The organism is Pseudoalteromonas sp. JC28, from assembly GCF_013319255.1.
GTDB lineage: Bacteria > Pseudomonadota > Gammaproteobacteria > Enterobacterales > Alteromonadaceae > Pseudoalteromonas.
The window spans coordinates 348529-456770 of record NZ_QOKX01000004.1; the positions used below are offsets into that span (position 1 = coordinate 348529).

Annotated in this window: 97 protein-coding genes and 4 tRNA genes (1 of these 101 running past the window's edge); 54 read left to right on the plus strand and 47 right to left on the minus strand. The window is 43.6% G+C overall.

Going from position 1 to position 108242, the window contains the following annotated elements; translation table 11 throughout:
• Both DS891_RS11375 and ung read left to right on the plus strand, forming a co-directional pair.
• Window positions 1–653, plus strand: partial view of a cobalamin-binding protein gene (locus tag DS891_RS11375; RefSeq protein WP_174169850.1) — the 3' portion only. It extends 199 nt beyond the left edge of the window; the window shows 653 of its 852 coding nt (coding positions 200–852); its start codon lies off the left edge, out of view; its stop codon occupies window positions 651–653.
• Window positions 650–1339, plus strand: coding sequence for a uracil-DNA glycosylase (ung, locus tag DS891_RS11380; RefSeq protein ID WP_174169851.1), 690 nt, complete (start codon window positions 650–652; stop codon window positions 1337–1339). Before DS891_RS11375 ends, ung begins: the two co-directional genes overlap by 4 nt.
• 33 nt (window positions 1340–1372) lie before the next feature.
• On the opposite strand, the gene DS891_RS11385 is transcribed toward ung, so the two are convergent.
• Window positions 1373–1564 (minus strand): DUF3545 family protein, encoded by a 192-nt coding sequence (locus DS891_RS11385; RefSeq protein WP_010372168.1) that lies wholly within the window; start codon window positions 1562–1564, stop codon window positions 1373–1375.
• Window positions 1565–1969: 405 nt separating this feature from the next.
• The gene (tal, locus tag DS891_RS11390) at window positions 1970–2920 is read right to left on the minus strand and encodes a transaldolase (RefSeq protein WP_174169852.1); all 951 of its coding nucleotides are present in this window, start codon (window positions 2918–2920) and stop codon (window positions 1970–1972) included.
• 272 nt (window positions 2921–3192) lie between these two features.
• Here tal and yaaA point away from each other — a divergent pair, with 272 nt between their 5' ends.
• Both yaaA and DS891_RS11400 read left to right on the plus strand, forming a co-directional pair.
• Window positions 3193–3969: a peroxide stress protein YaaA gene (yaaA, locus tag DS891_RS11395; protein ID WP_010606114.1), complete on the plus strand. Its 777-nt coding sequence runs from the start codon at window positions 3193–3195 to the stop codon at window positions 3967–3969.
• Window positions 3966–4244: a hypothetical protein gene (locus DS891_RS11400; protein ID WP_158299126.1), complete on the plus strand. Its 279-nt coding sequence runs from the start codon at window positions 3966–3968 to the stop codon at window positions 4242–4244. The genes yaaA and DS891_RS11400 overlap by 4 nt, the downstream gene beginning before the upstream one ends.
• Window positions 4245–4253: 9 nt before the next feature.
• On the opposite strand, the gene DS891_RS11405 is transcribed toward DS891_RS11400, so the two are convergent.
• The 5 genes from DS891_RS11405 to DS891_RS11425 form a co-directional block, all read right to left on the minus strand.
• On the minus strand, window positions 4254–5039 hold the full coding sequence (locus DS891_RS11405; RefSeq protein WP_102057359.1) for a hypothetical protein: 786 nt from the start codon (window positions 5037–5039) through the stop codon (window positions 4254–4256).
• A gap of 59 nt (window positions 5040–5098) precedes the next feature.
• Window positions 5099–7078 (minus strand): flavohemoglobin expression-modulating QEGLA motif protein, encoded by a 1980-nt coding sequence (locus tag DS891_RS11410; RefSeq protein WP_174169853.1) that lies wholly within the window; start codon window positions 7076–7078, stop codon window positions 5099–5101.
• Complete coding sequence (gene gshB, locus DS891_RS11415) at window positions 7062–8108, minus strand: glutathione synthase (RefSeq protein WP_010606117.1); 1047 nt, start codon at window positions 8106–8108, stop codon at window positions 7062–7064. The genes DS891_RS11410 and gshB overlap by 17 nt, the downstream gene beginning before the upstream one ends.
• A 147-nt stretch (window positions 8109–8255) precedes the next feature.
• Window positions 8256–9896 carry a methyl-accepting chemotaxis protein gene (locus DS891_RS11420; protein ID WP_174169854.1) on the minus strand — a complete coding sequence of 547 codons (1641 nt, stop codon included), beginning with the start codon at window positions 9894–9896 and terminating at the stop codon, window positions 8256–8258.
• Between the two features lie 216 nt (window positions 9897–10112).
• Window positions 10113–12344 carry a S9 family peptidase gene (locus DS891_RS11425; RefSeq protein WP_174169855.1) on the minus strand — a complete coding sequence of 744 codons (2232 nt, stop codon included), beginning with the start codon at window positions 12342–12344 and terminating at the stop codon, window positions 10113–10115.
• Between the two features lie 112 nt (window positions 12345–12456).
• On the opposite strand from DS891_RS11425, the gene DS891_RS11430 reads away from it, so the two are divergent.
• From DS891_RS11430 to DS891_RS11440, 3 genes are all read left to right on the plus strand, one after another.
• Entirely contained in the window at window positions 12457–12849 is a 393-nt protein-coding gene (locus DS891_RS11430) for an HIT domain-containing protein (RefSeq protein WP_010606120.1), read from the plus strand.
• Window positions 12850–12985: 136 nt separating this feature from the next.
• On the plus strand, window positions 12986–13267 hold the full coding sequence (locus DS891_RS11435) for a hypothetical protein (RefSeq protein WP_010606121.1): 282 nt from the start codon (window positions 12986–12988) through the stop codon (window positions 13265–13267).
• 181 nt (window positions 13268–13448) lie between these two features.
• Window positions 13449–13685: a hypothetical protein gene (locus DS891_RS11440; RefSeq protein WP_174169856.1), complete on the plus strand. Its 237-nt coding sequence runs from the start codon at window positions 13449–13451 to the stop codon at window positions 13683–13685.
• A gap of 63 nt (window positions 13686–13748) precedes the next feature.
• Here the strand turns inward: DS891_RS11440 and DS891_RS11445 are convergent, their stop codons facing one another.
• A complete protein-coding gene (locus tag DS891_RS11445; RefSeq protein WP_174169857.1) occupies window positions 13749–15449 on the minus strand; it encodes a Zn-dependent hydrolase in 1701 nt (566 codons plus the stop codon).
• A 403-nt stretch (window positions 15450–15852) separates the two neighbouring features.
• Here DS891_RS11445 and DS891_RS11450 point away from each other — a divergent pair, with 403 nt between their 5' ends.
• Window positions 15853–16692, plus strand: coding sequence for an HDOD domain-containing protein (locus tag DS891_RS11450; protein WP_010606124.1), 840 nt, complete (start codon window positions 15853–15855; stop codon window positions 16690–16692).
• Window positions 16693–16768: 76 nt separating this feature from the next.
• On the opposite strand, the gene DS891_RS11455 is transcribed toward DS891_RS11450, so the two are convergent.
• The 3 genes from DS891_RS11455 to DS891_RS11465 all read right to left on the minus strand — a co-directional run bounded on the left by DS891_RS11455 (window position 16769) and on the right by DS891_RS11465 (window position 20842).
• Complete coding sequence (locus DS891_RS11455; protein WP_254605832.1) at window positions 16769–17641, minus strand: EamA family transporter; 873 nt, start codon at window positions 17639–17641, stop codon at window positions 16769–16771.
• 368 nt (window positions 17642–18009) lie between these two features.
• A complete protein-coding gene (gene rdgC / locus DS891_RS11460) occupies window positions 18010–18924 on the minus strand; it encodes a recombination-associated protein RdgC (RefSeq protein ID WP_174169859.1) in 915 nt (304 codons plus the stop codon).
• A 157-nt stretch (window positions 18925–19081) separates the two neighbouring features.
• Complete coding sequence (locus DS891_RS11465; protein WP_010606127.1) at window positions 19082–20842, minus strand: sensor histidine kinase; 1761 nt, start codon at window positions 20840–20842, stop codon at window positions 19082–19084.
• A 198-nt stretch (window positions 20843–21040) separates the two neighbouring features.
• On the opposite strand from DS891_RS11465, the gene DS891_RS11470 reads away from it, so the two are divergent.
• The 14 genes from DS891_RS11470 to DS891_RS11535 all read left to right on the plus strand — a co-directional run bounded on the left by DS891_RS11470 (window position 21041) and on the right by DS891_RS11535 (window position 36850).
• Complete coding sequence (locus tag DS891_RS11470) at window positions 21041–21406, plus strand: response regulator (RefSeq protein WP_102057351.1); 366 nt, start codon at window positions 21041–21043, stop codon at window positions 21404–21406.
• A gap of 240 nt (window positions 21407–21646) precedes the next feature.
• Complete coding sequence (gene thrA, locus DS891_RS11475; RefSeq protein ID WP_174169893.1) at window positions 21647–24061, plus strand: bifunctional aspartate kinase/homoserine dehydrogenase I; 2415 nt, start codon at window positions 21647–21649, stop codon at window positions 24059–24061.
• Between the two features lie 5 nt (window positions 24062–24066).
• Complete coding sequence (thrB, locus tag DS891_RS11480) at window positions 24067–25005, plus strand: homoserine kinase (protein WP_174169860.1); 939 nt, start codon at window positions 24067–24069, stop codon at window positions 25003–25005.
• Entirely contained in the window at window positions 25005–26288 is a 1284-nt protein-coding gene (gene thrC, locus DS891_RS11485) for a threonine synthase (protein ID WP_174169861.1), read from the plus strand. The genes thrB and thrC overlap by 1 nt, the downstream gene beginning before the upstream one ends.
• Before the next feature lie 257 nt (window positions 26289–26545).
• Window positions 26546–27802 (plus strand): serine hydroxymethyltransferase, encoded by a 1257-nt coding sequence (glyA, locus tag DS891_RS11490; RefSeq protein ID WP_010372111.1) that lies wholly within the window; start codon window positions 26546–26548, stop codon window positions 27800–27802.
• 85 nt (window positions 27803–27887) lie between these two features.
• Entirely contained in the window at window positions 27888–28337 is a 450-nt protein-coding gene (gene nrdR / locus DS891_RS11495; protein ID WP_010372109.1) for a transcriptional regulator NrdR, read from the plus strand.
• A complete protein-coding gene (gene ribD, locus DS891_RS11500; RefSeq protein ID WP_174169862.1) occupies window positions 28334–29446 on the plus strand; it encodes a bifunctional diaminohydroxyphosphoribosylaminopyrimidine deaminase/5-amino-6-(5-phosphoribosylamino)uracil reductase RibD in 1113 nt (370 codons plus the stop codon). Before nrdR ends, ribD begins: the two co-directional genes overlap by 4 nt.
• A 1-nt stretch (window position 29447) precedes the next feature.
• The gene (locus DS891_RS11505) at window positions 29448–30104 is read left to right on the plus strand and encodes a riboflavin synthase (RefSeq protein ID WP_010372102.1); all 657 of its coding nucleotides are present in this window, start codon (window positions 29448–29450) and stop codon (window positions 30102–30104) included.
• A 28-nt stretch (window positions 30105–30132) separates the two neighbouring features.
• On the plus strand, window positions 30133–31245 hold the full coding sequence (gene ribBA / locus DS891_RS11510) for a bifunctional 3,4-dihydroxy-2-butanone-4-phosphate synthase/GTP cyclohydrolase II (RefSeq protein WP_010606133.1): 1113 nt from the start codon (window positions 30133–30135) through the stop codon (window positions 31243–31245).
• Window positions 31246–31361: 116 nt separating this feature from the next.
• Window positions 31362–31826: a 6,7-dimethyl-8-ribityllumazine synthase gene (ribE, locus tag DS891_RS11515; protein ID WP_010372096.1), complete on the plus strand. Its 465-nt coding sequence runs from the start codon at window positions 31362–31364 to the stop codon at window positions 31824–31826.
• 11 nt (window positions 31827–31837) lie between these two features.
• Window positions 31838–32248 carry a transcription antitermination factor NusB gene (gene nusB, locus DS891_RS11520; RefSeq protein ID WP_010372094.1) on the plus strand — a complete coding sequence of 137 codons (411 nt, stop codon included), beginning with the start codon at window positions 31838–31840 and terminating at the stop codon, window positions 32246–32248.
• Window positions 32249–32291: 43 nt separating this feature from the next.
• A complete protein-coding gene (thiL, locus tag DS891_RS11525; protein ID WP_174169863.1) occupies window positions 32292–33254 on the plus strand; it encodes a thiamine-phosphate kinase in 963 nt (320 codons plus the stop codon).
• A gap of 8 nt (window positions 33255–33262) precedes the next feature.
• Window positions 33263–33745 (plus strand): phosphatidylglycerophosphatase A, encoded by a 483-nt coding sequence (locus tag DS891_RS11530; RefSeq protein WP_010606135.1) that lies wholly within the window; start codon window positions 33263–33265, stop codon window positions 33743–33745.
• 24 nt (window positions 33746–33769) lie between these two features.
• Complete coding sequence (locus DS891_RS11535) at window positions 33770–36850, plus strand: ligand-binding sensor domain-containing diguanylate cyclase (protein WP_010606136.1); 3081 nt, start codon at window positions 33770–33772, stop codon at window positions 36848–36850.
• A 54-nt stretch (window positions 36851–36904) separates the two neighbouring features.
• On the opposite strand, the gene dxs is transcribed toward DS891_RS11535, so the two are convergent.
• The 3 genes from dxs to xseB form a co-directional block, all read right to left on the minus strand.
• On the minus strand, window positions 36905–38767 hold the full coding sequence (gene dxs / locus DS891_RS11540) for a 1-deoxy-D-xylulose-5-phosphate synthase (RefSeq protein WP_102057344.1): 1863 nt from the start codon (window positions 38765–38767) through the stop codon (window positions 36905–36907).
• 164 nt (window positions 38768–38931) lie between these two features.
• Entirely contained in the window at window positions 38932–39831 is a 900-nt protein-coding gene (gene ispA / locus DS891_RS11545; protein ID WP_174169864.1) for a (2E,6E)-farnesyl diphosphate synthase, read from the minus strand.
• The gene (xseB, locus tag DS891_RS11550) at window positions 39831–40070 is read right to left on the minus strand and encodes an exodeoxyribonuclease VII small subunit (protein ID WP_010606139.1); all 240 of its coding nucleotides are present in this window, start codon (window positions 40068–40070) and stop codon (window positions 39831–39833) included. Before xseB ends, ispA begins: the two co-directional genes overlap by 1 nt.
• 234 nt (window positions 40071–40304) lie before the next feature.
• Between xseB and pomA the strand changes: the two genes are divergently transcribed.
• The 3 genes from pomA (at window position 40305) to DS891_RS11565 (ending at window position 42686) form a co-directional block, all read left to right on the plus strand.
• Entirely contained in the window at window positions 40305–41072 is a 768-nt protein-coding gene (pomA, locus tag DS891_RS11555; protein WP_010606140.1) for a flagellar motor protein PomA, read from the plus strand.
• 2 nt (window positions 41073–41074) lie between these two features.
• Window positions 41075–42004, plus strand: a complete 930-nt coding sequence (locus DS891_RS11560) for a flagellar motor protein MotB (RefSeq protein ID WP_174169865.1) — start codon at window positions 41075–41077, stop codon at window positions 42002–42004.
• Window positions 42005–42182: 178 nt separating this feature from the next.
• Complete coding sequence (locus DS891_RS11565; RefSeq protein ID WP_147389350.1) at window positions 42183–42686, plus strand: hypothetical protein; 504 nt, start codon at window positions 42183–42185, stop codon at window positions 42684–42686.
• 25 nt (window positions 42687–42711) lie between these two features.
• On the opposite strand, the gene DS891_RS11570 is transcribed toward DS891_RS11565, so the two are convergent.
• The 17 genes from DS891_RS11570 to leuS all read right to left on the minus strand — a co-directional run bounded on the left by DS891_RS11570 (window position 42712) and on the right by leuS (window position 59764).
• A complete protein-coding gene (locus DS891_RS11570; RefSeq protein WP_174169866.1) occupies window positions 42712–43914 on the minus strand; it encodes an aromatic amino acid transport family protein in 1203 nt (400 codons plus the stop codon).
• Window positions 43915–44167: 253 nt separating this feature from the next.
• The gene (locus DS891_RS11575; RefSeq protein WP_174169867.1) at window positions 44168–45244 is read right to left on the minus strand and encodes a lipopolysaccharide assembly protein LapB; all 1077 of its coding nucleotides are present in this window, start codon (window positions 45242–45244) and stop codon (window positions 44168–44170) included.
• Between the two features lie 180 nt (window positions 45245–45424).
• Window positions 45425–46390: a lipoyl synthase gene (gene lipA / locus DS891_RS11580; RefSeq protein ID WP_010606145.1), complete on the minus strand. Its 966-nt coding sequence runs from the start codon at window positions 46388–46390 to the stop codon at window positions 45425–45427.
• Window positions 46387–47040 carry a lipoyl(octanoyl) transferase LipB gene (gene lipB / locus DS891_RS11585; protein ID WP_174169868.1) on the minus strand — a complete coding sequence of 218 codons (654 nt, stop codon included), beginning with the start codon at window positions 47038–47040 and terminating at the stop codon, window positions 46387–46389. Before lipB ends, lipA begins: the two co-directional genes overlap by 4 nt.
• An 18-nt stretch (window positions 47041–47058) precedes the next feature.
• Window positions 47059–47337: a DUF493 family protein YbeD gene (ybeD, locus tag DS891_RS11590; RefSeq protein ID WP_010606146.1), complete on the minus strand. Its 279-nt coding sequence runs from the start codon at window positions 47335–47337 to the stop codon at window positions 47059–47061.
• A 166-nt stretch (window positions 47338–47503) separates the two neighbouring features.
• Complete coding sequence (locus DS891_RS11595) at window positions 47504–48052, minus strand: hypothetical protein (protein WP_174169869.1); 549 nt, start codon at window positions 48050–48052, stop codon at window positions 47504–47506.
• A gap of 158 nt (window positions 48053–48210) precedes the next feature.
• A complete protein-coding gene (locus tag DS891_RS11600; RefSeq protein ID WP_174169870.1) occupies window positions 48211–48792 on the minus strand; it encodes a hypothetical protein in 582 nt (193 codons plus the stop codon).
• 418 nt (window positions 48793–49210) lie between these two features.
• A complete protein-coding gene (locus DS891_RS11605; protein ID WP_102057334.1) occupies window positions 49211–50374 on the minus strand; it encodes a serine hydrolase in 1164 nt (387 codons plus the stop codon).
• Between the two features lie 41 nt (window positions 50375–50415).
• Window positions 50416–51189 carry a septal ring lytic transglycosylase RlpA family protein gene (locus DS891_RS11610; protein ID WP_010606150.1) on the minus strand — a complete coding sequence of 258 codons (774 nt, stop codon included), beginning with the start codon at window positions 51187–51189 and terminating at the stop codon, window positions 50416–50418.
• The gene (rodA, locus tag DS891_RS11615; protein ID WP_102057333.1) at window positions 51189–52295 is read right to left on the minus strand and encodes a rod shape-determining protein RodA; all 1107 of its coding nucleotides are present in this window, start codon (window positions 52293–52295) and stop codon (window positions 51189–51191) included. The genes DS891_RS11610 and rodA overlap by 1 nt, the downstream gene beginning before the upstream one ends.
• The gene (gene mrdA / locus DS891_RS11620) at window positions 52292–54160 is read right to left on the minus strand and encodes a penicillin-binding protein 2 (RefSeq protein ID WP_174169871.1); all 1869 of its coding nucleotides are present in this window, start codon (window positions 54158–54160) and stop codon (window positions 52292–52294) included. The genes rodA and mrdA overlap by 4 nt, the downstream gene beginning before the upstream one ends.
• 2 nt (window positions 54161–54162) lie before the next feature.
• Window positions 54163–54633 carry a 23S rRNA (pseudouridine(1915)-N(3))-methyltransferase RlmH gene (gene rlmH, locus DS891_RS11625; protein WP_010372039.1) on the minus strand — a complete coding sequence of 157 codons (471 nt, stop codon included), beginning with the start codon at window positions 54631–54633 and terminating at the stop codon, window positions 54163–54165.
• 1 nt (window position 54634) lies between these two features.
• Window positions 54635–54952, minus strand: a complete 318-nt coding sequence (gene rsfS, locus DS891_RS11630; RefSeq protein WP_010372036.1) for a ribosome silencing factor — start codon at window positions 54950–54952, stop codon at window positions 54635–54637.
• Between the two features lie 52 nt (window positions 54953–55004).
• Complete coding sequence (gene nadD, locus DS891_RS11635) at window positions 55005–55640, minus strand: nicotinate-nucleotide adenylyltransferase (protein ID WP_010606153.1); 636 nt, start codon at window positions 55638–55640, stop codon at window positions 55005–55007.
• Window positions 55637–56680 (minus strand): DNA polymerase III subunit delta, encoded by a 1044-nt coding sequence (holA, locus tag DS891_RS11640; RefSeq protein WP_130163569.1) that lies wholly within the window; start codon window positions 56678–56680, stop codon window positions 55637–55639. The genes nadD and holA overlap by 4 nt, the downstream gene beginning before the upstream one ends.
• Window positions 56680–57192, minus strand: coding sequence for an LPS assembly lipoprotein LptE (lptE, locus tag DS891_RS11645; protein WP_010606155.1), 513 nt, complete (start codon window positions 57190–57192; stop codon window positions 56680–56682). Before lptE ends, holA begins: the two co-directional genes overlap by 1 nt.
• Entirely contained in the window at window positions 57176–59764 is a 2589-nt protein-coding gene (gene leuS, locus DS891_RS11650; protein ID WP_174169872.1) for a leucine--tRNA ligase, read from the minus strand. Before leuS ends, lptE begins: the two co-directional genes overlap by 17 nt.
• A gap of 248 nt (window positions 59765–60012) precedes the next feature.
• Here leuS and DS891_RS11655 point away from each other — a divergent pair, with 248 nt between their 5' ends.
• The 5 genes from DS891_RS11655 to DS891_RS11675 all read left to right on the plus strand — a co-directional run bounded on the left by DS891_RS11655 (window position 60013) and on the right by DS891_RS11675 (window position 66962).
• Window positions 60013–61089, plus strand: coding sequence for a PepSY-associated TM helix domain-containing protein (locus tag DS891_RS11655; RefSeq protein ID WP_174169894.1), 1077 nt, complete (start codon window positions 60013–60015; stop codon window positions 61087–61089).
• 180 nt (window positions 61090–61269) lie between these two features.
• Window positions 61270–63405, plus strand: coding sequence for a TonB-dependent receptor (locus tag DS891_RS11660; RefSeq protein ID WP_029215847.1), 2136 nt, complete (start codon window positions 61270–61272; stop codon window positions 63403–63405).
• Between the two features lie 134 nt (window positions 63406–63539).
• The gene (locus DS891_RS11665; RefSeq protein WP_017216346.1) at window positions 63540–63998 is read left to right on the plus strand and encodes a hypothetical protein; all 459 of its coding nucleotides are present in this window, start codon (window positions 63540–63542) and stop codon (window positions 63996–63998) included.
• 71 nt (window positions 63999–64069) lie between these two features.
• Window positions 64070–66496 carry a Lon protease family protein gene (locus tag DS891_RS11670; protein ID WP_174169873.1) on the plus strand — a complete coding sequence of 809 codons (2427 nt, stop codon included), beginning with the start codon at window positions 64070–64072 and terminating at the stop codon, window positions 66494–66496.
• Window positions 66483–66962, plus strand: coding sequence for an FKBP-type peptidyl-prolyl cis-trans isomerase (locus DS891_RS11675; RefSeq protein WP_174169874.1), 480 nt, complete (start codon window positions 66483–66485; stop codon window positions 66960–66962). Before DS891_RS11670 ends, DS891_RS11675 begins: the two co-directional genes overlap by 14 nt.
• 98 nt (window positions 66963–67060) lie before the next feature.
• Here the strand turns inward: DS891_RS11675 and DS891_RS11680 are convergent, their stop codons facing one another.
• The 8 genes from DS891_RS11680 to DS891_RS11715 all read right to left on the minus strand — a co-directional run bounded on the left by DS891_RS11680 (window position 67061) and on the right by DS891_RS11715 (window position 73961).
• Window positions 67061–67387, minus strand: a complete 327-nt coding sequence (locus DS891_RS11680) for a hypothetical protein (protein ID WP_069018990.1) — start codon at window positions 67385–67387, stop codon at window positions 67061–67063.
• Window positions 67384–68022, minus strand: coding sequence for a DUF4178 domain-containing protein (locus tag DS891_RS11685; protein WP_010371998.1), 639 nt, complete (start codon window positions 68020–68022; stop codon window positions 67384–67386). The genes DS891_RS11680 and DS891_RS11685 overlap by 4 nt, the downstream gene beginning before the upstream one ends.
• 65 nt (window positions 68023–68087) lie before the next feature.
• Complete coding sequence (locus DS891_RS11690; protein WP_102057325.1) at window positions 68088–68777, minus strand: PspA/IM30 family protein; 690 nt, start codon at window positions 68775–68777, stop codon at window positions 68088–68090.
• Window positions 68778–68792: 15 nt separating this feature from the next.
• Window positions 68793–69206 carry a DUF2170 family protein gene (locus DS891_RS11695; RefSeq protein ID WP_010606165.1) on the minus strand — a complete coding sequence of 138 codons (414 nt, stop codon included), beginning with the start codon at window positions 69204–69206 and terminating at the stop codon, window positions 68793–68795.
• Between the two features lie 81 nt (window positions 69207–69287).
• On the minus strand, window positions 69288–71024 hold the full coding sequence (locus tag DS891_RS11700; protein WP_174169875.1) for a polyamine aminopropyltransferase: 1737 nt from the start codon (window positions 71022–71024) through the stop codon (window positions 69288–69290).
• Between the two features lie 3 nt (window positions 71025–71027).
• The gene (locus DS891_RS11705; protein ID WP_039493655.1) at window positions 71028–71927 is read right to left on the minus strand and encodes a DUF350 domain-containing protein; all 900 of its coding nucleotides are present in this window, start codon (window positions 71925–71927) and stop codon (window positions 71028–71030) included.
• Window positions 71928–71950: 23 nt separating this feature from the next.
• Window positions 71951–72889, minus strand: a complete 939-nt coding sequence (locus DS891_RS11710; protein ID WP_010606168.1) for a hypothetical protein — start codon at window positions 72887–72889, stop codon at window positions 71951–71953.
• A 289-nt stretch (window positions 72890–73178) separates the two neighbouring features.
• Window positions 73179–73961, minus strand: a complete 783-nt coding sequence (locus DS891_RS11715) for a sporulation protein (protein ID WP_174169876.1) — start codon at window positions 73959–73961, stop codon at window positions 73179–73181.
• A gap of 286 nt (window positions 73962–74247) precedes the next feature.
• On the opposite strand from DS891_RS11715, the gene DS891_RS11720 reads away from it, so the two are divergent.
• On the plus strand, window positions 74248–75189 hold the full coding sequence (locus DS891_RS11720) for a sensor domain-containing diguanylate cyclase (RefSeq protein ID WP_227386927.1): 942 nt from the start codon (window positions 74248–74250) through the stop codon (window positions 75187–75189).
• Between the two features lie 273 nt (window positions 75190–75462).
• A complete protein-coding gene (gene yegD, locus DS891_RS11725; protein WP_174169878.1) occupies window positions 75463–76821 on the plus strand; it encodes a molecular chaperone in 1359 nt (452 codons plus the stop codon).
• A gap of 55 nt (window positions 76822–76876) precedes the next feature.
• On the opposite strand, the gene DS891_RS11730 is transcribed toward yegD, so the two are convergent.
• From DS891_RS11730 to putA, 3 genes are all read right to left on the minus strand, one after another.
• Window positions 76877–77335 carry a methylglyoxal synthase gene (locus tag DS891_RS11730; protein ID WP_174169879.1) on the minus strand — a complete coding sequence of 153 codons (459 nt, stop codon included), beginning with the start codon at window positions 77333–77335 and terminating at the stop codon, window positions 76877–76879.
• 16 nt (window positions 77336–77351) lie between these two features.
• Complete coding sequence (locus tag DS891_RS11735) at window positions 77352–77987, minus strand: LysE family translocator (protein WP_174169880.1); 636 nt, start codon at window positions 77985–77987, stop codon at window positions 77352–77354.
• Between the two features lie 303 nt (window positions 77988–78290).
• Complete coding sequence (gene putA / locus DS891_RS11740; protein WP_095728277.1) at window positions 78291–82094, minus strand: bifunctional proline dehydrogenase/L-glutamate gamma-semialdehyde dehydrogenase PutA; 3804 nt, start codon at window positions 82092–82094, stop codon at window positions 78291–78293.
• 406 nt (window positions 82095–82500) lie between these two features.
• Here putA and DS891_RS11745 point away from each other — a divergent pair, with 406 nt between their 5' ends.
• The 4 genes from DS891_RS11745 to DS891_RS11760 are packed head-to-tail and all read left to right on the plus strand — an operon-like array spanning window position 82501 to window position 84821.
• The gene (locus DS891_RS11745) at window positions 82501–82989 is read left to right on the plus strand and encodes a winged helix-turn-helix transcriptional regulator (RefSeq protein WP_010606176.1); all 489 of its coding nucleotides are present in this window, start codon (window positions 82501–82503) and stop codon (window positions 82987–82989) included.
• A gap of 27 nt (window positions 82990–83016) precedes the next feature.
• Window positions 83017–83763, plus strand: a complete 747-nt coding sequence (locus DS891_RS11750; protein WP_174169881.1) for an SDR family oxidoreductase — start codon at window positions 83017–83019, stop codon at window positions 83761–83763.
• Between the two features lie 6 nt (window positions 83764–83769).
• Complete coding sequence (locus tag DS891_RS11755; protein ID WP_010371961.1) at window positions 83770–84219, plus strand: adenylyltransferase/cytidyltransferase family protein; 450 nt, start codon at window positions 83770–83772, stop codon at window positions 84217–84219.
• Window positions 84216–84821 carry an SDR family oxidoreductase gene (locus DS891_RS11760; RefSeq protein ID WP_010606178.1) on the plus strand — a complete coding sequence of 202 codons (606 nt, stop codon included), beginning with the start codon at window positions 84216–84218 and terminating at the stop codon, window positions 84819–84821. The genes DS891_RS11755 and DS891_RS11760 overlap by 4 nt, the downstream gene beginning before the upstream one ends.
• A 9-nt stretch (window positions 84822–84830) precedes the next feature.
• On the opposite strand, the gene DS891_RS11765 is transcribed toward DS891_RS11760, so the two are convergent.
• Together DS891_RS11765 and DS891_RS11770 are read right to left on the minus strand one after the other, a co-directional pair.
• Window positions 84831–85448, minus strand: coding sequence for a GNAT family N-acetyltransferase (locus DS891_RS11765; protein WP_102057317.1), 618 nt, complete (start codon window positions 85446–85448; stop codon window positions 84831–84833).
• The gene (locus DS891_RS11770) at window positions 85432–85659 is read right to left on the minus strand and encodes a helix-turn-helix domain-containing protein (protein WP_174169882.1); all 228 of its coding nucleotides are present in this window, start codon (window positions 85657–85659) and stop codon (window positions 85432–85434) included. The genes DS891_RS11765 and DS891_RS11770 overlap by 17 nt, the downstream gene beginning before the upstream one ends.
• Window positions 85660–86052: 393 nt before the next feature.
• Between DS891_RS11770 and DS891_RS11775 the strand changes: the two genes are divergently transcribed.
• From DS891_RS11775 to DS891_RS11785, 3 genes are read left to right on the plus strand one after another with little or no spacing between them, the layout of a single operon-like run.
• Window positions 86053–86364 (plus strand): 2Fe-2S iron-sulfur cluster-binding protein, encoded by a 312-nt coding sequence (locus DS891_RS11775; RefSeq protein WP_010371949.1) that lies wholly within the window; start codon window positions 86053–86055, stop codon window positions 86362–86364.
• Window positions 86365–86368: 4 nt separating this feature from the next.
• Window positions 86369–87775, plus strand: coding sequence for an NAD(P)/FAD-dependent oxidoreductase (locus DS891_RS11780; protein WP_174169883.1), 1407 nt, complete (start codon window positions 86369–86371; stop codon window positions 87773–87775).
• On the plus strand, window positions 87762–88967 hold the full coding sequence (locus tag DS891_RS11785; RefSeq protein WP_174169884.1) for an FAD-binding oxidoreductase: 1206 nt from the start codon (window positions 87762–87764) through the stop codon (window positions 88965–88967). Before DS891_RS11780 ends, DS891_RS11785 begins: the two co-directional genes overlap by 14 nt.
• Before the next feature lie 370 nt (window positions 88968–89337).
• Here the strand turns inward: DS891_RS11785 and DS891_RS11790 are convergent, their stop codons facing one another.
• Window positions 89338–90327: a rhomboid family intramembrane serine protease gene (locus tag DS891_RS11790; protein WP_174169885.1), complete on the minus strand. Its 990-nt coding sequence runs from the start codon at window positions 90325–90327 to the stop codon at window positions 89338–89340.
• A 306-nt stretch (window positions 90328–90633) separates the two neighbouring features.
• On the opposite strand from DS891_RS11790, the gene DS891_RS11795 reads away from it, so the two are divergent.
• The 3 genes from DS891_RS11795 to DS891_RS11805 all read left to right on the plus strand — a co-directional run bounded on the left by DS891_RS11795 (window position 90634) and on the right by DS891_RS11805 (window position 94546).
• On the plus strand, window positions 90634–91668 hold the full coding sequence (locus tag DS891_RS11795; RefSeq protein WP_174169886.1) for a S66 peptidase family protein: 1035 nt from the start codon (window positions 90634–90636) through the stop codon (window positions 91666–91668).
• 871 nt (window positions 91669–92539) lie between these two features.
• Entirely contained in the window at window positions 92540–93496 is a 957-nt protein-coding gene (locus tag DS891_RS11800) for a glycerophosphodiester phosphodiesterase family protein (protein ID WP_174169887.1), read from the plus strand.
• Between the two features lie 63 nt (window positions 93497–93559).
• Complete coding sequence (locus tag DS891_RS11805) at window positions 93560–94546, plus strand: alpha/beta hydrolase (protein WP_254605835.1); 987 nt, start codon at window positions 93560–93562, stop codon at window positions 94544–94546.
• A 281-nt stretch (window positions 94547–94827) separates the two neighbouring features.
• Here the strand turns inward: DS891_RS11805 and srmB are convergent, their stop codons facing one another.
• Window positions 94828–96054, minus strand: coding sequence for an ATP-dependent RNA helicase SrmB (srmB, locus tag DS891_RS11810; RefSeq protein ID WP_010606189.1), 1227 nt, complete (start codon window positions 96052–96054; stop codon window positions 94828–94830).
• 67 nt (window positions 96055–96121) lie between these two features.
• Here srmB and DS891_RS11815 point away from each other — a divergent pair, with 67 nt between their 5' ends.
• Together DS891_RS11815 and DS891_RS11820 are read left to right on the plus strand one after the other, a co-directional pair.
• Window positions 96122–96826, plus strand: coding sequence for a tRNA1(Val) (adenine(37)-N6)-methyltransferase (locus DS891_RS11815; RefSeq protein ID WP_174169888.1), 705 nt, complete (start codon window positions 96122–96124; stop codon window positions 96824–96826).
• Window positions 96827–96955: 129 nt separating this feature from the next.
• Window positions 96956–98554 (plus strand): response regulator, encoded by a 1599-nt coding sequence (locus tag DS891_RS11820; protein ID WP_174169889.1) that lies wholly within the window; start codon window positions 96956–96958, stop codon window positions 98552–98554.
• Window positions 98555–98603: 49 nt separating this feature from the next.
• Here the strand turns inward: DS891_RS11820 and fldB are convergent, their stop codons facing one another.
• Window positions 98604–99128, minus strand: coding sequence for a flavodoxin FldB (gene fldB / locus DS891_RS11825; protein ID WP_010375981.1), 525 nt, complete (start codon window positions 99126–99128; stop codon window positions 98604–98606).
• A gap of 80 nt (window positions 99129–99208) precedes the next feature.
• On the opposite strand from fldB, the gene xerD reads away from it, so the two are divergent.
• The 10 genes from xerD to DS891_RS11875 all read left to right on the plus strand — a co-directional run bounded on the left by xerD (window position 99209) and on the right by DS891_RS11875 (window position 106723).
• Window positions 99209–100132 carry a site-specific tyrosine recombinase XerD gene (gene xerD, locus DS891_RS11830; RefSeq protein WP_010606193.1) on the plus strand — a complete coding sequence of 308 codons (924 nt, stop codon included), beginning with the start codon at window positions 99209–99211 and terminating at the stop codon, window positions 100130–100132.
• A gap of 98 nt (window positions 100133–100230) precedes the next feature.
• Window positions 100231–100968, plus strand: a complete 738-nt coding sequence (dsbC, locus tag DS891_RS11835; protein ID WP_010606194.1) for a bifunctional protein-disulfide isomerase/oxidoreductase DsbC — start codon at window positions 100231–100233, stop codon at window positions 100966–100968.
• Window positions 100969–101069: 101 nt separating this feature from the next.
• Window positions 101070–102800 (plus strand): single-stranded-DNA-specific exonuclease RecJ, encoded by a 1731-nt coding sequence (gene recJ, locus DS891_RS11840; protein ID WP_174169890.1) that lies wholly within the window; start codon window positions 101070–101072, stop codon window positions 102798–102800.
• Window positions 102801–102973: 173 nt separating this feature from the next.
• Window positions 102974–104072 (plus strand): peptide chain release factor 2 gene (gene prfB, locus DS891_RS11845; RefSeq protein ID WP_099030198.1). Its coding sequence is split into 2 segments (ribosomal slippage): window positions 102974–103048 and window positions 103050–104072, totalling 1098 coding nucleotides; the frame shifts between segments, so codons are not numbered across the junction.
• Window positions 104073–104099: 27 nt separating this feature from the next.
• Window positions 104100–105650, plus strand: coding sequence for a lysine--tRNA ligase (gene lysS / locus DS891_RS11850; RefSeq protein ID WP_010375973.1), 1551 nt, complete (start codon window positions 104100–104102; stop codon window positions 105648–105650).
• 238 nt (window positions 105651–105888) lie between these two features.
• On the plus strand, window positions 105889–106071 hold the full coding sequence (locus DS891_RS11855; RefSeq protein WP_010375970.1) for a hypothetical protein: 183 nt from the start codon (window positions 105889–105891) through the stop codon (window positions 106069–106071).
• Between the two features lie 119 nt (window positions 106072–106190).
• A tRNA-Ser gene (locus DS891_RS11860) sits at window positions 106191–106283 on the plus strand.
• A 21-nt stretch (window positions 106284–106304) separates the two neighbouring features.
• Window positions 106305–106381, plus strand: a tRNA-Arg gene (locus DS891_RS11865).
• A 135-nt stretch (window positions 106382–106516) separates the two neighbouring features.
• Window positions 106517–106593: transfer RNA gene (locus DS891_RS11870), tRNA-Arg, on the plus strand.
• Window positions 106594–106646: 53 nt separating this feature from the next.
• A tRNA-Arg gene (locus tag DS891_RS11875) sits at window positions 106647–106723 on the plus strand.
• The last annotated feature ends 1519 nt before the right edge of the window (window positions 106724–108242 follow it).

Consider the following 108242-nt stretch of genomic DNA (forward strand, 5'->3'; position numbering starts at 1 on the left):
AAGGTATTTCGGTTGAGAAAATTTTGGCACTTAAGCCTGATCTTATCATTGCGTGGAAAAATGCAAGTCACGTTCCTATGCTTGAAAAGCTCGAAAGCTTTGGTGTTGAGGTGATTTATAGTGAAGCGAAATATCTAGATAAACTACCCGATGAGTTGCTACGCCTAGGTAAAATTACTGGCCTTGGAGCTCAAGCTCAGCAACAGGCTGATTTATTTGCTAAACGTTTAAATGAACTAAAGGCCCAGTATAAACAAAGCGCTAGCTTAGCTGTATTTTATCAATTGTGGCCATCACCGCTGATGACCGTAGGAGGCGAAAGTTGGTTACAGCAAGTCTTTACTGTGTGTAATGTGAAAAATGTTTTTGCTGACGCCACCACGGACTATCCACAAATTAGCATTGAAAATGTTCTGTTGAAATCACCACAAGTGATAGTGATCCCTGAAGAAAAGACTAAACAAGAAGTTAAAGCAATTGCATGGCAGCAATGGCCGTCGATCCCTGCGGTAAAGTACCAACAAACTATTTCGGTAGATGCCGATCTGCTCCATCGTTATAGCTATCGTATGCTTGAGGGAATATCGGATTTATGTGGTAAACTCGACGCTTCTCGAAGCCATTATAATATGATGAAAAAAGGTGAAGCATGACAACGTGGAGTGACGTGTTAGGTCAGGAAAAACAACAAGATTACTTTAAGCAAACCATGGATTACGTGGCAGAGCGTCGCGCTCAAGGTATAAATGTGTTTCCGCCCCATGAACAGGTATTTGACGCGTTCAAAGTCACGCCTTTTGATCAGGTTAAAGTGGTGATTTTAGGGCAAGATCCCTATCACGGCCCCAATCAAGCTCATGGTCTATGTTTCTCTGTGTTACCAGGGATTAAGCCGCCACCGTCGTTAAATAATATGTATAAAGAGTTGGTGCAGGATATTGACGGCTTTCGCATACCTAATCACGGCTACCTAATTGACTGGGCTAAACAGGGCGTACTGCTGTTAAATACGGTGTTGACGGTAGAACAAGGCCAAGCCCATTCACATAAGCATTTGGGCTGGGAGCGCTTTACAGATGTAGTGATTGAAAGGCTTAATGCCCACAGCGAAGGTGTGATTTTCTTACTCTGGGGCTCACACGCCCAGAAAAAGGGTAAGAGCATAGACACAAACCGTCACCATGTTTTACACGCACCACACCCTTCGCCGCTCTCAGCACATCGCGGCTTTTTTGGTAGTGGCCATTTTAGCAAAACTAATCAGCTGCTCACCCAAATGGGTAAGCAGCCAATCGATTGGCGATTGGCGATTGGCGATTGGCTGAGCTATAGCAGATAAAAACCAAAAAGAGCGCCGTGAAGGGCGCTCTTTTTAGTTAAAATCAAATTCGTCTAAATCAACACTGTCTGCGAAAATATCCAATTCCTGTAGTTCTTTGCGTAGTCGCTGTTTATCTTTTAGCGCTTCAATTTCACGCCATTTTCTTTTTTTGCCCTTAGATGAAGTTTTTTTCCTAGTATCCGGACTTTCTAATAATTCTAATAACTCGTCTAGGGTATCCATGAAAATCTCCTATTGATAAAAACAACCTAAAGTGGCATTTGCTTCGGCTGTTGTTAGCACTACAACTGCAATGACACCGTTGATCTCTTCATACTATTTGGCAAACCTCAATATGAGGAACCGATAAAAGTCTGATAGCTAAAGTACGCTACAAACAACCCCGCGTTGCTTGCTTTTTGTACCAAAACCAGAAAGTAGCGGCATCAATTTTCACTTCAAGTGATATTGATATACCACAGACGGGATAAAAATAAAACACAATTGTGTCTTTTGGGTTAAAACCAAGTGACAGTTTGATGAAGGTCAATTCGGGTGATATATAGGAGGTGTCAGAAAGGTTTGTATTGAGAGCGATAACAAAAACGCCGCATATTGCGGCGTTTCGAAATCGAATGTTTAAGGCGCTTACAGTGCTTTAAAGCGTGCGACTAGTGTTTCTTGTGCATCGGCAAATGAGCGAATACCTTCAGCAAGCTTTTCTGTGGCCATTGCGTCTTGGTTATGTAACCAACGGAACTCACTTTCGCTAAGCGCAGCAGGTTTTGCTTTAGGCGCAAAGTCAGCCTCAAGTAGGTAATCTTCGTTTGCAGGCATTGCAGCAAGCTCTTCTAATAGAGAAGGGCTAATCGTGAGCTTATCACAACCCGTTAGGGCTAGAATTTCACCTGTATTTCTGAAGCTGGCGCCCATTACAACGGTTTTATAACCGTGCTGCTTATAGAATTCAAAAATACTACGAACAGATTGTACACCCGGATCTTGTAGTGGGTCAGTTGGTTTTTCTAGGCCGTTGGCAACGTGCCAATCTAGAATACGCCCAACAAATGGTGAAATTAAAAATACGTTTGCATCGGCACATGCACGTGCTTGCGCTTCGCTAAATAGCAACGTTAGGTTACACTTAACACCTTCTTTTTCCAGTGCTTCAGCGGCTTTAATACCTTCCCAAGTCGATGCAATCTTAATCAAGATTTTGTCTTTGCTTACGCCTTGCGCTTCATATAAATTTAATAGCGTTTTTGCTTTTGCGATAGTCGCTTCGGTATCAAAAGATAAACGTGCGTCTACTTCGGTTGAGATATATCCCGGCACAGAGTTCGCGATTTCTTTACCAATCACAACGGCAAAATAGTCACAAGCAAGCGCTAACTGCTTGTCAGCGTCACTTTCATTGGCTTTGGCATAATCCCAAGCTTCTGTTAGATAAGGCTGATAAGCAGGCGTCTCCGCCGCTTTAAGTAAAAGAGAAGGGTTAGTTGTTGCATCCTCAGGCTGTAGCTTGCGGATGGCTTCAATGTCACCGGTGTCAGCGACGATTGATGAGTGTTGTTTTAGCCTATCTAATGCTGAAGTCATGTGTTCCTCATTCCAATATTGATAACAGCGAAGTGATATTAGACGCCTTATGTTGCAACACCATTAAATAGCTGAATAGGTCATATGTCCGTATCGGGCGACATATCACACTCGTTATTTAGGGTTATTGTTATATAAGGTCGAGTTGTAAAGCGAAGCTGTATTTTAACAGCGAATTGCTTAAGCCCAAGTGAAAGCGGACAAACACTTGAAGTTACTTGGGGATAGTGTTGAAATTGACATTAATTACTAGCTAAGTCAATAGGCAAACCATGATCACAGTTATCTCTCCAGCGAAAAACCTAGACTATGAAACACCTGCGCCAACCAAGATGCACACACAGCCAGAGCTGCTGGAGCATAGCGAGTCACTTATTCAAGTTTGTCGCGATTTATCACCACAGCAGATCGGTAGCTTAATGAAGATAAGCGACAAGCTCGCGGGCTTAAATGCGGCAAGGTTTGCCGAGTGGTCAGAGCCTTTTACACAAGACAATGCTAAACAAGCTATTTTTGCTTTTAATGGCGATGTGTATGTCGGTTTAGAAGCGCAAAGCCTAACTGAAGCTAATTTAAATTATGCGCAAAATCATTTACGTATCTTATCTGGGCTGTATGGCATCCTAAAACCACTTGACTTAATGCAGGCCTATCGTTTAGAAATGGGTACAAAGTTAAGTAACCCGCGTGGCAAAAACCTGTATGAGTTTTGGGGCACGATTATCGCTGAAAAACTGAATAAGGTCATGGAAGGGGCACAAACACAATACTTGGTGAACTTAGCTTCAAATGAGTACTTTAAAGCGGTAGATAAGAAGGCGCTGAAAGGTGACATTATCACTCCTATCTTTAAAGATTGTAAAAATGGTCAATACAAAGTCATCAGTTTTTACGCGAAGAAAGCGCGCGGTATGATGGCAAGGTATATCATTGAGAACCAAGTATCGGATTTGGAAAGCCTGAAAGCGTTTGATATTGCAGGATACCGCTTTAGTGAAGAAGCAACGCAAAAGGCTCAAGAACCGGTGTTTTTGAGAGCAGAACAATGACAACAAAATTATGTGTAGCAGCAGTGTTCGCCGCTGCGTTTGTGAGTGGCTGTAGTGGACATTTTACAACTAGAGTCAGCAATGTGCCGGTCGATTGCGAAGGTGATTCACGTTCGTGTTCTATGAGCTGTCGCAAAGATTACTCGGATCCGATGCAAGTACAAAATTGTGAGGACAGGTGTTTCCAACAGCAAAATCAATGTCGAGTGGATAGACCAACAGAAGACAAATGGGAAATTACAGACGAAAAACCGACTTATCCCACTTCCTTTTAATATGCCGCGCTACGCGCCTTTGGGTAAGCTCATATAGGCGCGTACGACCCTATCCCTAAATGCTAAATCCGTTGCCTTTTCGGCAGCTCTGTATAGTTGGCAAAACCCCTCGGGCTTTCCTGTTTGCAATAAGATGTCATCTAAAGCATCGATGCCAGTTAGGGTCTGTTGCCAGCGAGATACGATAACAGAGTCAGGCTCTGGCAGCTGACAGAGGATTTGCTCAGATAGCCTAAACTCACTGTTGGTAGCGACCTTGATCATATCGTCATTGGCCGCAGCTAACCAAGTAGCGCCTTTTGCGTTGACACAAATTAACGGTAAATAAGGCGCGATGGCTGGAAAGGCGGTGTTTTTAAACACCTCCACTTGCCAGTAAGCGCGAGCAATCTTAACAAACTGCTCGAAATTAGTGATGGCTGAAAAGCCTGATTGTGCGATGGGTTTGATTTCAACTCTGGGTTTGTTTGCATTCACGGTATCGTTTGCGGTATCTATATACCAATCTCCCACCAACATCGCATTTTGAAAGTACTCATCGCGTAGCGAACCCCATACTTTTTTCAGCTCGGCATTCTCTTTAAGCATGTAATTTCTGAGCACAGATAAACGTTCTGAATTTTGCTTGAGCTCCGTGGTGACGAGTTTAAACATTTCATCGCGAATTTCTAGGCAGCGACCAAGCGGGTAGGGTTTATCTGAAAAATAACTGTACTTTGGTGCGAGCGTGAGATCGGCATTGAGACGAAGGTTTGCCAGCTCAAAAGCGAGTAAATCTATTTCCTGTTGTGTCAAAACAAAGCCACTGGGTAGATACTAGATGGCACTAGTATAACCACAGTGGCGAATTTGGCCTATTTAATTGAAGAAATTAAATAACTTAGGATTGCATCTGGCTCGGGATCTCGGCTCGTATCCGGCAGATATTTAGGCCTTGTGAATATGCCTTGTTCTACTAACGCGTCCAGTGCATCTAAGTGCGCAATGCCCGTTTTACCGAGATATAAATTATCTAAGCTGCGGGTATTGGCAAGCTGCACTATGTCTTTAAAGCCTTTTAAGTAGAGATGATCTTTAGTAAAGCCACCACCACGGAAAATTCGAGTGGTCAGCGCAAAGGCTTCATTGACGTTTAATACACCCGAGTCAGCTAAAAACTCATACACTTGATAGAATTTATCGCCTTTAAGTAGCATGTTAACCGCAATCACCCTAAGCGCTAATACTTTCAATCGTGTCAGATTTATTTGCCCAGATTGATACTCGCGGTAGATGGCAAGGCCCTCTTGAGTATAGGTATTGCCAGGTAAACCTAAGTGCAGCACTTTAAGTTGCTGGGCGTCAGCATTTAAAGTCGTGAGTAAGTGCACGCCAATTTCATGCTCTATCAAGGCATTGATATCAAGCTCAGATAGCATCGCACTGCTATTTACAAGCAGAAGACGCTTACTATTGTCGACCATTGCTTTGGCAACGAGCTTGCTTGATATAGCGACCTTACAAGGTAAGCCCATAGCCTCAATCGCTTGATTAAAACGTACCAAGGCTTGCTCGGCTGTAATGTCTTTTTTTGGCAAGGTCTCTGTTTCGCGCGCGTGCAGCAAGAAGGTCGCATTATTTATATCGTTGTAATCCGGCTCACCATAATAGCGTAGCGAGTTATACAAAAAGGCTTCGCGACCAATTTGGGTGATCAGTTCGATTTTAGTCGCGTAGCTGTCGATCACTTTACGATATAAATCTTTTACGATCGGATCTTGGATTTTTCCAACGGGCAAGCGATAGAGTTGCTCTTTAAACTCATACGGGTCAATTTTCAGCGGGCGATATTTAAACGCAGGCTGATAATGACGTTTCGAGAAAAAGCGACGTTTCTCTTGGGCGATATTGCTTGGGTTAACATAATGCAGCGTTTCAAGGTTTCTGGCTATGCGGTACAGCGCAGAGTCCACGTTAATCAGCGCAGGGTCAAGCTGCGACGTTGATTTTGCTTTGCGAAGTGGCTTATAGCAGTGATTTTTAGCAAATGTTTTTGCCGTTTTACTCAAAGCAACATGCATGTTGCGCTGTAGTTTTTCAAACACCACAGGGAATAATTCGCCGCTGTTTTCGTCCATAAAGACTTTTTTTACTTCAAGCGGTACCACTAAGGTGTTATCAAAGTGGCTGGTAATATATTGCGCTTGATAACCATGGCCCTGAAAGACGGTATTTTCAGCACAATCCACCAGCTGGCCTGCCAGTTTTTTCAGTCCTAGCTGTTTTTTCAGCTCATCTAATACGGCGCGAAAACGCAAGGTATCAAGTTGTGCAGTGCCAATATTAAAGGTTGGTGCATAAGGGTAGCTACGAATTTGATAATTATAGCTGTGCACATCAAATAGCAAGCAGGCACCAAACTTGCGCTCAAGCGTGGTTAACAGCGCACTGAGCACACGGTAATAGGCTGCATGCTTAGACAAGCTAACATCTATGTCTGCATTTGGTAGCGCTTGGCTCCACACTTGTTTACCCCATGCTTCTTTGTATATCGCAAGCTCTGGCGCACGGTTAAGATCGTATTCGTAACGTGAGTCACGCGCGATAAGCGTGATGGGTAATGATTCAATCATGCCGTCGGTAAACGGATCTTCCTCTTGTAAACGCTCAGCATCGCTAATGGCGAACAAGCCTTTTAGGCTAGCACGGGTGCGGTGGCCTGCGTGTACAGCAGTGGCGACATAAGGCACGTATTCCCTCACTTCGAGGTGAAAAGCACCTTCAGCAAATTGCCCACTGATGGGTTTGCCGGCTTCAAGCGCGGCAATGATGGCTTGTTCAGATAGCATGAGCATCTTCTATTACTTGACGGAATTGGTTTTTGCGATGCGTTACTAGCTCTTTGGCGTGCACCACACTCTCTACAAAATCGATAACTTGCACTTGCAGCTTACAGCGGTTTAAACGGTTAATACGGGTTATCCCGCCAGGTGAGAGCACGTTAACTTCAATAAGCTTGCCGCCTATCACGTCAATGCCAACAAAATACAAACCATCACGCACAAGCTTAGGGCCGATGTGCTTACATAGCGCTTTTTCTTGGTTGGTGAGTTTGTGTTTCACTACTTTGCCACCGGCATGTACGTTGGCACGCACTTCATTTGCTGCAGGCACACGTTTCATGGCACCAATCGGTTCGCCGTTAAGCATTAGGATGCGAACATCACCCTCGTCGGCACCTTCGACATAGTCTTGTAAAATGACGTAGTTGCTGCCTTTACCAGCCTCATCGCCACCAATATAAAACTCAAGGAGTGAGCTAAAGCTTTGTTTCGCGCGTTTTTCAACGACGATAACACCGCGACCGCCAAAGCCATCAAGCGGCTTTAAGATCATTTTCTCTTGCTCTGATTCAGAGAATATACGCTCTAAATACTCTTTGTTTTTAGATACATGCGTATTTGGAATAAATTCTCTCGCAATACCTTGGAAAGATGCCGTGTATAGCTTGTTATTTGCGATACGCAGGCCATCGATGTCGTTGATGATGAAAGTATCATCACGAACAGAGTCTAAAAAGTTCATCGCTAAGGTATCAAGCGGTGGGTTGGCGCGCATAAATATTGCGTCAAAACCTGCCAAAGGAAGCTGTACTTTTTTAAACTCAGCTTTGTTGTAAAAGCTCACTAAGTTATCAGATACTTTTTGGCCCGCAACAAATACATCACAGAAGGCACTGGCGACACTTTCGCGAATAGTGAGGTTGTTTACGGTGGTGATGGCAACGACGTGACCGCGCGATACGGCTTCGTGGATAAGTCTTAGCGTGCTGTCGTTTTCAGCTTCTACACGCTCCCAAGGGTACATAATAAAACAGATTTTCACGGGCTATTTTTGCTCAGCAAATAAATTGGCAATATAGCGGTAAAATAGCTTAGACGCTCACGGATTATTTTTATCGACAAGATAAGGAATATCAATCATCTATTGGGCAAGAAGCAGAGCACTGACAGGTGCTCTGCAGGGTGGATATCATACTCTAAAGCGGTTAACTATGTCACTCAATTCGTGACTTGCTCGTGTTAGTTGCTCACTGGTGTTGTTGAGCGAATGCGTGGTATCCAAAGAGTGATGGGTGGAGTCAGAAAGCTGAGCTATTCGCTCATTAACTTCTTGTGCTGCAAGACTTTGCTCGTCGGTGGCTTTGGCGATGTGGGTACTCATATCCGAGATAGCGTCAATTAGGTGCTCAATTTCGGTTAATGCGTTATCGGCAAGCTGTACCTGCTCAACCGTTTGCTCCGAGATTTGTTGGCTAACTTTAACTGCTGCTACGGCCTGCTGCGCTTCTTTTTGCAGTCGCTCGATCATGTTGTGGATTTCATCTGTGCTTTGACCTGTACGACTTGCAAGGGTGCGAACTTCATCTGCAACTACGGCAAAGCCTCGTCCTTGTTCACCTGCTCGAGCGGCTTCTATTGCCGCGTTTAGTGCAAGTAAATTGGTTTGCTCCGCAATACCTCGAATAACATCGAGCACCGATCCTATATGCTGACTTTCTTGTGCAAGGCTTGTCGTTGTCACGCTCACAGATTGAATTTGCTCCGACAGCTTTTTAATGGCGGCAATGGTTTGAGAAATCGTTTGTTTGCCTTTTTCACTGTAATTGCGTGCGTCTGCGGCGGAATGCTCGGCAGTATCTGCATTGCTACTGATCTCACGAACTTGCATGGTCATTTGTTCGGCAGCCGTGGCGACTTGGCGGCTATTGTCATTTTGCGACTCAATAAATGCCAAGTTTTCTTCGCCAGCCGCTTTTACCTGATTGGCCAGTGTTTCAACTTCTTTAGCGTTATGGGCCACTGTCGCGATGGAATGACGCATCTTCTCAGTATACAAGTTAAAGTATTTGGCAAGCGCGGTTATCTCATCTTTACCGCTTTCGTCGAGTTGTCGAGTCAAATCGCCTTCGCCTTGAGCGATATCTTTCATCATGTCTTTGGCTTGTTGAATGGGGGTGATGATGCTCTTACCTATGATTGCACTAAATGGGAATAGCAAAATAATAAGCACCGCCATCTCAATTAATAGCAAATTTCGAATATAGGCAAACTCAGCTTCGATAGTGTCGAGGTACACACCGGAGCCGATGATCCAACCCCAAGGTGTAAACGCTTTGATGTAAGATATTTTTTCGACAGGAGCTTCTTTACCGGGCTTTGGCCAAAGGTAGGGAACAAACCCCGCACCACTTTTTTCTGCCACTTGTACCATTTCAACGAATAAGCGCTTGCCGGTGGGATCTTTTGATTGGCTGAGATCTTTGCCGTTGAGCTCGCTTTTAAATGGGTGCATCACCATTTTGGGATGGTAGTCGTTGATCCAGAAGTAATTGTTACCTTCGTATCGTAAAGCGGCAACGGCATCAAGAGCTGCGGATTTCGCTTGCGCTTCTGGGAGTTTCCCTGATACATATTGTTGATGAAAGTAAGCCACTAAACTATAGGCATTTTCAACAAGGTTTTGAGTTTTATGATATTGCTGCTTTTCGAGAGCATCATACTGTTGCGATAAGCTTACTGCGCTTTGAAGGATAACGCCGATAATAACGACAATGATCAGTAACGCGAGGCGCTGGAAAATGGTGAGATTTCGAAAAAACTGTTTGGACATAACGCAATCCTTATGTCGTTTTTATTATTGAAAGTAGCAAGCGCGAACGCCTCATCAATTCATACTAGTTAATCTTAGTAGTAATAACTTGAGATAGAACAATAATTTCAGTTTTTCTTAGTCTAGAAGAATAAACAATTAGACCAATGGATTAGAACTAAATGGAGAGAAAAGAAGAAGCGCCCAGCTCATAGGAAGCTAGGCGCTATTAAGTGTTTACTTAGCTTCAACCTCAAAATGACGATTAAAGAAGTCAGTAATGGTTTGATGCAAGTGGGTTTGTACTTTTTTGCCACGTAAACTGTGCTTCGATCCAGGGTAAGTCATCATTTCAAATGGCTTAACCTCGTCCTGCAACTGCTTAAATAGTTTCGTTGCATGGGTAAATAGCACGTTATCGTCCGCCATACCGTGATAGATCATCAGCGGGCCTTTTAGTCCATCAGCATAAGGGAACACCGCGCTTTGCTCATAGCCCTTAGCATTTGTATCTGGGTGACCCAAGTAACGCTCAGTGTAATGGGTGTCATATAGAGCCCAATCTGTTACTGGCGCACCAGAGACACCAGCTTTAAAGTAGTCGCCTGCTTTAAACATTGTCATCAGCGCCATATAACCACCATAGCTGTGACCATAAATACCGATACGCTCAGGGTCGACGTACTCTAGTGTACGTAAGAACTCAACGCCTTTAATTTGGTCAGCCACTTCCACTACACCTAAGTGCTTGTAGATTGGATCTTCAAACTTTTTACCACGGTTGTAAGAACCTCGGTTATCTAATTGGAAAATCACATAACCCTGCTGGGCAAGATATTGGAAGTACAAGTTTTTACTACGCCAGCTGTTGGTCACGCGTTGTGCATGAGGTCCGCCATACACGTTCACAATAACAGGATATTTCTTACCGTTTTCAAGCTTTGCTGGCTTAAATAAGCGGTAATACATAGTTTGACCATCTTCCGCTTTAAGTGTGCCATATTCTGGCGTAGCTAGATTGCTCAAATAAGGCGTTAACGGATGTTCGTTATTCAGCGCATTTTCTTCAAGCCAAGTCACAAAGTCACCATTCACTTTGCGTAGCGCAACCGCTGGTGGACGGTTTACAGAAGAGCTTTTATCGATAAAGGTACGGTTATCTTTCGCCAGTACGACACTATGATAGCTGCCTTTTTCGGTAATACGTTTTGCATCGCCATCTTTAAAAAGTGGTACGCTGTATAGGTGGCTTTCAAGCGGCGTGTCTTTGCGGCCGGAGAAGTATACGATGCCTTTTTTCTCATCAATTCCCTGAAGGCTCTCAACAATCCAATCGCCTTTAGTGATTTGGCGCACAAGTTGACCATTGGTTCTGTACAGGTAAAGGTGTTTAAAGCCATCGCGCTCAGATGCCCAAACGAAATGCTTTTTGTCCTTTAAAAATTCAAGGTCAAAGTGTAGGTTAATCCAAGTATCACTGGTTTCGGTTAGGGCGACTTGCTGCTTTTTGCTTTTAGTATCGTAAAAGCGCAGTTCCAGTTTTTGCTGTGAGCGATTTTGCCACTGGTATGACAATGTTTTGTTGTCTTTTAACCAATTTGCACGGGCAATATAGATATCTTTATCTTCGCCTAAATCAATCCAATCTACCTTTTGGTCATTGATTTTTACAACACCTAATTCAATCTCAACGTTAGCAGTCCCGGTGTATGGATAACGTTGATTGAATAGCTTGACCTCTTCGGCATAGATTTCGTTACGAATGGCTTCCTGAACTGGGCTTTCATCAATGCGAGTAAAAGCAATTTGTTGCTCATCACCCGACCACCAATAGCCTGTCATACGGCTCATTTCTTCTTGAGCAACGAACTCAGCCATGCCGTTTTTAATTACGCCACCGCCGTCTTTAGTTAATTGCGTTTCTTTACCCGATTTAAGATCAATGGCATAGAGGTTTTGCTCACGAATAAAAGAAACAAAATTGCCTTTTGGCGAGAAGCGAGCGTCGGTTTCGAATGCTTCCGTTTCCGTTAGTTTCTTACTCTTACCAGAAGTGATTTCATAGTAGTACAAGTCGCCATTGAGTGGGAAAAGTAGCGCTTTGCCATCTTTTGACCATTTGTATTCTAAAATACCACGGCCAAAAATACGTTGACGCTCACGACGTGCTTTTTCTTCATCTGAGAGGTTCTCTGGGCCAGAAAATAGTGCCGCAGAATCTACCAACAAGCGGTTTGTATTGTCTTTGAGATTGTATTCCCAAAGGTCGTAACGGTTATAGTCTTCTTTTTTACCTTGAAGATAAGTAACACGAGAACCGTCAGGAGAAAATTGCAGTTTTACAGGTGCTTTACCTGAAAGAGACGGATCGTCAAAAAGTCGCTCTAGCGTTAGTTGCTCTGCGCTAGCGGTGACAGAGGCAAGTGCTAATGGAAGAGCGATGGTGTAGTGTTTAATGCGAGAGTGCACGGTAGCCACCTTGTTATATTTTTAAAGTCTGATTGGATGGTAATGAAGCCGCTTTGCAATAGCAACAAATTCGGATAGAGTGCCGTGTAAATAGGATTTATAGAATTTCACTATGTCATTTGAATTAGCTAAAGAATTACAACGAGACTGTATCTTAATTACCGAGTGGCCGCTGTGTAGCGTGTTGTTAATGAATGATGTTCAGTACCCTTGGTTTATCTTAGTCCCTAGGGTTGTGGGCGCGAAAGAAATTATTGATTTACCTGAGTCGCAGCAAGTTCAATTTTGGCAAGAATCGGCCAAACTTAGTCAGCTGTTACAAGACACCTTTACCCCAGATAAATTAAACGTGGCTGCGCTTGGTAATATGGTGCCACAACTACATGTGCACCACATTGCACGATTTAAAACCGATATTGCATGGCCAAAACCGGTTTGGGGGCTCTATCCAGCAAAACCCTACAGTGATGAGGAAATTGAGCAGCTAAAGGCGAGTTTTGCTTAAATCCTCAAAAAGGCAATGAGACTGTAAACACATCAAGCGCTTTACAAACTTTTAAGTTCTACGTGTTTTGTGTTTATATCTGGAACTGTTATAACTGAAATTGACTTTTGCCGTTTTAAATCAAGGAGTACGCGATATGAATAAAAGTTTAGTTGTTATTTTGGCAGTATCATTATTATCCGCCTGTAAGGCGACTGTGCCAGAGCCTTATCAAAAAGATCGTGAACCAGAGTCCAGAACTGAATATAGTGGTGTGGAAGGGTTGGCGCAGCAACAGCAAGATCAAAACTATTTAATGCGCAAAGAGCTACAAGACAAATGCGATGATGCGAAAGTAAATTTAGCGATTGCTAAATCTGACAAAGCCACAAAAGCCATCAAAAAACACCAAAGAGAAATCAAAGATTATTGTATCTAGGGTTAATTACCGAGCAACTGTTATCTTGCTTAAAGGTAACATCAACAAGAATATTCGTTTGTTAGTATCTGAATTAGCTTATTTTTTATAGTTTGATGGCTCTTTTATGAGAGGCAAAGTAAAAGTAAGATGTTGATACTGTTGTTTCGTAATTGGATGGTGTTTTCAAATTTAAATTATAATGAGTTTTGTTTGGCGAGAATTTTTTGATAAGATGGAGTTACCTTTTTTGGGTAATTTAAAGGATGAAATTATGAAACTTGTTTTGCTTGTATTACCTTTGACTCTAATCGGCTGTACCTCTTCTAACAATGTTCAATTAGTAGAAAAACATGCTGAGATGGCTGTTGTAGAGTGTGGCAAGGGTAATGTTAAATCGGTATCAACGACAAGCTTTACCTGTAAAGAAAAAGCTTAAGCGTGAATATTGGATTAAAAGGCGTTTCATATGAAGCGCCTTTTGTTTTTGATGATACTGAAGTTACAGTCCTAGCACCTGCTTACCTTGCTTAAAGGTAACATCAACAGGAATGTTTGCTTTGGAAAGCTTATCTAGATCTTTTTGCAGTTCCGCTTTGATATCGCCGTGTGTGGCGATCAGTTGATCTACTTTTTGATAGTCGCCGTCACCTTGTAGCGTTAGGATAAGGTTAGACAGTTTCTTCATCGCTGCGCCCATCTTTTCCATATTCACTTGATATAGACCATCCGTGTTCTTAGAAAATGCGCCTTCTTCTTTAAAGAAGTTAAAGCGGATCATGTTCGCTTTACCATGTGCACTGGATGCACCAAAACGTACTGAGCGGAAGATACCAGCCATAAAGGTGATGTAGTAATCCTCAAGCGTACCTTCGGTGATCTCGCCTTTTTTAAGCAATTGCTCGACCATGTATAGACCTAGGATATCGGCTTTACCTTCTTCAAGTGCACTGGCGTGTTCTTGCAGTGATTGGCGCACGGTGCCTTTACCTGTAATGGTATTTTTAATGCCTAGACCATGGGCCACCTCATGGAACATGGTATTAGCAAAGAAAGCATCAAAGGTGATGTGCTTACGTTGCTCAGGGACGATAAGTTGGTCAGCAATTGGTACTAAGATCTTATCGAATTTTGCGCGCATGGCGTTTTTAAGCTGTAGGCGACGCGTACCTTTTTGGAGTTGCACTTCTTCGTCATTTGGCAAGTTAATCGCAATGGTTTTACTACCCGCGTTTGAATGGCCTGCATAATAAATGACGTCATATGCGTTTAGGTCGGCATCAGAGCCTGGTACTTCTTGCTTGTATTTATCATCAACAGGCAAGCCGGTTTGTAGCTCAGGTAAGAAGGCGGCAAATTTAGCGAGACGCTCACTCCACGCTAAGTCTTTAACCAGAACGTAAGACTCAAAAGCGGCGCGATAGCCAAATAGCTGGTCTTCATAGGTTTCTATTGGGCCGATCACCACATCAATCGGGTTATTCTTCATGTCCATCCAAGCGAAATCAGACGCTTGGTAGCTATTATTGACTAACGCATCTGCGCGCAAGTTTAAGTAGTTTGCAAACTCTTTATCTTGTGCCAGTTTACTTGCTTGGCGTAAAAGCTCTGCGGCTTTATCCAATTCAGCTTTATATGCGGATGAGTAAGAAGTGCTGTATAGCTTGCCGTTCTCATCGCGGCGGATGACAGAGTACAGTCCTGTTTTATCTTTTACATCGGCGTTATTTAGCTCGTCTTTGGTGATGTCGCTTGGGTAAAATTCTGCACCCAGTGCTTTTTCTTCAAAGCCAGAAAGAAAAACTTGGTCGCCATTTAAACGATCCCAAGGCCCATAGTTAATATCTGCGAATTGGCGTACTTTTTCGTCTGAGATTTTGCTTAGGAATGTTGCTTTGTCTTCGCCGAACGCTTGCTGCCAAAATAAATCATCCATAATAACCGAAGCGTCGATGAGTAAAGCTAGCATCTTTTTCTGGTTATCGTTTAAGTGACTCAAGTCTGTTTCGAGTGTTACTGGAGTATAAATATCTAGCCGGTCTTGAGGTGCATTAACTAGCTTATAGCCTGATTGTTTAGTATCAACTTGTCCTTGCTCAGTTTGTGCACTAGGTTTCTCAGAAGAGGTTGATGGCTCAGAGCAGCCAGTTAGGGTGAGACCTGTTGCAAGTGCGATTGCAACCGAAATCATTGAGTGTTTCATAATGCTCCCTTGTTGTCTGTATTCTATTTATTTATGTGGCGATCACCTTACACGATTTTGTATCACAATACTTAGTTAACTTTGGTTGGCGTGTGATACGCAAGCCGCTGTTAACGTGAAAGGTCATCATTTGTGTCCAGCTATGGGTCATTTTCAGTGTTTTTGCGGCAAAGTTTGCCACAAAGCACCATATGCTATGAATTCTAACTTGCTAATTATTGAGGGTATATAAATAAAATATTATTTTTTTAGATTTTCTTAACTTTATCCGAAAGTTAGACAATACTTACGTCATAGATACTAAAAATCAGCAGTGTGACCTCCAGCAAGCAAGTGCTTACTTTTGCCATAAGCTTACGCTTGTAGTCGGGTCTTTTATTCAGTTATTAAGGGATTTGGTTTCATGTCTACAGAAAATGCTTTGCTCACGATTCTAACTGACAGAATTAATAACGATACCTTGGTATTGCCGACATTACCTGAAATTGCAGTGCGGGTTAGGCAAGCGGCAGATGACCCTGAAATTAACTTGATGCAGATGGCAGATGTTATTTCTCACGACCCAGCCCTTGCAGCACGTATGATCAAAGTTGCCAACAGCGCATTTATGGGCCGTTCGGTGAAGGTAAACACCTTAAACCAAGCAGTAACTCGTATCGGTCTCAGACAAATCAAGAATATAGCGACTGCAATGGCGATGGAGCAGCTATTTGTTTCTAATAACAAGCTTATTAAAACTTACATGGACAAAGCTTGGCAGAAAACGCTAAAAGTTGCTTGCCAAGCGATAACAACGATGGATTTTTATCTTCGCGTCAATAAGCACACGTCGCTTAACAAAGATACAATCACGCTGGCTTCTTTGGTGTTTAATATCGGTGTTTTACCGATTTTGACGGAGGCCGAACGTCACCCTGAAGTGTTTGCCAATCCAAGCTTTTTGGCTCATGCAATCCAGAAATTAGGCGGCAAAATTGGGGGGGCAATAATGCGAGAGTGGGAATTCACCGATGAATTTGTTGAAGTTGCAGAAAGCTGGGCAAATCCTAATTATCGACCTGAACATGTTTGTTATGTCGACTTTATTCGTGTTGGTGCGATTGTAGAAGGTATTTTGCAGGTGTCGGATAAGTCTGCAGCGCTAAAGCAATATGAAGAAAAGGGGGTAATAAGAGAGGTGAATATGTTTGCTGATGACACTTATTTGCATGTACTCGAAGACGTTAAAACAATGTTTGCCTAATCCTTGTAACTTAATGCGCAGTTTCAGCGCCTTCGTTTGCCGTGAATATAAAGACCTCTGTTGAGGTCTTTACCGTTTAGGGGATAGCCTCGGCTTGGGACTTTCTAAATATTTTACTTATCCGAGCACCTGTAACTGAAATCGTTAAGCCACATAAAATAAAACTACCCCCGGTGGCTTCAATTAGCATCAATCGCTCATTAAGTAATAAGGCTGAACCTACAATGCCGACAATAGGGATTAATAAAGCAAAAGGCGTCACTGCTGCGGCCTTGTGATTTTTAAGTAGCCACCCCCATATTGCGAATGCAATCAGTGTCGAGATATAACCCACATAGGCAATGGATAACCAAGACTGTGTTGTAGTGTTTAGTAGTAAGGTCAATGGGGCGTCAGTTTCAATAAAATAAGACAGTGTAAAAAGTGGTAACGGCGGCACTAGGCTTACCCAAACAATAAAATGGAGTAAATTCACGTCTTGCAGGCGCTTCATAATGAGGTTTGAAAACGACCAAAATAATGCCGCGAATAGAATGAGTACCGCGCCCAACATTGTCGTTGACCCAGAGGAGTTGATAAAAAACAAACTAAAGCCAAACGTTGCAATGCTAATCCCTACCACTTGAAAGCGATTCATGGTTTCCTTTAACAACAAAACACTTAGCAAAATCGTGAAAATGACTTGGGCTTGTAGCAGCAAAGAAGCAATGCCGGCTGATGCATTTGATTCCATCGCAATAAACAGCAAGCTAAACTTAAGCACACCTAAAAATAGCCCAACCCCGAGTACGTTCCATACCGACGTGTTAGGAAAAGGAATGAAGAATACTGCTGGGATCGCGACTACCAAAAAACGCAAGCCTGAGAATAAAATAGGAGGTAACTCTGCTAGGCCAAATTTAATGACCGAAAAGTTAAGCCCCCAAATTATCACTACTATTAAAGCCAATGAAATGCTTTTTACATTCACGCGCGTCAAACTCCGTTTAATTGTAAGAGTTACCGTTTTCGGGTATCGGACTACTGGCGTAAATTGTCTTCGATGCCTGAAATTCAGGTTAGCAAAGCGTTACTGCCGAAGCCGAATTGCTATCATGCCATTGAAGAGTAAATAAAGCGCGACAAATACGTTGGTTAGTGCAAATAAACTCGCGAGTCAGTAACTATACGCTCGTACTTGAGTGCGTGCAATCTGCTTGCTATTGGCGCAAAGTGACCTTGTGAAGATAGCGTATTGAGCTGGATAAAGAAAAATTGATAGCCATATCCGCTATCAATTTTTCGTACCCAAAGCTCAACAGACTATAGATGGTAAAATTAAGACTCTAGGCCTTCGTCGTCACCAAGACCTTTGGTTAGATCTTCTAACAACTCTTTGATTTCTTCCGATACCAAAATAAAGTCAGCATCAAGTTTAACGGCTAGATCTTCTTTTGGGATATCTGCATTTTGGTCTTTAAGTGCTTCTGCATAGCTTAAACGTTTTAATGTACCATCGTTTTGTAAAACGAATTTCACGCGCTCACGCCAATCTAACGCGAGTTTAGTCACACGTTTACCGTTTTCTAGGTGCGTTTTGATTTCGTCTGATGAAAGGTCATGTTGTTTTAACTTGACTTGAGCGCCGTTGTCGTCTGGCTCTTGCAACTCTGCGTCGGTGCCTATTGCAAAGCCTTCAGGTGCACTAAACTCGGTGAGCCAGTGTGTTAGCTGTAAGTCTAAATCGTAGTTTGCAAACGCAGGTACAACAGGAAGCGTGCCCAGAGACTTACGCAGTAATGCAAGTAGTTCTTCCGCTTTATTGAAGCTGGCACTATTTACAATCACCCAACCTGATTTTTGGTCGATAAAAGCAAATTGCAGGCTCGATTTTTTGAACGCTTGAGGCAATAAAGTGGCTAGGATATTTTCTTTAATATCGTCTTTTTCTTTTTTCTTTACCGGACGATTTTCTTGTTGTTCTATTAGCTCAATTTTTTCGGCGACCATTTCATTGACTACGGCTGCAGGAAGCACCTTTTCTTCACGCTTAGCACAAACTAAGATACTGTCTTGAGAAAAATGTGAAAGCATTTGGCCATGTTTGCCAAAAGCTTTTGTCCAGCCAAAAGTGGTCATGTCTTGGCTACCACAAGGACGAAAAATATCCTGCTCGAGTGCTTTTTCGAAATCTTCTTGTGCGTAAGTTACATCTTGTTTGAATTTGTAGCAGATTAAGTTACTGAACCACATAGAAATATGCCCGTCTGGAATAAAATTGCGGTCATCATAGCAAAAAGGTCACAGCTTGTATTCCACTAGATGATGTTTGGTGGTGGGGGAGATATCTTGCGCCAATACGCCACTTTGCAGTATGGCGTATTGGACGGTTGTTGTGCTCTAAACTTGGTTAGCTAAACATCGCCATTGGTTTTTGTAAGTCTTTTGGGAAACTGATGTAGTAGGTGAGGCCTTTGCCTTCTTCACTATTTACTTCGATATCCCCATTCAAGGTTTGTTTTACGAGGTTTAAGGTAATATGGGTACCGAGCCCACTGCCACCTTGATCGCGTTTGGTCGTAAAGAAGGGGTCAAACAACCGGTCTAGTTGGGCTTTACTTACGCCTTTGCCGTTGTCTTTGTAGACGATATTTACCATACCATTGTCTTCTTTAATCTTAATATCTATTTGTCCTTGGTCTTGATTTTCAAAACCGTGGATCAAAGAGTTCATGATCAGATTAGTGAATATTTGGCTAATTGCCCCAGCTGGTAAATTTAGTGTCATGTCTTCAGGGCACTCAATATTCACTTGATGATGAGTTTTCTTCAATTTTGGATGTAATGAGCGGATCACTTCACCAAGGTATTGCTTCAGGTTAATGGTACGAACCGCCTCACTGGCCTGATCGACTGCAATTTGTTTAAAGCTTGCGACAAGCTCAGATGCGCGGTCTAAATTGGTTGTAAGTAGGCTAGCACTTTGCTTTGCTTCGCTAATGAATTCTTCTAACGCTTTTGGTGATAAGGTTTTTCCGTTGTAAGCCGCCTCAAGCTGATCTAAACGCTCCTGTAAGAACGACGTCGCAGTCACGCCAATACCAACGGGGGTATTAATATCGTGCGTAATACCGGCAACGAGACCACCAAGTGCCGCCATTTTTTCAGAGCCGACTAAGCGCTCTTGTGCCATGTTCAGCTCATCTACGTATTTCTCAAGTTCTTTTTGTTTCGTTAATAGTTCTTCTTCTGTTTGTTTTCTTAAATCAATCTCTTCTGTGAGCGTTAACTTCTGCTTTTCTAATTCATATTTTTGTTGCTGAAGATCCATCATCGCTTGGCTCAGGTTTGAGGTCTTACGTGCGACTTCTTGTTCCAGCTGAATGTTATGTTGATCAAGTTTTTCATTGCTGATCAAAAGCTCTTTTTGAGTTTGATCGAGCTTTTTACGATATTCAGAGACCTTATCAATTAGCTTATTGAATGCCTCTTCCATGATCTTTAGTTCATTACGCTCTTTTGCGCCGATATCTATTTTATGGCCATCAACGTTGTCGACCTCAAAGTCTTCAATTTGTTCGGTGAGATCGCTTAATGGTTCGGTAAGTAGCTTTCTGAAGGCAATTAAAAATAGAATAATCAAGAATGTTGTCTTGATCATCGCATTACCTATCAAAAAGTAGATAGAGATCATGATGCGACTAAAGACCACCTCTCGGCTAGAAAATAATGTTACGTCGCCGACTTGCGTTGCGCGTCCCGAGAATTCAAAAATCAACGGAAACGTATAACCAAACAAACCGGATGGCGTATCTTCGATTATTGCTTCTTCTTGAACAAGCTGTTGGCTATACAGCTCGTGAATATCTAGTGAGCGGCCAAGCTGTGAAATAATTTCGCCGCTGTCATCTCGTACAATAATTCCTTCGATCATGGGGATCGCAAGTAGCCCCTCAGCCGTAGTAACGGTCTGTTTCGTATTGAGTTCCCATATGGCACGGGTCAAACTGCGGCTAAAGGTTTTTTGCAGCATAGTAAGTTCATTGCGAATATAGTCTTTAGTATTGACGTATTCGGCAACGATTTGACCACATGTGACGACAAAGGTTAGAAGGAAGTAAACCGACAGCACATTGGTGAGCAATTTTTTTGAGAGGCTTTTTTGCAGCATGAATTAAGCTGAGCTCCTACGGTAAGTTCATCGCCTTTGTATAATCTGTTTTTAAAGTTAGCCAATAAATGGTTAAAAATAAATAATTATCTTCATTAATTATGCTTTTTAGCGCCTTACCTAGGAAAGTTTAATGTGTTATAAGATAGCGATATCCAGTGACCGTTTTATTAACGATAGTACAAGACTGACCACTTTATGAGTTATTCCGTCTTAGTTTGCGATGATTCGGCTGTCGCCCGTAAACAAGTCATTAAAAACTTACAAAGCAAATTAGACCTGACCTTGCACCAAGCACAGAATGGCCAGCAGGCGATTGATTTACTGAAAACCCAGCAAATAGATTTATTGTGCCTGGATTTAACCATGCCAATACTTGATGGGATTGCTGTGTTAGAGGCAATAAAAGCACACCGAATTGAATGTTTCGTGGTGGTTATTTCGGCAGATGTTCAGACCAAGATGAAAGAAAGAGTAGCAAATTTGGGGGCGTTAGGGTTTTTAGAAAAACCGGTTAAAGCAGAGCAGTTATTAGGATTACTGCACCAGTTTGGTATCCGATAACTTATCTATGCAAATTACAAATGTCACTATTAAAAATTTGCATAATCTATTTTGCTCTTTCGTATTGACAGCGCGGCTAAACTTCAGGCACTCTAAAATTATGAAAACGAATATTATCACTACGACCATTATTACAACCACCATCCTAACGGGATAGTGGCATAGGTCAGTGCGAGTTTGAAAAAGGCCTGTGTTCACTAAGAACACAGGCCTTTTTTGTTTTTGGAATGAGGAAAAATGATGCGAGTACTAAAGTTTGGAGGGTCTTCCCTCAAAGATTTTGCCTGTTTACAAAGAGTCAGCGAGCTAGTTAAAGACCATGGCCAACAACAAGCGCTTATCGTGCTGTCGGCTCCCGGTGGCATGACAGATCAGCTCGTTGAGCTTGCTGATTTGGCTGGACGAGGAGATGCGTTTGACTCCCAGTGGCAGTCATTTACTTCCCGCAGCCAAGGCTTATACGATGAAGTACAAGCGGTGTACGGTGGTGTTGTAGGCTGGCCTGACTTTGAATTACTTAAGAATAAATTAGATGGGGCCAAGTTACTGGGACATTGTCCAGATCAAGCAAGAGCCTATGTCATTAGTTTTGGCGAACGCATTAGCGTTGCGCTGATGGACACCATGCTGCAATCAGATTCAGTCGCGCTTAGTGCTGACGCTTGTGTAAAAACGCAGGGCGGGTATCTCGATGCTGAAGTTGACCTTAAGCTAAGTAAAGTATGTTTTGCAGAGTTAGTGCGTGCCCAAGCGTCGCGTTTTTATATCATGGCAGGATTTACGGGAAGCAATGAAGCGGGCGAGCTGACAACGCTTGGTCGCAACGGTTCTGACTACTCTGCAGCTGTCGCAGCTGCGTGTCTTGAAGCTGAAATCTGTCAAATCTGGACTGACGTTGATGGCGTTTACAGTGCAGATCCTCGTCTGATAAAGAAAGCGACTAAGGTCGACGTGCTATCTTATAAAGAAGCCATGGAGCTATCTTATTTTGGCGCTAAAGTGCTGCACCCAAAAACAATCTTACCTTGCGCCAAAGCTGATGTGCCTTGTGAAATTAAAAATACTCATGATCCAGAAGTGCCGGGTTCACTGATTTGTGCTCAGGGCGGTGGCGAGGCTCCAGTAAAAGCGCTTTCGAGTCTTGATAAACTTGCTATGCTGACCGTGGCAGGACCTGGGATGAAAGGCAAGGTTGGCATGGCTGCTCGGGTCTTTTCTGCACTGGCAGCAGATAACGTATCCATCGTACTTATTACGCAATCTTCTTGTGAATTCAGCATCAGTTTCTGTGTCCATGAGCAAGACTTAACACTTGCGCTGGTTGCGCTTGAACAGGCATTTGAGCTTGAAACGCAAGCAGGATTAATCGACCCAATTGAAGTGCAACGTAACCTTGCTATCGTTACTTTGGTTGGCGACAACATGAAAGCGCACAAAGGTCTTGCGGCCAAATTCTTTGCGTCACTTGCACAGGCTCAGGTGAATATTGTTGCCATCGCGCAGGACTCAACGGAGAGTTCTATTTCGGCGGTGGTTGATGGTGAACTTTGCCAAGATGCAGTAAAAGTGTGCCACGAAAACTTCTTCACGCACGTGCCATCCATCGATGTATTCTTGATTGGCTGCGGTCTAGTGGGTCAAGAATTAATGAAGCAGTTTCATAAGCAGCAAGCATGGCTTGAAAAACGCAATATCCGTTTGAACCTCTATGGCATTGCAAACTCAAGTAAGTGTTACTTAGACCCTGAAGGCGTTCCGTTTGATAACTGGGAATTGGCGCTTGAGAAAGCGGAGTCGGGCTTTGATTTACAACAGGTTAGCCAGTTTGTTAGACAAAATCATTTAATTAACCCTGTGATTGTCGATTGTAGTGCGGCTCAGTTTGTTGCCGATGGCTATTTAGACTTTCTTAACGCGGGCTTTCATGTCGTTGCGGCTAATAAAAAAGCCAATACTGGCAGCTATGAGTATTATCAGTCACTGCAGCAGGCTGCACTAGCTAAACGCCGTCACTTTCTATACGAAACCAACGTTGGCGCCGGACTCCCTGTATTAGACAACCTTAAATTGCTGTTTGGCGCAGGAGATGAATTGCTTTCATTCAGTGGTATTTTGTCTGGCTCGCTATCGTATATTTTTGGCGTATTGTCGGATGGTTTATCGCTATCGGAAGCGACAGAGAAAGCCAAACAAAGCGGTTTTACAGAGCCAGATCCGCGCGATGACTTATCTGGTACGGATGTCGCACGTAAGCTGCTTATCATTGCCCGTGAATCGGGACTGCCGTTGGAACTCAGTGATATTGAAGTTGAATCAGTATTACCTGAAGGGTTTGCTGAGGGCGCCAGTGTTGATGAATTTATGGCGCAATTACCGCAATTAGATGATGCTTTCGCAGCGCGTATTGCGGCGGCCAAAGCACAAGGCCAAGTGCTACGCTATGTCGGTTCAATTGTTGACGGTAAATGCCGCGTTGGCATTGAAGCGGTAGATAAAGAGCACGCTTTGTACGATATTCGTGACGGTGAAAACGCACTGGCTATTTTGAGCCAATATTATCAACCAAAGCCTTTTGTGATCAGAGGTTATGGCGCGGGCGCAGAAGTGACCTCTGCTGGCGTATTTGCTGATATCCTAAAAACGCTGTCGAGGTAGGAGCTATGAAAACATTTTATGCACCAGCGTCAATGGGGAATTTTTGTGTTGGCTTTGATGCCCTTGGCGCCGCACTCCAGCCTATTGATGGCAGTTTACTGGGTGATCAGGTCAGCGTTGAAGCCGCAGAGCGTGATACGTTCAACTGTATTGGTCCATATGCTGAAAAGCTCTCCGCTGATCCTAAAGACAATTTAGCGTTTCAGTGTTTACAGCACTTCAAACAGCATGTGGCACCCAACATGCCGGCGGTTGCCATGACCTTGTATAAAGGCCTTCCTGTTGGTTCAGGTCTAGGCTCTAGCGCTTGCTCTGTGGTTGCCGCTTTTGCTGCACTCAATGATTTTGCCAATACGCAATTAAGCCAAGAGGCGCTTATTGAATTAATGGCCGACTTTGAAGCTAAGGTCAGTGGTGGTCGTCACTACGACAACATCACGCCCTGCTACCTTGGTGGGCTACAACTGACAGCAGACTGCATTCCAAGTAAAGCAATCAGCGTTGCGCATGATGAAAGCTGGTTTTATGTTATTGCATATCCTGGCTTTGCCTTGAATACAGCGAAAGCAAGGCAAGCACTACCACAGCAGTTTTCTTTGCATGATACGGTGGAGTTTGCCCAGCGACTGTCGGGCTTTTGTTTATTGATGCAGTCAGGTCAATTTGACAAAGCACTGTCGATGATGAAAGACAGCATTGCCGAAGAAGCGAGAGCGCCACTCATTGCTGGCTTTAACGAAGCAAAAGACGCGCTACCAGCCCTAGGTGCCGAGCTGGTAAGTATTTCAGGGGCAGGGCCCACGCTATTTGCTATTTGTAAGTCTGAGCAACAGGCAAATGCAGTGCAGCAATGGTTGCAACAAAATTACATTAATGAAGCGGGTTTTAGCCATATTTGCCGATTAGATACGCTAGGCACAAGAGAATTAAAGGATCAAAAGTAATGAAATTAGTGAATTTAAAAGACGAACAGCAGATAGTCTCATTCGTTGAAGCGGTAAAAATTGGTTTAGGTCGTAACCAAGGGGTATTTTTCCCTCCTACATTTGAGTGTATTGCGGATGTTGATGCACTACTTGAATTACCTTTTGCTGAGCGCAGTGCCAAGGTATTACATCACCTTATTGGTGATGAACTACCACAAGATACCCTCGATGCGATGGTAAAACGCGCCTTTAATTTCCCTGCTAAATTAGTCGAAGTTGCTAAAAATCAGCATTGTTTAGAGCTTTTTCATGGGCCAACATTGGCGTTTAAAGACTTTGGCGGCCGCTTTATGGCGGAATGCATTAGCATGTTTAATCAAGGTGAGCGCGTGACTATCCTCACCGCAACAAGTGGTGACACGGGCGCCGCCGTTGCCCATGCATTTTACGAAAAAGAAAATGTCGATGTGGTGATCCTTTATCCTCATGGCAAAATTTCGCTTGCCCAACAAAAGCTGTTTACAACACTTGGGAAAAACATTCATTGTTATGCTGTAGATGGCAGCTTTGATGACTGCCAAGCGATGGTGAAGTCTGCATTCCTTGATGACGAAGTAAAGCAAAAGCTTGGTCTTAATTCGGCAAACTCCATCAACATCAGCCGTTTAGTGGCACAAGTGTGTTATTACTTTGAAGCGCTAGCACAATTACCTAAATCTCAGCGTGATAAAGTGCATGTTTCAGTGCCAAGTGGTAACTTCGGCAACGTCTGTGCAGCAATGATTGCGGCGGCGATTGGATTACCTATTGCCAAGTTAAGTGCCACGACAAACCAAAATGATACTGTGCCCCGTTACATTGCCTCGGGTGAGTGGCAACCAAACGACACTTTAGAGTCACTCTCTAATGCGATGGACGTGAGTAAACCTAATAACTGGCCTCGTGTTGAAATCATGTTAGAAAGAGGGGATTTTAACAAACATGACTTTTATTCACGTTCGGTATCGGAAGCACGGACTCAGGCGGTAATGCAAGAATTACATGACAAAGGTTACTTGGCTGAGCCACACACTGCGATAGCCTACGAAGGATTAGCGCTGGACCCTCAAGCGGATGAAACCGGAATTTTCCTTGCCACTGCGCATCCTGCGAAGTTTAAAGAATCTGTAGAAGGTGTTTTAAATCAGCAGCTTGATATGCCGAAGCCGTTGGCCGATGCATTGCAAAAACCATGTTTGGCAGAGCCGCTTAGTGCAGATTATGATGCTTTGAAGGCAGCAATGTTAGCAAAACTCAACTAAATAAGAGAGCCTGTCTGAGTGGGTAGAACGCCCACTCAGATAAGGTCAATTCCAAGACTATATTAGCTTTTCAAATGCAACTTAGGTTGTCTTATTTAAAATATTAATGTTTAAATAAAAAAATATCATCGCGATAGGGGTGTGAAATAAATTCAATCCCTGCTTAAATATGCCCATGCTGATTTCATAGGCAAACTGGTTATCTTATGATGCTAGATTGTCTTTAAAAATACCCTTACGTTTACCTAGGAGAAACCATGTTAGAACGTAACATGAATATTGCAGATTTTGACCCAGAACTATTTGCAGCGATTGAAGCAGAAACTTCACGTCAAGAAGAGCACATCGAGCTTATCGCTTCTGAGAACTACTGTAGCCCACGTGTACTTGAAGCGCAGGGTTCTCAGCTAACAAACAAGTATGCTGAAGGTTACCCAGGTAAGCGTTACTATGGCGGTTGTGAGCACGTTGACGTGGTTGAGCAGCTCGCGATTGACCGTGCCAATGCGCTATTTGGTTCGACTTACGCAAACGTTCAGCCTCACGCTGGCTCACAAGCAAATGCGGCGGTATTCCAAGCGCTACTTCAGCCACATGACACTGTGCTAGGTATGAGCCTTGCTCACGGTGGTCACTTAACGCACGGTTCACACGTAAACTTCTCTGGTAAAACGTACAATGCTATCCAGTACGGTCTAAACGAAGAAACTGGTGAAATCGATTACGCGCAAGTTGAAGCGTTAGCACTTGAGCACAAGCCAAAAATGATCATCGGTGGTTTCTCTGCGTACTCAGGTATCGTTGACTGGGCTAAGTTCCGCGAAATCGCTGATAAAGTAGGCGCTTACCTACTTGTTGATATGGCGCACGTTGCAGGTCTTGTTGCCGCTGGTATATACCCAAGCCCAGTGCCTCATGCACACGTTGTAACAACAACAACGCACAAAACGCTAGCGGGTCCTCGTGGTGGTCTTATCATCTCTGCTTGTGATGATGAAGAAATCTATAAAAAGCTAAACTCTGCGGTATTCCCTGGCGGTCAAGGTGGTCCTCTATGTCACGTTATCGCTGCGAAAGCGGTTGCGTTCAAAGAAGCACTACAGCCAGAGTTCAAGTCATACCAAGAGCAAGTGGTTAAAAATGCACAAGCTATGGTTGCGGTACTTCAGGAGCGTGGTTATAAAGTGGTTTCTGGCAAAACTGAAAACCACCTGTTCCTACTTGATCTGATTGATAAAGACATCACCGGTAAAGATGCGGATGCAGCGCTTGGCCGTGCAAACATCACAGTAAACAAAAACTCTGTACCAAACGATCCACGTTCACCGTTCGTTACTTCTGGTCTTCGTATCGGTTCTCCTGCGATCACTCGTCGTGGCTTCAAAGAAGCTGAGTCGAAAGAGCTTGCTGGCTGGATCTGTGACGTACTAGACAACATCAATGATGAGTCTGTACAGGCACAAGTGAAAGAAAAAGTAAAAGCAATTTGCGCTAAATTACCTGTTTACGCATAATTTCGCTCACAAAAAAGCAGTTTTTTGTTATGATTAAGGCCGCATTCAAGCGGCCTTTTTTGTTTTTGAGTCAACGAGAGCGTCTATGCATTGTCCATTCTGTACAGCCAAAGATACCAAAGTGATAGATTCACGTTTGGTTGCTTCCGGCCACCAAGTCCGTCGCCGTCGTGAGTGTATTTTATGCCACGAACGTTTTACTACCTTCGAGGGCGCAGAGCTCTTAATGCCGCGCGTGATAAAGCAAGATGGTACTAGAGAGCCTTTCAATGAAGATAAGTTACTCAATGGCATGCACCGAGCGCTGGAAAAGCGTCCCGTCAGCACAGAACAAATAGAAGAAGTAGTACATCAGATTAAATCTCAAATTCGTGGTACTGGCGAACGTGAAGTACCAAGCGACATGATTGGCGAATGTATTATGGAAGCCCTTAAAAAGCTCGATAAAGTGGCTTATGTGCGATTTGCTTCAGTATATCGCTCTTTCGAAGATATTCGTGAGTTTGGTGAGGAAATTGCGAGGTTGGGGGATTGAGCCAGTTCACAGCGCAAGATCATGATTACATGAGCCGCGCCATCACGCTTGCAAAGCGCGGTAAATACACCACAACACCCAATCCAAACGTCGGCTGTGTGATCGTAAAAGACGGTGAAATAGTCGGCGAAGGCGCACACTTAAAAGCAGGTGAAGGCCATGCTGAAGTACATGCGCTTAAGCAAGCTGGAGCTAAAGCCGCTGGTGCAACTGCCTATGTAACGCTTGAGCCATGTAGTCACTATGGCAGAACGCCGCCGTGTGCTAAAGGTCTGATTGACGCAGGCGTCAGCAGAGTGGTTGCTGCCATGGTTGATCCCAACCCACAAGTTGCAGGGCGTGGATTGGCAATGTTAGAGGCCGCGGGAATTGCAACGGCTTTTGGTTTGCTAGAGCCACAAGCAAGGGCACTGAATACCGGATTCTTGAAGCGAATGGAGTGTGGGTTGCCATTCGTGACTTGTAAGCTTGCCGCTTCTGTTGATGGTAAAACCGCATTAAACAATGGCCAGAGCAAGTGGATTACCTCAGCCGCAGCGCGCTTAGACGTACAGCGCCACCGCGCGCAGAGCTGTGTGGTCTTGACCGGAGCCGATACGGTTATGGTAGACAACGCCAGACTCAATGTTCGTGAAGAATTTTTGCAAGACACCGATTATCCTCAATCTGAGCTACGCCAACCGATACGTGCGATTATTGACTCACAAAATCGTCTGACACCAGATCTTGCGCTATTTACAACTGCATCTCCAGTGATTATTTTTCGCCGTACTATTGATAATTCAGTGCAATGGCCTCATTTCGTAGAGCAAATTGTCGTGCCTGAAATCAACGGTAAGCTCGACCTAAAAGCCGTTCTCAACAGGTTGGCTGAAAAGCACTGTAATTATGTTTGGCTAGAGGCCGGTGCCACCCTTGCGGGGGTAATGCATGAACAAGGGCTAATCGATGAATATATCATCTATTTGGCACCGAAAATAATTGGCGCTGGAAAAGGGCTGTTTAACACCTCACCACTGAGTGCGATGTCGCAAATACCTGAGTTAGTGTTTGGCGACGTTTGCCAAGTGGGGCCTGATCTCAAACTTATCGCGACTAAAGAGAAGTAAAATGTTTACAGGTATTATCGAAGCAACAGGAACATTAACTCAATTGCAGCTCAAGGGCGGCGATTTAATTGTTCGTGTGACCACGACATCTCTTGATATGAGCGATGTAAACTTGGGTGATAGTATTGCCACTAACGGGGTTTGCCTGACTGTAACTGAGAAGTTTCATGATGGCTTCAAAGCCGATGTTTCTAACGAAACCTTAAGTTTGACGCGTTTTGCCGAGTACCAACAAGGCCAAAAGGTAAATCTTGAAAAGGCACTGCAGCCGATTTCACGTCTAGGCGGTCATTTGGTGTCAGGTCATGTGGATGGTATTGCTGAAGTGGTTGAGATAACCGCTAATGCCAGAGCGACTGACTATTGGTTAGCTGCGCCGTCATCGCTAATGAAGTATATTCCGTATAAAGGTTCGGTTGCCATTGATGGTATCAGTTTGACGGTCAATGCCGTGGAACAAAATCGCTTTAAATTGACCATAGTGCCACACACGGCGCAAGAAACGACGATTGCAGGTTTTCAAGTCGGGTCAAAATTAAACCTAGAGGTTGACCAAATCGCCCGCTACCTCGAAAGACTAATTCAGGGTGAGCCAAGCGCTGCCAGCGAGTCCACTCTCACAACCAGTCTATTGGCGAAAGCTGGCTTTATAAAGTAGCCATAGACAAAGTAAAAATGGGAAAACTATGAGTTTAAATAGTGCTGAGGAAATCATCGCGGACATTAAAGCCGGTAAAATGGTTATTTTGATGGACGATGAAGACCGAGAAAATGAAGGTGATCTGATCATTGCAGCAGAGCACATTACACCAGATGCAATTAATTTCATGGCAACATATGGTCGCGGGTTAATCTGTTTGACCATGACACAGGAGCGCTGTGAGCAGCTGAACTTGCCACTAATGGTGAAAACCAATGGCGCTCAGTTCTCTACCAACTTTACTTTGTCTATTGAAGCTGCGAAAGGCGTAACGACAGGTATTTCAGCGGCAGATCGCGCCCGTACAGTACAAGCTGCAGTTGCCAAAGGTGCAGTACCTGAAGATATTGTACAACCAGGTCATATCTTCCCAATCATGGCGCAACCAGGCGGCGTTTTAACGCGTGCAGGCCATACTGAAGCCGGATGTGATTTAGCGCGTTTGGCGGGACTGGAGCCTGCATCTGTGATTGTTGAAATTCTCAACCCAGACGGCACTATGGCACGTCGCCCACAACTAGAAGTATTCGCAAAAGAACACGATATTAAAATCGGCACCATTGCTGATTTAATTGAGTATCGTAACTTAAACGAAACCACTATCGAAAAAGTAGCAGAGTGTAAACTGCCTACTGAGTTTGGTGAGTTTAATCTAGTGACGTACAAAGACACCATTGATAATCAACTGCATTATGCGATGGTAAAGGGCGAGATCAAATCGGAAGAAGCCAATTTAGTACGTGTGCATTTGCAAAGCACGTTTAACGATATTCTTCATTCAGATCGCAGCGCGGATAGAAGCTGGACACTGCAAAGTGCCATGAAGCACATCGCCGACAACGAAGGCGTATTAGTCATTCTTGGTAAGCAAGAACGCAGCGAAGAGATGGAAGCGCTGGTTAAGGCATTTGCTGCGGAAGATGCGGGTGAACAGGTGAACTACCGTAAATTCCAAGGTACTTCGCGTACCGTAGGTGTGGGGTCGCAAATTTTGGCTGATTTAGGCATTCAGAAAATGCGCCTAATGAGTCTACCTAAAAAATATCATGCACTGTCTGGTTTCCACTTAGAAGTGGTTGAATACGTCGAACCAAAATAATTCCAAAATGCCAAATTGATCGCAATCGCCTATATTCAGATAGTAGGCGATTGCCACATTACTGTGCTATCATGCGCCTCAATTTGGCAATTGCTCATACAGATTAGGAACATCTAATGAAAGTAATCGAAGGTAATAAATACGCTCCTGGCAAAAAATTTGCCATTGTCATTTCACGTTTTAACGATTTTATCGGTAGCAGCTTACTTGAAGGCGCTGTAGATGAATTAAAACGTACCGGTGGTGTTAGCGATGAAGACATCACGGTTGTATATGTACCGGGAGCGGTTGAACTACCACTAGCAGCAAAACGCGTTGCGATGAAAAAAGAGCACGACGCGATTATTGCGCTAGGTGTGATTATTCGTGGTGGTACACCACACTTCGATTTAGTTGCTAACGAGTCTAACAAAGGCTTAGCTAGCGTTTCATTAGATTATGATATCCCTGTCGCTTTTGGTGTACTTACTACTGAAAGCATTGAGCAAGCTATCGAGCGCGCGGGCACTAAAATGGGCAACAAAGGGGGAGAAGCCGCCCTTGGAGCTCTAGAAATGGTGAACGTGCTAGAGCAAATTTAAGAGGAATCTCAGTGAAACCAGCAGCTAGACGCAAAGCACGTGTACTTGCTTTACAAGCTATTTATTCTTGGCAGCTAAGTGGTAACCCAATTGCCGATATCGAACAGCAAATGCTGATCGAAAACGACGTAACTAAAGTCGATGTAGAATACTTCAAAGACTTAGCGCGTGGTGTTGTTGTTAACCAAAAGCAGCTAGACGAAGCAATTCGTCCGCATTTAGCTCGTCCACTTGAAGAATTGGATATGGTTGAGCTTGCCGTGTTACGTGTTAGTGCTTATGAGCTTAAATTCCGTGAAGATGTGCCATACAAAGTGGCTATCAACGAAGGTATTGAGTTAGCGAAAATGTTTGGCGCTGAAGAGAGCCACAAATTCGTTAACGGTGTACTAGACAAAGCGGTTAAGTTTATTCGCAAATAAGCTTTACTATAGGAATAGCCGGCCTTGGCCGGCTTTTTTGTGTATGAAAGAATTTGAGCTAATCAATCACTACTTTAAAGGCCGTGGCATTACTCGCCGAGATGTAGAGCTTGGGATCGGTGATGACTGCGCCTTGGTTTCAGTTCCTGCTGGCAATCAACTTGCGGTAACTACGGATACGCTAGTTGCGGGTGTGCACTTTTTTGAAGATATTCCACCTCGGGCACTAGGCCATCGGGTTATCGCTGTGAATCTTAGCGACTTAGCTGCTATGGGTGCAGAACCTACTTGGGTGTCACTTGGTTTAACGCTACCTAACGCTGACTTGGAGTGGTTAGAAGCCTTCACTGAGGGCATGCATGAAATTGCTGAGTATTATAACGTACAAGTAATAGGTGGCGATACAACGCAAGGTCCATTGACTATCACTGTATGTGCAAAAGGTATTGTACCAACTGGTAAAGCACTCAAGCGCTCAGGAGCACGGGTGGGTGATTGGATTTATGTAACAGGTCCACTTGGTGACGCAGGGCTTGCTATTGAAGCGCGAAAGCAGGGCTGGACACTTGAGCCAAAACATTACAAAGCGGCGCTTGAAAAGTTTCACTACCCAGCACCAAGGGTTGCTGCGGGCCAAGTTCTTAGGGGTCTTGCTACCTCTGCAATTGATATCTCAGACGGTCTACTCGCGGATCTTAAGCATATTTTACGTAGCTCGTTAGTTGGCGCTAAGATAAACGCCGATAAAGTTCCTCAATCTGATGCGCTGCGCTCAAGTCTTGATGAAGATGCACGCATGCGGCTCGCGCTCGGTTTTGGCGATGACTACGAGTTACTCTTCACGGTCAATGATAATAACAAAAATGCCGTGGAAACCAGATTGAAGCAATATGGTGTTGAGCCAGTTTGTATTGGCCAAATTACGGCTAATAATGGCGAAATTCAATTGCTCAAAAAAGGTCAACCTTACCAGCTCTCAGGGTTTGGTTTTGAGCATTTTAGCTAGGAGTTGGTTTGGCTAAGCAGTATGTATTTAATTTAAAGAAGCCGCATCAATTCTTTGCACTCGGGTTTGGTCTTGGTTTAGCGAAAAAAGCACCTGGTACTTTTGGCACCTTCGCCGCATTACCGTTTATTTTTGCAACCCAAGGCGCACCAATTTGGCTGCAATGTCTGGTTGCGATTGTCATGACGTTATTTGGGATCTGGGTGTGTGGTAAAACAGCAGACGATGTTAATGTTCATGACCACCCAGCCATTGTCTGGGATGAAGTGGCAGGTTTTTATATTACCATGATAGGGGCGGCGCTTAGCTGGCAGTCATTAATCGTTGGCTTTATTTTGTTCCGCTTTTTCGATATTTTGAAACCGGGTCCGATAAGATGGCTCGATAAACGTTTGCACGGTGGCTCGGGGATTATGCTAGATGATGTATTAGCTGGCATTTTTTCATTGATTTGCGTGCAAGCTTTGTTTAAAACTGGCATTTTAGTCTAACTGTGCTGATGTGATGGAATCGAGATGACAAGGCTATTGTTTTTCATTTTCACTTTGCTGCTACCAATTACGAGTTTTGCGGCGATAGATGATTACGTAGTTAAACAGTGGAATATCCAAAGTGGGTTACCGTCACAAAGCGTTAAGAGTGTCGTTCAAGACAATCAAGGCTACATTTGGCTCGGAACTCAGTTTGGCTTAAGTCGGTTTGATGGTCATCAATTCCAAAACTTCAACACCCAAAATACCGAGTTTTTAAATAGTAATGCCATTAATAAATTGGTGGTGGATCGATTTGGCATGCTCTGGGTTGGCACGCGTCGAGGATTGTTAAGACTCAATCCCCAAACCTTAGAAGCTCGGCGTTTCGATCTGCAGGGGCCTGTACGAGATATCTTGCAAGATGAAGATGGCGGGATCTGGATTGCTGCGAATGGTCTGTATTATGTTTCTGCGAAAAAGCTGACGTTAGCCGCCAATAACATCGAACAAAGTACGTTAGATGTGACTCAAATAAACCAAATCGTAGGTTCTGTGACTAAAATGGCGTTGGTGCCTGATGGTATTTGGCTAGTGAATGAACGTCACCTACTTAAAATCAGTGAATCAAGCAATCGCAACGGTGATGGCGTTAGGCTTGAGCTGGCGAGTAAGGTTTCACTACCTGAGCAGTTAGCGCAAACCATTATACATGACTTAGCTTGGGTCGATGGTAAGTTGTTCTTAGCATCAGAGTTGGGTGCGTATTTTCTAGATATTGACGAAGTACTACGCCGTTATCAAGATGCGGGTAACAATGCCGTATATAAGTTTCTAAATGATAAGGAAGGCGGGCTATGGGTCTCTACTTATGGTCGGCTGTTATATCGACAGAATAATGGTGTTTGGCAAGCTGTCGAGCCAATTCAGTTGGATCAAAGTATCTGGTTTGCAGATATCTTTATGGACAAAGATAATAATATCTGGCTTGCCAGTTTAAATGAAGGCTTGTGGCTGGCCCACTCAGGAAAAGTGGAGCGGCATCATATTGGTCCTAGAGTAAACCAAGCAATTTCAGCCATCACACAGGGGCCCTCTGGTCAGTTATGGGTCGCTAGTCGTGAGGGGCTTGGCATTATGGGATTGAATGATAGTTATCAACCCGTGCTAACTAGTGCGCAGTTAAATCGTTCCGTGATACACGACTTGGAGTTTATTGGCGAAAAACTCATTCTTGGGACAGACCGTGGTGCACTTATCTACGAAAATGGCACACTACAAAAATTAACTGAGCGAGAGCTCAGACAGAATCCAGTCTTTTCACTAAGCCCTTCAAACCGAGGGGGAATGTGGTTTGGTACAGGGAGAGGTTTGTATCGTCTTGATTACAAGGGGATAACGCCATTTGCCTACAACGCTTTTCTTGGTAGTCAATTTGTTACTTTTGTTGAGGATTTTCCGAGATATGGTTTTATCGGTACTAACAAAGGTGCGTATCGCTACAATGATAAAGGCATCGAAAAAATTGGTTCTCAAACGTCGTTGGATACCGCTTATATCACCAGTATTTTGCATTTGGATACTGTGACGACTTTAGTTGGCTCTCTCAACGATGGGTTATTCTATCGTACCTCAGACGGTGATTGGTATCAGCTTGATGCTTCAAATGGATTGCCTTACGGATCGATATTTTCTTTGCATTATGACAAGAGCAATCAGCTCATCTGGGTGAGCACAATGAAAGGGGTATATCGCATGCCCGTTGCGCAATTTGGTCACGTTATAGAGAGTTTGCAAGTTGAACAAGTAATAAGCCCATTCGATAGGCAGCTTGATGGCAGACCAAGCCAATGTTGTTCAGGCCTTGGGCATGATGCCGTGGTTGAAACCGAGTCAGCTATTTTTTACCCCAGCTTACAAGGCGTTGTTGAGATCCCTAAAAATGTCCAGCTTTTTGGCGGTGGGGATTTATTGCCAAGGCTAGAGTCATTGTCTACCCACGATAGAGTATTTAGTACAGAATCATTAAATCAAGTGATCCAGCTTGAAACATCGGAACGCGATTTAACTATCAATTATACAGCCATTGATTTTTATGCGCCTCATAGCATTGAGTTTAGATACAAACTCAATGGCCATGATACACAATGGCGGGATGCACAATCACGGCGTGAAGCCATTTACACCAATTTGCCTCCAGGCAACTTTACCTTTGTGTTAGAAGCTAAGCGTCAAGGACAAGATTGGGAAAAGGCTAAAGTGCTAAGCTTATCAATTGTACTACCTCGGCGCTTCGACGAAACGATTTACTTTAGATTGTTTATTACTTGTGCATTTATCTTTATGTTCTATCTGATTTTTTGGGTGTTTAGAGCACAAGAAAGAAGAAAGCAGGCCGCATTAGAGGCGTTAGTTGCAGAGCGTACAACGGAGCTTAGAAAGGCAAATGAAAAGCTAAATCAAGTTAATACACAACTTAAGCTGGTTAGTCATTCCGATGAGCTGACAGGCTTGCGAAGTCGTCGCTTTTTGTTTGATCAACTTCCTAAAGATGTTGAGCACTACCAGCGCAATGCTCAATCACTACAAGCCCAAAATAAGAGCCTAGTGCTCATGATCATGAATATCGATGACTTTAGTAAGATTAACGATTCTTATGGTCCTATTGGTGGCGACAGTTGCTTACAACAGTTAGCGACACTTTTAAATACCCGTACTCAAGGTTCAGACTATGTTGTTAGATGGAGTGGGGATGAATTCTTATTGTTATTGCGTGATTTCAGTCGAGATGACATTGAAGAGTATGTTAGTGATTTATGTAAAGCCATTGCTGAGACGGACTATCGACTTCCTAATGGAAAAACCACTAAGCTGACAGTTTCTATGGGGTGGTCTTATTACCCTCTACCACTACTCGGTGGCAAAGTGATTGGTTGGGAATCATCAGTGAATTTGGCTGATATTGCGCTGCATCAAGTTAAACAACGCGGTGGGGATGGTGCTGCAACAATTACTTTTGATGATCAGTTAGATGCTTTTGAGTTTGAACAAAGTGCGAATATAGAGTCTCAATTACAGTTATTACAAAGTAATGGGCTTGCTGAAATCAGTGTATGGATGAGGTAAAACTCATAGCAAAAAGGCTTCCAAATGGAAGCCTTTTTTAGGTTGAATGCAGACTCACGCAAGCCAAGCCTTAATTTGTTGACTGATGCCTTCGCTGTTTAAGCCCAGCTCGGCATGGATCTCAGTTTGTGAACCATGCTTAATAAACTCGTCAGGTAGACCAAGAAGTTTAATTGGTTTTTGATGGCCTTGAGCAATTAAATACTCGCTTACTGCGGAGCCTGCGCCACCGGCAATAGCATTATCTTCAAGTGTGACGAAGCGCTCGTGAGTTACAACCAACTCTTCGATAAGGGCGCAGTCTAAGGGTTTGACAAAACGCATATCTACAAGTGTGGCATTTAGCTCTTCGGCTACGGCTTGAGCGTTTTCAAGCAATGTACCAAAGCTTAAAATAGCCAGCTTTTCACCTTCTCTTACTACCTTGCCCTTACCAACTTCTATTGCGGTCATTTCCGTATCAATCTCGGCGCTTCCCGCACTACCTCTGGGGTATCTCACTGCTGCTGGCCTATCTAGGCGATGACCTGTGTAGAGCATTTGGCGGCACTCATTAAGGTCGCTTGGTGCCATGATCACCATATTCGGGATACAGCGCAAGAAACTTAAGTCGTATGCGCCTTGGTGCGTCTCACCATCCGCACCAACGACACCGGCACGGTCAATAGCGAACAACACTGGCAGATTTTGTAGTGCGACATCATGAATGAGTTGGTCGTATGCGCGTTGTAAGAAGCTAGAATAGATTGCAACCACTGGGTTGAGGTCTTCACAAGCAAAACCCGCTGCCAGTGTCACAGCATGTTGCTCAGCAATGGCAACATCAAAATATTGAGCAGGGTACTCTTTAGAAAAGCGTACCATGCCCGAGCCTTCACGCATTGCTGGTGTGATTGCCATGAGCTTATTATCTTGTGCAGCCATATCGCAAAGCCAATCTCCAAACACCTTTGAAAAGGTTGGTGCACTAGGTTTTGATTTGGGTAAGCTATGGACGCTTGGATCGAACTTAGGCACGGCATGATAACCAATAGGATCTGCTTCTGCAGGTTTATAACCTTTCCCTTTTTGGGTTTTAACGTGTAATAGTTGAGGGCCTTTTAGGTTACGCATATTACGCAGCGTATCTACCAAAGTATCTACGTTATGTCCGTCAATTGGGCCAATATAGTTAAAGCCTAGCTCTTCAAAGAAAGTACCAGGGATTATCATCCCCTTTAAATGCTCTTCCATACGGCCTGCAAGCTCTTTTACCGGCGGCACACCAGACAGCAGTTTTTTGCTGCCTTCTCGAATATTGGTGTAAAAGCTACCAGAGAGGATCTTCGCGAAATGATTGGTGAGTGCGCCAACGTTTTCAGAGATAGACATTTCGTTGTCGTTTAGGATCACTAACATATCTGGATTGATGTCGCCTGCGTGATTCATGGCTTCAAACGCCATGCCCGCGGTCATTGCACCATCACCAATAACGGCGACGGTCTTACGTCCAATCCCTTCTTTTTCAGCTGCGATAGCCATACCAAGTGCCGCTGATATAGAAGTGCTTGAGTGGCCAACACTAAACGTATCGTATTCGCTTTCTTCTCTATAAGGGAAAGGATGCAGGCCATCTTTCTGGCGGATCGTATGCATCCTATCTCTTCTACCTGTAAGTAGTTTGTGCGGATAGGCTTGATGACCTACATCCCAAACGAGCCTATCGCTTGGTGTGTTATACACATAGTGTAAAGCTACAGTAAGCTCTACAGTGCCTAAACCAGATGCAAAGTGACCGCTGCTTTGAGAGACTGAGTTCAGCAAATACTCGCGAAGCTCATCACTAAAGGCGGTTAACTTGTGCTGGGGTAATTGACGGAGTTGACTTGGCTCGTCAATTAACGCGAGTAAGGGATACTTGCTACTATCAAGTTTCATGGTATTTATCAGAGTCCTAAGTGAATCTCAGCGCAATTACTCACGTGGTCCACTTCATAATTATTAAAATTCTTCACTAACTTGTCATAATATTATGTTAGCCAGCGTTTACAAAGTTCTTGTGAATATTTTCTTAGCTTGGCGTAGCTATTTTATACGTCAGCTTAATATTCTCGATCTATGATGTATTTTGCTAAATCTGCAAGTATTTCTGTATTACCGTTGATACGTGTAAGCGCTTCTAAAGCTTCATCTATCAAATGTTCAGCTTTTTCTTTTGCTTGTTCTAACCCCAATAATGCTGGATAGGTAGATTTATTATGTTCTAAATCAGAGCCTTGAGGTTTACCAAGCACAAATGTGTCACCTTCTACATCAAGAATGTCATCTCTGACTTGAAATGCAAGGCCAATTGCACGTCCATAAGTACGTATCGCATCACGTGCTTGCTCTGAAACACGTTCCGGATCGCTACATAAGATCCCAAGTTCTACTGCACAGCTTAGTAGTGCACCTGTTTTTAGCTTATGAATACGTTCGAGCTCATCTATCGTAATTAAACGATTGGTTGCTGCTATATCGAGTGCTTGACCGCCTATCATACCTTGTAGACCCGATGCCTTGGCTAGCACTGAAATCATTTTTATTTGGGCATGGTGGCTTACCGCGAATGAATGTTCACTTAGCAGTTCAAATGCCAGCGTTTGCAGAGCGTCACCAGCTAAAATCGCGGTCGCCTCATCGAATTGGATGTGGCAAGTTGGACGGCCGCGTCTGAGATCATCATCATCCATAGCAGGTAAATCGTCGTGCACCAAAGAGTAGCTATGCACACACTCTATTGCGGCTGCAGCTTTGTCTAAATCTTCTGGAGCAGCACCAAATAATTCACCAGTACAATACACTAAAAACGGTCGCAAGCGCTTGCCGCCGTTTTCTATACTATAGCGTGTAGCCGCTTTTATATTCTCTTCAGTTTCAAGCACACTATCAAAATAGTGTAAAATGGTGTTTTCTACACGAGTTTTAGCAAACTGGAGCTTTTCTTGTAATTTTTTCGACATTAGGCTTCGTTATCAAATGGCTGTAATTGTGCTTGTTCATCCTCGCCCATTAAAATAGCGACTTGTTGTTCAGCTTGCTGAAGTTTCTGATTTGAAGCTTTTGCGAGTTTTATCCCGCGTTCAAACTGTTTAAGTGCTTGATCTAAAGGTAAGCTACCGTTTTCCATGTCTGCAACGATTTGCTCCAGTTCTTGCATGGCTTCTTCAAAGCTCAAGTTGTCTGGTTTTTTTACTGCCATATGTCACGCTGACCCGTAAAGTAAAAGTGTGGCAATTTTAGGGTGATTGTGCGCCAAGGTCAAAAAAACCAGTGACTTTTTGATCTGACCGAGTATCAGCATTACAAGATCTGCTATAAACTCGCATTTTAAACACTTTTTAATATAATAGTGTTAAGTTGTAGAAAAACTTGCCGATAACTCAAACAACAATAACTGCGTGATTTATCACAAATAACTTCCCCCGGAGGACATGTGGATTTAGCAACGGTAATAGGGATCCTGGGTGCCATAGGTTTAATTGTAATGTCCATGGTACTAAGTAGTGATGGCCAGATCGCTATGTTCTATAACACGCCTTCCGTCGTTATCGTATTTGGTGGTTCAATTTTTATCGTATTGTCTAACTTTACGCTTGGACAGTTTTTCGGAATTGGAAAAGTGGCCGGGAAGGCCTTCATGTTCAAGATTGAAACTCCGGAAGAGCTGATTGAAAAAGCCGTTGAGCTTGCTGATTCAGCTCGCAAAGGTGGTTTTTTAGCGTTAGAAGAAGCCGAAATCCCCAACCAGTTTATGCGTAAAGGTGTCGATATGTTAGTCGATGGGCATGATGCTGATGTTGTGCGTGCCACATTGCAAAAAGATATTGCCCTAACGTCCTCAAGACACGAGTTAGGCGCTGGCTTATTTAAGTCCCTCGCCGATATCGCTCCTGCTATGGGGATGATTGGAACGCTCATCGGCCTAGTAGCGATGTTATCTAACATGGACGATCCAAAAGCAATTGGACCTGCTATGGCTGTTGCACTTTTGACAACTTTATACGGTGCGTTTTTGGCTAACGTGGTTGCGATCCCAATTCAGGTTAAGCTTGAACTTCGTAAAGATGAAGAAGAGCGAAACCAGCGCCTTATCTTAGATGCAATCTTAGGCATTCAAGATGGCCAAAATCCAAAAGTCATTGAAGGTATCTTGAAAAACTATCTGCCAGAATCTAAACGTGGCGCTGAGGCTGAGGAATAATCATGTCAGATGAGAAAGAATGTAAATGTCCCCCCCCAGGTCTTCCTGCCTGGATGGGAACGTTTGCTGATCTCATGTCGTTGTTAATGTGCTTCTTCGTACTGCTATTGGCATTCTCCGAAATGGATGTACTGAAGTTTAAGCAAATTGCAGGATCGATGAAGTTTGCTTTTGGTGTGCAAAATAAAATTGAAGTAAAAGATATTCCTAAAGGTACCAGCGTGATTGCGATGGAATTTACTCCAGGAAAGCCAGAACCAACACCGATTGAAACGATTCAACAGCAAACCGTAGAAATGACGCAGCAAATGCTAGAGTTCCAAGCTGGTGACGAGGCTTCGGCGGGTGGCAGACAGGAGCAACGAGGCAATAAGCGTGGTGGTGAGTCTGCCAGTACTGCACAGGAAATGGCGTCAACCCAAGCAGTTGCTTCTGCGGACCAAGAGCAAGTAAACGAGCTCGTTAAAAAGATTGCACAGCAGCTAGAAAAGCAAATTATGGATGGTGCAATTGAACTCGAGTCATTAGGGCAGCAAATTATTATTCGCATCCAAGAAAATGGTTCTTTTCCTGCGGGAAGTGCGTTTCTACAACCTAAATTTGAACCTGTGATTGCCGAAATTGCAGAGCTGCTCAAAGATGTACCTGGTGAAATTACAGTGTCGGGTCACACTGATGACTTTAGAGTGACTAACGAACTTTATTCGAATAACTGGGATTTATCGGCAACTAGAGCGGTAGCCGTTGCGACTGTAATGGAGCGTGTCCGTGGCTTTGATAAGAACAGAATGGTTGTAGTTGGTCATGCAGACACTAGACCTTTAGTACCTAATGACAGCGATGCAGATAGGCGCCGAAACCGGCGTGTCGAAATCTCGATTTTACAGGGTAAAGCGAAAGAATCAGACCCTATTGAAGTTAGGAAAAATTAGTTACAGTTTGTTGCCAAATTACAGGGAATTCGCTATTGTTCCGTTTGGTTCTACTTAAAGGAGAAATAGAATGATTTCAATAAAAAAACCCCAAAATTATAGATTGCCAGGTGGTAACGGCGATGGTGGTGACGCCGATGATGGTTCTGTAGAAAAGAAGCCAGAGTAGCGTTTAGCTATGTTAGAAGCTTGGGAACCTATTCGTATATTTTTTGCACATAACAGTGTGTGGATTGCTTTGCTTTCTGTTTTTCTTTGCTTTGTGTTAAAAGATAAAAAGGCGCTTAGATATTCACTACTTGTTGCGATTTTTTATATTGTGGGTACGTTCTCGAGCGACTTTGTTCGCTCTATTGATGAGCACCAAGTCATCCGTTACGTATACTGGGCCTTGAATGACATCCTATTTATGGGGATTGTTGCGTATTGGGCTGTAAAAGATAAAATGTATATGTGGCAGAGTATATTAGCCCAGCTCGTTGTTTTACCCGCGCCTATTTTACAACTGTTTAGATTAACTGATTACCATTTAATGGATTTGAGTTATTCGACTTATTTATACGCAACTATCATACCCATCACCAATGTGGTGACTTTGTGTTTGGCTTTTGCTCCAATAATTATGTTTTGGAAGCTTCATTACATTAGCGATGATATGGAAAAAGCAGGAGCTAGCCGATAGTGTTCGGCCAGCTATTGAAAAATACTCACCCCAAACTAGGAATAAGGCCAGCCATTTGCATTAGCTGAGAGGTGATGATCATCACACCGAAAACAGCGGCAAGTCCTAGTCCAAGCGTACCTCCTTTAACCTGATATCCATCATTACCTCTGGTTTTTCTCTGTTTCCATACCATAGCAACTGGTAGAAATACCGCTAACACCACGAGCGCAATCGCTGCATATCCCAGTGCCATAATAAAGCCCTTTGGATAAAAGAGGGCAAAGCCAAGCGGTGGTAAGAAGGTAATGAATGCCGTCTTGATGCGGTCTTTCTTAGTATCTTGCTTCTTAAAGGCATCTGCAAAAAAGTCGAATAAGCCGAGACTCACGCCTAAGAATGAAGTCGCGAGAGCAAGATCTGCAAACACAGTTACAAATAATTGTACGTTGTCGTTGTGTGCGATAGAAGAAATACTGGTTACAAAACCCGGCAGTCCCTCACTTGCCATTAAGCTCTCTTGCCCCATAACACCTTGGCTTAGTAATTGCCAAAACACATAAATGATAAGGGGGAGGGAGGCACCAAACATCATCACTTTACGTAATTGACGAATATCTACACCAACGTACTTGACGATTGAGGGGATTGAACCATGAAACCCAAATGAAGTGAAAATTACAGGAATTGCCGCAATTACAAGCCCTTGCTCCACAGGCATATCGATAAGATGTTGGCCATGAACATAGGGAGTCAGGATAAAAAATAAACTCGCGAGCACGATAACTTTAATGGTAAATAGTAATTGGTTAAGCTTATCGACGGTACTTGTGCCTAATGTCACTATGGTTGCAATGATAACAGCAAGTAGTACTGAACCGAGTTGGGGAGTGATCCCGTCACCCAATACACTAATCAGTTTGCTTTGAAGTTGTGCACCACCTCCCGCGATATAAGCTGCACACAGCGCATAGAATAAAAATACCATAGAAAAGTTAGCGACATATTGGCCCGATTTACCAAGTAAGCTTTTCGCCAGTGTATTTAGCGTAGCGTCTTGATCCGCGTACTGATGTATTTCCAGCATAAGTAAAGCGGTATAGGTCATTAGCAACCATGTGATTGTTAATAACGCGATAGCGGTAGAAAAGCCGAGTCCTGCGGATGCAATCGGGAGGGCGAGCATACCTGCGCCAATTGTAGTACCTGCTACAATTAGCATGCTGCCCAAAGTTTTATTCTTAAGCACGTTTTGCCCCTGATTATTATTATCTGGTGAGGCAAGATATAACGAATAGCACGGAATTGAAACCGTTTTGCTGCTAATACCAATTTGCGTATAAAATTCATGTGTCAAAAACAAAAAAGCCGCATATCAATATGCGGCTTATTCTAATCACCAGTATTTCCATCCAGTGAATTTGTGCTTGTACCCTTAACTTTTATATAAAGTCTTCATCTCTCATGAAAATGCACCGTATCAAGCTAACTTACCTAAGAGTCTATTGTGCTCGTACTAAATTGTCAAACCAATCTTGACCTCTCGCACTGAGCGACTTTAGCACAATAAGGTCACTTTCACCGTCAGGTAGCTTCAACCTTAGATGCTCATCAAGCGCAATTGCACGTTCCAAATGGCTGCGGATCTCACCCAGCGTCCGGACCATACAATCTAGCTCCTCAGGTAAGCCTTCGCTAAAATCTATACGAGTCTGATAACAGGCTATATTCCAATGCATACGAGCTCTGACGGACTCACTCATATCTGAAATGGAAAGTGCGCTTTCTAGCAACTTGATGGCTTCTGCGAGCTTACCATCTCGGCTGAGTGCTCTGGCTTTTATGCCAATTGCTCTTGCATGGTTTGGGTGAATGTTGGTAAGAATGTCATCACAAACCTTAATTGCTTCATCGTATTGTGAGTTTGCAATCAATTCCCTAGCACGTTGGAGTGCGATCTCTACGGTATTCTTACGTGCTATTTCATACTCTTCTTTAACCTTTTGTTGGATGTCATTGAATTCATCTTCGCCAACGTAGCGTTTGTAGGCGCTAGAAACGAGTCCTACACCGCCAAAACCGCTTAAAATAGAGAATGAAAAGATCTTAATCCAAGTCCAAAATGCTTTATCAGAACCGGTAATTGAGTCATTTTCCCGTTTCAGATTGTGCTCTACGACCACTTTGATAATGCGGTTGATCTCAACGGCATTATCGTTATGCGCAGATGAAAACATTGCCACGGGAATGAGTATCTCGTCATTGTTTTGATGGTGGGAGTCGTGCTCACCATTTTGATATGATTTAAATGCATACTTACTGACTGGGCTGAAGTCTGCAGCGCCCGCCATGGTGAGCACACCGATTGCCATAAATGCTGAGATCACACCGGCTAGAATGACACCGAATCCACCTAAGTCCCAATACTCTGGGGCGGCGCTATTCGCACTCTTAAACTTAGGTTTGCGAAACTTATATGACGACGTTGAACGCATCGCTTGTAAGAGCCCACCTAAGCTGCCTCCAAGCACCACAACGGCAATAAAAATAGCGTAAAAGCTGATTGGTCCGTATTCCATATTAAAGTTATGTCCGAAAATTAGGGAGCAGTTCTCTCAGGTTAAGTAACTGAACTTTGGCTATTTTACATTGAATTTACAAAAATGCGTAGGGGGAGAGTGGAAATTGCATGGATATTGCTCCTACTTACGGCTAGGAGCAATATACGTTTTACTTGAACTTAAGTTCAGGAGCAGCAGTTATTTTACTTCTTTACCGGCGGCTTGCTGATCTGCATGGTAGCTAGAGCGTACAAATGGTCCGCAAGCTGCGTGGCTAAAGCCTATTTCGTCGGCATACTCTTTTAGCCCATCAAACTCTGCCGGTGGCACGTAGCGCTTTACCGGTAAGTGGTGCTTTGAAGGTTGTAGGTACTGGCCTACCGTAAGCATATCTACGTTATGCTCGCGCAAGTCTCTTAAGACTTCTTCAATTTCAGAGATTTCTTCGCCCAGTCCAACCATTAAGCCAGACTTAGTTCTTACCTCTGGATGCGCTTCTTTAAAACGGCGTAGCAATTCGAGTGACCACTTATAGTCGGCACCTGGACGCGCTAGCTTGTAAAGTCTCGGTGCAGTTTCAAGGTTGTGGTTGAATACATCCGGTGGTGTTTCACTCAAAATTTCAAGTGCTCTGTCCATACGGCCGCGGAAATCAGGCACAAGAATTTCGATTGTAATACCTGGGTTATGCTTACGGATCTCACGAATACAGTCAGCAAAATGTTGTGCACCACCGTCGCGTAAATCATCACGGTCAACAGAGGTAATAACAACGTAGCTTAACTTCATGTCTTTGATAGTGAGCGCTAGCTTTTCAGGCTCTTGGGCGTCAGGTTTTAGTGGACGACCATGAGCCACATCGCAGAATGGACAGCGGCGAGTACAAATTGCACCTAAAATCATAAAGGTTGCTGTACCGTGATTAAAGCACTCAGAAAGGTTAGGGCATGACGCCTCTTCACAAACAGAGTGTAAGCCGTGCTTACGCATTGCTTGTTTAATGCCATCGATACGTTCACTTGATTTTGGCAAACGGATCTTTAACCACTCAGGCTTTCTCAGCATTTCTTCGCGTTCTGTTGGCATGACTTTTACTGGGATCAATGCCATTTTTTCAGCATCGCGGAGCTTTACCCCAGGCTCCATTTTGACTGGTTTACTCATACGTTTTCAAACCCTTCAGTGTATTCGACATGCTCAGCATTAATGCGTTTTAGCATGTGTTTTACCAGACCGGCCCCCGCATCAGCGACGGTTTGAGGTCCATTAATTTCGCTACTTTGCACCATATTCATGCCCGCGTAACCACAAGGGTTTATTCGTAAAAATGGACCAAGATCCATATTGACGTTGAGTGCGAGCCCATGAAATGAGCAGCCACGACGGACTCTAAGTCCAAGAGATGCTATCTTGCTATCGTTGACGTATACACCTGGTGCATCGGCTTTAGCATAAGCCTCTATCCCATATTCTTTTAGGGAGTCGATAATGCTTTCTTCTAGCCAAGTGACGAGCTCACGTACCCCTATTTTCAATCGTCGTAAGTTGAGCAGCACATAAAGCATTTGTTGCCCAGGACCGTGATAGGTAACTTGACCGCCGCGATCCACTTTTACGACGGGAATGTCACCTGGCGCCAAAACATGCTCTTCTTTACCTGCTTGACCTTGCGTAAAAACAGGCTCATGTTCCACCAGCCAGATTTCATCCGCTGTGGTGTCATCACGCTCGTCGGTAAAAGATTGCATTTTGTGCCAAATTGGTTCGTAACGACAAAGGCCAAGTTGGCGCACAATTAACTTACGAGATTCCATAACTAGGGTCCTTACCAACTACAGGATGTAGCGGACGTCTTCGATGCCACCGATCTCGGTATAAATCTGCTCGATATGCTCTTTGCTGGTTACTGTAACGACTAGAGATACGGCTTCATAGGTGCCTTTACTGCTTGGTTTAACCTTTGGTGCATAATCACCAGGTGCAATAACCTGCAGTTTGGCTAGGATCTGATCCGTCAAATTGACATTTGCTAGGCCCATAATTTTGAATGTAAATGGGCAAGGAAATTCTAAGTATTCATCAAACTTAGTATTTTTAACTGGTTTTACCACGACGGTATCCTCACAACGAACTACTTGCTGACGCCTTTATTTGGTCACTTAGGGACTCTTTCAAGCCTTGAGTTTCCAAGGTCGTCATTTATTGGCCGCATTCTATCATTTTTAAGACAAAAAAAAACGTCCATACGCAGGACGTTTTTGCTAAGCCGTATAGAGCTTAGTGAGTGTTAGAGATTAAACCCTTACAATCATCGAAAACTTCTGAGGCGAGAATGAGAAGAAAAAAATGACTATTGTTAGCAAAGGTCAGATCATCAAAGAAAAATTGCAATACCGTAATTACGAATAGTAGCAGTAAAATTCCTGTTTTTTTTCGTTTAAAACTATTAATAATATTTTCTTTAGATTGTAAGAACTTAGTATTTAAAACGAGTATTAATTGATAGGTGATAGCGGCAATCACCATAAAATTGATTACTGTAACGAACACAGGGCGAAGTGGAAAAGCAATAAGACCAAGCAATATTACTACGAAAGCAAATAAATATCTCAAGTGTCCAAAGTTGTGACTTGATTCTAAGCTAGTATCGCTATTTTTTATTAAAGAATTTAACTCATAGAGCATGGAATAGAGTATTAAATAAAATCCAATATATGAAAATTCTGGCATCTTTAAATGGTAGCTTAACGCAAGGCAGGTAAGGTAAGCTATTGTGCTAATGTAGATATAAAATGGAGTGGACTTTATTTGTTCAATGAAAGTCATTAATTTATCCTTTTATTTTTCCATTTGATTCTATTGTTTTGTTTTATATAAATTGATTTAATGCTTGTCAGAGGTAAAAACCTTATAAAGAAAAGATGATTACATTCGATATTTGCGCTGTTTATCTAAATAGGCTAGTGCGAGAACTCTAAACTAGTTTAATCAGTTTCAAAAATATCCTCACTAATGATATGGTTTAAGTACTGCATGTAGCAGCTAAAAATAACCATATAATTAGCAGCCAACGCTCCTACGGGTATAGATAGAAAAGGTGTGGTGCACATCACAACAATGAGTACCAGGTTAACAGAAAGAATAAACCTCGACTTGGTTTTTAACCTCTCCTTTATCGCGTCAATAGCGGACATTTTTCTTATTTTATACACAATTCTTATAACATGGGCTGCTAATAACATAGCGAATGCAATATTAAAAAGTGTAAGTAGTAGGTATTCAAGGTGCAGCCCGGCAATACCTATACAAGCAAACGCTAGCATAAGTAGCAACTGTATCCAGTGCTGTTTACAGTAAGCTATGAGCGTAACTTTTGCACAAGCTCCTTGTTCTTTTGCCACTACGGATAATAAATCCCAAGTAGGTACAATTAGCGCCATATAAAAACCAATATATAAAAGTAGGCTTGACTTGTATAAAATAGCAGAGAAAAGCAGTAATACTGCAATAGTCAACTTGGCTACTGGTAAGCCTGGTTTTAGGTATATATGATCTATGTAGTTCATAGGAAAGCCTTTTGTGTATCACCTCTTAGATTAACATCTCTCTACTTCTTCTCATTCATAACAGTCATCACCGGTACAAGTCAGGATACTCTGCTGAACAAAAATCTCCGAAGAGCTACTGGGACCGCTGTCATTATTTCCACAGTCACAAGGAGTTTCTACACTTCATCATTATTACCGCGATTGTCGCCATCATCACTTAAATATCCTTTTATTTATAATTCGAGTTTGTACCCGAAATTGATTATTACAAATTGTTTTTAAATTGTAAACTTAAAGTGAGTTTTCAGCCGTGTGGTATGTTGAAAAGGGGGCTAGATTAGAAAGTATGAATGTCAGGAAAGTGAAGGGAAATAAATAAGCTTTATAGGAAAGATAAGCCAACCAGTTTGTCTCGGCTGGCCTATCAGATAAGGAATTACTGCGAGATCTGTAAACGTAGGTAGTCGTAGATCTTGCTAAAGAATCCACCTTCTTGGATCTCTTCAAGCGTAACCAGCGGGTATTGTGCTACGTCTTCACCTTCAAGCTGTAAGAACAAAGTACCAACTTTAGTACCTTTTGCTAGCGGCGCTTCGAGTGTTTTATCTAACTCAAAGTTAGCCTTTAAGTTCTTGCTTTGACCACGTGGAATAGTGATTGGCGTGTCTTCCATAATGCCAAGCGATACGGTTTCTTTGTTACCCATCCATACGCGCTGATCGGCAAAAGCGTCACCGGCTTGGTAAGGAGTAATGGTTTCAAAGAAACGGAAGCCGTAGTTAAGCAACTTTTTGCTTTCAACTTTACGTGCTCGCTCACTCTCAGTACCCATGACGACTGCAACAAGACGCATATCATCTTTAACCGCTGAAGTAACAAGGCTGTAGCCGGCATCTGAGGTGTGGCCGGTTTTAATGCCGTCCACTTCAAGGCTTGCATCCCAAAGTAGTGAGTTACGGTTATATTGCTTTATACCATTGTATGAAAAAGACTTTTTCTTGTATAAAGCGTATTCGTCAGGTACATCACGAATAAGTGCGGCACCTAGAGTCGCCATGTCTCTTGGAGTGGTGTAATGCTCATCGGTGTCTAGGCCATGGCTATTGATAAAGTGACTATTCGTCATGCCTAGCTTTTCAGCATGTGCATTCATCAGATCGGCAAACGCACTTTCGCTACCAGCAATGTGCTCGGCCATTGCAACACAAGCATCATTGCCAGATTGAATAATGATCCCGTGGTTTAAGTCATCGACACTGACCTGCTTACCGACTTCGATAAACATCACCGACGAACCGGGAAAATTCTTAGCCCATGCTTTTTCACTAATGGTGACCTGATCAGATGGACTAATGTTACCTGCCGCGATTTCAGTACCAATAACATAACTGGTCATCATTTTGGTTAAACTTGCAGGCGCTAGCTTAGTATCGGCTTCACCCTCTGCAATCACCTTTCCTGTTGTGAAATCTACAAGGAAATAGCCTTTCGCATTGATTTGCGGCGGTGAAGGAATAATTTGTGCACTGGCACTCATAATAGAGAAAGTGCACACCAGTCCAAGGACTTTTTTAACGATTTTTGGTTTGATAGAAGTCATTATGCTCGCTTTTTTGTTTATCGGCATTCATTGCGGTTATTCTAAAGTTCCTGCTCACTGTAAAGCAAGAAAGCACGACTAAATTGACCTTGTTGTAAGGTTTTTAGTAAAGATTGTGCTTGATTGTCGTCGGTAATTGGGCCGACTCTAAGCTTGTACAGGTTGTTTTCAAACGTGATGGGTGTACCTAACCCCAATTCTTGTTTTAACTGACCTGCTAATAACTGTATGTTCTCAAGTTTACTGCCAGCAGCAACTTGTACATAGGTTAGCCTTGGAGACTCGCGCGATAGAGTAATGGCTTCGACCTTAACGCGCGCTGTACCCTGAAGGTGATAGCCTAGCTTGTAGGCGGCAGCGTAAGACAGGTCGATTAATCTATCGTCGTGGAATGGACCTCGGTCGTTAATTCTAACGATAGCAGAGCGTCCGTTGTCTAAGTTTGTTACTTTAGCAAAGCTAGGGAGTGGCAGCGTTTTATGTGCCGCTGTCATATCGAACATATTAAAAATTTCACCATTGGAGGTGTGGTAGCCATGGAATTTACGGCCATACCACGAGGCAATGCCTTGTTGTTGATACCCATGTTCGTCTGAGATTGGTGTGTAACGTTTACCAAGAACAGTGTAGGGGCGATTGGCACTCACGCTCTTTTTCTCATTGGTGACAATGGCATCTTGCATTTCCAGTTCGGTAGGTTCGCGCAGTGGCGCTTTATCATGGCGAATATGATAGCGGCTTCCACAAGCGCTGAGCACGCTTAACAGGGCAAATACTAAAACCAGTTTTGAAATTAGGGTAATACGAACTGTCATTATTTTAACAACATCCTCTTATCTGTTGCGATTGCCATAATAATGCCAAAACCGGCCATTAAGGTCACCATCGATGTGCCACCATAGCTAATTAGGGGCAGAGGTACACCGACTACTGGCAAGAGACCAGAAACCATTCCGATATTTACAAAGACATAGACGAAGAAGGTCAACGTCAGTGCTCCTGCAAGCAGTTTACTGAAAGCGTCTTGTGCTTGCACCGCGATATACAATCCACGACCAATTATAAAGAGATACAAGCTGAGTAAAATGGTGACACCCAACAAGCCAAATTCTTCGCTCAACACCGAAAAGATAAAGTCGGTATGGCGTTCGGGTAAAAACTCTAATTGAGATTGTGTTCCATGTAGCCAACCTTTGCCCTCCACGCCACCGGAGCCTATCGCAATTTTCGATTGGATAATATGGTAACCCGAGCCCAGCGGGTCGCTTTCTGGATCTAAAAAGGTTAGTACACGTTGCTTTTGATAGGCATGCATTCCGTAATGCCAAAACGCATAGCCACCGGGGACCGCAAGTAATAAACCAGAGCCGATTAAACGCCAACTTAACCCAGCTAAAAAAAGTGCAAAAATACCAGAGCTGGCGATTAAGATAGAAGTACCCAAGTCAGGTTGCTCTTTGATAAGGATGGTCGGTACTAACACAATCACAAAGCCGATTGTTAAATTCAAAATACTAGGAGGTAAGTGAGAGCGGCCAATAAACCAAGCGACCGTCATAGGCACTGCTAGCTTCATTATTTCAGAAGGTTGAAAGCGGGTAACACCTAAGTCGAGCCAGCGCTGAGCCCCTTTACTACTGACTCCAAAAAACAGCACGGCGACGAGCATACCAAGCCCTAAAAGGTAAACGGGAATTGCCACACGCTTAAGTGTATTAGGGGAAAACTGCGCCATAAATAGCATGGCAACTAATGCACCAAACATGCGTGTGCCGTGGCGCATCATCATGCCCATATCTTGTCCACTAGCACTATAAACAATCGCAAGGCTACCAATCATCATAGTGAGCAAGGCTGTAAATAATGGTAGGTCGATATGGACTTTTTCAAATAGCGAACGCGGCTTATTCAGCGGGCTCATTGCTGTTGCTCCTTCTCAAGCGGGTAGGCTGAAAAGTAATAATCCATCACTTGTCTTGCCATTGGCGCTGCGATAGCACTACCACCACCTTGGTTTTCGACAACCACAGTGATAACAATTTGAGGGTCATCAAAAGGTGCAAAACCTACGTAGATACCATTGTCTCTGTGTTTTTCTTTTAGCTTTTTGGCATCGTACCTTTCGCCCTGAGCAATGCTGACAACTTGTGCGGTGCCTGTTTTACCTGCGTGGTCATAGGTCACGCCCTTAAATGCGCTTTTCGCTGTACCTATTTTTACTGTGTTGTGCATGGCTTTTAGTGCGATATCCCAGTGATAAGGATTTTTCAACACAACGGGTGGTTTTTCTTCCGTAAATAATTGTTCTACTTCAGTGTCTTGCTTAGAAATTTGTACTAAGTGCGGCTGGCGGTGTATGCCTTTATTGACCAAAATGCTCAGCGAGTTCGCTATTTGCATTGGAGTGGCAGTCCAGTAGCCTTGTCCTATCCCAACAGAAATCGTATCTCCTGGATACCACGACTCTTTAAAACGTTCTCTTTTCCATTCAACGGATGGCAAAATGGCGGAGGTTTCTTCATGAATATCGATACCCGAAAGCTCACCAAAGCCAAACTGGTTCATAAAGTCGCTAATTTTAGTTATGCCGAGTTTATATGCGGTTTCGTAAAAATAGGTATCACAAGACTGCTCAATAGCCTTATACACATCAACATGCTCATGACCCCAAGGACGCCAGTCACGCCATTTATGTTTTACATTGGGAATTTGAAAAAAGCCAGGATCCCAAATTTTGGTTGTTTCGGTGACAACACCTTCTTCCAGCGCAAGCACAGCGAGATGGGGTTTCACCGTGGAAGCAGGTGCATAACGGCCTTGAGTTGCACGGTTGATAAGCGGTCTGTCTGGGTTGAGCAAGGCTCGGTAATCTTTGCCGCTGATCCCGTGAACGAACAGATTCGGGTCGTAACTTGGGTTAGAATAGAGCGCTAAAATTCCTCCGTCGCGTGGATCCATAACGATGATCGCGCCTCGGGTGTCTTTTAGCACATGCTGGACGATTTGTTGCAAGCCGATATCAAGCGTTAGCACCAAGTCTTTACCTGGTTGTGGCGTTTCCATGCTTAATGTGCGAATGATACGGCCACGATTATTCACCTCGACGCGGCGAGAGCCCACAATGCCGTGCAGCTGTTCTTCATAAAACTTCTCGACACCGAGCTTACCGATATCATGGGTGGCACGATAGTTAGTGTCTTTGCCTTCTAGTTCTAAGTCAAAGAGTTCCTCTTTATTGAGCTTTGCGACATAGCCAAGGGCATGAGTGAGGGTATCGCCATAAGGATAATAACGGGACAATCGAGCTTCAACGCTAAAGCCAGGCAGGCGGTGTTGGTTCACCGACAAAATTGCAACTTCTTCTTCATTCAAGCGGCCCTTTAGTACTTGACTTTTGAAGCGGCGGTTATGCTTGATTTCCTTTTTGAAATCTTCTACTTCTTGCTCAGAAATTTCGATGAGTTGACGTACAGAAGCTAATGATGCTTCGAGATCTTCGACATCTTCTGGGATCACTTCAAGGTTGTAAACGGGGCGGTTTTCGGCGAGCAAGACACCATTGCGGTCGTAAATCAGACCACGATTAGGGGCGACCGGTATGACTTTTATACGGTTATCGTTTGAGCGGGTACGATAGGTCTCGTGCTCGGTTACCTGAAGCTTGTAGACGTTGTGAAACAAGACCCCAACAATAATAACGACAAAAACAAAGCCGACAAAGGCCCGTCTCGCGAAGAGGTTAGCCTCGGCAGAATGATCCCTAATCGTCGGCCGTTTTTTTATCATTATTATTCTCTGTGGTAAGGATGATTATTATTTAAACTCCAGCCACGATACAAGCTCTCGGCAACCACTATACGCACCAAAGGATGGGGTAGGGTTAAGTTTGATAATGACCATTTTTGTTCAGCCGCAGCAATACATTCTGGTGCAAGCCCTTCAGGGCCGCCAATCAGTAAGCTAACATCGCGACCGTCCAGCTGCCACTTTTCCATATTGCTCGCAAGTTGGTGTGTATCCCATGGCTTGCCAGTCACTTCTAAGGTTACGATCCGATTGCCTTTTGGAATAGCGGCTAAGGTTTTTTCACCTTCTTGTTGCAAAATGCGTTTAATATCTGCGTTTTTCCCCCGTTTGCCGGCGCTAATTTCAATTAACTCCAGTGGCATATCTTTGGGGAAGCGTCTTTGATATTCAGTGAAGCCAGTTTCAACCCACTTCGGCATTTTGGTACCTACGGCAATGAGTTGGATCTTCACATTAGCCCCACAGCTTTTCTAGGTCATAAAAGTCACGGGTTTGGTCTTGCATTACGTGAACAACAACGTCACCCAAATCAACCAATACCCACTCACCAACGTCTTGACCCTCTTGGCCAATTGGTGTTTCTCCAGCATGACGAGCTTCTTTTGCGACATGATCGGCAATCGATTGTACATGGCGTTTTGAGGTGCCTGTACAGATCACTAAGTAATCGGTGATTGAAGAAGTTTCGCGAACGTCGAGCTTAACAATATCACGCGCTTTCATATCATCTACTTTGTCTAGCGCGAAATCTAATAACTGTTGTGAATCCAAGTTTTTGTCTCTGTATTTCAAATAATCGGCGATTTTAACATGCTTTATGGGGTTAATCAGCATACAAGCCATGGCTATTTATATAATCTATGACAGAAGCAGGCAGCCAATGTTCCAAATATTCTTTGTCATGCTGCGCAATTGCAGCTCTTATTGTACTCGATGCAATGTCTTTTTGCTCACCGTGAAGGAAATAGCAATGTCCAGCATTGCTGGTTTGGAGTCTATTTGAGCTATCTGTGCGTGCTTTGGCTAAATAAGCCGAGACTTTAGTATCTGGTGAGCAATGTTCATTTGGGCGTTGATACACCACTAGGTGACACAGCTTTGTGATTTCTTGCCATTGATACCAAGTGTGCAGGCTATTAAACGAGTCCATACCCATTAAAAATAAAATCGGCTGGTCTTTATATTCGTTACGCAGCTCTTGCAGTGTTAGCAGGCTGTAAGAGGGTCCTTGTCGGTCAAGCTCACGTCTATCAATAACCAGTTTTTGTTGCCCTGCTAGCAAATTTGCAAGCATCGCTAGGCGATGCTCGTCACTGATGCTGGGCTTTTGTTTATGAACCGGTATGGCACAAGGTAAAAATTTTAACTCAGCCAGACTTAGCTCGTCGACGCAGCGCATCGCCATATTTAAATGGCCCAAATGCGGAGGATCGAAAGTACCACCAAACAAAGCAATCATACATGCTCACTTTGGCTAATTGGTAACGGCATTGCGATGGGGGTGGCAAAGGCTAGCGCGATGTGTGCTAGAGCTTGATATGGCGCAGTGAGCCTTGCTTCTTTATATGCGGTATCAAAGTCTGCCATCATACAGAGCAACTGTTTCATTTGCTCTAGCGTTAATCTGTCTAACGCTTGCTGCGTGATGGTTTGCTGATTTTTCCAGACATTATGCTTTTTATAGGCATCCGCAAGCGTAGTGCCTGTTTGCCACAAGGTTTTAACACCCAGTAGGGTGCGTGCTTGGTTTTGCAAGGTCCAGAGAATACTCGCGGGCTCTACATTATCGCTGGCGAGCTTATTCAATACTTTGATGATTTGTTTAGGGTTGCCACTTAGCAATCCGGTATTTAAATCAAAAATATCGAACTTAGATTGATTTAATAAGCCGCTCAGCAATTGCTGTTCATCAACAGGGTTTTTACCAAATAGTAAGGAAAGCTTTTCGAGTTCCTGATGCGTTGCAAGCAAGTTGCCTTCTGTGGCAACGAGCAGGGCACGCTTGCCTTGTGGTGACACAGACAGCTTCAACCGCTTACATTCATCATCAAACCAGCGCTCAAGATGACGCCCAGTTAACGCATAGCAAGGTACAAATAGGCCTTTAGGCTCTAATGCTTTGAACCAAGCGGTGCGTTGAATGTCTTGACCCGCGCCCAGCCCTTTAAAAATAACAACGACATCTGGATTGACCTGTTCGGCTAAAGACTTTAAAACCGCAACACCTTGGGTAGGAACTTTTTGCTCGTTAAAGTCGAACTCGATGAGCGTACGTGCACTGAACAAAGACATACTGTTGTACTGTGCACTGAGCTCTTGCCAGTCAAACCCCGGAAGTAGAGCAAATTTAATGACTTCGTCAAAGCCTTGCTGCTTGGCTGCGGTTCGTATGGCAAGTACACATTCGCCTTGCTGAAAGGGTTCTTCACCAAAGACCAGATAAAAAGGGGCAAGCCCTTTACTTAGGTAATTGGAGAGTTGATTGGCATAACAACGCATTACAGTTGCGACAACTCTCGAATAATACGTTGGCTTGCAAGACGGCGCATCTCGGTTAGGATCAGCTCAAGCTCTTTTGCCTTTGCTAGCGCGTTGTCTGGGTCGTCCTGATAGTTACGATACAGCTCGAACATTTGTTTAACGGGTTCTTGGCCCGGACGACTCAATCGGTACGACACGCGATACGCCAGTTCATACTGAGCAACCTGACCATTTTTGAACAAACTGAGTGTTTGACGTTCAAGTGAGTCATTGTACAAGTACAACTCAGCAGCTTGTTTGGTATTTTTTGGTGTAAGGGATACCTGAGCGCGCTGAAGATCGGACTGTAGCTGTTCAAACAAGGCTGAACGCTTGTCGTCACCGCTTAAGGTGATTTCTTTTAGATCGTCAGGAAGGTAAGAGGCTTGCTTGAGGTGAAAACCGCAGCTCGCCACGAAGAAGCAAGCTAGCAAAACTGCTAGCTTGCTGGTGTGCCAAAATAGGCTACGCATCTTAGTTTGCAACCACATTAAGTAGCTTACCAGGAACATAGATCACCTTACGGATGGTCTTGCCGTCAGTAAATTTAGTGACGTTTTCTTCGCTAAATGCAATGGCTTCAACTTGTTCTTGCGTTGCATCTGCCGCCACGGTGATTTTAGAGCGCAGCTTGCCATTGACTTGTACAACGATAAGCTTTTCATCTTCAACTAGTGCGCTTTGGTCGACAATAGGCCATACCGCATCAAGAATATCGCCAGCTTTGCTAAGCTCAGCCCATAGCTCGTGACACATGTGCGGTGTGATAGGCGCAAGCATGATCACCATGGCTTCTAGCGCTTCGTTTGCTAGTGCAATGTCTTGCTCATCGCTCAGTGGCGCTTTGATAAGCTTATTTGAAAGCTCCATCACCGCCGCAATTGCCGTGTTGAACGTTTGGCGACGTTCGATATCGTCTGTCACCTTTGCAATGGCTTTGTGGATGTCGCGACGTAGCGTCTTTTGCGCTGCATTTAGTTTGCTTAAATCAAGCTCGGCAGTACCAGCTTGCTTTACGTCAACTGCGTATTTCCAAATACGACGAAGGAAACGGTGCGCACCTTCAACGCCTGAGTCAGACCATTCAAGCGTTTGCTCTGGTGGAGCCGTAAACATCATGAATAAGCGAACCGTGTCAGCGCCGTATTGCTTGATAACCGTTTGCGGGTCAATACCATTGTTCTTCGACTTAGACATTTTGCTCATGCCTGCAGAGAATACCGGCTCGCCGTCTTCTTTATGCCACGCTTTAGTGATGCGGCCTTTGTCGTCAGTCTCAGTTAATACGTCAGTTGGTGCGATCCAAATGTCGCCGCCTTTCTCGTCTTTGCGGTAGTAAGTATCCGCAAGTACCATGCCTTGACATAGTAGACGCTCAAATGGCTCATCAGAATTCACTAAACCGAAATCACGTAGCAACTTGTGGAAGAAGCGCGAGTACAACAAGTGCAAGATAGCGTGCTCAATACCACCAATATATTGGTTTACTGGTAGCCAGTAGTTTGCAGCACCTGGTTCAAGCATACCTTCATCGTAGCGTGGGCTACAGTAACGTGCATAGTACCAAGATGATTCCATAAAGGTGTCGAATGTATCGGTTTCGTGGAATACCGCTTCACCATTTATTGTTGCTTTTGCCCATTCAGGATCTGCTTTAATCGGTGAAGTTACTCCATTCATGACTACGTCTTCAGGTAGACGAACAGGGAGCATGTCTTCAGGTGCCGCAAGCTCAGAACCATCTTCTTTGTTTAACATTGGGATTGGCGAACCCCAGTAACGCTGGCGGCTCACACCCCAATCGCGAAGACGGAAGTTTACTTTGCGCTTACCTACGCCAAGTGATTCTAGTTTAGTCGCGATGGCGTTAAAGGCGCCTTCAAAGTCTAGGCCATCGAACTCGCCAGAGTTGATAAGCGTGCCTTTTTCGGTAAACGCTGCTTCAGCCAGATTGGCTTCTACTTCTGCGCCGGCTAGAGGCTGAATAACTTGTTTGATCTCAAGGCCATAAGCGGTTGCAAACTCATAGTCACGTTGATCGTGACCTGGTACTGCCATCACGGCACCTGAGCCGTAATCCATCAGTACAAAGTTAGCTACCCAAATTGGCACCTCTTGTCCTGTGAGTGGGTGGATAGCAGTAAAGCCTGTCGCGATGCCTTTTTTCTCCATCGTTGCCATATCCGCTTCGGCAACTTTGGTGTTCTTGCACTCTTCAACAAAGCGAGAGATTGCTTCGCTGTTTTTCGCCGCTTCTTGAGCGATCGGATGACCTGCCGCAACTGCCACATAAGTCACGCCCATAAAGGTATCAGGGCGGGTGGTGTATACGGTGAAGCTTTCGTCGTTGTCGGCACGTTTAAAGTCGATTTCAACGCCTTCTGAGCGACCAATCCAGTTACGCTGCATGGTTTTAACTTGCTCAGGCCAGTGGTCAAGCTTGTCTAAGTCATCCAGCAACTCTTGTGCATAATCGGTGATCTTAATGAACCATTGTGGAATTTCTTTTTGCTCGACAATGGCACCAGAGCGCCAACCACGGCCGTCAATTACCTGTTCATTTGCCAGTACCGTTTGGTCAACTGGATCCCAGTTTACCGTTGACATCTTTTTGTATACTAAGCCTTTTTCGTAAAGCTTAGTGAAGAACCACTGTTCCCACTTATAATATTCAGGGTGACAAGTCGCGATTTCACGATCCCAGTCGTAACCAAAACCAAGTAACTTAAGCTGGTTGCGCATGTAGTCGATATTTTCGTAGGTCCATTTCGCCGGTGCGGTATTATTTTTAATTGCCGCGTTTTCAGCTGGAAGACCAAACGCATCCCAACCCATAGGTTGCATAACGTTTTTGCCTTGTAGGCGTTGGAAACGAGAAACCACATCACCAATGGTGTAGTTACGTACGTGACCCATGTGGAGGCGACCACTTGGGTATGGGAACATTGAGAGACAGTAGTACTTCTCTTTACTTTCGTCTTCGACAACTTTGAAGGTATTGTTTTCTTCCCAGTACGACTGTACTTTGGCTTCGATATCTTGCGGGTTATATTGCTCTTGCATCTAGGTTTCCAAACATCTGGCAAAATTAATAGAAAATTGCTCGATAGCATACCCGAAATTGGCCAGCAATCACAGCACCTAAAGTGGAATTATTTTAGTCGATTGCCGCGGACTAAAGGTGGTGTCGAAGTGGAGATAAACTACGCGAAGATCTGCAGCGGTAAAAGGGGAAATTTTGTGCTGTTGCAAGTAAGAGTTATTATCACTTACTATTGCTAAATATCGGAAGAAGTTTGAGAATTCCCTTGATAAAATTGTGGTTACGCCGTGCTCACCTAGTAATGGCGCTAGTGGCTGGTGCATTTATTATTTGCTTAAGCTTAACTGGGGCACTGCTTATATATGCCAAAGATATTCAATATCTTACTCAGCCTCAGTTGTGGCGAGTTGAGCCACAGTCTGAGCCTCTTGGGGTAGAGCAAATAGTAACCTTTATTGAATCTACAACCGCTGAAAAAGTTTCACTGTTTATGCCTGAGCAGCAACCGGATTTGGCGTGGCAACTGAAGTTGTCTAGCGGTGATTATGTTAGCGTTAACCCCTACAGTGGCGAGATCCTTCATCGCTACGAGTATTATTCTACGATATATGGCTTTACGATGGCGCTACACCGTTGGTTGTTGTTTGAAGATGCTGACAACAAAAAGCCGCTTAGAGACTGGGTATCTATTTGTGCACTTGTACTCATTATTGAGTTAGTGTTGGGCTTTTATCTTTGGGTAAAGCCTAAAAATTGCTTGAAACGGTTAGTGATAAAACCAAAAACTAAGCTAAGGATCCTACTTTATCAGTTACACACCGTATTGGGGGTATATTTGCTTTTACCTATACTGCTCATTGCCTTCAGTGGTATGGCGTTTAACTGGCAGCCGCAAACTAAGGCTGTGGTTGAGTGGTTAAGCTTTGATGAGGTCGAAGTAAGGCCAAAACCACCCACTATTGCGGTTAATTTTCACGGCTTACCCTACGATTTAAATAGCGCTACAAAGCGCGTAAAATCTATCTTCCCAGACGGTCAGTTGTTCCGTATTTATATGCCTGACAAAGCGTCCGACAGCGTCGCTTATAGAGTTCAAAACCCTGGTGAAAGTCATGCCTACAGCTGGGTTTGGGTAAATCCTTATAACAGTGAGGTGGTAGCGCAATATGATGCATCAAAAGCCGGAGTCGCTACGCAAATATGGAACTTTAAGTACAAGTTTCATATTGGTGATTTTGCCGGTCCCATCGTGCAATTTGTTTGGTTAATGCTTGCCTTAGTTCCGACTTTTTTCACGGTATCCGGCCTGTATTTTTGGCTGCAACGTCATCGTAGGAAGCGGTAATTAACTTCACTCTAAGTTACTGTTATGTGTATATAATTGCAAAAATCGATGTAAAGTAAGGTGGTCTTGCACTAAAAGGTAATGCAAACCATTCACATTCATCTTGTTTTTACTGAGGTTTGGCAATATTATATTGCCGCTTTTTACATCATTATTATTCTAAATCCAGCAAGGATAACCATGTTAAAAACTACTCTCAGTATGGTAGCGTTGGCTGTTAGCGCAGCAGCCATTGCAGACGATACCAATGTTAAAGATCTTCAAGCTGCAGATATGGAGCATATCGTGGTCTCGGGCAGTCGTGTGTTTGAAAGCATCGATGAAGTGCCTGCCTCCATTACGATTATTAATCAAAAGCAAATCGAAGATCATTTAAAAGTAAATCCAGAACTACAAAGTTTGTTATCTCAAATTGTTCCTGGTCTTGCTCCGGATACGGGTAGTTCAAGTAATACTGGGCAATCGTTGCGTGGACGTGCGCCTCTGGTGATGATTGACGGTGTACCTCAGTCTACACCACTGCGAAATGGTTCTTTGGGTGTAAAAACACTCGATCCAAGTGCCATCGCTCGTATAGAAGTTATCAAAGGGGCAACCTCAATTTATGGTAATGGTGCTTCAGGCGGGATCATTAACTACATCACCAAGCAGGCTAAAAGCGATGGCAAACCAGAAGGTGAAATTAGCCTATCTAGCCGCTTTAGCGCAGTAAAACTTGCAGAGAGTGCGGGTGCTCGAATTGCGGGCGCGATTAATGGTCGCGTTGACCAATTTAGTTATTTAGTCACGGCAAGCTATGAAGAAAATGGTGTTCAGCGTGATGCAGAAGGTGATATTCTGGGTTTACAGTATGGTCTGTCGGATACCGTGACAGAAAACTACTTCACTAAGCTGGGCTATGACTTTGACGAAGACAAGCAACTGCAATTTAGCTATAACTTCTACAGTTCACAGCAAAAAACGGACCTAGGTGATGTATTTGGTAACATCAATTTAGGTGAAAAATCTTACGCTATTCACGTGCCACCAGCTCAGCAAAAACAAGGTAAGCCACAAGGTCCTGAAGGTAATGAAAACATTACTTTGAAATACACCGATATAGAAGTTTTTGCTAATACACAAATGACGCTTGATGCGTATATGCAAGACATTGAGAACGTGTTCTTCTTCTCTCCAAGCTTAGCAAACCCTGATGAAGGATACACTGGCGGTCAATCTATCATCCGCTCTGAAAAAAAGGGCGCGCGTGCGACATTTAATACCTTGGTTGATTTTGACAATGTCCAAGCTACCTTCATTTATGGTATTGATGCGTTGAATGATGTGACCTCACAGCCACTTGTTGATGGTCGTATTTGGGTGCCGGAAATGGACATGGAAAGCATCGCAGGTTACCTACAGACCAAGTGGATTGTTGCCGATGACCTAGTGTTAAAAGCGGGAGTGAGACAAGAAAGTATTGATCTTGCGGTAGCTGATTACCAAACACTAAAACTTTGCCGCTCAGCGGATCAGTGCTCTGTGCCACTTAACGTGAAAGGTGACACCATTGACTATGACGCCACAACTTACAACGTGGGTATTAAATATAACGCAAATGAAAAGTTCAGCCCATTCGCCAGTTACTCGCAAGGCTCTGATATCTCTGATATTGGCCGTCTGCTGCGCAGTGCAACGGTAGAAGACATTGGTCAAATTCAAACAGAAGCATCAATTGTTGATAACTACGAAATCGGCTTTAATTCTCAATTTGAGACGCTACGATTTGAATTTGCGGCATATAGAAGTACATCTGAGTTTGGCACAACGAATAAATTCAATGAAGTAACCGGAGTTTATGAGCCTGTTCGAGCACCACAAAAAATTTGGGGTTATGAGGCACTTGTCGATTACAAGATCAACGACACGCTAAAACTTATTGCGACATATAGCTATGTAGAGGGTAAAGATACCGAAGCCGATACTTATCTTGGCTCTAGACAAATTAGCCCACCAAAGCTTACGGCAAACCTAAATTGGCAGCCAGTTGATGCGTTATCGATGACATTAAGCTGGTTACATGTCGGCGACCGTAAACGTTTCGAGCGAGACGATAAAGGCAACTATGTTGGAGATCAAGGTCCAATTGACAGCTATAACGTGGTTAACTTTAGTGGTCAATATCAATTCGGCCAAAGCTGGCAAGCGTTTGTTGGTATTGAGAACTTATTTAATTCAGACTACTTCCCAGCTCGCGCACAAGCCTATACGTACGGTGGCTACAATATTAAAGGCCTTGGCACGACGGCAACCGTTGGCGTGAAGTATCGTTTTTAAGCTAATAGCAATGACTTTTGGCTTCATAATCTGAAGCCAAATGGGTTTGCTGAGCACCAAGTTCAGCAAACCCTAATACAATGAATGGTATATCTGGTCTACACTTAATCTATTGGCGAAACAGGAGTGTAGCAATGGCGGATTATCAAAAATGGCTGGATCAATTTTCCGATTGGCTCAAAGACGTCAAAGAACATGAAATTGACGATTTATCTAAACGATTCTGGGAAGCGCAGAGCGCACTGAAAGACTACACCAAACAAACCTATGATGATTATAGTTACTATTTAAAACGTGACTTGGAACATCTTCTCGAAAACAAATCCTTCTATGATGAAGCGGCTTGGAGTGAGCTCAAAGCCAACATCTTATTTGAAATATCCCAATTAGAAGATAGAACTCAACTTGAGTGGTCCGCACTTTTAAAAGATTTTGAACACCAAGGCATTTATAAAGAAGGTGAATGGATAGCTTTGGGACAATTAGTGTGTAAGAATTGTGGCTATAAATTAGATGTTTATTATGCCATCAAGATCCCAGCTTGCAGCGAGTGCGGGCATGGGGAATATACTAGAAAAGCATTAGCGCCCTAAAGTGTGGGCGCTCAGCTTGGAAGCACCAAGCTGAGTAGACTAACGTATGCGAATAATACAAAGAAGTTAGAATGACCAAATCTAAATTGTCGTCTGAAAAAGCACTGCCTGCGAGCCAGCTCGCGCCATCAGTTTCGTTGACTCACATAGAAAATTGTATCCAAAACCCTTACCCAGAAGCGCTGCCATTTATTGGCCAGCAGCGCGCTCAAACCGCCCTAGACTTTGCCTTGGGAATGGAGCTTCCCGGTTATAATGTGTATGTCATGGGAGAAGCGGCGCTGGGTCGTTTTACCATGGTGAAAGACAAGCTCGAGGCGCACAGTAAAACTAAGCCAACGCCCAAAGAATGGTTGTACGTTAATAACTATGACGACCATCGTGAGCCTATCGCGCTATTTATGCAGGCGGGCGAAAGTAAGCAGCTTGAGGCCGATATTGACGCCTTTATTGATGAGATCTTAGATACTTTTCCTGCAGCTTTTGACAACCCGGGTTATCAACGCAAGAAAAAGTCGCTAGATAAAGAGTTCGAACAAAAATACGATGCTGCGATCACCGCTGTTGAGCAACAAGCTATGAATATGAGCGTTGCACTGATAGAAGATACGGGGACAGTTGGCTTTGCTCCTGTGGTCGATGGTAAACAGCTCAGCGATACGGAGTTTTCGGCACTAGACGAGCATGTTCAGGCACACTTCTTAACGGCAATTGAAACATTAGAAGATGCTCTCATTGAGTCGCTTATTGAACTGCCAAGGTGGAAGCGTGAATCTTCTGAGCGCTTGCGTAATCTTAAAAAAACCACCATCGAAGTGGCGACCAAACCGCTATTAAAAGCACTTGAGCATAAGTATGCTGCACACATTGGCGTGCTGCGTTATCTTAAAGATCTTAAGGTTGAAATTGTCGATGCGGTATTAGATTGGCTAGACGACGATAGTAGCAACGAAGAGAACAAAGATGACTTTGACTCAAAGGGAATGCTCACGGACTTTTTTGCGCCCAATATTCTGGTTGAGTTTAAAGAGGACGACCCTGCGCCTGTGGTGTATGAGCCAAATCCGACCTTTGGTAATATCTTTGGTAAGGTGGAATATGCAACCTCTCAAGGTAATTTGATCACTAGCTATCGCTCTATTCAAGCCGGTGCATTGCACCGCGCCAATGGCGGCTATTTGATCATGGATGCGGAAAAGGTCATGGCTAACGCCCAGGTGTGGGATGGCCTTAAACTGTCGTTAAAAACCCACCAAATTAAAAATGACCTACCGTACCAAGATAATTCGGTGGGCAGCAGCTTTACCTTAAAGCCGCAGCTAATTCCGTTGGATGTCAAAATTATTCTTTTGGGTTCGCGAGACCTGTATTACACCATTGGTGAATACGATGAAGAGTTTGCAGAACTATTTAGAGTGCTGGCCGATTTTGATTACTATTTACCAAGCTCGGACAAAATGCAGTACCAATTTATCACTAAGGTGATGGAATACTGTAATGATACTTTGAAGATTGAGCTTAGCTCAGCTGCGCTGGCGCGTATGCTTAAATTTAGCTACCGCCAAGCGGAGCATCACAGTAAGCTTTCAGCGCGCTTTGCTGATGTTTTGGAGCTGGTAGCAGAAGCCAGTTTTTATGCCAAGCAAGATGGCGTAAACCAAATTGCCGCTAATCACATCGATGAAGCGATAGCTGGAAAAGAATACCGGACAGGGCAGTTAAGTGAAAACATGCTCAGCGATATTCAAGAAGGGCATACCTTGATTGCAACTGAAGGCACCGCAATTGGTAAGGTAAATGGCCTGACGGTACTGCATATTGGTGACACCGCATTTGGTACGCCTGCGCGTATTACCTCTACGGTATACGCAGGTGCTGACGGGGTGATTGACGTTGAACGTGAGGTAGACTTAGGTAAGTCAATTCACTCAAAAGGTGTGATGCTGCTTACCGGTTACCTAGGTAACAAGTATGCGCAAGACTTTAGCCTGACACTCAGTGCAAATATCGCCATTGAACAAAATTATGGTTTTATTGACGGTGATAGTGCATCACTTGCAGAGCTTTGTGCGCTGCTATCGGCGGTGACGCAACTCCCCGTGGATCAATCATTAGCGCTCACTGGCTCAATAAACCAACACGGTGAAGTACAAGCCATTGGTGGTGTAAACGAAAAAATCGAAGGCTTCTTTAAACTCTGCAAAATGCGAGGCCTCACAGGTAAGCAAGGGGTGATCGTCCCTGAATCTAACAAGGTCAACTTAGTGTTAGATGATGAAGTGATTGCAGCTGTTGAAAAAGGCTTATTCCATGTCTATGCCGTTGCCACTGTAGATGAAGCGCTTAGCTTGTTAATGGATAGACCAGCAGGAGAGCTAAGTGATGAAGGCTATCCCGAAAACAGTATCAATGCAGTTGCAATGGCGAAACTTGAGCGTATTGCAAAAGTAGTAAACGGCGATGATGACAAAGGAGAAGAAAGCCATGACGACAACTAATATTATCCTCGTTATCGTTGCACTGGTGATTGCAGTGGTGTTTTTTCGAGGTGGTCAGAAACAAAAACAGCTTGCGCAGTTTAATCGAATTCAAGCGGCTGACTTTTTGAAAGAGAACGAAAAGCGCGCAGAGGTACATAAAACCGACTCAGGTCTTCAGTACGAAGTCATCACGCAAACTGAAGGTGGTAAACAACCGAGCGCAACGAGCAAGGTTAAAGTGCATTATCACGGCACCTTACTTGACGGCTCAGTATTCGATAGTTCAGTACTGCGCGACCAACCAATTAGTTTTGGGCTTAATCAAGTGATCCCAGGTTGGACAGAAGGCGTGCAGTTAATGACTGAAGGGGATAAATACCGCTTTTGGATTGGTCCCGATTTAGGTTATGGCGACCGCGCTGCAGGTAAAATCGAACCTGGCTCTTTACTCGTATTTGAGGTTGAGTTGCTCGCGGTAGAGTGATCGGTGTTATAGTTGTGCAAGGCGCTACGGCATATAGCTTGAATAAACGTAGCGCCATACGCAGTTAATGGAGCAACAACCTACATAAATACAGCCAATTATTTTCCTTTATTTTCTGTATAGCGACTAAGCAGCATATTGGCGACCTGTTGCTTTACGGCCCGTTTGTCGTTGGGGTCAACGCCAAAACGTTCCGCCAGAAGTGCGATTTCTTCATCGGTTAGATTGAAGGATAAGCGTTGCCGAGTTTTCTTCGATTTAACTTCTAAATCAAGGATCTTTCTGATCATATCGGATGGCGTTAGCTCTTCGTCTATCGCCTGTTTTTTAATGCTTTTTTGTACTTCCGTGGTTAAATCGAAGGCCATTTGTGTGGCCCTCAATGCCACTTCTTGACGTTTCCACTTGTCTTCTCTTGTGGTCACGAGTTAGCTCCAGGAAATAGGTCGACAATATCGCTCAGTGGGCGACACATGGTTAGTGACACGTCAGTTTCCCCCCCATCCCAGATCTCGATATTGATAGCGAACTTTTCGTCAGGACTAAGTAACTCGATAACTTCACATACTTCGCCACTTTCATCTTGATAGCGTGGCAAGGCGCGACCGCGATAATCGCTATCGTAAAAATAGCAAACGTAGGGCGCTTCACTTTGTTGATAGCTTTTACCTAAAAATCGCTCGAAAATCTCTGGAGTGGCGTGGGTGTCGATGTGGGTCAGTGCTTCTTCATCGAAAATACGCGCAAATTCATCAAGCGTAAAAATAGCGTCGACGTCTTCTCTTTGGATTTTGATAGAAAAATTCGCATATTCCTCACCGTCACTTTGTTCAATTTGCAAAAAAGTAATGTTACCTGAATCACTTTCGAGAACAAATTCATATGCAGCGCTGCGCTCAAATTGGTAAGTTTGTACGCCAACCACTTTTAGGGTTTGCCCCTTGAGCCAGCTAGGGTAAGCAAATGAATCAATGATGGTGAGCATATCCCCAACTTTCAGATCTTTTGCATGAGTAAGTTGTCGCTCAGGAGTTTTTTTTGATTTAAAAAAGCCAAACATAATGCACCTACATAATCAAAAAGGGTAAAAAGGAGGCGAGGCCTCCTTTTTCTATTCGGCAAATATTAGTTGCTTTGTTTCGCTCTAATACGTTCAAGAATATCATTACTCTTTTGCGTAGAGCCAATTCCAGCTTCTGCCATTTTGGCTTTTAGATCTGCACCCGTTGCAGCGGCTTCAAGCTCTTTTGCTGCAGCCAGTTGATCTTGCCTATCTTGCTGGCGTTGCTTGATACGCTCAAGCGACTGACGTGCATTTACCATAGATGACGTATTGGTATTTAGCGTACTGTTTACTGCCATGGTTGCTTTTTGAACGCTGTCTGTGGTTTTTACCATTGTTAGTTGGCGCTGGTTTTCTTTAATCGTTTTTTCAGCTTCTTTAATTTGCTGTTTTAACAGGATCACATGTTTACTAAAACCGTCTAGCACTTGCTGGTGCTCTGCGCGCTCAACTTCAAATTCACCGATTTTCTCTGCAATTTCTACCGCTAAAGCTTCGTTACCTTTTTCCAGCGCTTGTCCAGCATAGTTTTCATGCTCGATAATGCTTTCGTCAAGTGCAGCTAATTTGCGTTTTGTCTGCATCTCTTTCGCCATTACTTCTGTTAAGTTCTTTTTGGCTTTAGCTAATGCGTTTTGTGCGTCAGCAATTTCTTGCTCAAAAATACGAATGCCATTTGCGTCAACAATTGACTCACCAACTTCTCTAGCGCCACCACGAACAGCAGTAAATAATTTCTTTAAAATACTCATTTCACAACTCCAATATTACTCATTCAAATACACAGTCACGGCTTCCAATGCTTCGATTGCATTGTCCGCGAGGGTGACCAGTTCGTGCGTGATCTCATCAATTGAGGAGGAAACGGCTAGAGCACCAAATATCGCATACTGCTCATCAATTTTAGCAAACGCACTCAGCGGGATCGGCACATTCAGTTTTAATAGTGCTTCATTTAACTCGTTTAGCAACTCAGGCTTTACCTCATTCTCTTTAAATAGGTAACTAATGCATACAAGTTGTTCTTCAGTCTGAGTCACAAAAATTGGTAATTCGTCATTTCCGTCAACAATCACTTGCAATACATCTTGCTCGCCTTCATTGGCGATTAAGAAAGATTCGAAGTTAGCACCTTCTGTTTCAAATGATGCTAATTTGATTGATAGTTCATTTAATTCCATCTTCATTTACCTTTTTTGTTTTGACATATTATGTCTGAGTTAAGAGTTGCACGTAAGACATAATATGTCAATGGCCGTGCGCTAATTTTTATACAACTCATCTTCCGTTTGCCATGCTTGACGATAATAATCGTATAGTCTGCCCGTTCCTAACTGGTTGACTTCAATATCTTTTGCTCCGTCAAAAAAGCGATTTGGGAAAGCGAAAGTAGCAAGTAAATACTCTTTGTTTATCCAGTTACTTGGAACAGGCAAAGACTCGACCGACCGGATCCTAGCACTTGCTGGTTGTCCTGTTCTCGTTGCGATTGTCCATCCCCATTGACCAAATGAGGGAATATTCTGCTGATATTGCTCAACATGCGTAAACCCGGCATGTTTTACTGTTTTAGCTATGCTAATAAACGCTTTTTTGGCGTGATAGGGAGACGTTGATTGAATAGCGAGTGCGCCATCGGGTGCCAGTAATTGACGCACATGATTATAAAAGTAGTCGCTATATAGCTTATTCAAATCAGGGTGATTTGGGTCGGGTAAATCAATAATGATGGTGTCAAATTGTCTACCTTGGTCGAGCATTTTCTCTACTTCTAAAAATGCATCTGCAACGATAACGGTTGCTCTTGGGTCATTTAACGCATCTCCATTTAATTGAGTTAATTGACTAGTGATGTTCGGTCTAGCGGGGTAGGGCTGCCCTTGTAGTCCAAATAGTGAGAGCAGTTGCCCATCCAAATCGATTAAGGTTGCATTTTCAACAGGCCATTCCAGTACATCTCGAAGTGCCAGACCATCTCCGCCGCCAATGATTAATACCTTTTCGCGCCGGTTAGAAGCCAGCATTGCAGGATAAACGAGCATAGTGTGATAGATCTGTTCATCTACAGATGAAAACTGTAATCGACCATTTAAGAATAAATCGTTAATTGGCATCGGTTGTGCGCGGCTCAATCGCTCAGTGATGACAACATGTTGATACTTCGTTGATTCTGAATAGATCACCTTGTCTTTGTAAAGCACGTTGCTGAGATCTTTCATCCAGAGGGAGCCATGGCTCAGGATGACAAAAAAGATACCAAGCAGAATAAAGTGGCAAGCAAACAGCAGCTTAGCGAAACGGACATGAGCATGGTAACGCCATAGGAAGATAAGTCCTGCAATGATATTAAATAGCGCAGTCCACGCTGCTGCTTGCATTATTGGCAGTGCAAGCATAATCGTGACCCAAATAGCGGCACCAATACCAGCACCGATATAATCTGCACCGTAAATGGTACCTGCGTTATTTTCAAGGAAGCGGCCATACACTTGTTGACGGATCCTAGCAATCAGCGGAATTTCCATGCCAATTAAAATGCCTAGGATGAGGCCGAAAACATAAGGTAAAAATCGGGCAAATGCTTGTAATTGCGCAAATGGCATACCATCTAAGACACTATCAGGAGGCAGGCTATAAAGGCTGGAAAGTGTATGGGGCAGGGTATAGGTAAGTGCTATAACACTGGCGATCACCAAAATACTGCTCATGCCGAGTAGCGCGATTAGGCTTTCAAGCCATGCAAAAGCGGTAAAAGGATCTTTAAACCAACGCGCTAAAAATGCGCCAATGCCCATGGCCACGATCATCGTGCCTATCATGGCATAAATCGCGCTCTCTACTGAGCCTAAAACGCGGCCTGCATAGTGGGAAAGTAAATATTCGTAGATTAGGCCACAACCGGCCAAAATGGCCATAACGCCAATAAGTAGGGTATCGTGACCGAACAACGACCAGTTGCCGGTCACTCTTGCTGAAGTTTGTGGTGCAGATGCGCTCAAGGGTTATGCACCTAACAAACTTGCCATAGTCGTACCAATCGCAAAAGAAAGCGCGGCTGAGATTGCAGCAACACCAACATTCTTTTGTCTGTTCACTTCATCGGAAATATCTTTACCCGCCAGAATAATTTTTATCATAACGAGGTGTAAGACGATGAAAAGCACAATGCTACCCAGTGCAGCAATACTCCAGTAAAGTAGGCTTGAGTTAATGTTGTCCGCTACATACGGCGCTAAACCGGACGCTGCAGTCAGTGCCAGTGCTGAGCCGATTAAAAAGCCCGCGTAGCGGATCCCAACCGCGATATTGTTGTCTTTAATTGCCTGCTGTAAACAGTCGCCACTTTTGTTGGTGCGCTTGAATAGTTGTACTCGGTATTGGCTCACAAGCAGCATACAAATATTACCAATAATGAAGGCTGCAACCACAATAGGTAAGCCATACCAGCCTTCTGTGAGTACCCAAAGTAGAGCTGAGCGGATCACAATGGCAACGCTCACCACATGGCCAAAGTCAATCAGTGCTGAGGTGACATTACCTTTAACGATTTCGTCATGGAGGTTTACCTTGCGTAGCGCGACTTTGTCTTGGAAAAAGTGACCGAGCTTGATAAGGATGATACCAACGATACCATAGCCCGCCATTTGTAGCGCTTCTTGAGCTAAAGAACTGGCAAAAGCACCACTTGAAATACCTGAAATTACAATGGCCAAACCTGCTAAACCACCAGCAAAACTGAGGCCAAATGCAAAGTTGTCTTTTTCTGTGATTTCATCGTTTGCATGAAGGTTAGATACCCAACCTTTGATGTATTTTAAGCTAACAAATAACGCGACGATCACCGCCATATCTATTAGCAATGCTTGAAAAGTCCAAGCTGTTAATCCGTTAAATTGGTACATGTGTTAACTCCGCTATATATGCGCTATTTGCCCCGGCTTACGCCACGGGAGGTTCTACTTGAGCTATTGCGAACAGAGCCGTAGCTTGATGTTCGAGAATAGCTGCTTCGAGTTACTGCTGATGGGGTGTTACTACTTCGACTTAACCCTGAAGCGCCAGACTTTTTCTTGGCATAGGGACTGGTAAACTGTTTGCCTTGGCGTTGATACGATTGTTGAGTACGTTTGGCGAGCTCAGTTTGGCGTTTGTAGCCTTTATAACTGGTGTATCTGTGGCGGCCATAGTCGCTGTAGTAACTGTATCTGCGATGTTTACTCCAGCGGCCATATTCCACATCACCGACAATATCTCCAAGCATGCGATACATGCCATACCACATCCAAAAGCTAGTGCCGTTAGAGTTAGTCTGCCATTCGCCATAGTTGGCATTGCCAACAAGCTGATTGCCGACACTGGTCTGACCGTTTGCCGCTTGTTCCGCCTGCTGACTAATAGCGCCAACTCGCGCTAGCTTGCCATCTGACATATCAGCTAAAACATTGATTGGATCTGTCAGCGCATCATTGAACAAACTGATGGAAGCGGCTTCTTTTAACAACACTGCTTGGTTGATAATGTCGTCGCTGTTCATACTTGGAGCGGGGGACTTGAGGGACTGATAACGAGTCAATAAACTCTGATATAAGGTTCCACTGCTTGTTGCGTCTTGAGCAATAATTTGCGCAATTTCACTGAGCTGAGGTTTTTGCTGACTAAGTACTTTGCCATACTCAGTCAAAAGGTTGGCATTTCTCACCTGCTTTTTATCAAGGGCGGTTCCCAGCGTATTTATCGCTGTTGAAGCTTCTTGAAGTGTATGTGTAATGGTTTGCTGGATACGTTCTTCTTTCGATTCGCAGCCCAGCATTAGGCTCAAAACACACAGTAGGCTAACCAGTTTCCAAATTCTAAAGTTGGACATTCATTGTCACCTAATCTACCTTGACCGTTCATTTAAATGTGCTGTTTTATTGAGCTTAAGTCAACTCAAACGTGCCGTGATTGGCATGTTAAATGGGCTTAAATTGTAACAATAAATCAGTCTAGAGAGTTATTATCTATACACCTTAACATTTGTATTAATATAAACCATAGCGTTAGGTGAACTGGGATAATAATAGAGTTTGTTCATATAGAAGTTGCATTCGTATGAATGCAACGATCACCAAAGCATCAATATAAATCTATCGATACTACAAGGTTAATATACCTTAGCAATTTGCCTCTAGAATGTCATAAATGGCATCTTCTAGGTCTTCTAAATCAGTTTCATCTATCAGCAATCTGGCTTTTGATTCATCAAGGTCTAGCGCCTCCGCAAAGAAGCCTTTAAAGCCTCGCGCTTTGCGGTCAATCTCAAAGATAATTTCTAGTTGCTCACCGCGATTAAAGAAAACCACTTCCACTTCATCAAAGCGACCATGGAAGTAACCTGTGATCGTTTTAAACTCTAGCTCTTGTACGAATGGGAGGCGTGAGAAAGATACTTCATCAATACCTTCACAGTCTGATTCATAGAGTTTAAAGCCAAGCGCTTCCATCGCATCGATAGCCGCTTGTTGTAGCTCGGTAGGTACTATGTGTAAATAGTCCCTATCTGACTTGTCGAGCGCCATATCAATATCAAGGTTGGTAGCAATCCAAGTTTTGGATTGTCCAACGGTAAGCGGGGTTTCTTCAGCGAGGTCAAGCGCAAATGGAATGTGCTTTTCATCACCGGGTTCGATAGTAAATCGTTCGTTGATTTGAAATTTAGCAAGGGTGTGGTTTTTAGTGATGGTCGTTGTTTCACCTTCACTGTCTTCTCTTTCAACCGTGTAGTTACACATTACGTTAAGATCTATTTTGTTGATCTCTTGAGCAACTTTGCCACCGATGATTTTAACCGTTCCAGAAATTTCTTCGCCAGGAGAGGCGTGATGGGTCTCTAAAATGGTATCTACTTTTGCTGCACCGATACCGACTGCGCCAAGGGCTTTTTTGAAAAAAGACATAGTCATCCTTATATATCTTGTGACCTTCCATCATGGAAAGCGCTGCTGTGTCGATTATAGGAATTATTATCTATTCGTCAATTGCTTTTCTCTTTCGAAGCCAATGACTTGAAAATATTTTCTTTGATGCAGTCGGTAATTAGTCATTATTCGTAAAATTGGTATATTATTTTATAACGATAGCCGTAGATGAGCTGTGTTCATTGGCATGTTTCAAATTGCAAAGTTCAAGTTTATAGAATTATGGAACAGGATGTTGCAACGCCTCATGGTCAAGGATCGTCGTATGGCCCGCACTCAAGCTTTGGCGCAACCGAGCTATGAGGAATTGGCGTCGACATTAAGTGCGATGCCGGACTTGATGTTTGAACTAGACGAAGAGGGGCGACACTGGGACGCCAGAATACTCCGCCCTGAGTTGTTAGTCGCGCCTGCAGAACAATTGATTGGCCATACGGTGACTGAAGTGATGCCAGAGCAAGCCGCTAAAATAGTGATGCGGGCATTACAGGAAGCAAAAGTTAACGGCTATTCACACGGCAGCCATATTCACTTGTCTACGCCTGTTGGCGAGCGTTGGTTTGAAGTCTCTATCGCCCGTAAGGTTGTCACTGCAAGCGATAATCATGCTGAAACACGTTTTATCGTGTTATCTCGGGATATCAATGATCGTAAGTTGGAGTATCTTGAAGCCGAGAAGCTGGCGTATCATGATCAATTAACCGAATTACCGAATCGCCATGTTCTCCAACATGGGTTGATGGAGCAACTCCATGCCGGGCAGCTGTTTGGTAGTTACAGCGCAATCTTGTTTTTGGACCTTGACGATTTTAAAAAAGTAAATGACTTGCATGGTCACCATGTCGGGGATCAGTTACTCAAGGCGGTTGCTCAGCGTTTGAGTGCTAGCGTACGTGAGGATGATGTGGTGATCCGTTGGGGAGGTGATGAGTTTGTGATTTTAATTACTCATTTATCTCCACAACAGCCTCAAGCCGAATCTCATGTGGTTGGGATCTGCCAGCAAATAATCAACAAGGTAGATAAACCATATCTCTTTGAAGGCAATAAACTAAGTTGTCGGATTAGTATCGGTGTCAGTCTGTTTAATAACCTCGACATCGAGACTGGGATCCAACAGGCAGATTCCGCTATGTATCAAGCCAAGCAATCTGACAGTGTGCGCTATGCTTTCCACAACAAACCGATTAAGGATGTTGGAACCTAGATAAATTCATCTGACAATAACGACAACCATAATACACGGCGTGACTTTTCAGCAGTTTGAGGTAGAGAATGAAAGTCGGGTTTGATTAACTAAGCTCTCATTGTGCTATGTCTAGTGTGTTATGCAAAATGGTGGAGACTGAGATCCAACAGGCTTATTCCGCTATGCTCCTCGCAATAAGCCTATTAAAGATGTGAGAACCTAGATAAATTCATCTGACAATAACGACAACCATGATACACTTCGCGACTTTTCAGCAGTTTGAGGTAGAGAATGAAAGTCGGGTTTGATTACGGAAGTTCTAATTGTGCGATGGGTGTCATGCAAAATGGTGAAGTGGACTTACTGCATCTCGAGCAAGATAAATATTACCTGCCTTCAACTATGTATGCGATGCACAATGCGTTAATTCCTGCATTTGTTAATCGTCATCTCAATGAGCCAGATCCAGTCTACACGCAGTCTCGCCAAGGTCTGCTAACGGTAGCACAGCAAGCTAAGCGCGATCTTGATTTAGAAGCACATGAAGCGGGCGTTTTTTTTGGTCAAGCGGCAATTTCTGAGTATATCGAATTTCCCGAAGAAGGTTTTTTTGTTAAATCACCCAAGTCCTTCTTTGGGGCGGTTGGACTTAAACCTCAACAAATCGCCTTCTTTGAAGATATTGCTGCGGCGATGATGGTGGAGGTTAAGCGTCGTGCCGAGTCGCAGCTGCAACAGTCCATTACCGACACTGTGATTGGTCGACCTGTTAATTTTCAGTCCGTCGGTGGAGAGGAAAGCAATCAACAAGCGGTTAATATTCTTACCACCGCTGCAAAAAGAGCTGGGTTTAAGGAAGTGGATTTTCTCTTCGAACCGCTTGCAGCGGGAATTGAGTACGAAAGCCGTCTTCAGCAAGATAAACTTGTACTGGTGGTTGATATCGGCGGTGGTACTAGCGATTGTTCGTTTGTCCGAATGGGGCCAAGCTATCGCAATAACACACAACGCCAGCAAGACTTTTTAGCGCATACAGGCAAACGTATCGGCGGTAACGACTTAGATATTGCGCTAGCTTATCACCAATTAATGCCGTTGTGTGGTCTCGGATCTAACATGAGCTCAGGTTTGCCGATGCCTAGTCAACTCTATTGGCAGGCATGTAAAATCAATGATATTCAGTCTCAACTAGACTTCTACAGCGATAAATTAGCGCGAGAATTGCAAAGCATGTTGCGAGATGTCGCTGAGCCGCAAAAGCTGGCGCGTTTACTTCATATTCAACAGAACAAACTTACCCATCAGGTGGTTCGTGAAGGTGAACTCGGCAAGATTGCACTCTCTGAGCAAGCAAAGTTTAATGCCGATCTTGGTTTTATTGAACCACAGCTAGCCTCTGAATTTACGCAGCAAGATTTTGCCGAGTCGGTCATGTCGAACTTAGAACAGATGGGGGGGCTTGCGAAAGAAGCCATTCATCAAGCGGGATCAAAACCCGATGTAATTTATCTGACTGGCGGTAGCGCGCAATCACCGTTACTCAAGGCAACGCTTGCACAGCAAATTGGTGATATTGAAATGGTGAACGGGGATAACTTTGGGAGTGTTACTGCAGGCTTGACTAAGTGGGCGGATAAAATATTTAAATAATCGAAGTCAAAATCAAAGAAGCGGTCACAAACCGCTTCCATACTCATCTATTTTATCAATCTAAGCGACTAGCAAGGTACTGCCCATAATCAGGTAAATGCCTTGCGATTGGCTGGTTCATTTTATCGCACGCCATCAGTAAATCTGCCGTCGCTTCATTACAGGCAACGGGAATATTCCAAACAGCAGCCAGTCTCAACAGTGCTTTTACATCCGGATCGTGAGGCTGTGACGCGAGCGGATCCCAAAAGAAAATCAAGACATGAACATCTTGCTCCGCGATTTTGGCACCAATTTGCTGGTCGCCACCCATTGGCCCACTAAATAGTTTGGTGACTTCTAAACCAGTATGCTTTTCTATCAGATTACCCGTTGTGCCCGTGGCGTAAAGCTTGTGCTGCTTAAGGCTATCTAAGTGAGTCTGACACCACTCAAGTAGGGCTGGTTTCATGCCATCGTGTGCAACCAAAGCAATGTGCTTTTTAGCTGGCAGTGGCTGTGAACGTTTTTGCATGTGTGCTGCTCCCTGTTTAGAGTAATAAATTGACTGCCAATGCGATAAAAATTAAGCCTGAAATACGATCAATCCACACTGGCGCTGTGGGATGCCGCCTAAAATAGCCTGCGATTTTATCACCACCATAGATATACATGCAGTCGATGGGAAAAGCTAAAATAGGATACAGTAAACCAAACATGGCCAGTTGCATTGTTGTCGAGGTCGCCAAGCTACTATCGACAAACTGAGGAATAAATGCAATAAAAAACAGGGCGACTTTGGGGTTTAAGACTTCTGTCATCATTGCTTGGAACATCACGTTTTTAGGCTTTTTGGTGCTCACGTGCGGTTTTTCCTCGCAAGCTATCTGCGCCTTTCCAAGCGTTTCTTTGATAGTCATTATACCTAGATAAGCTAAGTAAGCTGCGCCGAGATATTGCACTGTGGTATAGGCGGTCTCTGAGGCTTTTAGGAGTGCGGATAAGCCAACAACGGCAAAGAGTGTGTGGATCACCCCTCCGAGCGCAAAGCCTAATGCGCTTTGCATGCCAGCTACGCGGCCATTAGTAAAGGTCTGCGCCATTAAAAATGCATTAGATGGACCTGGAGCTACGGCAATCACCGTGCTAGCAATTAAAAATGAGAATAAGTATTCAAGGTTTAACATTTTTCTTTTCGTTATTGGTTTTTATATCGTTTTTGTGAATAGCCAATATGCATGAAATTGGTATTATTGTGGTTATTTTATACTTTGAAATTCTAACATTATTATGCAGAGCAACAATATTAGTGGTCTTTTCACCGTGATTAAATCATCTTTTTTGTATTGTGGCTGTTTCCTCTGAGTTGAGCAATTTTTAAAGTTGCTATTGTGTATGGTAGTTAGCCCTGATTTTTACTATAAAAAAGCCAGCTTACGCTGGCTTTGTTCGATAAAACCGCTATGTCTAGCATAGCGATTTATATTCTCTTACTCTTCGTCTTCAACAAGCGTCATCAGTGAAGTGTTACCACCAGAAGCTGTGGTATCGATACTGATGGTTTTCTCAGTCACTAGACGATTGATAAGCGTATCGTAGTACTCTGCACTGATCACCGGCAGGATAGCACCTTTACGCTCTGCAAGTTGCTGTGAGAAGTAACCAAGGCGTGAAGAGCGCGCAGCCACAACAGCACCTGCAAGGTGAGGGTGTGCCAAAATCGCTTGTAGCTGGTTTTGCTTCGCTACTTGGAATACGCCTTCAGCAACGCCAGTTGAGATGAACTTATCTCTAAATGCCAATGCTTCTTCATAGAATAAGTCAGAGGCTACTGTGATCACTGTGTTACCGGCAGCAAGTGCTGTGATAATTGATATCGCCCAGAAGTTGAACGACGTACTCTTATCGGCATATACCACTACACAACCACGCGCTTCTAAGTGCAGCGTGTTCGATTCACCAGTTGGTCCTGGTAGCGTTGTGTAAGTACGCATACGCTTTTCTAAGCGGTTTAGCTGAGCACGCGCATCAGAAAGCGTTAATGACAAATCATCCGCCAGCTCATCAATGATGTCTACCGTTGCCACTTTAGCAAGTAGCTGACGCACTGCCGAAACACGGTCATTAAGCGCAGTACGACGCCAGATCTTCTCATCACGCTTAGAGTTTTGCATCAGTTTTTCAACTTGCTCAACGGCACCTGGGAAGTGGTGGATCTCTAGCTCATCAGGCGTCAGATCTGTCATTTGTACGTTGTCTGGTGACGCTTTTTCTTTCACAAGGCGAACTAAGTAGTTTGGACCACCTGCTTTTGGACCTGTACCAGATAGGCCACGACCACCAAATGGTTGCACACCAACGATCGCACCAATCATGTTACGGTTCACGTATACGTTACCCGCACGCGACATCTTAGCTAGGTATTCGCAGCGCTCTTCGATACGTGAATGAACGCCCATCGTTAGACCGTAGCCCGTACCATTGATTTGGTCGATCACATTATCAAGTTGATCTGCTTTGAAGCGTACAACGTGGACTACCGGACCGAATACTTCACGCTTAAGTACGGATAGATCAGAAATCTCATATAGACGAGGCGCGAAGAAGTAAGCACCGTTCTCGCTGTTATCAGGGATCTTAGCTTCGAATAGGAGCTTACCGTTCGACTTCATGTAATCAACATGCTTAGTCAAAGTGGTCAGCGCTTTTTCGTCGATTACTGGGCCTACGTCTGTAGATAGTAGCGATGGGTCGCCGATATGTAGCTCTTTAAGCGCACCTTGGATCATTTCAATGATACCGTCAGCAACATCTTCTTGTAAGAACAACACACGAAGTGCTGAACAGCGTTGACCGGCACTTTGGAAACCTGATGAAATAACATCGTCAACCACTTGCTCTGGTAATGCTGTTGAGTCAACGATCATACAGTTTTGACCACCAGTTTCTGCGATCAGAGGAACCTGAATATCGTTACGCTCAGCAAGAATTTGTGAGATAAGCGTACCTGTCTCTGTTGAACCTGTGAACATAACCGCTTGGATACGCTCGTCAGGCACGATGTGTTTACCCACTTCGCTACCGCGTGCGATAACCGGTTGTACTACGTGCTCTGGTAAACCAACGGTATGCATTAATTCAATACAACGCAGGGCAATCATGCTGGTTTGTTCAGCAGGCTTTGCAATAACGGTATTACCCGTCACGATAGCAGCAGCTACCTGACCTAAGAAGATCGCAAGCGGGAAGTTCCACGGGCTGATACATAAAATCACGCCACGAGCTTCAAAACGCTCATCTTTAGAAAGCTCTTCTGCACGCGCTGCATAGTAGCGACAGAAGTCAACGGCTTCACGTACTTCATCGATGCTGTCTTGGGTTACTTTACCTGCTTCTTTAATACAGATAGCAACAAGTTCGTCATGGTGACGCTCAAGGATGTCAGCAGTGCGGCGTAGTAAGTTTGCACGCTCTTCAACAGAGGTTTGAGACCAACTTTCAAAAGCCGCATCAGCATTGGCAAGCACGCTTTGCATATGTGCTTCATCGTGTAAAGGCACAGATCCAATCACTTGTTTGTGATTCGCAGGGTTACGAACAGCAAGGTGACCTTCTGGTACTTGGCTTTCATCGATTAGGTGTTCGTTAAACCAGTTGTCTAGGTTTTCTTTAAACGGTGTTAAATCGTTGATGTCTGTTAGGTCTTTACCTTTTGAGTTTGGACGCTCATCGCCATAAAGCTCGATAGGTAGTTTAATCTGCGTATTGTAACGGTTACGTAGGCCTTGCAGTGTTTCTACAGGGTCAGGAAGTAGTGACTCAACAGGCTTAGTGGTATCAACAATCGCGTTTACGAATGATGAGTTTGCACCATTTTCAAGTAGACGGCGTACCAGATAAGCAAGTAGGTCTTCGTGCTGACCAACTGGCGCATACACACGACACTGAATACCCTCGTTTTCAACGATTTGGTCGTAAAGTGATTCACCCATTCCGTGTAAACGTTGGAATTCGAACCCTTTGTTGTCGCCTTTGGCAACTTCTAGGATAGTTGCTGCGGTGTAAGCATTATGCGTTGCAAACTGTGGGAAAAGCGCATCACGTGCTTCTAGTAGCTTAATAGCACACGCTTTATAAGAAACGTCAGTCGTTGCTTTACGGGTGAACACAGGGAAGTGCTCAAGACCATCTTGTTGAGTGGTTTTGATTTCTGTATCCCAGTAAGCACCTTTAACTAGACGCACCATCAGTTTACGGCCTACGCGACGAGCAAGTTCAGCCACCCATTCAACAACGAAAATGGCACGCTTTTGATATGCTTGCACTGCAAGACCAAAACCATTCCAGTCGCCAAGCGCGTCGTCTGAGAATACAGCCTCGATGACATCTAGTGAGATATCCAAACGATCCGCTTCTTCCGCATCAACCGTGAAACCGATATCGTATTCTTTCGCAGCAATTGCAAGTTCTTTTAGCTTAGGTACAAGCTCGTCCATCACGCGGTCGCGATGTGTGAATTCATAGCGTGGGTGAATAGCTGAAAGCTTTACAGATATACCAGGGCTCTTTATTGGGCCACGGCCTTTCGCTGCTTTACCAATTGCGTGAATGGCGTTCATATAGCTTTGGAAGTAGCGCTCTGCATCTTTCATCGTACGTGCGCCTTCACCTAGCATGTCGTACGAATATACATAACCTTTTTGTTCTTTATCAGCGGCACGATCGATAGCATCTTGAATGGTTTCACCCATTACAAACTGCTTACCCATGATCTTCATTGCATAGTTAACGGATTTACGGATAACTGGCTCACCAAGACGACCAATTGTGCGTTTTAGCACGCCAAATTGTTCTTCTTTATTCTTGTCTGAATAATTAACCATTTTACCAGTAACGAGTAGACCCCAGCTTGAAGCGTTAACAAATAACGAGTCGCTGCTGCCTAAGTGTGAACTCCAGTCGCCTTGTGCGAGCTTGTCACGGATTAGGCTTTCTTGCGTTGCTTTGTCTGGTACACGAAGTAAAGCTTCCGCCAAACACATCAGTACCACGCCTTCTTCGGTAGAAAGAGAGAATTCATTTAAAAGCGCGTCGACACCGTTTTGACCATCTTGATCTCTACGAATGTTCAATACCATTTGACGTGCACGTTCCCATGCTCGGCTTCGAGCTGTAACGCCTACCTCAGCTAAAGGTAAAATATGATCAATTACTGCGTTCTCATCGATGCGGTAAAAATCACGGATCTTTTGTCGGATAGGACAGTTAGTTGTCAAATCGCCGTTATAAAGCATAAGCAACCCTCAAAAATTGGAGTCAAAAATACATGTAATTCGCGCCTGCCTATGGAATCACACACCTTAATGTGTAGATTACAAAACTACATCTGAACTGATGCCAAACTATGCAACCAAAGGTTGAAAGTGTAGTTTAATTTGTATAGGAAGCCTCAATTACGACAAAATGATGCAGTCACATTGCTAACCATAACACACCCATTTGGGGGTTCAAATTTTAGCCAGAATGCATAATCTAAATGTTCGAACAAAGTTGCGTTAAAGGCTGAAACAAGCCGCTTTGTTCTTTATCGTTAATTTCGCGGGCATTCTATCGAAAAGACAGCAGAATATGCTGTTTTATTTTCAACGAATACGGTAAATTTGCGGGTAATCTCAAACCCTCACAAAATTTTATGCTGATATGACGACTTCCATTAAAACTCGGGTATTAGATCGCATCGACTTAGCAATCTTAGACGCGCTTCAGCGCAATGCTCGGATCTCTAATGTAAACTTGGCGAAAGAGGTAAACTTGAGTCCGAGTCCTTGCCTCGATCGAGTAAAAAAACTCGAGTCCGAGGGGTATATCGAAGGATATACGGCAAGATTAAATGCCGCGAAACTTGGCCAGCATTTGGTTGCGCATGTGGAGATCACCTTGAAAAGCTCGACCGAAGTGGTATTTGAGGTGTTTAAACAGCACATTGTAAAAATCCCCAACGTCGTTTCTTGTGATATGGTAGCAGGTGGCTTTGATTATTTAGTTAAGATCCGAGTCCAAGATATGCGTCAATATCGAGAGGTATTAGGTCAAATCGTTGAAATACCTGGAGTTGGCACAAATCATACCTATATGGTGATAGAACACGTCAAAGAAGACATGGGTGTAGAGGTGCTGAACTATCAGTAACTGTTGACCCAGTTTAAGGAATAATAGATGCAAAAACTGGTACTTATCACCGGTGCGAGCCGTGGGATTGGTGCGGCAACGGCTCAACTGCTGGGACAACAAGGATTTACTGTTGTTATAAATTACAAGCAGAACGTGCAAGCCGCAGAAACGGTTGCTGATACCATCCTAAGTAATAATGGTAAAGCGCATTTGTTACAAGCAGATGTCACAGACGAAAAATCTGTAGAGGCAATGTTTGACAAGATAAAGACCGATATTGGCATGGTAACGCATTTGGTCAACAACGCTGGCATGCTGAACGTGCAGACTCGAGTTGAACACATGACCGCAGCGCGCATCAACAATATGCTTACTAATAATGTTACGCCGTATTTTATTTGTGCTCGCGAAGCAATTAAACATATGCGTTTGAGTGCCAATCCAGCACAGTGCGCAATGGTGAATGTATCGTCGGCAGCTTCTTATTTAGGTGGGGCTAATGAGTATGTTGACTATGCGGCTGCAAAAGGTGCAATAGACAGCTTCACTAAAGGTTTATCTCTGGAATTAGCCGCTGAGCAGATCCGCGTGAACTGCGTGAGACCGGGCTGTATTTATACCGATATTCACGGCGACGGTGGCGAACCAAACCGAGTTGATCGTCTAGCCGATTTTTTACCGCTGAAGCGAGGTGGAACCGCGATTGAGGTTGCCAATGCCATCGCTTGGCTTTTAAGTGACGAAGCAAGCTTTGTTACAGGAACTTTTATTGATTTAGCTGGAGGGAAATAGCAATTTATGAAAAATAAAATTGTTTATGTCTCAGGAACATTTGATTTATTTCACAGTAATCATTTAAAAATGATTAGTTATGGCCGAGGTTTAGGGGACACGTTGATCGTTGGTGTAAGTACCGATGAACTTGTTTGTTCTTATAAAAAGCCACCAGCAGTGCCATTTGAAGAGCGTTTGGCGATTATCGAAGGGTTAAGAGACCCAGATCTTGCTATTCCACAACGTACTTTAGATCATCGTGAAACGGTGAAAAATCTAAATATTGATGTGTTCGTGATTGGCGATGATTGGAAGGGAAAATATGATTATCTGAAAGAGCTTGGGGTTCAGGTATTTTACTTTCCTTATGGTGCTGGCGTTAGCTCTAGTAACTTAAAGCAAAAAATCTACGATCAGTATAAAAAGCTGATTGAGCAAAGCGACAATCATCCAATCCCAGAGCCACAGAAATGAAAGTGTTAATAACGGGCGGACAGGGTGGTCTTGCCGCTTATTTAAGCGATGAACTGAAGCGCTTAGGACATGAAGTGGAAGCGCCATCGCGCGCGCAGCTTGATGTTTCTAAACCAGCTGAAGTTGAGCGTTTTTTTGACGACAAATCTTATGACTGTGTAATCAATGCGGCAGGAACGCTTTACTCAAGTTTAGTGGCAGACTCTGACCCAAGTCTTTGGATCCGTGACATCGAAGTAAACCTAATCGGCACTTATTTAATTTCTCGTGCTGCAATTAAAGCAAACAAAGCGGTGCATTTGATCAATGTGGCGTCGACGGCGGCATTTAACAGTTACAAAGATTGGACGTCTTATTGTGCGGCGAAAGCGGGCGTGGTGACTCTATCTAAAGGTCTTCACAAGGACGGCTACAAAATAGCGGTACTGTGCCCCGGGGCAATAGATACTAAACTGCGCGATGGTCTTACTATCAACAATCCCAATGTGATGAGCATACCACAAGGCGCCGCGCCAATCTTAGAGGCTGTAACTACACCACAGCACATCGGTAAGCTGTTTTTTTATCGCCTGAACGAAAGTCGTAGCGAGTCGCTTGATTAGACTGTTTTGCTAATATTCATTGGCATAATGCACTAGAGCTACGTTCTCAATACGATTGCGCAAGGTCGGTGCAAGCAGTTTGTAATAGTATGTGGTGGCATGGAAGTCACCGCGCTCATCACTGACAAAATGAGGGATTTGCCCAGCAACTTTAAAGCCCAAGCTCTGATATAAGATTTCTGCGTCCGAATCCGATTGTGTGTCAAGGACGAGTAACGATATCTGCTGCCGTGTAGATTCTTGCTCTATGGCTTGCATCAGCTTTGTTGCTACGCCTTTTCGTCGGCTATTCGGATGAACTAATAGCTTTTCAACTTCAGCCCGGTGCTGAGCATTATCTTTTGTTGCCGGCGAGAGTTGCACACAACCTGCCATTACGCCATTAAGTTCAGCGATAATAAGCGTCTTTTGCGACTTGATCACAGCATCGAATACCTGCCACCAGTAGTTTTGTATTGCTCTGCTAGAGGAAGAGGGCAAAAAGCCGATAGAGGCGCCAAGATTAATACAGGCTTGCGTCAGCGCACTGAGCTGTTTTACCCAAAGCTGACAATCTAAGCGATTGTATTTCAAGCTAGGCGCCTGAATAATGCGAAGCTGCATAGCGGTATTAGACAAATTGTTCATGCAGTTCCTTATTTATCCGAGCCAGACTTTGCTCAAGCCTTGCCTTTTCATGCATTAACTTTTGCCATCGAGTTTGCTGTTTCTCTTGGGAGCGTCGCAGTGCTTCGTAAAGTGCTCGCTGCGACACATGATAGGCTTTTGCAGCTTGTGATGGGGTGAGCATATCGTTCATTACTGCGTGTACTGCAGTTTCTAGTTTGCCAAGTGTCATTGCGCTTCTTCCTTACCATCTACAGGGTTTGTTGCTGTATCGTGCACAGGCCAGATACTCACATCCAAATGCCAAAGTAAGTACATCGTTTGATATAAAGTGTACATAATTACGCTCCTTTCATCCGTCGTGTCGTTTAATAAGGAAAAACTGTGCCAGAAATTAAAGCTATTTAATATCAATAGGATGCGGTTTTTGTTGGTCTGTAAATACGTTCATATTGCACTGCTTTAGTGAGGTGAGTGCAGCATTTGCACCGAATTGAACAGAATTAGCGCGAGAGTGCTTAAAAGTTAATTTGGATCAAATTAAAGTGAATAAAGTAAATAAAATGTTTATTTTTAATATTTGGATAGTAGGCTTTGTGCGACTTTATTGAAGGAGCATTTTTTCATGTCTGAATTATCCAGAACGCAAGATATTACAGACCCTGAGGGGTTACAGTTCCAAATTCAAATCGACGACATTGCGGTTAACGCATGCGACGGTGAAACCGTGTTGTCTGTTTTGCTTGCGGCGAACTACAAGCAAATTATGGAAAGCGATCGAGAAGCCGTATCTGGTGCTTATTGTGGTATGGGCGTTTGTCATTGTTGTCAGGTAACGATAAACAAGCAACATAAACAAAAGGCTTGCCAAACCTTAGTACAACCCAACATGCAGGTTGAAACTAAACAAAATCGTTTCAAGCAGGTTGGAGTATAGTGTGATGTCTAATTGTCAAAAAGAAAAAATCGTTATTGTTGGTGCAGGGCCTGCTGGCGTTAGCTGTGCAGCTGAGCTGGCTAAATATGGCATTACTAGCACCTTAGTGGATGAAGCACCAAAAATTGGTGGGGTGATCTATCGCGGGCCACTTCGACAAGCAAGTAAGCTTCCTCATTTAGATGAAAATCTTAAACGTGCGATGGCTGCACTAAAGGTACGCTACGAACATCATAAACAAGATATAACACTACAACTACAAACCAAAGTGCTTGGGCCTGAAGGCGAAAGCGGTTTGTTGTTGCAAACACAAAATCAGTTAACACAAATAGATTACACCAAGTTGGTTCTGGCAACTGGTTGTCATGAGCGCAGTGTGCCATTTGAAGGATGGCAGTTACCTGGTGTGATGTTAATGGGTGGGATGCAACTTCAGCTTAAAAGTGGGTTAGTTCGACCAGGGAAAAAAGTGGCGTTAGTCGGAACTGGACCATTATTGCCACTGGTTGCTTGCCAGTTACATAAATCCGGTGCACAAGTGGTTGGCGTATATGAAGCGAGTCGCTTTAGTGAACTGGCGAAAGAGACCGTGGCGCTGCTCAATAAACCTAAGCTTACGCTTTCGGGATTGAGTATGTTGGCGTATCTCAAAAAGCATAATATTCCGTTCAAGTATGGTTATGGCATTGTGAAAGCAGAAGGCCAAGAAAAACTCTCTAGCGTTACCGTAGCGCCTTACGATGAGCATTGGCATGCGGACTTGTCAAAAGAACAGCATTTAGCCGTGGATAGTTTGGGAGTTGGCTATGGTTTTGTTGCCCGTACCCAGCTTGCCATGCTACTTGGGGTTTCTCATCAGTACACCACCACGAATGGTTATGTGCCTTTATTAGATGACAATTTACGCAGCAGCTTAAATTCAATTTTTGTCTGTGGTGACACCAATGGTTTGCTAGGTGCGGAAGCGGCTATCATTGAAGGGAAAATGGCCGCAACCATGCTTGCCTATGAACAAGCCTGTTTAAGCGAATCGATCTTCCACACGCGGATGCGCAAGCTCAAAACTAAGCGTAAGCAAGCACAGAAGTTTAGAGCAGGATTTGACCGCTTCTCGGCGCGCCGAGAGGGGCTGCTTGCGTTAACCCAGGTAGATACCGTGGTGTGTCGCTGCGAACAAGTAAAACGCCAGCAACTCGATTTAGCATTGCAACAAGGTGCAAAAGATTTATCTAGCGTAAAAATGAGAACTCGTATTGGCATGGGAGACTGCCAAGGAAAAATGTGTTCTAGCTATGCGTTAGATCGACTGCATGCGGCAGGGCACTTAGGTACGCTGGGCGTGATAAGGCCAAGATTCCCGCTTGACCCAATTCCATTTACTTTACTGGAGAAAAACCATGAAGCAGTATGATGTCATTATCGCAGGTGGCGGTGTAATAGGCGCTGCTTGTGCCTATTTTTTAAGTCGCGATACCAACCTAAAAATCGCGTTAGTGGATTTAAAAAAGCCGGGTAACGCGTCTCGTGCATCTGCGGGTGGATTATGGGCGATTGGTGAGTCGGTCGGACTTGGCTGTGGTGTGATCTTCTTCAAAACCTTGTCGAAGCTCCAAAGTGAAGGCGATACCGAAGCTGCGGAAACATTGCGGCCGCATCAATTACCAGAATGCTTTTTTGAACTTGCGCTCAAGTCAAACGAGTTATATCCAGCACTGCATGAGGAAATGCTGACCAGACACGATGTCGACTTTAAGTTTGAACGTACCGGTCTTAAATTCATTATGTACAATCGCGATGATGAAATATATGCAGATAGTATAGTGTCAGGGATCCCTAATTTGTCTTCGCAGATCCGATGGTTAGACCAACAGCAATTACGTGCAGAGGAGCCTTACATCACTCCTGATGCGATTGGTGCAATAGATTTTATTTGCGACCATCAGGTAAACCCATACCGGTTAGTTGATGCGTATACCGAAGGTGCACGCCAAAATGGTGTTGAGTTATTTTTGAATACCGAAGTGCTAGAGGTACTGCGTGAAGGCAGTAAGGTGATAGGCGTGAAGACGCAAGATCAAAGCCTGCATTGCGAGACTCTAATTAATGCTGCTGGTGCCTGGGCGGATGACATTTACCATCAGGCGACAGGTAAACACATGCCAGTTTACCCTGTTAAGGGTCAAATAGTGCTGTCTGAGCGTATGCCGAAAGTATTAAATGGTTGTATCAGTACCAGTGATTGCTACATTGCACAAAAAGACAACGGCGAGATTTTAATTGGCTCATCAACGGAGGAAAAAGGCTTCGATACCACCAACAGTCTAGATAAAATCACCGAGTTGTCACAAGGTGCTATGAAATGTTTGCCAGTGCTAAAAGAGTCGAGTATTAAACGTTGTTGGGCAGGACTTAGACCTGGTACACCGGATGAGCTGCCAATTTTGGGCCCCGTTGATGGCGTGGAAGGTTACATTAATGCGTGTGGGCACTTTAGGACGGGGATTTTAATGTCGGCCATTACTGGCACGCTTATTACTGAACTCATGACAGGCAAACCTACCTCTGTTGATTTAGCTCCGTTTCGCGTTGAAAGGTTCGAATAAGTATTTGATTCTGTTGTCTTAATGGGATATATCTAGTTGCTGATGAATATTCCATTAAGGCAAGATAGACGGTGCAATTACGCAAGCCTAAAAAACTAAACCGAGGTGATACCCTTGCGATTGTATCACCTAGCTGGGGTGGCCCAGGTACATTTCCTCACATCTTTGAGGAAAGGTTAGCAAACCTGCGTTCGCTTGGTTTTAATATTGTTGAAATGATGTGCTAAGCTCAAACTGTCACCTAAGTTAACTCGAACTTGTTAAATTAACATATATATGTATCGTTAGAATATCTAATTGACAGTCTGAGTTGTTTTTTAAGTTAGTCTGAACTTTACAAGGTGATAAATATAAATAGTGAAGTATTCCACTATTTATATTTGTCTCGGTGTTTGCACAAGAATGCTAGTAAAACCCCAGTAATAAATCCTGATATATGTGCAGTATTGCTAATCGAATGTGATAGTAGTGCGCTTAAAGCGGTGCTCATAAATAAAAAGTTAACTATTGATATGTGCAGGTTTCCAGTTTTTATATTTTTGTTTTTATATGAGTTAATGGTGATGTAACCAAGTAATGCATATATTCCTGCAGAAATTCCGCCATATGCGTCAGCAGAGGTGAGACCAAAAAAATACAAAAAATATGCAGATATAGCTCCAGTGATACAACCTGAAATAAAAACAAATAACCCTGTTCTTCTCACTAATGCTATAAATAATGGACCTGATAACAATGCGAAAGCAAGATTACTAAACCAGTGGGTTAATCCAGAGTGAAAGAATGATGCTGTGATAATTCGCCACCACTCACCTGCCATAATTAACTTATAAATCCCACCATATCGATACGCTGCTTCTTCAAACCCACCTGCTAAGTAGTTTACAAATACTTGAATTAATCCTATGGCTAAGCATATAAAAAACCATTTTTCAGCATGTTTTTTATACCTGTGTGATAGGTTAGAGATAAACACATTTCTATCAGTTAGGCTCTGCAGATTATTTGAAATTGTGATGTAGTCAATTGTTAAGTATAGCGTTACTATTAGTCCTGATAAGGTAAGGTTTAGTAGTTTTTCATTTTTTGTATATGTGAATAAAAGTAATGAGACTAATGTGGCGAATATTGAGTATATGATGATGAACTGAGATTTTTTCTTGTTAAATTTAAATGCGCTTTTCTTAAAGCCATCAACAAGCATGACCGGTTTAAAATCTTGACTGTATGGTAAAGCTATAAAAAGTGGTGAGAGTATATGCCATTTAGAAATAGCTCTGTTTACGTTTGACTCACCTGAAAATATCTTACCACTTCCAACTTTAGCTCTAACTTCCTCTATAGATGCAGTCTTTTCCATCTTACCTCGCTTTATTAAGTGATAAGTTGCAACAAGGCTTAACATGTAGCCTTGTTGCTTATCCTAACTAAAAAAATTAAGAAACGAAATACAAGGCTGCTGCAATTGGTATAGCAAATCCAAGTGTAGCAGGGTTACTTATTTTTAATCATTATTTTCATGCTTATCTCTTGCTAATGAAAGGCAAGGCCACATCTGTTTATTTAGTTCCGTTTCGAGATGAAAGCTTGAGTGAGTATTTGATTTTGTAGTCTTAATTGGATATATCTAGTCGCTAATGAATATTCCATTAAGGCAGGATAAACGGTGCAATTGCGCAAGCCTAAAAAACTAAACCGAGGTGATACCCTTGCGATTGTATCACCTAGCTGGGGTGGCCCAGGTATATTTCCCCACATCTTTGATCAAGGGCTGGCAAACTTGCGTTCGCTTGGTTTTAATATTGTCGAAATGCCGTCGGCTCGAACGGCTGCAGACGTACTCTTTTCACAGCCGCAATTACGTGCAAAAGATATTAATGATGCCTTTGCCGATCCGAATATAGCCGGGATAATTTCTTCTATTGGTGGTTCAGATTCCGCGCGGATCCTACCTTATTTAGATAAATCCGTTATCTTGAATAACCCTAAGTTTATGATGGGCTATTCTGATTTTTCCACGCTGACCACACTGCTGAACCAATGGGGATTAGTCACTTTTAACGGCCCATCAGTCATGGCCGGTTTCTCCCAGTACCACAATGCTAGTGCTGAATATCAAGCCTATTTAGTGCAGGCGCTGCTAGGTGAAGTCCATTATCCAATATTCAAAGCTTATTCTCATGGCTATCCGGAGTGGGCAATACCAGAAAACGTCGGTAAGCTGCATCCCGCAATTGCGACAAATGGTCCAAAAGTACTGCAAGGTACTGGGCAAGTGGAAGGGCGGCTATTTGGCGGCTGTTTTGAAGTGATGGAGATGCTAAAAGGCACAGAATACTGGCCATCGCCGTCATTTTGGCAAGACAAATTGCTATTTTTAGAAACCTCTGAGGATAAACCTAGTCAAGATTATATTCGCTTTTGGTTACGTAACTATGGGGTGATGGGGGTGTTTGAAAAAATATCCGGCTTAATGATTGGCCGTGCACGGGATTACAGCGAGCGCGAGATGGCTGCGCTTGATGAGGTGATTTTATCGGTTGTACGTGATGAGTTTGGCTGTGACAGTTTACCTGTAATAACTCGGCTTGATTTCGGCCATACCGATCCGCAGTGGATTTTGCCGTTAGGAATACAGCACCGCTTGGATCTGGACAACTTCAGTCTAAATGCGATAGAGCCGGTATTTGATTTGTTGTAATGGTGTGATGAGGGAGACATACTGTGCTGAAAAGTTTTTTGGTGAGTGCAGGCAAATTTGCTGCTTTGAGAGAAAAACTAGAACTCGCAGTCAAAACTAATCCCCTTAACCACACCAGAAGAGCATAACTTCTCGGCGGGTGAACCGCCTCCCACAAAACTATTTAGACTGTGGGGTAGGAGGCTGCGCTGATAGTCTTTGCAATGCTTGCAAGCAGCTTAATCATAAAAATCGTAGAAGATCTCACAAGCAACTTACTCCCCCTCCATCACACCCGAAAAGTATGAGCTGATATGCAATGCGCTGACAGGATGTCGGCCAAGTCTTGTCTGGTACAGGGACGTGCCTTACAAGGCGGTTGCACTATATCAGCTTAGGGTTTGAGGATTGAGTGTGATGCTGGGGCGACGTTTTCTTGGTTCGTTCTTTTTCGTCGTTTAAAAAGAATGAACGAGAAGCGCATGGATGCGCTTTGATATTAGCCAAGGAGGGTATGTTTGATTATGGCTGCTTTGTAAAATCAAGTAATTAACCTGCTTAATTGCTCAAGCTAGCGGCCTTTGTATGCGTAAAAAATATAATTGCTTATTAAGGCAAATTTAGGTGTAATGAATACATAATAAGCGCTGAGCAATGCAGGGAAAGCTTCATTAATAATAATAGATTAGCTGTTCAAACCAAGTGATTTGGCTAATGTCTATAAAAAGCCTACTTTTTCTAAATAAGTCCATAGCATAAACAACACCAACTCTGACACATCGAGCGGGTAGCAGCTCAGTCCAACAAGCGATTATGCAACACAAACTGCGTGTCGCATAAATACAAAAATGCTAGCTTTTCATCGACCATCGATCAAGGAATCAGGTAATAAATGTTTATAAAAATAGTTAAGACGTTTTTGATCGCACTGTCTTGCATAATCACACTAGGAGTTGTTAACGCTTATATGTTCGTTCCTGACCTGCAGCGACATGGCGAGATCGTGGCCTATCGAGGAGGCGGAAGTGCAGTTAATTATGAAAAATTAAAAAAAACTGGCTGTACCGCCCTTTCAATAAAAGCGTCAAACATCAATTCTGTTGAGAACACACTAGAAGCAGTGGCTTCTTCCGTTGCAGCCGGAGCTAACGTAATTCATCTAAATGTTCATAGAACTCGTGATGACCAACTGGTTGTCTTTCATGACTGGACGTTAGATTGTGCTACAAACGGGTCTGGGCCAGTACATAAAACATCGTTTGAGCAGTTGAAAAATCTTGATGCAGGATATGGATATACGTTTGATGATGGTGCGACTTTCCCATTTAGAGGAAAAGGTTTTAGGATTTCCAAGTTAGAGGCGTTTTACGAACGGTATCCAAAGCATGAGTTTTGGCTAAACCTAAAGAATAACGACATACGTTCATTCGAAACTCTATATGAGTATCTAGCTGGAAAAAAATCTAACCATATTGTAATTACCTCTTCAAAAGGTATGGATTGGTTTCGAAACAAGGATTCGTCTTTACGGTTAGCAAGCGTTGGTAGTGTAAAGAGTTGCGGAATAAATTATCTTTTAGTTGGATGGGCGGGATTAGTTCCTGAGTCCTGTAGGAACACCATTCTTTTTATACCACCCTCGATGACAAAGTATTTTTGGGGCTACCCTGAACGCCTTGCATCAAGATTACAGAGCTATGGTTCGGATGTTTATCTTTGGTCTCGACATGAATCGATTACTCAACCCTACTCTGATGTTGTCACATCGGGTATTGGAGTTATCACTAGTGATCTTGATTTTATTCGTGCAACGCAAACTAACAAACGAGTCAATCAGGACGCTCGCTAACTCGCGCACGCGAGCGTTATAAATACTTTCAGACACTGTGCGTAAATACATTAGGGGATAAATATGTCTTCGATTTATCAACGTTTTTTCTTGAGCAAGCTAACTTTAGCGATGTTAATAATATTTAGTATTTATATATTGTTGCGTACTATTGCGTTTTTTGTTCATCAGCCAATTCCTCTTTCAGGCGACTATTTCTCATTTGAAGGCAAACAAGTGAGGTATGTCTGTAAAGGCAGCGGAAATCCCTATGTTTTTTTTGAATCTGGTTATGGCGATGACTCGGAACAGGTTTGGTCATCAATTTCTGAGCAATTGCCACAGACATTCACGTCATGTTATTACGACCGATTAGGTCATGGCGGCAGTGACAACATTCCAACTGATTTTACGACGAAACAAAAGGCCCAACTTCAAGCGTCTCTTATTCAACATGTTGCCGGTGACAACTCGGTCATTATAGTTGCGCGGTCATACGGCGGAATTATCGCAAGACACACTGCTGCAATAACCAACAGTAAGTTGGCTGCGCTAATATTGTTAGATTCAGCGCACGAGAATCAACATGAAATATTACGCGGAATCTTCTCTCCCATCGCGACACATGTGCAAATTTGGCATTACGCTGATCCTATTCTGGGGATATCAGATATCAAGAATCTCTTTAAGAAATATGACTCTTCGTTGGCGCAACGACTAGACCAGTACTATTCCAGTTTTCGATACGCGCAAGTGATGTCAGCTTACCGAAACGAAGGCGGCTTCTTCACACCCTTAGAAGATTTCAATTATGACTTTGGTAATCTAAAAATGGTGGTAATGAGTCATGACAGAGAGGCCTACAAAACGGCACCTCGCTTCTACAGCGTCGGAGATAAGTGGGCTGAAATGCAAAAAAGTATCGCTCAGCTTTCTCGCAATTCAGAACATATTGTTGTTAAAGGCGCTACTCATAACATTCCAGGCGATGCGCCTGACGCGGTTATAAGTAAGATTATTGAAACTGTCGATATTATGTCTAAGCAGCCTAGCTTAAGTAGTCGATTCTGAATATTGGTGTTTTGATGTTCTGAGACAAAAAATAAGGACAAAAATAAGGGAATATAAGAAAGGGAAAATAAGTCACACCCATCACGATTAACATCAAAGCTGAGGAAGTGAAGTAAATACTTAAATGCGGCGTTACCACAGCCTGCTATTGGCGCATATACGACCGTTAGATTTACTAAGTTTTATCAGCCAGATCTAACAAAGTAAGTTAAGGTTTACTCATATTAGCACTTGCTCAAATTAGCATAAAAAAACCAGCGTACTGACGCTGGTTTTTTGGGTTACTTTTTCTTTTTAACCTTGGCGGCTTTCTTTTTCGCCTTGATTTTCACCGGATCTTTTTTCTTCTTCGGTGCTTTTGCTTCTTTATGTTTAGGTTCAAGGCCTTTAATTACACGGCGCTTAAGTTTTTGGTCGGTGTAACGCTCAACCTTACCTAAAATCTCAACATCGTGGGCTTCAACCAAGGAAACCGCGGTCCCTTTTTTACCTGCGCGGCCTGTACGACCGATGCGGTGTACATAAATATCTGCGGTGCGTGGCATATCAAAGTTAAATACGTGGCTGATATCCGCAACGTCGATACCACGGGCTGCAACATCTGTTGCCACTAAGATATTCGTCTTACCACTGTGAAAACTTGCCATCGCAGCCATGCGCTTGTCTTGTGGCATTTCACCACGCAGCCAAGTGGTTTTAATGCCTTTAGCAAATAGCTCGCCAACGAGTGTTTCTAGGCGTTCACGCGTTTTTACGAAGATAACCGCTTTGGTTACTTCTTCGTCATCTAGTAGTTGTGCGAGCAAATTGACTTTGTGCTCGTAGTTATCAGCAAGATGAACCCACTGATGGATTTTACCTTTTTCTTTACGTGATGGCGTGGCTTCAAGTAGTGCTGGGTCTTGTAATATACGTTCAGCAAACTTCTCAACGCTTTCGCCCTCAAGGGTTGCAGAGAACAAAAAGCATTGACGACGGTTAACCGCTTCAGAGCAAATACGTAGCATTTCTTTTCGAAAGCCCATATCTAGCATGCGATCCGCTTCATCTAAGATCAATAGCTCAACGTTTTCTGCGTGGAAGTTCTCGGTTTCAAGATATTCCATCAAACGACCAGGCGTTGCGATGAGAATATCATTGTTCTTTTCGAATATTTCTTTGTGACTGCCGTAATTAATACCGCCAGTTACCACGCCTATCTTAAGGTTAACACCCGCGGCAAGGAGTTCACATTGCTCGTGTATTTGATAGGCAAGTTCACGTGTTGGCGTCATGATAAGTACGCGGGCAAAGCCTGGCTCTTTGCGAGGGAAATCAAGCAAATACTGAATCGCAGGGATCAAGAATGCAGCGGTTTTACCCGTACCGGTTGGTGCGCTGGCGAGAATATCTCGACCAATTAGCGCTTCAGGAATAGCCATCTGTTGAATGCTGGTGGGAGTATCGAAACCCATTTTTTTAATCGCACTAATCAGCTTGCTGTCTAAATCAAATTCAGTAAATTGCATATTGCATCACAAATAAAGGACAATAGCGGAATTATACGTTGCTATTGCATTTTCTCAAAGGTATAGGATGTCTCAGTTTGCATTTAAACAGTTTTCGGTGACCCAGCATCATGCGGCAATGAAGGTTTCGACCGATGGTATTTTGCTTGGCGCGTGGGTTCCGCTCGCTGAAGCCAACCGGGTTGTTGATGTCGGAACGGGAACTGGGCTTATCGCATTGATGTGTAAACAGCGAAGTCCAATGAGCACAGTCCATGCGGTTGAGATTGATGACGATGCGTTAAAAGATGCAGAGTTTAATATCAAGCACAGCCCGTGGTCTGATATTGAGCTGCATCGCTGTGCAATACAAAAGTTTGATAGCGAGCTGCGCTTTGACCTCATGGTATCAAACCCACCTTACTTCAACGCGAGTTTGAAAGGAGAAAATCAAGCGAGAAATAGAGCGAGACACACGGACAGCCTGAGTTTTGATGCCTTGCTTGATGCCTTCGAAAAGTTCACATCGGATGCTGGGCAACTTGCGGTAATTTTACCCTATCAAGAGAGTTTGCTCTTTTGTCAGCTTGCCAAAGCGCGAAATTGGTTTCTTGTTTCAAGCTGTGCGATTAAAACTACCCCGAGTAAATCTTACTCTCGCAGATTGCTACTGATAGGCAAACAAAACATAGCACAACCAAGTCATGAGCAATCGTTGGTGATATACGATGTAGATAACCAATATACGAATGATTTTGTTTCTTTATGTCATGAGTTTTACCTAAAAATGTGATGGATATTTTTTGCTTGTATCGTGATTTATCTTCTACACTTTAGCTGAGAAATAGTCAGAATCATCGTGTTAAAAGTGCAGTCTGATTTACGTGTACTTAGCTGGTTTAATTCGCTTGTGTAGGTGTCCATGAAAAAAGCCGAGATCCCAAATAACGAAGAGAATCGCCTCAAAGCGCTGCGCGAATATAAGGTATTGGATACTGCTGCAGAAGCAAATCTTGATGAAATTACGCAGCTGGTGTCAGAGATCTGTGAAACGCCTATCGCGCTTATTAGCTTGATAGATACAAATCGCCAATGGTTTAAGTCTAAAGTGGGGCTGGATGTGGATGAAACCCATCGAGATATCTCCTTTTGTTCTCATGCTATTTTGCAAGAAGATGTATTTGAGGTGCAAGATGCCCTAGAAGATCAACGCTTTTTTGACAATCCACTGGTTACTGGCGGTCCGAAAATCCGCCATTATTCCGGTGCACCGCTGATTAGCTCTGGCGGTTATAAGGTAGGCACTATTTGTGCTATCAGTGATAAGCCCAAAAAACTCACCGATTTGCAAAGGAAAACACTCGCCACCTTGGGGCGTCAGGTAATTCGGCAACTTGAACTGCGCAGAGAAGTAAACGTACTTAAGCTGCTCAATGATTCCAAAGACAGTTTTTTATCTGATATCAGCCATGAATTACACACTCAACTTAACGCCATCATTGGCTTTAATGATGTGGTACTCAACTCTGCTGAAGCAGAAGGGTTTTCTGAATCTACGACAAGCTACCTGCAAAATATAGAAACAGGAGGGAGTAAACTGCTTACTGTCATTGATTCCGTATTAGAGCTTGAGCTTATTGAAGGTGAAAAAGTTCAGTTTGAACCCATTCTTTGTTCATTATCCGATCTACTAAAGCAGTCAGTTGCTCGCTTTGCTACTGAGGCAAAACAACACGATATTACGATTACGCACTCTATTGCTGGTGTCTATAAAGGTGAGGCTTTGATGCTCGATAAGGATAAAGTGTCACGCGTTATAGAGACTTTACTCGACACCGCAATTCAGTGCAGCGAGGCTGGGCAAGAGGTGGTGCTCAGAGCATATGTCATTGGTAATGAAATACAGTTTATCGTAAAAGACAGTGGTAAAGGCCTTTCAGCGCTCGAGCAAAGTAATCTGTTTGACCGTTTTAGTATGTTTGAGGGCAGAGGAAACTTAGGGGTTGGGTTAAGCCTATGTGTAACTAAAGCACTTATTGATATTATGGGAGGGCGGATCAGTGTCTCCAGTCAAGAGGGCGAAGGAACTGAGGTGGTGTTTATTATTCCGTGCCGAAGTGAAAGTGGAGTAAAAGTCGCTTCGCCGCCAAAAACAGAGCATATTGCCATTTTCTATCATCAAATTGGTGTAATAGAAGACAATCCGCTTAATCAGCTACTGATCACTGCGATACTCGACAAACTGAATTGTAGTTATGATATTTTCGAATCTGCTGAAGCCTATTTTGAAGTGGCAAAAGAAAAACACTTTGACATCATTTTTATGGATGTGAATCTTCCGGGTATGAGTGGTACAGAGGCGGCACATTTAATCAAACAAGAAAATTCAAGGCTACCGGTTTTGGCGATAACCGCTGATATTTTCTTAACTCAAGCTCAAAATGAAGTTTTTGATAATGTGATCCATAAGCCGTATAAGCTATCACAAATTGAGGCCGCATTGAGTCAGTTTTACAGATGATATTAGGAATGGGCGTTAACACTTTGGATTAGTGCTAACGCTTACTGCGCTAAACATCTAATTCGGCGTATTCCGTCATGATTTGCTCTATCCAAGTTGCGATACGCTCGTCGCTTTTGTCGTATTGACTGTCTTCATCTAGTGCCAGGCCAACAAACTGACTTTTATCTTCGGTCAGTGCTTTTGACGCTTCAAATTCATAGTCATCTGAATTTGGCCAGTAACCTAAAAAGGTGACGCCTTGAGGGGCAATTTTTTCATGTAGCATGCCTAGTGCATCTTGAAACCATTCACCATAACCTTGTTGGTCACCCATACCGAATAGCGCTATCACTTTGTTGCTCAGATCAACGCTGTCGATATCGTCCCAGTGAGACTCCCAGTCTTCCTGAAGTTCGCCGAAGTCCCATGTTGAGATACCAAAAATGAGGAAGTCAAACTGCTCAGCTTGTTTTAGCGGCTCGTCCTTAATATTAAATAAGGTAATTGTGTCTTTGCCGATGATTTCTTGAATCTTTTCTGCGGCCATTTCTGTGTAACATGTTGTCGAGCCGTAAAATAACCCAATTTGCATTGTATTTATCACTTTCAATTTGACTGGTATTATAGGTGGCAAGTCTACATCATGACGTTAATAATTAATACAGGTACTCTGTGAGCGAACACCAAGCAACTTCCCATACACTGTCCGATCCGCAATATATAGAAGCCTTTTTAGATGCACTATTTTTGGAGCAAGGGCTCAGTGAAAATACCATTGCAGCCTATCGCAGCGACCTTGAAAAATTTCTCTTATTTATAAAAGCAGAAACCTCGGTGTCTTCTTTACTGGCAATCACAAGTCAGGACGTTGAGGCTTATTTGGCACACAGAATAGACAAGGGCTTAAAAGCAAAGAGTAACGCGCGAGCCATCAGTGCATTAAAGAGATTTTATTTATATTGGTTGCGAGAAAAACAAATCGCGCAGTCTCCACTGGATACTATTGCGCAACCTAAAACAACACTGTCGTTGCCAAAAACCTTGTCAGAGCAAGAAGTTGAGGCCCTGTTAAATGCTCCTGATTGTGACGACCCTATGGGGTTGAGAGATAAAGCTATGCTCGAACTCTTGTATGCCACGGGGTTGCGCGTGACTGAGTTAGTCGGGCTAAGAATGGAGCAAGTCAACATGAGACAAGCTGTTGTGCTTGTGCGTGGTAAGGGAGGCAAAGAACGCTTGGTGCCGATGGGTGAAGAAGCATTGCATTGGATTGAACAATTTCTCAAAAAAGGGCGGGGCTTAATGATTAAGCATGCTACTGATTTTGTCTTTCCATCTAAACGAGGCATAGGTATGACGCGACAAACTTTTTGGCATCGCATAAAACACTATGCTATTTTGGCAGACGTTAAGTCGCCGTTATCGCCACATACGCTACGTCATGCTTTTGCAACACATTTATTGAATCATGGCGCTGACTTGCGAGTTGTGCAAATGATGCTTGGCCATAGCGACTTGTCGACGACTCAAATTTATACACATGTTGCCAGTGAACGTTTAAAAACATTGCACCAGCAGCATCACCCAAGAGCTTAATTTTTGTTGCTTGGGAATTATTTATGGTTACTCCGGTCTTAGTGAGTAACACAAAGGGGCGTGTGATCCCCTCAAATAACAGGTTTAGAGAGAACATAATGAAAAAACTAATAGTTGCCGCTTCACTGGCATTGAGCTTTGGCGCTTTCGCTGAGCAAGTTGAGGGTCCTGTCGCACCAACAGCACAAGTAGACCCAATTACGACGCAATTTAGCGGATTGGGTATAACGGTTAAGCAAATCAAAGATAGTCCGCTTGCTGGCTTAAAAACAGTGATCACAGATAAAGGGGTGCTGTATTCAAGTGCCGATGGTAAATATCTGATTCAGGGCACTATGATTGATCTTGATAACCGTCGTAATATTACCGAAGACGCGTTGAGTGATGTGCGCCAGAAAGGTATCGCTGAATACGAAGACTCAATGATCGTCTATAAAGCGGAAAACGAAAAACATCAAATCACGGTATTCACAGACATTACTTGTGGCTACTGCCGCAAACTGCACCGTGAATTAGAAGATTATTTAGCGGCAGGTATTACCGTGAAATACCTAGCTTTCCCACGTGGTGGTTTGCGTGGCTCAGGCTATGAAGATTTGAAAAACGTATGGTGTGCAAAAGACGCAGCAGCTGCACTTACTGAAGCGAAAGCTGGTGGTGCAGTGAAACCAGTTGAAAACTGCCACGCGCCAGTAGCTGAGCACTATCAACTTGGGCAAAGTTTTGGCATTTCAGGAACGCCAGCGATCATTCTTGAAGATGGTTCTATGATCCCAGGTTATCAACCTGCTGCAGCTATTGCACAAATGCTAGACGCAAATAGCCCTAAGTCATAATGACTCACGCTTAGCGATGGAGTTCGCGTTGAGAACTCGATAAGATAGCAAGATAAAGAATATAAAAGGCCATTTTGGCCTTTTTTGTTTTGTGAAAAAGTATGCATACAGAAATTAAACCAAGAGAGCGGATTGATGACAGCCATTTACCGGCTTCACTGCATCCCGTGATCAAGCAGCTTTATGCTGCCAGAGGGGTTAAATCGGTTGTTGAACTCGACAATAGCGCCGCAACCTTACACGATTTTAAATTATTTAAAGACATCGAGCTTGCAAGCCAAATTCTGGCTGAAGCACTTTCTTTGCAACAACAAGTGTTGATTGTTGGTGACTTTGACGCCGATGGCGCAACGAGCACCGCCGTATTAATGGAGGGGTTGCCTCAGTTTGGTTTTCAGCGTGTGGATTACCTCGTGCCAGATAGATTTAGCTTGGGGTACGGTCTAAGCCCTGCATTGGCCGAGCAAATCGTCGCCATAAAACCTGATTTGGTGATCACCGTTGATAACGGTATTTCCTGTATTCGCGGTGTCGAAATCGTGAAGCAAGCGGGTATTAAGGTGATTGTTACCGATCACCATTTACAAGGTGATGAGTTGCCGATTGCCGATGCGATTGTTAATCCAAATCGTCTTGACTGCGATTTCCCGTCTAAGTCTATCGCGGGCGTTGGGGTTGCCTTTTATCTGCTGATAGCGCTGAGGCATTACTTACGGGCGCAAAACTATTTTGTGGAGCAAAATGTCGCGATGCCAAATTTGGCGACATTATTAGATATTGTTGCCCTAGGAACCGTGGCTGACGTTGTGGCGTTGGACGCGAATAACCGCACTTTGGTACACCAAGGACTCGCCCGGATCCGTAGTGGTCAAACGCGACCGGGGATCCAAGCGCTAATCGAGGTTTCTAACCGTAATAATGCTAGATTAAGTGCCAGTGATTTTGGCTTTGCGTTAGCGCCAAGACTCAATGCCGCGGGGCGTCTTGACGATATGAGTTTAGGTATTGCTTGCTTGTTATCGAAAGACATTAACCAAGCTCGCCGTATTGCATCCGAGCTCGATAGTCTAAATATAGAACGACGCGAGATTGAGCAAAGTATGCAGCAAGAGGCGCAAGCGGTATTGGAGCGTTTGGTACTTAAAAGCCAAGAAGTACCAGATGCCTTGTGTTTGTATCAAGATGATTGGCATCAAGGTGTGATAGGTATTCTGGCGGGACGCTTAAAAGAAAAATATCACCGCCCATGTATTATTTTTGCACAAGGCGACAACGGCGAGATAAAGGGCTCATGTCGTTCTATTGAAGGTCTACACATACGCGACCTTTTAGAGTCAATCAATACCCAGCACCCAGAATTAATTGTAAAGTTTGGTGGTCATGCGATGGCAGCAGGATTGACCATTTTAGAGTCTGAATTTGCGCGGTTTAAACAGGTATTCGAACAAAACGTCAGTGCGACGCTGAGCGAAGAAGCAAAGCAAAGCATTCTGTTGACGGACGGTGAACTGCCGGGCGATTGCTTTACCATGGATTTTGCTTTTGAACTACAGCAGGCAGGTCCGTGGGGGCAGCAATTTAGTGAGCCGGTATTTCAGGATGTATTTGAGTTGGTGCAGCAACGTATTGTTGGCGACAAACATCTAAAACTTGTGCTTAAGCATCGCTCGGGTCGATTGGTTGATGCGATAGCATTTAACGTTGACGTTCGGGCTTGGCCAAATCTCCAGGCAACCCATGCTTTATTTGCTTATCAATTAGATATTAATGAGTTTCGTGGTAAATATAATTTGCAGCTCATTGTGCGTGAACTTCAGGCGCAACCGAATTAATAGAGATGTGCGTACTGAGTTTGTTAAAAAACTCCCAAAATTCTCACTTTAAGGGATGCTAAGCGCGGTTATTATTTGATACTATTGGTCGCTTAAATCTATGGTCTGACCCGTTGTCAGACCTGTTTGTGTGAATTCACAAACCGACAAATTTAGTTCTGGAGTAAAGGTAAATGTTTGAAGTGAATCCTGTGATTAACCAAATCAAGGAAATTCGCGAACGTACAGAGCTTCTTAGGGGGTATCTTTGACTACGCTCTAAAGCAAGAGCGTTTAGAAGAAGTTAATGCCGAATTAGAAGATCCCGCTGTATGGAATGAGCCGGAAAGAGCCCAAGCACTGGGCAAAGAAAAATCGAATTTAGAAGTGATTGTTGAAACCATCGACAATCTCGTGTCTGGTGCCGATGATGCAGAGGGTTTAGTTGAGCTCGCCGTAGAAGCCGAAGATGAAGAAACCTTCACTGAAGCAGAGCAAGAGGTCAACGGCCTTGTTGAGCAGCTGGAAAAACTAGAGTTTCGTCGTATGTTCTCAGGCGAGCAAGATGCCAACGATGCGTACATCGACTTACAGTCAGGCTCTGGCGGTACTGAAGCTCAAGACTGGTGTAACATGTTGCTGCGTATGTACTTGCGCTGGGCTGAGGCGAAAGGTTTTAAAGCCGAAATCGTTGAAGCGACAGATGGCGATGTTGCTGGTATTAAGGGCGCGACAGTTAAAGTCACGGGCGAATATGCTTACGGTTGGCTTCGTACAGAAACGGGCGTACACCGCTTAGTACGTAAGAGTCCTTTTGATTCAGGCGGCCGTCGTCATACTTCGTTTGCTTCTGTATTCGTTTACCCAGAAATTGACGACAATATCGAAATCGATATTAATCCTGCAGATCTTCGTATCGATGTATATCGTGCATCGGGCGCGGGTGGTCAGCACGTTAACCGTACAGAATCAGCGGTACGTATTACGCACTTACCAACCAATACGGTAGTGCAGTGTCAGAATGACCGTTCGCAGCACAAGAACAAAGATCAAGCGATGAAGCAGTTAAAGGCGAAATTGTTTGAACTTGAACTGCAAAAGCAAAACGCTGAAAAGCAAGCTCAAGAAGATGCAAAATCTGACATCGGCTGGGGCAGCCAAATCCGTTCATACGTGCTAGATGATTCACGTATTAAAGATTTGCGTACAGGTATTGAAAATCGCAATACCCAAGCCGTACTAGACGGCGATTTAGACAAATTTATCGAAGCAAGCCTGAAATCAGGCCTTTAATCCACAAGCTAAACTAAGAGCTAAACAATGACAGATCACAATCAAGACGAAAATAAACTTATTGCTGAGCGTCGTGGCAAGCTAGATGCGATCCGGGAAAATTGCCCTGCGAATGGCCACCCGAACTCATTCCGCCGCGAAGACTACACACAAGATCTACAGGCTAAGTTTGGTGATAAATCGAAGGAAGAGCTAGTAGAACTTGATCATCATGTTTCTGTTGCGGGTCGTTTGCTTGCGAAACGTGGTCCTTTCTTAGTGTTGCAAGACATGAAGGGTCGTATTCAGGCTTATGCTTCAAAAGACGTACAAAAAGACCTAAAAGAGAAGTATGGTCAATTAGATATCGGCGATATCGTTGGTGTTAAAGGTCCGCTTCATAAATCCGGTAAAGGCGATTTATACGTCGACATGGTTGAGTATGAACTACTGACTAAGTCGCTACGTCCACTACCTGAAAAGTTCCACGGCCTGACTGACCAAGAAGCAAAATACCGTCAGCGTTATGTTGATTTGATCACTAACATGGACACACGCGAAACATTCCGTATTCGTTCAAAAGTGATTGAGGGTATTCGCCGTTTCTTAGCCGAGCGTGACTTTATGGAAGTGGAAACGCCGATGCTACAGGTTATTCCTGGCGGTGCCTCTGCACGCCCATTTGTAACGCATCACAATGCACTAGATATCGATATGTATCTACGTATCGCGCCTGAGTTATACCTTAAGCGTCTAGTGGTTGGTGGTTTTGATCGTGTGTTCGAAATCAACCGTAACTTCCGTAACGAAGGTTTATCTACGCGTCATAATCCAGAGTTCACTATGATTGAGTTCTATCAAGCATACGCGGATTACAATGATTTGATGAACTTGACTGAAGACATGTTACGCACCGTGGCACAAGACGTGTTAGGCACTACTACGGTTGTTAATACTGTGAAGAATGCTGAAGGCGAAGTGACAGAGACGATTGAGTATGACTTTGGTAGTGCGTTCCAGCGTTTGTCTATGGCTGATGCTATTTTACAATATGGCCCAGATGCTGAAGCACAAGCTGAAATCTTCAAAGATCCAGAAAACCACTTTGAAGCACTAAAAGCATACGCTAAGAAAGTTCACGTTAAGATCCCTGAAAACTGTGTATGGGGTCCAGGTAAGTTCCTGTGTGAAATCTTCGAAGAAGTCGCTGAACACAGACTTATCCAACCGACGTTCATTACTGAATATCCTTGGGAAGTGTCACCGCTTGCACGTCGTAACGATGAAAATCCATTTATCACAGACCGCTTCGAGTTCTTCGTGGGTGGCCGTGAGCTTGCAAATGGTTTCTCTGAGCTTAATGATGCTGAAGATCAAGCTGCGCGCTTTGCTCGCCAAGTGGAAGAAAAAGATGCAGGTGACGATGAAGCAATGCACTACGATGCGGATTATATCCGTGCGCTAGAGCATGGTTTACCACCAACAGCGGGTGAGGGGATTGGTATCGATCGCCTTGTGATGTTGTTCACGGACTCACCGACTATTAAAGACGTTATCTTGTTCCCGCATATGCGTCCTGAAGTGCAAGCTGAACAGTAAGTATTTTCACGTAATCTGAAAGTACATCTAGAAAAGCGCCTTATGGCGCTTTTCTGTTATTTTCGTAAGATAAATCTTACAGTATTTCTAAATACTTAGTTTTATTATGTAGTTATTGCTAACTCCAATTCATAATAAAAGTTGTTTCTCTTTTGAAACTAGATTATCCCAGTTTCCTGACTAGTCTTTTTCAAGTTCTAATGCTGCGTTAAAAATAACGAATAGGGAATCCAAAAAGATGAGCAATAATGAGTTTGAAAATGTCGATGAGCACGAGCAAGCGAGAATCTTATATTATCGGGCTTGTATCGCTGAGTTTCAGCAGCTTGGTTATCAAGAAGCATTTTTGGACGAAGTTTTGCGTCAACAACGTGCATTAAGAAATACCTACAGTGATCCTAACCCCCTACAAAATGAGTAAAAATTGGCGTTAGTGCCGAGTAACTAAGCAGACTGCACAATCTATCACCATTCAGTGCTTTTTTACAAGAAAAGTATTTGACATATTTTTTCTAACCTATATTATACGCCCCACAAGACGGAGAGGTGGCCGAGTGGCCGAAGGCGCTCCCCTGCTAAGGGAGTATAGGGTTTGTAGCCCTATCGAGGGTTCGAATCCCTCCCTCTCCGCCATTTTTAATGGTTGTCTTGTATGGACGCATAGCTCAGCTGGATAGAGTACCTGGCTACGAACCAGGCGGTCGGAGGTTCGAATCCTCCTGCGTCCGCCACTTCTCCTTGAGTGGTTAAATAATAAAGGTAGGAAACAGGCGTTGGAGGTTCACCTTCACAAAATATTTCCTGAGTCCAGCACTTTTCTTTAAGTGGTTAAATATAAAGAAGTTGGAAAACTATACATTCGTAACGGACGCATAGCTCAGCTGGATAGAGTACCTGGCTACGAACCAGGCGGTCGGAGGTTCGAATCCTCCTGCGTCCGCCACTTTTCTTTAAGTGGTTAAATATAAAGAAGTTGGAAAACTATACATTCGTAACGGACGCATAGCTCAGCTGGATAGAGTACCTGGCTACGAACCAGGCGGTCGGAGGTTCGAATCCTCCTGCGTCCGCCACTTTTCCTCAAGTGGTGAAATAAAGAGATAAACAAGCCGACGAAAGTCGGTTTTTTTGTGTCTAATATCCATGTAGGAGCAGGTTTACCCTGCGATCTTTTACAAAAGTTGAATATGACGACGGTCGGAGGTTCACTCTCCACAACACACGTCCTGCGTCCGCCACTTTTCCTCAAGTGGTGAAATAAAGAGATAAACAAGCCGACGAAAGTCGGTTTTTTTGTGTCTAATATCCATGTAGGAGCAGGTTTACCCTGCGATTTTTTACAAAAGTTGAATATGACGAAAGTCGGTTTTTTTGTGTCTAATATCCATGTAGGAGCAGGTTTATCCTGCGATCTTTTACAAAAGTTGAATATGACGACGCTCGGAGGTTCACTCTCCACAACATACGTCCTGCATCCGCCACTTTTCCTCAAGTGGTGAAAGAATGAAGGTAAAAACAGGCGGTCGGAGGTTCACTCTCCACAATACACGTCCTGCATCCGCCACTTTCTCTCAAGTGGTGAAATAAAGAGATAAACAAGCCGACGAAAGTCGGTTTTTTTGTGTCTAATATCCATGTAGGAGCAGGTTTACCCTGCGATCTTTTACGAAAGTTGAATATGACGACGGTCGGAGGTTCACTCTCCACAACACAGTTAAATATGACGAATATGACGACGCTCGGAGGTTCACTCTCCACAATACACGTCCTGCATCCGCCACTTTCTCTCAAGTGGTGAAAGAATGAAGGTAAAAACAGGCGGTCGGAGGTTCACTCTCCACAATACACGTCCTGCATCCGCCACTTTCTCTCAAGTGGTGAAATAAAGAGATAAACAAGCCGACGAAAGTCGGTTTTTTTGTGTCTAATATCCATGTAGGAGCAGGTTTACCCTGCGATCTTTTACGAAAGTTGAATATGACGACGGTCGGAGGTTCACTCTCCACAACACACGTCCTGCATCCGCCACTTTTCCTCAAGTGGTGAAATAAAGAGATAAACAAGCCGACGAAAGTCGGTTTTTTTGTGTCTAATATCCATGTAGGAGCAGGTTTACCCTGCGATTTTTTACAAAAGTTGAATATGACGAAAGTCGGTTTTTTTGTGTCTAATATCCATGTAGGAGCAGGTTTATCCTGCGATCTTTTACAAAAGTTGAATATGACGAGGCTCGGAGGTTCACTCTCCACAACATACGTCCTGCATCCGCCACTTTAAAGAGATAAACAAGCCGACGAAAGTCGGTTTTTTTGTGTCTAATATCCATGTAGGAGCAGGTTTAYCCTGCGATCTTTTACRAAAGTTRAATATGACGACGCTCGGAGGTTCACTCTCCACAATACACGTCCTGCATCCGCCACTTTCTCTCAAGTGGTGAAAGAATGAAGGTAAAAACAGGCGGTCGGAGGTTCACTCTCCACAATACACGTCCTGCATCCGCCACTTTCTCTCAAGTGGTGAAATAAAGAGATAAACAAGCCGACGAAAGTCGGTTTTTTTGTGTCTAATATCCATGTAGGAGCAGGTTTACCC

Coding starts and splice junctions, on each gene's coding strand:
- rdgC (WP_174169859.1), bottom strand. CDS start 18,924: ATGTGGTTCAGTAACTTAATCTGCTACAAATTCAAACAAGATGTAACT.
- yegD (WP_174169878.1), top strand. CDS start 75,463: ATGAAAGTCGGGTTTGATTACGGAAGTTCTAATTGTGCGATGGGTGTC.
- DS891_RS11420 (WP_174169854.1), bottom strand. CDS start 9,896: ATGTCCAAACAGTTTTTTCGAAATCTCACCATTTTCCAGCGCCTCGCG.
- DS891_RS11730 (WP_174169879.1), bottom strand. CDS start 77,335: ATGCAAAAACGTTCACAGCCACTGCCAGCTAAAAAGCACATTGCTTTG.
- DS891_RS11705 (WP_039493655.1), bottom strand. CDS start 71,927: ATGTACCAATTTAACGGATTAACAGCTTGGACTTTTCAAGCATTGCTA.
- DS891_RS11780 (WP_174169883.1), top strand. CDS start 86,369: ATGTCTAATTGTCAAAAAGAAAAAATCGTTATTGTTGGTGCAGGGCCT.
- thiL (WP_174169863.1), top strand. CDS start 32,292: ATGAAAGAATTTGAGCTAATCAATCACTACTTTAAAGGCCGTGGCATT.
- dxs (WP_102057344.1), bottom strand. CDS start 38,767: ATGAAACTTGATAGTAGCAAGTATCCCTTACTCGCGTTAATTGACGAG.
- DS891_RS11470 (WP_102057351.1), top strand. CDS start 21,041: ATGAGTTATTCCGTCTTAGTTTGCGATGATTCGGCTGTCGCCCGTAAA.
- thrC (WP_174169861.1), top strand. CDS start 25,005: ATGAAATTAGTGAATTTAAAAGACGAACAGCAGATAGTCTCATTCGTT.
- DS891_RS11575 (WP_174169867.1), bottom strand. CDS start 45,244: ATGGAATACGGACCAATCAGCTTTTACGCTATTTTTATTGCCGTTGTG.
- DS891_RS11695 (WP_010606165.1), bottom strand. CDS start 69,206: ATGGAATTAAATGAACTATCAATCAAATTAGCATCATTTGAAACAGAA.
- ribBA (WP_010606133.1), top strand. CDS start 30,133: ATGAGTTTAAATAGTGCTGAGGAAATCATCGCGGACATTAAAGCCGGT.
- nadD (WP_010606153.1), bottom strand. CDS start 55,640: ATGATTGCTTTGTTTGGTGGTACTTTCGATCCTCCGCATTTGGGCCAT.
- thrA (WP_174169893.1), top strand. CDS start 21,647: ATGCGAGTACTAAAGTTTGGAGGGTCTTCCCTCAAAGATTTTGCCTGT.
- DS891_RS11505 (WP_010372102.1), top strand. CDS start 29,448: ATGTTTACAGGTATTATCGAAGCAACAGGAACATTAACTCAATTGCAG.
- fldB (WP_010375981.1), bottom strand. CDS start 99,128: ATGCAAATTGGGTTATTTTACGGCTCGACAACATGTTACACAGAAATG.
- DS891_RS11790 (WP_174169885.1), bottom strand. CDS start 90,327: ATGGAAAAGACTGCATCTATAGAGGAAGTTAGAGCTAAAGTTGGAAGT.
- DS891_RS11720 (WP_227386927.1), top strand. CDS start 74,248: ATGGCCCGCACTCAAGCTTTGGCGCAACCGAGCTATGAGGAATTGGCG.
- DS891_RS11565 (WP_147389350.1), top strand. CDS start 42,183: ATGTTAGAAGCTTGGGAACCTATTCGTATATTTTTTGCACATAACAGT.
- DS891_RS11785 (WP_174169884.1), top strand. CDS start 87,762: ATGAAGCAGTATGATGTCATTATCGCAGGTGGCGGTGTAATAGGCGCT.
- DS891_RS11675 (WP_174169874.1), top strand. CDS start 66,483: ATGACGACAACTAATATTATCCTCGTTATCGTTGCACTGGTGATTGCA.
- DS891_RS11710 (WP_010606168.1), bottom strand. CDS start 72,889: ATGTCCAACTTTAGAATTTGGAAACTGGTTAGCCTACTGTGTGTTTTG.
- ung (WP_174169851.1), top strand. CDS start 650: ATGACAACGTGGAGTGACGTGTTAGGTCAGGAAAAACAACAAGATTAC.
- DS891_RS11670 (WP_174169873.1), top strand. CDS start 64,070: ATGACCAAATCTAAATTGTCGTCTGAAAAAGCACTGCCTGCGAGCCAG.
- DS891_RS11605 (WP_102057334.1), bottom strand. CDS start 50,374: ATGACTTCTATCAAACCAAAAATCGTTAAAAAAGTCCTTGGACTGGTG.
- tal (WP_174169852.1), bottom strand. CDS start 2,920: ATGACTTCAGCATTAGATAGGCTAAAACAACACTCATCAATCGTCGCT.
- lysS (WP_010375973.1), top strand. CDS start 104,100: ATGACAGATCACAATCAAGACGAAAATAAACTTATTGCTGAGCGTCGT.
- lptE (WP_010606155.1), bottom strand. CDS start 57,192: ATGTGGTTGCAAACTAAGATGCGTAGCCTATTTTGGCACACCAGCAAG.
- DS891_RS11735 (WP_174169880.1), bottom strand. CDS start 77,987: ATGTTAAACCTTGAATACTTATTCTCATTTTTAATTGCTAGCACGGTG.
- holA (WP_130163569.1), bottom strand. CDS start 56,680: ATGCGTTGTTATGCCAATCAACTCTCCAATTACCTAAGTAAAGGGCTT.
- DS891_RS11800 (WP_174169887.1), top strand. CDS start 92,540: ATGTTTATAAAAATAGTTAAGACGTTTTTGATCGCACTGTCTTGCATA.
- dsbC (WP_010606194.1), top strand. CDS start 100,231: ATGAAAAAACTAATAGTTGCCGCTTCACTGGCATTGAGCTTTGGCGCT.
- DS891_RS11535 (WP_010606136.1), top strand. CDS start 33,770: ATGACAAGGCTATTGTTTTTCATTTTCACTTTGCTGCTACCAATTACG.
- lipA (WP_010606145.1), bottom strand. CDS start 46,390: ATGAGTAAACCAGTCAAAATGGAGCCTGGGGTAAAGCTCCGCGATGCT.
- DS891_RS11775 (WP_010371949.1), top strand. CDS start 86,053: ATGTCTGAATTATCCAGAACGCAAGATATTACAGACCCTGAGGGGTTA.
- DS891_RS11750 (WP_174169881.1), top strand. CDS start 83,017: ATGCAAAAACTGGTACTTATCACCGGTGCGAGCCGTGGGATTGGTGCG.
- xseB (WP_010606139.1), bottom strand. CDS start 40,070: ATGGCAGTAAAAAAACCAGACAACTTGAGCTTTGAAGAAGCCATGCAA.
- DS891_RS11450 (WP_010606124.1), top strand. CDS start 15,853: ATGTCTACAGAAAATGCTTTGCTCACGATTCTAACTGACAGAATTAAT.
- DS891_RS11385 (WP_010372168.1), bottom strand. CDS start 1,564: ATGGATACCCTAGACGAGTTATTAGAATTATTAGAAAGTCCGGATACT.
- DS891_RS11820 (WP_174169889.1), top strand. CDS start 96,956: ATGAAAAAAGCCGAGATCCCAAATAACGAAGAGAATCGCCTCAAAGCG.
- leuS (WP_174169872.1), bottom strand. CDS start 59,764: ATGCAAGAGCAATATAACCCGCAAGATATCGAAGCCAAAGTACAGTCG.
- DS891_RS11815 (WP_174169888.1), top strand. CDS start 96,122: ATGTCTCAGTTTGCATTTAAACAGTTTTCGGTGACCCAGCATCATGCG.
- ispA (WP_174169864.1), bottom strand. CDS start 39,831: ATGTCGAAAAAATTACAAGAAAAGCTCCAGTTTGCTAAAACTCGTGTA.
- DS891_RS11660 (WP_029215847.1), top strand. CDS start 61,270: ATGTTAAAAACTACTCTCAGTATGGTAGCGTTGGCTGTTAGCGCAGCA.
- DS891_RS11595 (WP_174169869.1), bottom strand. CDS start 48,052: ATGACTTTCATTGAACAAATAAAGTCCACTCCATTTTATATCTACATT.
- DS891_RS11665 (WP_017216346.1), top strand. CDS start 63,540: ATGGCGGATTATCAAAAATGGCTGGATCAATTTTCCGATTGGCTCAAA.
- mrdA (WP_174169871.1), bottom strand. CDS start 54,160: ATGATAAAAAAACGGCCGACGATTAGGGATCATTCTGCCGAGGCTAAC.
- DS891_RS11685 (WP_010371998.1), bottom strand. CDS start 68,022: ATGTTTGGCTTTTTTAAATCAAAAAAAACTCCTGAGCGACAACTTACT.
- DS891_RS11445 (WP_174169857.1), bottom strand. CDS start 15,449: ATGAAACACTCAATGATTTCGGTTGCAATCGCACTTGCAACAGGTCTC.
- DS891_RS11805 (WP_254605835.1), top strand. CDS start 93,560: ATGTCTTCGATTTATCAACGTTTTTTCTTGAGCAAGCTAACTTTAGCG.
- DS891_RS11855 (WP_010375970.1), top strand. CDS start 105,889: ATGAGCAATAATGAGTTTGAAAATGTCGATGAGCACGAGCAAGCGAGA.
- yaaA (WP_010606114.1), top strand. CDS start 3,193: ATGATCACAGTTATCTCTCCAGCGAAAAACCTAGACTATGAAACACCT.
- DS891_RS11755 (WP_010371961.1), top strand. CDS start 83,770: ATGAAAAATAAAATTGTTTATGTCTCAGGAACATTTGATTTATTTCAC.
- recJ (WP_174169890.1), top strand. CDS start 101,070: ATGCATACAGAAATTAAACCAAGAGAGCGGATTGATGACAGCCATTTA.
- glyA (WP_010372111.1), top strand. CDS start 26,546: ATGTTAGAACGTAACATGAATATTGCAGATTTTGACCCAGAACTATTT.
- DS891_RS11715 (WP_174169876.1), bottom strand. CDS start 73,961: ATGTCTTTTTTCAAAAAAGCCCTTGGCGCAGTCGGTATCGGTGCAGCA.
- nrdR (WP_010372109.1), top strand. CDS start 27,888: ATGCATTGTCCATTCTGTACAGCCAAAGATACCAAAGTGATAGATTCA.
- DS891_RS11690 (WP_102057325.1), bottom strand. CDS start 68,777: ATGAGTATTTTAAAGAAATTATTTACTGCTGTTCGTGGTGGCGCTAGA.
- srmB (WP_010606189.1), bottom strand. CDS start 96,054: ATGCAATTTACTGAATTTGATTTAGACAGCAAGCTGATTAGTGCGATT.
- DS891_RS11760 (WP_010606178.1), top strand. CDS start 84,216: ATGAAAGTGTTAATAACGGGCGGACAGGGTGGTCTTGCCGCTTATTTA.
- lipB (WP_174169868.1), bottom strand. CDS start 47,040: ATGGAATCTCGTAAGTTAATTGTGCGCCAACTTGGCCTTTGTCGTTAC.
- DS891_RS11400 (WP_158299126.1), top strand. CDS start 3,966: ATGACAACAAAATTATGTGTAGCAGCAGTGTTCGCCGCTGCGTTTGTG.
- DS891_RS11410 (WP_174169853.1), bottom strand. CDS start 7,078: ATGCTCATGCTATCTGAACAAGCCATCATTGCCGCGCTTGAAGCCGGC.
- DS891_RS11770 (WP_174169882.1), bottom strand. CDS start 85,659: ATGACACTTGGCAAACTAGAAACTGCAGTACACGCAGTAATGAACGAT.
- DS891_RS11765 (WP_102057317.1), bottom strand. CDS start 85,448: ATGAACAATTTGTCTAATACCGCTATGCAGCTTCGCATTATTCAGGCG.
- DS891_RS11440 (WP_174169856.1), top strand. CDS start 13,449: ATGAGTTTTGTTTGGCGAGAATTTTTTGATAAGATGGAGTTACCTTTT.
- DS891_RS11430 (WP_010606120.1), top strand. CDS start 12,457: ATGTCATTTGAATTAGCTAAAGAATTACAACGAGACTGTATCTTAATT.
- DS891_RS11435 (WP_010606121.1), top strand. CDS start 12,986: ATGAATAAAAGTTTAGTTGTTATTTTGGCAGTATCATTATTATCCGCC.
- ribE (WP_010372096.1), top strand. CDS start 31,362: ATGAAAGTAATCGAAGGTAATAAATACGCTCCTGGCAAAAAATTTGCC.
- thrB (WP_174169860.1), top strand. CDS start 24,067: ATGAAAACATTTTATGCACCAGCGTCAATGGGGAATTTTTGTGTTGGC.
- DS891_RS11745 (WP_010606176.1), top strand. CDS start 82,501: ATGACGACTTCCATTAAAACTCGGGTATTAGATCGCATCGACTTAGCA.
- DS891_RS11465 (WP_010606127.1), bottom strand. CDS start 20,842: ATGCTGCAAAAAAGCCTCTCAAAAAAATTGCTCACCAATGTGCTGTCG.
- DS891_RS11560 (WP_174169865.1), top strand. CDS start 41,075: ATGTCAGATGAGAAAGAATGTAAATGTCCCCCCCCAGGTCTTCCTGCC.
- putA (WP_095728277.1), bottom strand. CDS start 82,094: ATGCTTTATAACGGCGATTTGACAACTAACTGTCCTATCCGACAAAAG.
- DS891_RS11600 (WP_174169870.1), bottom strand. CDS start 48,792: ATGAACTACATAGATCATATATACCTAAAACCAGGCTTACCAGTAGCC.
- DS891_RS11610 (WP_010606150.1), bottom strand. CDS start 51,189: ATGACAGTTCGTATTACCCTAATTTCAAAACTGGTTTTAGTATTTGCC.
- rodA (WP_102057333.1), bottom strand. CDS start 52,295: ATGAGCCCGCTGAATAAGCCGCGTTCGCTATTTGAAAAAGTCCATATC.